This is a genomic window from Lysinibacillus sp. G1-3 (assembly GCF_056322905.1).
This window is the reverse complement of the sequence record NZ_JBWHYQ010000020.1, coordinates 1-101,457: the sequence shown is the minus strand read 5'-3', so window position 1 is coordinate 101,457 and position 101,457 is coordinate 1. Positions and strand designations below refer to the sequence as shown.

Genomic DNA, 101,457 nt, shown 5'->3' with positions numbered 1-101,457 from the left:
GTTTTGCCTCCAGCTTCCTTCAGATTCCGCGTCGCCACGGACACCCTTGCTCTTGGCTAACCTCTACTTCTGTCTTCGGGGTTCGGGACTTACACCCTATAGTTCATATGCATGCCGGGCGCACATATAAAACGCCGTAGATATTCTATCTCTACGGCGTTTTATATGTCAGATAAACAACTTTTCGTCTTTAAATTTATGACTCGTTAATAAGCTAACGATAACAAAAATGAATAAGGAAGCGACGATTGGAATTGTCACGGTATGCATGCCAAAGACAGAAGGGTAAAAACGATCAATGGTAATATATAAGGTCATCCCTGAAATCATTGACGCAATCGCACCATATTTGTTGGCCTTTTTCCAATAGAGTCCTAAAACGACGGTCCAAATAAAGACTGCCTCAAGTCCGCCGAAAGCAAATAAATTAAGCCATACTAATAAATCTGGTGGATTTAGTGCAAATACGATAACCGCCAAACCAATCACTGCTGTAACAATAAAGCTTGCACGCTTAATTTCCGAATCATTAGCTGTCGGTTTTATATAATTTAAGTAAATATCTTTCACTACTGTCGAGCTTACAAGCATCAACAACGCATTAACTGTAGACATCGTTGCTGCCATTGGTGCTGCTAAAACAACGCCAGCTAAAAATGGCGGTAAAACCTTTAATGTTAGCAATGGCATAACTTTATCACCAATTTCAATACCTGGCATCACTGGTCTTGCTAAAACACCAATTAGATGCATCCCAAACATAATTGTCCCGATGGCAATAGTGCCAATGATAATGGCTAAATGCATGCTTCTTGAATCTTTATAACTCATCGCACGAACAGCGATTTGTGGGAGCCCGACTACTCCAACACCGATCAAAATCCAAAATGTAGAAACGTATAATGGCGTTAACTCACCTTCAGCTCCAAATGGAGACACAAGATTCGGATTCTCAGCGACAAGTGAGGCCATAATATTATCGATTCCTCCGCCAGCGATGATTGTCCCAATTAATAAAATAACTGTTCCGATCACCATAATCGAGCCCTGCACCGTATCCGTCAATGCAACAGCGCGGAAGCCCCCAATGATTACATAAACTAACACGGAAATCGCAAAAATAAACAGTGCCGTTGTGTAGTTTAAGCCCGTCAATGATTCAATTAATCGAGCACCACCTACCCATTGTGCCATCATGGCAGAAAATAAAAAGATGATGATACTAATGGCTGATAAAATGACTATGGCATGACTTTTATAACGCTCTCGTAAAAAATCTATTAACGTGATCGCTTGATAACGTCTTGCGATAATAGCAAATTTCTTCCCTAAGATCATTAAAACAAAATAACCCGCTGGAAGCTGAGCCATCGCCAGTAAGACCCAACCAAGCCCTTTCGTATAAGCAACACCTGGACCACCAATAAAGCTACTTGCACTACCGTACGTAGCAATCATTGTCATCGCAAGGATGAAGCCTCCCATTTCACGACCACCAAGGAAGTATTCCTGTAAAAATGAATTAGAAGAGCGTATATGCTTATTTGACCAGATACCAATACCAAAGATGATGACTAAAAATAAGAGCAGTGGAACAATAACTTGCCAGTGCATTATCGATCCACCTCCTCATCGTCAAATGGTACCTCTTTGAAAAAGAGTTTCATGACGAGCCAGATTAAAATAATCATAAAGCCAGTCCCTGCAATACAGCTATAGAAAAACCATGCAGGGAAACCGAAAACATACGTATAGCTTGTTGGATCACCAGAGCCTAGTCCATAGGCAAAGCCGAACCATATCGCAAAGTTAATGATAACAAGTCCAATACCGATAAGCGCCTCTCGATGCGCAATTTTAAAACGTTGATCTTTCAAATTACTGTCCCCCTAACCTACTCTATTTTACTGATATGTTCGTATTATGGGAACCTTTGTGAGAAAAATAAATGTTTGATTAAAATAAGATTTAATTCTTTGCTTTTCTTTTGGGACATTATTTAGATTATTTCGCATCGCCGCTACTAAAAAATGAAGACAAAATGAAAAGGCATGAGTTCAGTATAAAACAAGCAAATCTCCTTTCATGCTTTTACTTTTCATCAATGCTGAAAGAAGTTAAAGGATTTTCTGGTCGGTTAGAGCAATATTTGCAATTAGAGTCACTACATTTTGATTCAGTCCAACTATTACATTTAGGGCAAAAATAAGCATCAAAATCATCGTAATATACTAGATTAAACTTGCATTTAGAACAATATTTATCGTGTTCAATTTGACCATAAAATTCAAAATCGCCCACTATTACTTTTCCGTACTTTTCTACTATTTTCATAAATATACCCCTTTAAATTATTCAATCCATATTTATGTATCAACTAACTATATTAACATATATCACCACTTTAATTTTGAATATTTAAAATTTTTCATCAATCTATCCTTTTGTGATAAAAAAAAGATAGATTGAGCTAATTTATTTAAGCTCTTCTATCCTTTTAATCAAATTATATTGGCTTGTTTGTTTAGAAAAAACCGTTCCCTCTGTGTCCTTGTTTGCACTTCAAATCTTTGGATATCACCCTTTTTCAATATCTTTAATATTGGAATTTCTTTATTAAACTTTGAAGCTCGTCTGCCTGTTGTGCCATTTCTTTTGCTGAAGAAGCCATATTATCTATGAAAGCTAATTGCTCCTCTGCTGTTATCGTAACGTGTTCCGTACTTTCAGTAGCCTTGCTTGCAATGCGTGCCATTGCTTCTGTTGAAGCGGTAACTTCTTCAACACTTGCAGACATTTGTTCCGTCACAGCGGAGATGTCATGCAATTGTGTACTTACACCCTTAATCGACTGCATGATCTTGTGGAAGGCCAGTTTTGTATCATCGACAACATCCATACCTGCAGTAGCTTCCTTCGAGTTTCTAGAAATAGCCGTAATAACATTAGCCGTATCACTTTGAATTGAATGAATAAGCGATGCTATTTGATCAGCAGATTGCTTTGATTGTTCTGCCAATTTACGAACTTCATCTGCAACGACAGCAAAGCCTTTTCCTTGCTCCCCGGCACGAGCCGCTTCGATGGCTGCGTTTAAGGCAAGCAAATTCGTTTGATCGGCTATGCTTGTAATCACATCAACGATATTGCCAATTTGTTGCGACTGATCACCTAAAATTCGGACCTGCGCCTCTACATGGTCAGATGATTTATTAATAATTGTCATTTGATTCAATACACGATTCAAAGAATCATTTCCTTGAGCAGCCTCGTCACTCATTAAATCAGCAGCATCTGAAACCGTTGAAGCCGTTTCAGCAACTTGTTGGATGCCAATCGCCATTTCCTGCATGGCCGTTAAGCTATCACTTGTGCTATGTAATGTTGTTCTTGAACCATCGGCTAAATCTTGTAGTGTTGATGTTAACTGTCTCGTCATGTTAGCGGTTTGCTGCGATTTAGATGTTAACCCATCAGACGATACATCAACTTGTTTAGAAGATTGTGCTATTTGTTGCATGACTACCTTTAAGCTTGTCAGCATTTTATTAAACGATTGCGCAAGCTCGCCTGCTTCATCCTTGGAATTAATTTGTAGCTGTTTTGTTAAATCTCCCTCTCCATCCGCAATATCTCGAAGTTGGGCATTCATTTCACGAAGCGGCTTCACGAATGCTCTTGTAAACAGGAAGCTACCTAATATAGCAATGACAGCTCCGATGAACAATACGATGAGAAGCTTGCCGATAAATGCAAAAATAATAGCATTCACTTCATCGATTGTTTCACCGACAAACCACATCCCAATGATGTCTCCATTTGCATCTTTAATAGGTGCATACAGTGTTAAATATTTCGTACCTACTACATCTGCCTCACCAATAAAGGTTTCCCCTTTAGTCATTACATTTTCAACGACTTTTGGATCAGCATCTTTGCCAACTAAACGTTCGCCATTTAGCTTTAGATTAGTAATAAGTCCTTTTGAGCCTTGGAAAATGGTTACACCACCATCGATGCTTTCTCCAACCTCATCCACAAAGGCTTCCTGATCAACTATTCTTGCATCCCCTTTGTAAAGTTCCCCATCTTTTATAGTCCAATCTCCCTTAATTCGTTCTTCTAGAAGCGCATACCCGACCTTAGAAATATGGGTTACACTCTGCTCAAAATTATTTAGCATAATTTCCTTCACTTGTATATGGGATACAAATCCAATCATAATGCTTAAAAACAGAATAACGCCCACTAAAAGCAAATTAAATTTCGTACTAATTTTAAAAGTGCGCAAATAATTTATCTCTCCTTTTCTCATATTTATCAGGAATAATATGTATAAAATGTAAGACATTTTTATTAAACATGATTCTATAAATAGTTTCAATACATTATCAATAAATTAACAATTTTAATATAAATGAGTTGTTGGTGAGCAGTGGTTATGGATCTTCCAAAGCTTTTTGAATCTAGAGGAGGGACTGTTTATTTTGTAGAGCTTGAAGCTGATGTAGTAGAAAGATTGGAAAGAAATAAAAGCGGTAATCGACTTGCATAAACTTTCAAAAAGAGATATTGAATGGTCCGAAAAGGATTTGAAATGCTCGATGGAAAAATACAGATTAAATTCCTTAGAAGGTGAATTAAAATATGGAAATTATCTCAAGATCAACAACACAAATTTGAGTGCTGAAGAAGTTGCTTTGAGCATAAAGGAAATATTTCATTTGTAGAATTGAAAAACGCCTGGATCTCCAAGCGTTTTTTCGGTTCTATAATCACTTGTAACTATAATTAATCAACTATTAACCCATTACTAAAACAATATATTATTTCTTCTTCTAACTGACTTAAATTGCGATTTAGTTGAGTAGATAGTTCATTAACTAAATTCGAATGGTTTCCTTGATGTTTTTCTGTTAAATCACAAATCAACTTTAACAACATTATATACCCCATAAAATCCTCTTTAGAAAATGGGGGCTCATGTGAAAGTACATAAAATTCGGCATCAAACATTTCAATGTTTTCTAAGAGATGTCTAACATTTTCAACTTTATATTGTGGTTGTTGTGTGTAAATACTTGGATACAAGCAATCCCCTAAGAAAAGTACCTTTTCTCCTTCTACATAAATAATTGATGAGTCCTCGGAATGATCTCCACCGACATGTTTGACTACACACCGAATACCACCTAATTCAATCTCATATTTATCTTTAAAAGTAATACTAGGTAATTTGATGGTAATATTTCTGTCTCCTCCAAATTCTTTTTTAATCATGTCGGAACAAAATTGATTCTCTAGGCCTTTTTCGACACGATTATCTAAAGCTTCATCTGACCAATCATATTCCATCATTTTTTCAAGATGCATTTTTGTGTTTTCATGTGCAATTGTTAAGAGATTCATCTGATTTGTTCCAAAGCTATGATCCCAATGCCAATGCGTTAATACTACAGAATGATAATTAGCAATTTGACTTTGATTAAGTTCATCAAGAAATAACTTAGTATGTTTATCAGAATTTCCTGCATCTACAATTAAGGTTTGGTGATCCCCACAAATGGCAGACAGTATTGGTCGATCTGTATCAGGATCATGCGGCAAATAATGTATACGATTAGTTAGTTGTTTCAAATTTTTCTCCATTATCTTAACTCCCTTTGTTTTCATTTGTTCCGACAATCTTATTTAATGTATCAAGAACATTTTTTAACTCTGTTAAGCTAACTTTCGAATAATATTTTTCCACAAGCATGGCGTCAATTTTATTTAGAAGCTGATGAAACTCTTGACCTCTATCCCCAAGATAAATAAAGGTCTCTCTACGGTTTATTGAATTCTCTTGACGATAGATCATTTTCATTTCTTCGAGCTTTGAAATTACTTGGCTAACTGCACTTTTTGAAATACCAAAATGATTTGCAATATCATTTGCAATTACAGGCTCATTGCGAATAATATAAAACATAATAATTTCTTGTTGAGGAGTTAAGTGAAAGTTCTCTAATTCCTCAACCTCTTTGGTTTCTTGTAAAACTAACAACTTGAACTGCTCAAACTTTTGATTGATTTGGTCTATCATTATTAAATAATCTTCCACAGATTTATCAGCCCCAATTCATTTTTAGTTAAGTTCAGTTTACTTAACTATTGCCGAGTTGTCAATTATTGTATGAACACACTAAAAACGGAAACAGCTCTATTCCGCTTGATATTATTTTTTTAGCCACTGCTTACTAATTGGTGAGCAGTGGCAGACAGTAAATTCACAATGAAAGGAACGTCGGGGCAACAAATGATTATTGCACGAAAGCGTAGCGCTAATGAAGTGACAGTGTATGTTCTTCAAAAGGATTACTATGATTTCTATTTAGTTATTGAATGGTCATCAATCGCTTGAACCGCTAGTTCCAACGCTTTAATCCTTCTTTTTAAAAGCGTTCTTTGGGGACTACCAGCCTTTGACTTCATGTTTATGTTCTCAATTGATGGTATTAAACCAGCGAGAACATTGCGCGCTACGGCTAAATCTTCTTGGGTATAATGATGGGGGCTGTGATTCCATACATTTTCTAGCATCGCTAATCCAATGCAAACAGCTTTAAGTCGTTTCTTTACTAAAGTAGTATTTGCGCCTTTCTCGGTCATCTGAGACAAGGCATTTTCGAGTTTGCTGATTGTCGATTGTAAGGATTTTATTGATTCCAATTTTTCTACATTTGTTATGTTTTCCATAGTAGTACTGACCTTTCTTCATTTCTGAAATATATTCTTTTTTACTGAAAATCGTTAAAAATCTGATTTCACTCGCAATATTTCATCATAATTACACAAGGGATTCTCAAAAACCTGGCCCAATTGAATAGCCTCCCCTATCCGTTTATTCACATCTTCAAGGGACCTCCTCGAATAGAGAATGAAGGAAACATTTCATTAATAAAAACAAAAAAACGCCTGAATTTCTAAGCGTTTTTTATCTTCATTCAGTAGAAGATGCCTCCGTCTAAATGTGATGAACTGAATGCGGATGTGGTTCCTTTTTTGAGGTGTTCATAGAAGATGAACTCAGTCTAAGAACGCCACGTCCTGTGGCAACGACAGAGTGACCAACATCCTGTTTGTCCAAGGCCTTCGGCGGATGTCACGGATTTTAAAAGGAATGAATAAAGGATGTTAGCCTAACACCCTCGCATCTCGCGACAACGGCTAACTGTCCTGCATCGGTAAAAACGCTACGTCCTGTGGCATTACCGAAATGACCGACCTCGTGTCGGCCCTCGTGCAGGCCTGAGCACAATTCAAAATCCGGACGCATTGTTTATCTGCGCCAAAGCAAAGCGTCAGCGGCAAATGTTTTCTGTAGCGAAAGCAAAGTGTCAGCTACAAATGTTTTCTGTAGCGAAAGCAAAGCGTCAGCTACAATTACGCCATGGCGTAATTGATTATTTCGCAGCTTTCGCATACATTTGTAATGCTTTCTTATCAATTTTTCCGACACTTGTTTTTGGTAATTCATCAATAACGATTATCTTTTTAGGGATCTTGTAGCGACCTAGATGCTTGTTACAAATTTCTTTGATTTCCTCTAATATAGTGTCATCCTGATTCTTACAAACGATAAAGGCCGCTACGATTTCTCCCCAATAATCATCAGCTACTCCAATGACCGCTACCTCATGCACTAGTTGATGGCGCAAAATACATTGCTCGACTTCTTGTGGGTACACATTTTCCCCGCCAGAAATAATCATCTCTTTACTACGACCGACAATATAAAAGTCACCATCCTCATCCATCATAGCTAAATCACCGGTTTTCAACCAACCTTCATGCATGATTTTTTCAGTCTCCTGCTGATTATTCCAGTAAAAAAGAAACATATGCTTGCCTCTAACGAATAGCTCTCCCACTTCGTTGGGCGCACAGCTTTCTCCGGCACTATTCATAATTTTAACTTCATTGAATTGCATACTTTTCCCCACGGTACCTTTTTTCAAACAGGCTGCCTCTCGAGAAATATAAAAATTATTGGGCCCCGCTTCTGTTAAGCCATAACCCTCTTTAAAAAATAGCCCCTTCTTAAAAAATGCATCATAGATTGGATACGGACATGGTGCGCCTCCTGATAAAAATACGTTCATTGACGGGAAGCTACTCTCTTTAAAGTACTCCGTTGCAATCATCGCTTGGTACATTGTTGGCACAAATAGTGAGATTGTAGTCTTATACTGATTAATCGCCTGAAGAGCGTTTTTTGCCTCAAATTTATCACCAATCACCACTGTACCGCCAGCCATTAATAGCGGTATACATAAAGCATTCAAACCGCCTGTATGAAACAACGGCATATAATTTAACGTACAATCACGATCATTCAAGCCCCAGCTAATAATTGTATTAATCGCATTCCAATTCACAGAATTAAAGGATAGGACAACACCTTTTGCCTTGCCAGTTGTACCCCCAGTGTAAATCATTAGCCAAGGATCATTCAGGTCTACTTCTCGGATGCTGAGAGTAGCTGCTTCACTCGCTATACGAAGTGAATGCATATTTTCTAAAGATACAGGGCAATTCATTTCTTCATCGAAAAGTAGTAAAGAAGGCGTAGCATCTGTCAAAATATCATGTAATTCCTTTGCACTCATACGCCAGTTCAGTGGCACGTAGATCAGTCCTCTTAATCCACATGCGAATAAGACAGCAAAAAGCTGGATGTGATTTTTCGCAAATACGGCAACACGACTTCCTGCTCGCAAGTTTTGGCGCTCAAAAAAATGACACCATTTTGTGATTTCCACTGTTAGTTGCTGATAAGTCCACTGCTCCTGTGTTTCTAGGTTTACCAATGCGATTCGTTTAGGTGTTAACGATGCACGTTTTAATATCCAGGATTGCTCAACAAACATTTTGAAAGCCTCCTTATCACATCATAATTGCTCCATCCACATGAAGCGTGTGACCGTGGACATAGGAAGCCTCATCAGATGCTAAAAATAAATAGGCATTGGCAATATCTCTAGGTGTTCCTAATCTTTGCAATGGCACGACAGAACGCATTTGTGCTAGCACATTTTCTGGCATTTTTTTCACCATGTCTGTTTCTGTAAAACCAGGAGCCACCGCATTAACGTTAATCCCCTTGCGCCCTAATTCCTTCGCCCAAGTTTTCGTCATGCCGATAATAGCAGCCTTTGTAGCAGCGTAATTCGTTTGACCAACATTGCCATAAACCCCGCTAACAGAGGATGTATTAATAATTTTTCCCCCTCCGGCGGCAATCATATGTGGAATGACCTCTTGCGTACAATTGAAAACACCAGTCAAATTCACATCAAGCACTTGATGTAACTGATCTTCCGTCATTTTTGTTAGCATCGCATCACGTGTAATACCCGCATTGTTCACTAAAATATCGACTCGGCATGTTCTCTCTATGACTGTTACTACTAAGTTTTTGACGCTCTCTCTATCTGCAACGTCTACTTGCACAAATAATGCTTGATCCCCTAAATGTTTGGCTGCAGAAACCCCTGCATCCTCATTAAAATCTGCAATAACAACGAATGCACCCTCTTCAATAAACCGTTCCGCAGCAGCATAGCCAATCCCATTCGCGGCTCCCGTAATGATGGCAACTTTATTGTTTAAACGCATACTTTTTTCCTCCTATTTCTAAAAACGCTTCAATTTCAGATGTCAGCTGTGGTAAATCATCTATTAATGGGGAATGACCGCAGTCTTTTAAACTAACGAATTGTGCGTTTTCACCTAAATCGAGCATTATTTCATCATTCATCCCTTCTGTTATTACGTAATCACGATCCCCTCTTAACACTAAAACTGGAATGGTAATTTGTTGTACTTCATGCGTGCCTTTTGCGACATCATGATCAACAGCACTTATATTGAAGACATTTAAGGCATGATAAACTTCCGCTAAATTTCGTTGTGTCAGCATATCCTCCACATATGTCAGATAGTGTTCTTGGCTAGGCTGTTTTTGTGTGTAAATAAGTGCGTTCCAGACCGACTGTAAGCCATGCACATCTTTCGAATCATAGAAGCCTTGTACTAATTTTGTTTTAGATGTATCAACGAGTACTTCTTCATAGCTAAAAGCTCTTTTTAATGCCGCTTGATTGCCAGTACCTAAATCTGTGTAAAATGGGTAGCCTCTCGTAGATGCCGAGGCTAGTAAAATAAGCTGCTGACAATAGCCTGGATACTGTGCGACAAACTGCATACATACAGCTCCGCCCGTTGACCAACCAATCATGTCAAACTGCTGCAATTTAATCGCATCCACAAAAAGCTTCACATCATCACTAAAATCTTTAATCGCGGAAATTGGTTTATGATAAGATGAACTACCAAAGCCCCGTAGGTCCAGCGCATAAATTGTATATTTTTCATCCAACGCGTCGATTAGAACGTCCCAATGTTTGGATGATGTCATATTACCGTGAATCAATAATAAAACACGTTCTCCCCCTTGACGTTTGCGATACGCAATCGTTTCTCCATTTGATAGCTCAACAGTTTTTAACATTCCATTTCCCCCTTATCCCCATCGAATAGTAATTGCTCCCCATACATAGCCAATCCCCGCACTAACAAGTGTGACGATGTCGCCATCATAAATACGGCCTTCTCGTAATGCTAGCTGCAATGATAATATTTGATCAATCTGTCCGATATGACCATACTCTTGCAAGTATATGGACTGCTCTTGCTTTAACCCAAGTTCTGATAAAATATAATCATGAGCAGATCTTTTCATGTGAAGCATCGCTAAATAACCAACATCACCCTCATTGAATCCACTTTTCGCTAAAGATGTTCGAATTACCTTCAAAAAATTGCTTAAAGATTTTTGCTCTAAACGTTCCTTCATTCCAATTGGGTCAATCACATCGAGCTGATACAATTTATTTTCTAAATGAGAAGGCGTCAAAGGTTTTTTTGTACCGCCTACAGGCACGACTACATCCTCTGAGAATGAGCCATCCGTCATTATATCCGCCTCTAATAAGTGATTTTTATCATAGTTTTTCTGTAAAAGAATAGCGCCTCCACCAGCTGCTAAATTATACATAAAGCGTGTTCGAGGATTGCTGTAATCGATAAAATCAACGTTTCGATAGCCACCAGCTAAGAGTACGGTATGAATGGAATCATCCGACGCCATTAGGCTTTTCGCTAACTTTAGTGCCATAATGGTCGTACCGCATCTTAATTGCACATCAAATGCCCAAGCATTTACAGCCCCTAGCTCCTCCTGCATTTTTATCGAGGCAGTCCACAAAGGGTACTCTTTATGCTCCTCTCCCATATAGATCACAACATCAATGTCCTTCGGGTCGATATTAGCCTTGCGTATAGCGTCCTGCGCGGCCCATATCCCCATTTGAACCGTATGATCGTGCTCACCAGGAATAGGCTTTTCATAAATACCCATTTTTTGTCGAATAACATCCTCTGGTATATTGGCAAGCATCGCAATTTCTTTTGACGTCATTTTCGTCTGCGGAATATAGATTCCTGTACTTACAATGCCTACAGTCATTCAAATCGCTCCTTTTCCTGCGACAGGGCAACCGATGATTGATTTATTCCTTTTCGCTTTAATCGCCATTTCCAAAACATCATACGTAAGGATCCAATAATACCTTTTGGGAAAAAGATAACTGCTAAAATATATAGAATCCCAAAGAAGATAATCCAACGTTCAAATATTGGATAATCACGAGCTAACCCTGAAAGTGCATGTTGTGCATATTCAATAACAGCCGATCCTAATAATGGCCCAACTAAAGTGCCGACACCGCCAATAATCGTCATTAATAATGCATCTAAAGTAATGTCCATTGTCATCACACTCGTATTGACAAAACGGAGTGACACAGCATATAAGGAACCCGCTAAGCTTGCAACAGTACCTGCGACAATTGAAGCAATCACTTTATAGTACAAAGTGTTGTAGCCTAATGATTTTGTTCGTTGTTCATTTTCCCGAACAGCAATTAAAATTCGACCAGTTGGTGAGTTCACGAAGCGATATAGCGCAATAAAAATAACGACTAAGCATGCTAGCACGAAGAAATAAAACGTCATTCGATCTCTAAATATTTCGGGTGCTCTAAACGTAAAGCCATCATTTCCGTATGTAACAGAACGCCATTTTTCTGCCACAACTAAAAATAGTCCTGAAAAAGCTAATGTCAGCATCGCAAAGAAATGACTTTTTAATCGAAGCGTTAGTAATCCTACTAAAAAGCTAATGAAGCCTGCTAGTAACATGCCGACTACAATCGATAAGAAAAATGTTGAGAGTGTTGGCTCCATTTGTTTCAGCATGACAGCGGTTGTATATGCACCTAAACCAAAAAACATTGCATGCCCGAACGAAACAATTCCTGTATAGCCAAGGAGAATGTCATAGCTCATCGCTAAAATACCGAAAATAAAGATTTGCGTTAATAAAATAATGAGCGTCCTTGAGTCATTGACGAAAGGGAGAAGCACTAAAATAGCTAACATGAGGAAAAAACATAGATGCTGCAATGAAAGCTTCATTTTCATGTTGATCTCTCCTTTCTCATAGCAAATAAGCCTTGTGGACGGAAAATTAATACAATAGCCATTAAAATCATATTGACCGCAAGCGATAACACTGGCACATAATAAGCCATAAAGCTACCTGCTAAACCTACTAATATAGCTGCTAATAGCGAGCCTGAAAAACTGCCCATTCCTCCGATTACGACAACGATAAAACCTAAAATCGCATACTCCATGCCCATTTCTGCATAAATGACGCCTGAATACGGAGCCATTAACATACCACTAAGTGCTGCAAGTGCCGCACCAACCATAAACACATATAAAAACACTCGCTTTATATGAATACCAAGCGCCTGTGCCATCTCTTTATCCTGTACACCAGCACGAACGATGAGCCCGACCTTCGTCTTTTTTAGCATGTATTGGAAAATACCGAAAATGATAAAACCGACAATAATAATAAATAATCGATATTTAATAATAATAACGTCTCCAATTTCCCAGCTACCTGCTAAATAACTCGGCGTTTTCACTGCCACACCATTTGGACCAAAAGCAACTTTAATCATCTCCTGCAGCACGAGCATCAGCCCTAATGTAATTAAAATTTGCTGAATATGATTGCCGTACACAGGTGTAATAATTAATTTTTCTGTAATGAGTCCTAATAAAGCTCCCGTTACGATGGCACCTATAATTCCAATAAGAAAGCTCTCTGTGAACATATACGTAAAGATCCCCGCATAAGCCCCCCAAACAAATAAACCACCATGTGCAAAGTTCAAAACGTCCATTAATCCAAAAATTAACGTCAAGCCAGCCGCCAGCAAAAAAATTAACATGCCGGTTGCAAGGCCATTAATGACTAAATTGACGAATAGCTCCAATAAAGTACACCCCCTTTATCCGATTCCAAGATATTTTCGTTTTAATTCTTCATGATGGATAAGATCTTGCATTTTCCCTGAGTGAACGGTTCTACCATCATCAATCAATGTATACGTATCACCAATTCGGCTCGCCATCATAAAGTTTTGCTCGACAAGAACGATGGACGTTTGCTTTTTCATTTCAACAATGGCCTCCATTACTTTCTCTACCACAATGGGCGCTAATCCTTTCGAAGGCTCATCAATCAATATCAACTTACTATCATTGATAAATGCCCGTGCCATGGATAGCATTTGTTTTTGACCACCCGAAAGATGTCCACCAGCCTTCTTCCAAAATTTCTTTAAGTCTGGAAACAGCTCCAGTACATAATTTTGCCGCTCTAAAGTAGCTGTATCTTCTTTACGCATGGCTACTTTCATATTTTCCTCTACTGTTAAATCTGCAAAGATTCCTTGGTTTTCAGGAACATAGCCTATTCCTAACTTAGCTACTTTATAGGTAGGGTTTTTCTTAATAGAATGTGAGCGAAATTCAACTTCTCCCTTTGAGGCAGGTGTTAACCCCATAATCGTTTTTAAAGTGGTCGTTTTGCCTGCTCCATTTCTGCCAAGCAGTACAGTTACTTGCCCTTCCATTGCCTCAAAATTGACCCCCTGCAAAATATGGTATTGCCCGATATATGTGTGGACATCACTTAATTTCAGTAAGGTGTTCATCGTACAGACCTCCTAAATATGCGTTTTGTACGGTTTCGTTTTTCATAATGTCCTCTGGTGTTCCATCTGCAAGAAGCTGGCCATTAAATAGCACCATAATCGAATCCGACAAATCTAGAATCATATCCATCTTGTGCTCAATGAGGAGAATAGTTTTATCCCCTTGATTTTTAATCGTGCGAATCACTTCTAAAATCGTCGGCACCTCCTCTAAGGACATACCTGCCGTTGGTTCATCTAGTAAAAGAATTTCCGTATCAAGTGCTAACAGCATCGCAATCTCAAGCTTTCTCTTTTCCCCATGAGATAGCATTGTCGTGAGGGCATCTCTTTTATTGTCAAGCAAAACAAGTGTTAATAGCTCCTCCGCTTTTTCTGTAATTGCCTTGTAGCTTTTATAATGACGAAATAATTGATAACGAACTTTCTCCTTGGATTGCACAGCCAGACGGACATTTTCTAATACTGTCAGGTTCGGGAAAACATTCGTAATTTGAAATGATCGCCCTAGCCCCATGCGTGTTCTTTCAATTGCTGATTTTTTCGCAAGTGATTGCCCCTTAAAATAGACATCCCCGGCAGTTGGCTTTAGCTCTCCACTTATCAAATTAAAGAAGGTTGTTTTCCCAGCTCCATTTGGTCCAATAATTGACTTCAAGTGCTTTTCCGGCATATTAAAATTCACATGGTCGACAGCTATATGTCCGCCAAAACGAATGGTTAAGTTTTCTGTTCGTAAAATGGGTTCCATCGTATTCTCCTTTCTAGTACTTCTAACTCTCTTCACCCATTCTCATATGAAAGTGGGTGAAGAGAGACAGAATAATAAAGCTTTCTGTCTCCAATTTCATTAATTCATAACCGGTGGGGCTGTTTCTTCAGGGCTTAGCTCACGAACTAGCACTGGTACCGGATAATCTACCCCATCTTGCTTTTCTAAGCGGATCGAATACATCGACTGTAATGCTTGATGATCTTCTTTTCGGAAAGTCATCGTACCCTTTGGTGTTTCAAATGACATCCCTTCCATAATGCCGATCAGTTTTTCCGCATCTGTATCACCCTCTGATTTTTTCAAAGCATCTACAATCGAGATGGCTGCAGACATGCCTCCTGGCGTAAATAAATCTGGAACGTCATTGAAGCGTTTTTTATGTTCTTCAACTAACCATTTATTCACATCATTTTGTGGTAACGTATGATAATAAACAGAGAACCCTTCCATACCAATTAATGGATTCATAAATTTCAATGCAATAATATCTGGTGCACCTGTTGAAATTTTAATGCCTTTTTCTTGAATTTTTAAATCGGCAATTTGATTCCACGGTGAGTTTGCACCAGCCCATACAACAAATAAATAATCTGGTTTAGCATCAATTACTTTTTGCAAATTGGACGTAAAATCAGTCGCTGCCGGATCTGCATATTCCTCTAAAACAATTTCTGCTCCTAACTCTTCCGCAGCCGTCTTAAAGGCTTTTACCCCGTCCAAGCCAAAAGAATAATCCGGCGCAAACGTTGCGATCTTAACACCTTTTCCCGCGATTGCTGCCGCTGCAGCATAAGCATCCTGAGAGGAATTTCGACCTGTACGGAAAATATATTTATTAAATTCTGAGCCCGTAATACTATCCGCTACCGCAGGCTCCACCACCATAATCTTTTCGTACTCTTCCGCAAGTGGTAAAACAGCAAGCGTATCACCTGAGCTAGAAGAGCCTACTAAAAAATCAACCTTGTCATCTTCTAATAGCTTCGTCGCTTTTTGAACCGCAACCTCAGGCTTTGTTTCTGTATCTTCATAGACAACTTCAATTTTCTTACCGTTAACCTCCATCGTGCCGCCTGTAGCATATTCAATTCCTAAATCAAAGCCATGCTGCGTTTGTTTCCCATACGATTCAAGAGCACCCGTTAATGACGCAAGCACGCCGATTTTAATAGTTCCCCCTTCCTCCTTAGTTCCTTTTGTGTCATCATCTGAAGCCTTATCACCTGTTGAACTATCCTTCGACCCATCCGAATTACAAGCCACCATCAACATCGTCAACATCAATAAAAGCACAAATAACCAATGCTTCTTCATCCCATATCCCCTTTCATAATGAACTAAAAAGAAAGCGCTTTCGTTGCTATGTAAACACTATATAAAACTCTAGTTACAAATTAGTTACAAGTTGTTAGGCTCATCACTTGAGCCTAACAACTCTGCGACGAAAGTGGGATTTTTGCGGGGATGGGAGATTTATCGGAATAAAAGATACTTTTCAATCAAATACAGAAAAAACTTTCCATTTATGCGCGAGTGTTCCATAAAAATTTCGTTATAGTATGTATAACGATCATAAGGAGTGACAAAATGAATGATTTTATCGAACGCCTTCAACAACATGATGAAAATGCTCTTAAATATGTAGTTGAACACTATTTAGGATTTGTGAAGGCAATTACTTTGAAAATTTTAGACAAACCGTCTGATTACATGCTAATAGAGGAATGTGTAAATGATGTATTTCTTCTAATATGGCAAAAAAGTATTTATTTCATCGGGAGCGAAGCGGATTTTAAAAAGTGGATAGGGATGATTACTAAATATAAAGCGATTGATATTTACCGAAAACAGCAAAAACAACTTGCTACACTGCCTATGGATAATATTCCACCACTTATTGCTTCAAATAATATTGAACAAGAACTGGATAAATTGTATGCAAAAGAACAATTACTTCTTGAAATAATGCATCTACCTGATTTAGATAGAGAATTATTTTTAATGAGGTATTATCTAGAATATTCAAATAGTGAAATAGCAGAAATTTTACATATGACAAAATCTGCAGTGGAAAGTCGTTTATATCGAGGAAAGAAAAAGCTTTCTAAAAATCCTAAATTAAAGGAGTGCTGGATATGAGTAAGGAAAAAAGTATCTTACAGTTAGATATAGAAGATATCGTACCAGTGGTGGTTTCAAAAAATGAAAAGCAAAAGGTAATTAACACCGTTTTACAAAAGAAATCAAAACCAAAGCAAATCCGTAAATGGGCAATTGCCTCAATTTTTGCTATTGGAATAAGCTCAGCTTGCTTAGTAAATTTTCCATCTCTAGCTTCCATATTACCAATAAATGATTTAAAAATTCACAAAACTATGTTCTCAAAACAGCATGAATTTATTTTTAATCGTATTTCGATTTCTGGAAATTCAGCGCACATTTACTTTAGCTGTGATATGGACTTTGCTACTGAATTTATAACTTTAGACATAGTGGATAATTTAGAGAACCATTATGAAGATACAACAGAAACGACGACGACAAAAGTAACCGATGATTACTCAAATGGGCAAGCAATAATAAATAACTTTAATGCTGATGCTTCCGCAATCTTCATTACGCCAATAATTCGTACAATGGATAACGAGGGCAAAGTCACTAAAGAAAGACTTGAGACTATAAAAATTGATATAGATTCCAATGCGGAAAATACGTGAAAAGAAATTAGACAGAAAGAATCCCTTGAATTTATTGAATAAGTGAATTCTTCAATCGAACAAAGGATTTCATTCTGTCTGTCTTTTTAAAAATGTATTTCAATCGTTAATTTCCTCTACCCTATCCAACCATTCATACATAAGGCTATTAAACAAATTCGCTTGTTCAATTTGCAAATTATGCCCAGCCTTATCTAAAATTGTGAAGGCTGCTCGTGGGAATTTATCTAAAATATCAAAAGCGTCCTTATAACCAACCATTGAATCCTGTTTGCCCAACAAAAATAAGCAAGGTTTATCAAATGAAATTTCATCTACAGGAAAAGAAAAACGATAGCTTTTTTGGATTTTTTCTAAAAATTCCACATCTGCATTTTTTTGCCCCGCTACCACTTCATTCGTATAACGATGACAATTATATTCATCCAAGACGACGAGATGTGAGCTGAAATCCTCTTGTTCCTCTTTTGTTAATGTTGATATAAATTCTTTATCCGCCGAGACAATACTTTGTTCAGGCACAGTTCGATTTTGTTTATCAGGAATAATTAACGGACAAATAAACGCAGCCCCTAATATTTGTTCATGATACTCTCTCATAATTCCTCGCACTAAATATCCACCATAAGATTCTCCTACCAATAAATAACGTTCGTTTGGTAGTAAGTCGTGTATTAGTTCTACAACGGCCTCTAGCATTTCATCTGAGTTATTGATCTTTTCATAGTCTGTCGTCATGCCCATTCCTGGAAGATCAATATAAATTCGTTTCCAGCCTTCCCTTTCGGCAAAAACAGGCTCCATACATCCCTTCATTAATCTATGGTCTGGCGAATAGCCATGGAGCATTACGATTGGTGTTCCGGTTCCAATCACTTCATAGTAAATATTCGCTTTACTTACCTTACAAAATGACATAGTAGTTCCTCCAATTTTTATAAAAATTGTTGATTAATACACATAAATGTTCATCAAAAGTTGTTATGCTTGTTCCTTGAAGGAGCTAGTTGATTGGAGTGGAGACTGGAGACTCATCGGACGCCCCCAAGAAGCTATGCTCTGTGCGAAAGCGTAGCGGCAACTACAAAGTGCCCAGTGGGAACGGAAATCCCCCTAAGTCATAGATACCCAAAAATAACCAATTTACATAATATAAACTAGCCCATTATCAAATCATAAACAATCATCGTTGATTCCATCGGTGTTGTATTTAGTTCCCTTTTTAATTGCTGCACACATTTTTCATACCATTTTAATGCAAGGGAGCGGTTTTGTAATTGATAGTAACTATACATTAACAAGCGATAGCCTTCTTCCCATAATGCATCTTCACGAATCATTCTTTCTGCATAAATAATAGCTTGCTTATAGTTTTGCTGCCTCGTCGCATTTTGTGCTAATCTTTCTAGAACTTCAATATACAATGATTGGAGCTTTTCTCGATCCTGTATAAGCCAATCTAACTGCTTTTTTTCAGCATATAGTGTATCCGTATAGCTTGTTTCAGCAAGATACAACCACTCGTTTGACAATTGTGGCTCAAACTCCTCCATCCCTAATTCATAAAAATAGAGAAAGCGCTCGACATCGATTTGCAGATATTGAGTATGCTGCAATTGATACATATTATTTTTCCGCTGAATGAAAAAGCTATCTTGACGCGCATTTCGATTAGGCTCAAGAACCTTTAATAACGTATTCAAGACAACTTTAAAATCTCGATCGAGTGAATCAACATTTCGCTCTGGCCACAGCGCCTGTGCAATCTCTTCCTTTGGCGTAAAACGATTGCGATGACAATATAAATAGACAAAAAGCTCCTTCGATTTATCGCGCTGCCATTCTTTATCCTCAAGCTTCCGATGATTTCTTGTTAAATTTAGACTTCCTAAAAAATTCACCTGCATTTCCTCATCAGGATAGATGATATTGTTCTCAACCTGAAAATAGCTTCGCATCGTTAAAATAGCGGCATTTTCCCCATCACACTTTCTACTAAATTGTAAAAGCTCATAAAAAATAATCCCATTCGCTGGACCGAGAATGGTTTTCCTTTGTAAAAAGTAGTCATAGCCATTTGCGATGCATAACTGTGCAAACTGCTGAAAATAATGATTGAATTGTTGCGGTTTATTTTCTTTGAAAGCAATGACAGATTGAAAGAATAGTACATGCATTACACCATTTTGATCACCACAGTCGTGAAATAATCGCTGTGCCTTTATTAATAATTGTCCGGCTCGTTCATATTCATGATGAGAAAGAACGATTTTCACCTCAGCAATTAATATTAGAGCGGTCATCCACGCGTCTTGTACTTGCTCTGTTTCCTGTAAGCCAAGGGCTATATATTTTTTAGCTGAGATCATATCACCTTGCGCATGTTTGACAATTGCTAGTCCCATGTAAGGCTCTGCTTTTACGCGAGAAATATTAATAGTATTCATCAATGTTAGAGCTTTCTCATAAGCTTGGCAGGCTCCTTGATAATCAGGAAAATCCACTAATAGATAAGCATGTGCTTTGCGAATATAGCCAACAGCCTCAATAAAAACCGATTTTTCACGTAGCCCCCTACGAATTCCATGTTGGGCGGCATACCATGCATCCTTCCCCTGCCCTAAAAGCGCATAGACAAATGATGCTAGCAGCTCACTTTCTCTATGTGTCGCGACAAGCTGTGGTGGTAATTCCAATCTCTTCGTCAGCAATTCCTTCGCTTCTAGTAGCTGTCCTGTTCTTAACAATATTCGAACATCGACATTTGCTCTTTGTAGCACGTCCTCCGTTAAAGCAACCTCATCGGTAAATACTTGTGCGCCTTTCGCCTTCCCTAGATTCACAAGATTTTCTGCATACTGACGTTGCAATTCGAGAATTTCCTCTTTGTTTAACGGCGTATGATTCGCTAACTCTAAAGCCTTCTTTAAATGTGGCTCTGCCAATGCTGGCTGAATTGTATCGAGATAAATGTGTGCTAAACCTGCCTGTGCTTTTGTCAAAAAGAGATAATCGCTTTTACTTTTTGCGATGGATGCACAATTTTCATACGACAGCTTCGCTTTTTCATAGTAAGCACGATAGCGATGGCACTCACCTTCAAAATAATACAATTTATAATATTCCGATTTTTTGTAAGCTGTAAATCTGTTTATCTTTTCTAATAACCATTCAAATTGCCCAGCACGGACTAGACTTTCAGCATGATTTTGTAATAGCTCCCCACAAAAATCCTGATCATTCGTTTTAAATGCGTGATGAAGAACGGCTTGAATATTGTTTTGTTTTACATAATGCAATGCTGCTTGTTTATGCAATGCAACATACTGGGAAGCATTTTGTTGTGGCCACTTTGCCTCTAAAAATCGACTAAACAAGGCATGAAAACGATACAAACCATCCTTCGTGATTGGTTGAATAAATAAATGTCGCTGGACAAACTGTTTTAACACCTGTGCAATTTCCGTACTATAAAATTGCGATATTAACTCTTCTGAGAAAGTGGGGAAAATCGCCAGCTTTAATAATACCTCTTGCTCAAATGCAGACATCTTAAGATAAACTTCCTCCGATAAATAAGCGAAAAGATCATTTGTAGAAATAGTTAACCAATGAGTTAATGTCTCATTGTTCCATTGTTCAGCTAACAAAGAAATACTAATTGCCCAGCCCTCTGTAATTTCCACAACCTTAGCTATTTCATCCTCTGTTAAATTCACCTCTGCATAATCCTCGAAAAAAACAGCGATCTCCTCTGAGGAAAATGCTAATTCTCTTTCTGCAATAACAAGTAATCTCTTTTGTACCTTTAATCTCCTCGAAATATCCCAATTCGGCATCGTTCTAGAGGCAATGATAAAGTGAACATTCGGTGGTGAAAACTCAATTATTTTTTCCATCACATAATTTATATGAAATTCATGGTCAACGAGATGGTAGTCATCGATGACAATTAATATTGCTTCTTCGATTTCACATAAACTATTGACAATCAGCTTAAACCAACGATTAAGTTCTTCAATTTTAGGAAAACGGGATAATTGATTCCAAGCATCAAATTCTTGGCCGAAGCCCGGAACAATTCGTGTGATACTAAAAAATAAATGCCTTAAAAACGGCAATATATTATCATCTTCCTCCGACACACTATACCAGGAAAATTTGCTTGATTGTGCATGTAGAAATTGTGTAAGGATTGTTGTTTTGCCATATCCAGCTCCACTATGAATAAGCGTGCAACTATGGTCTAAGCTTTTATTTAATGTTCTCATTAATGTAGCTCTACTAATACAATGATTAGACGGACTCGGTGGAATACATTTTGATTGAATAATAATGTCTGTCGTCATTTAAGTGATAACCTCCCCATCAACTGGTTATGTAAGGTTACAATTCTTCAGCGTTAAAATCTTTTATGAGTTCCTCATAGTAACGAGGGGATGCTCTTATGAAATCTTTACATTTATATATCGAATAAAAGCGAAAACTCACGTATCGCAATTGTTGCTGAGACAAACCACGAGTGGAGTTTTCGCTTGGTACTACAAGTTTATCAAATTGATTTTACCGTTACCAACTTTTTTTCAAGTTTACTTACTATCCGATGAATAATCAATATTATTTATCGTATTTCTTAAACTCAGGAGTTTCCATTAATCTTTGGAAAAAGATATCTTTAGCTTCCCTATAGGCATCCATTGATTTGTCTTCGTACTCTTTCTTCAATTTATCATATGCATCACGATATTTATAATTTGCCAATAACACGTCTCTAAATTTCCAAAAGAAATCAAACTCAGAATCAATTACAGTTAATTGAATCCCTAAAGGAGGATTACTTGTATCATCTTTAAATGCCCTAAATGTAGCTGTTTTAACACTTTCAACATTTCTTTCATATAAATTTGAAAGTAGTTCTACGGCTTTCGAAAATTGTTCAGCATGCACACGTACTTGGATATCTAAATCACCTTTAGTCATGCAATTAGGAATTGCTGAACTACCAACATGCTGGATATCAGCCTCTGGTAGTAATTCTTTTATTTTATTTCCGTGTAACAAAAAACTATTTTCTGCATTTTTATGAATTAGTTCACTATTTAAAAAATTCACTTTTTCCATATGAAACTCCCCACAATCTATCATTTTTATACTAAGCAACTTGGTGAATATCACCAAAGTAGCTCTGTTGTATGTGTAGTAATCTATTGGTGCTCCATCCTTTATTTTACCATCATAGACCAATTTTACCTTATCGCCAATATGAAATGTTTGATCTGGATACTTCACAAGATTTACAATCACTACCTTCAGTTATAGTCACATAATCTAGGCCTTTTTCTCCTCAATTATAACTGTAAAAGTTACTTTTACTTTGAATACATTTGAACGGATTAATCAAAATGGATTCTGATTCATGTTTTGTTTTTCCATAGATATGAAAACCTTTGCTATACCGCTAAATGTAAACTAATTCTGTGTTTTCATATTTATCAAAGTTTGAGTAAACTTGACTGACTCTTCCCACTAGGGAAAATGACTTGAATTTTCAAACCAAATGAGAGTACTTTGCGTTTTAAAAAAGGGTTAATTTAACAATACATACAATAATACGAACCGATGATTTGTATAACAATTTACATAAAGTTAGCGATTGTTCAGTTGTTAATTTCGTCATACCAGCTTTTGATGGTGCTTTTATTAATAATTTACCTATATAGTGATTTAACAAAATGAATCTAAATTTGAAAAACCCGATTATCAACTAAATGATAATCGGGTAGTTTAATAGGTTAAAATTATAAAAGCCCTTTACGTAATTCAGCTGCTGATTTTGGTGATAACAGACCGAATGGGATATCGAATACTGTTTTAGCACCTTTGTCTCCAGCTTGGTTTAGACGATGTGCTGCACGAGCAAATGCTACTAGAACACTAGATGTGAAGTTTGGATTACTTTCAAGTTTTAATGAGAATTCTAGAATTTGTTTTTCGTTAGCGCCGCTTTCTCCACTACGAATAACGAATCCACCGTGTGGCATGCCTGTGTGGTTTGCTTTAAATTCCTCTTCAGAAATAAAGTTTACAGTTGTGTCATACTCATCAAAATAGTTCGGCATCGTCACAATTTCTTGTTCAACTTTCGCACCATCTGCACCTTCTTCAAGAACTACCCAGCATTCACGTGCATGCTTTTCACGCGTTGTCAGCTCAGGATTTTCACCGTTACGAACACGGTCTACTGCCTCTTGAATTGGTAATGTGTATTGTACCGCATTTTTAACACCTTCAATGCGACGCACAGCATCTGAGTGACCTTGACTTAAACCGTCTCCCCAGAAAGTATAAGTTGTGCCTACTGGTAGAACTGTCTCCCCGAGTATACGATTTAATGAGAATAAACCTGGATCCCAACCAACTGAAATGACGGATACTTTACCAGACTTTTGTGCCGCTGCATCTACAGCTTCGAAAAACTCAGGAATTTTCGCATGAGTATCAAAGCTATCAATTGTATTAAACCATTGTGCAAAGTGTGGTCCTTGCTCAGGTAAATCTGTTGCTGAGCCACCACATAAAATCATTACATCAATGTCATTTTGGAATTTTTCAGCATCATCTACTAAATATACGCTTGCATTACTTGCAATGTTTACAGTTGAAGGATCGCGACGTGTGAATACCGCTACCAACTCCATATCTGGATTTTGTGAAATAGCATACTCTACACCACGCCCTAAATTTCCATAACCTACAATACCTACTCGAATTGCACTCATTAAAAATTCCTCCTCACGATTACGTGACTATGTGAAGTCCTTCACGTTAAATCTACTTACAATAATACGTTGTGTTAGGAAAATTCACAATAGTTTGAGTACGAGTTTTTCTCTTGAAATCATACAAGTTTTCTATGATTTCTATTCGTAAATGGCATGAATACGGTTACATATTTAACTTCTTTCAGCGGATATACAAACATCCGCTGAAATAGAGGAACTCAGTCTAAGAACGCCACGTCCTGTGGCAACGACTGAGTGACCAACGTCGTATTGGCCCAAAGCCTCCGGCGGATGTCACGAAAATCGGAAAGGAGTTCACATAGGATGTTAGCCTAAAATCATCGCATCCATGCGATAACGGCTAACTGACCTGCGTCGTGCAGGCCTAAGCACAAAGCCGATTCCGGACGCAATTATGCCGTGGCATAATTGATCAACTAACCTTTAAGTTTTCGTTAAAGCCTTGTAAATGAAGACTTTTTCCACCGCATGTCTTGTACAATAAAACTAACGACAAAGGGGGCATGTTGAATGAAAGGTAATTGTTATTCGCCAAGCACAACATTGGAACAAGGAGAATTACTTACTCGTCCATTCCGAAATGCACAAAAATCTGCTACAGCTTACATTGAAACTGAGATAAAGCACAAAAAGATCCCACACAACACACACCAATGTTTAGGGGTTATACCTTTTGGCGTTACGGAAGAAACCCTAGTTACATCTATACAAAGAGTCAATGAGATTAACTTCTACCATGGAGGCAAAGAGATTGCACGTTGGTTGGTTAAAAAATGTGAATATAATAAGACTGGGACTGACTAAAACTGAGATACGTCGTTTCCTTACTTTTTCAGCATAGGATCGAAGTTCCCTAATCATTTGCCCTTTTTAGGACAATCTATATGCAAAAAAATTACATTTAACTAGTTCTTCGCTATGTTTTAGGGTGGTGTAATTGAAAAGGAAGAAAATCGGAGAATCAATATATATAATGAGAATTTTAAATTTGTTAGGAGATAGTAGCTTATGCAGCTACATAATTCGTCCGGAGGCTTTGGGGCAACGGATGTTTTTCGCGCGAAAGCGAAGCGATAGCGTGATGTTGGTCACTCATTCATTTGTTGTTGTTTCACAGATAAATTGCCACAGGACGTGGCGTTCTTTGACTGATTCCTCTATTTCAGCGGATGTTTGGACAACTGCTGAAAATTAAATTAAACCTGAATATATCTCCTCTACAATAGAAGTAAGAGACTTCTGGACCTACCGCTAAGCTTTCGGTCAAAAACATTTACTGAAAGAATTTAAATATGACTTCTTTTCAGAAGACTAATGCCGAAAAAAACTTGCTACCAAGCTTTTTTCGGCATAACTTGTATTTTCAAAAAACTATTGAAACATAATTATTACATTTAAGAGGCAAGTCATTTTTTACTTATTTTTTGTCTTTTATCGATAATATTGACTCTTTTTTATTTCTTTTACTGATACTCTTAATTTCCAAAGCTCTTTAGCTAACAGAAATACTTCTTCATCATCGCCATCTTCAATCGCAATTTTTCTTGCTTTAAAAATGGCATTCGCAGCGGGTGATAGATCTGGACAATCTACTACCCACCTTTTAAAATCTTCTTTAAATGGCTCACTCTCACTCCAAAAATAATCATGTTTTAAAAATGCTGCACCCACTGTATTTTTATTCAGCTCTTGTTTATATCGGAAAAGTTCTTTCTCATCATTACCTAATAATACTATTTGCTTCCCATCCATAAAAACGAGTGAGATATCTTTCTTTTTTAAGTTCATTTCATCATTTCTAAGTTTTAAAATAACTTTCTCATCGTCTATTGTCATTTCTAAACTTTCATGAATAGAAAAAAAAGTTATTGCAATTCCCGCCACCAAACCAAGTGCCATTGTGATGAAACCTACCCATGCTCCATGATAAGATGCAATTAAATTTAAAGGTCCTTGAAAAGGTACCCATGGTAAAGTACTAGCCCATTTAGCTATACTCGGAAGAAACCATCCTAGCACTAAACCAATAAGCGGGAAACCAAGCCACATAATAACTTTATCAGTTTTTGAAAAGTTTAATATTGTATGATTATTACTCATTAAAGTCCACCCTTTTAAAATAAAACTCTAGTCATAGCTTTTCTTTATTTTGCCATAACATTTAATTGAATAACGCTAATAAAGTTGTAATAAAAAAACACCACACACTTTCTTGTATGATCCTATCTAAAAATTTCCCCCTGTAATTTTATCAATATGTAAGTATGTTTAAAAATTATATCCCTCCAAAATCTAGTTGAATAAGAGAAATGATTGGCTTTATACAGATTGTTCACGCAACCATTTTCCAAAAACTAGTTATTTTAGCTTTCATACTCCATTCTAAACGTTTTACACCAGACAATAGTAAATAATACCATCTACTGAGGTTGACCGTCAAAAAAAGGTTTTTGTTATATCTCAATCACATTGTGTCCTTGTAATGATTTGGACAGCTTATGTAGTTTATAACCGTTAAAAGTAACTACATTGTTTCCTCACTGTATTTCCTGAGCCAATTCGGAAAGACGCTCTTCATTTATAATGTGATAGCCATTCTTTTTCCTCACTAAAATTTTTTCTTCGCAAAATTGTGCAAGTACATATAATAAATGCCGATAGGAAACCCCTAAATATTCACAGATTTCAGTATGCTTTTCTTTATAGACTCCTTGATCTGACGAAAATTGAATAAAGGCAGCAAGTCGATTTTCAAGTGGAAATGCTTGATTTTGTGTATATTTTGACGTCATTTTGAACGCCTTTTCCCCTAAAAACACACAAAGTTTACGTAAAAATAGTACATCCGTGAGTAACTTTTCTTTGCAGGACTGTTTAATTGAAAAACAAATCGTCTCGGTTACTGCCTGAATCCCCTTCGTATATCTTGCCTCATTAAGCAACTCAATTTCCCCCATAAAAAGTGGTGCCTCCAAGTAATCGATAAGCGAGACCTTGCCATTTTTGTGTGTCATGTATAGCTTCGCCTTTCCTTCGATCATGTAGTATAGCGTATTTGGAAATGACCCTTCTTGAAAAATCCATTCACCTTTGTCAAATTTACATATTTCTAGAAATGGATCAATTTCAAAAGAAAAAAAATCATCTATTGGATATTTATCGAGATAGTATGAACGTTCCTCAGCTGTTAGTATATGCATTTTTTACCCTCTCCTCCGAAAAAATGTGAGATATCTCACATTATTGTATCGATGAACATGCTATTATTCAACATAGTTAATGGAGGTACGTAATTTTATGAACAATCAACGATGGCTTTCTCAAAATTTCTTTGCATTTTTCTTTACATGGGGTATTTTCTTACCCTATTGGACTGGTTGGCTTGTAGATGCTAAACATCTTACTGTTTCACAGGCTAGCGTTGTAATGGGCTGCGGTCTATTAGCACGGGCAATCTCAAACCTCTTTTTCTTCCCGACGCTTGCAAAATATGTGAATAATAAACGACTTACTAGCATTCTAGCAATAGGTGCCCTAATCACAACATTACTTTACATACTAAGCACGAGCTTTATCACGCTTCTTATTGTTACCCTTTTATTTAGTATATTCTATCCAGCACTGCTACCTGCCGTTGAAAGTAGTGCGGCAACGCTCGTACAGCATGGAAATGTACACTATGGCAAAAGCCGCTCCTATGGTTCCCTTGGCTTTGTCATTGCAGTATTAATCATTAGTATGCTGACAGGTGCATTTGGTAATGACATTATCTTTTGGAGTATGGTGGTCGGCCTGATCGGTATGCTGTTGATGCAACAAATGGCTACTCCACAAGAGTTACTCATTGTACCGACGAAAGAACAACGTGCAAAATCATTGTCGATGAAAACATTATGGACTATTAAAGGCTTCCCTATTGTTTTATTAGTCGTAATTCTGTTGCAAGGTGCACATGCTTCTTATTACAGCTATGGCTATATATATTTAGGTGATTTGCATGTTGATCCATTTTATATGGGGATGATTATTAACATCGCCGTTATGTGCGAAATCTTATACTTTATGAAGGCTGATACACTATTTAAAAAATGGCGCTCATCTTCCTTATTACTTTTAGCAGCAAGTGGTTCATCTTTACGTTGGTTACTCATTTACTTATTCCCGAATGTGTGGGTATTTATCGCTTCTCAAACATTACATGCATTATCTTTTGCTCTTGCGCATTACGCTTTTATCAGCTATTTAACGAAAACATTGCCAAAGGAGCAAATTCCAAATGCACAAGGCATATACTCTGCATTAGCAATGGGATTAAGTACAGCTATCCTTACATTTTTAGGCGGCTATTTATACGAAATTTCTCCTGGACTATCATTTGCAGCAATGCTTATTTGTACTGTTCCAGCAATCGGTATACTGCTTACTACTAGAAATAAATATCAATATTAAAATAAGCAGGTGAGAAAAAAATCTCACCTGCTTTTCTATATGCTCACTTTGGATAATATGAAAATCCAGGATATTTCACGACTGGCCACTTTTCCTTCCTTAATACATGTAGAAGTTCAGGTCCAATATTTAAATTACTTTGTACTAGCTCAGATGGAGTAAGAGCCATCCATTGATTTAACGAAACATCCTGAAATCTATCACTTTTAAACATTTCAAGGAACCATAATGTTTCCGTACCGGTATTCTCAACGTAATGACCATTTGCAAACGGCACATATCCAACATCTCCTGCACGATAATCAAATGTTCTAGCCACACCATTTGCCGCAAACACTGTCATACGCCCTTTTCCTTGTAGATAATATTGCCATTCGTCATTATTCGGGTGCCAATGCAACTCTCTCATTGCACCAGGCTTAATCTCGACAAGGGCTGCTGCGATATTTTTAGAAATAGGAAAATTAGTGGAGTCTACAATTCTGACACTTCCTCCAGGAGTTTTAATAGGCGTTTGTGCAAGCAGACGATGCTTGAAAGTTTGCGGGACTGTACCATATGGCGATTGTACTTTTTGTGTATCTAGTGGTCCTGGAACCTTATCTTGATAAATATAGACTTGTTCTTTCGGGATATGTTGAAAAGCGCTCTTTGGAACACCAAAATTAGAGGACAGCACATCTTTAGGCGTATGAGCAAACCAATCAGAAATTGAAAATGTATTAAGATCTGAGAAATGCCCATCGTCAAATACTAGTAAAAATTCACAGCCATCTTCAAGACCCTGTATAGAATGTGGAATACCTGGTGGGAAATACCATAAGTCCCCCGGTCCTACATCAGCAATAAAATTACGCCCATTTTGATCGACCGCAGTAATGCGTGCATGGCCAAGAAGCATATACGACCATTCTGCTTGTTGATGCCAATGTAACTCACGTACCCCACCAGGTGTCAAACTCATATTGACACCTGCCAATGTCGTAGCAATAGGCAGATCACGTACAGTAATTTCTCGAGACCAACCACCATGCTTTAAAACCATATGCGTATCAGAAAAAGAGAATTTTAAATTTGGTACAAGCCCAGCATCTGTTTTAGGAGGGACGAGCAAATCAGGATTTTCTAAATCCCTCATAATATCTCTCGGCCCTTTATCCACCCCACCTGCACCATCTTTCCGAATAGGCTGTGGAACATAAGAATAGCCCTCTGGCATGTTCTCCAATCGTTCACCTCTTCATAAATAATCATTATTTAAATATGTATGATTCTTTACTAGAATTATTCTTTTATCAAAAGGTTTCGGATTCTTGTACATATTTAACCCCGTCCTAGATTTAGAACGGGGTTACGTACTTGAACTATACTAGTTTTTTTCAATCGAGAAATTAGGCTTTTTCTTTAAAATGCAAGTGATTATCAATTATAGTCTAACTTTAACCTCAGTGCCGTCCTTAGCTTTGACATCTACTAGCACGATTCCCTTATAATTTTTCAGTTCCTTGACGATAGGCTTTAGCGTGCTTTTATCTATAAGTGGAAAGGTAAAGTCTATTTTTTCTCTTTCGAAGTGCTCTTTTGTCCATTTGTTTAAATTTCGTTGCAAAAGTTTCGAAGACAAAATTGAAATAACAATGTTTAACATAGCATATGGCATTGGAATGTTTAGCCGAAAGTCTTTTGTTTTCACTTTTACATGCATCATAAGCAAATCACTAATCGATGATGACCGAAACGGTATCCCCGTTTGCCGATTTAATATCAACAATTTGGCCATCTAATTCGTTTTCAATTGCTTCAATAATAAGGTTTATATCAATATCTTTAACGTATTTTTCCGCTTGAGGAACACTCGCAGCGATGCTGTGTCCAGCCAGTAATACTACCTTGACAAGTTTTATAGGTAAATTGACCATAACGTTATCATTCTCAGCTGATACAACACGGACTTTTAAAGTTTTATCTAAGTATTTAGTCGGTTTTTCATTACTTGTTTCTTCTTTCTCCTTTAATACTTGAATCAGTTCTGATCCTTGTTCTGCATCAAGCTTTCCTTCTTGAACCATTGTTAATACTTTTGCAATTTCCTCTTTCATGATAAATTCCTCCCTATTCTTCTTTTAAAAGCTTAATAGCTTCTTCTGGTGTAATCTCGCCATTTTCCAGCATAGTGACAACTTTTTTCTCGTCTACTTCATTTTTCTTCTTTTGTTCATATCCAAGGGATGAGATAATGTCTGTTAGCTTGCCTCGAACTGTTGGATACGAAATCCCCAGTTCCTTTTCCACTTCTTTGATATTCCCTCTGCAAGTTAAAAATACTTCTACAAAACGAAGCTGATCCTTTGATAAAGATGCCAACTTAGATAATTCAAACTCATTTTCAATCGTTGTGTGACAATGAGAGCACTGCAACTTTGTAATTTTCAATGTTTTACTGCAAACAGGACAATTTGTGATAACTTGATAAGCCATAGCGAATTCCCTTCCTTCTAGTTGATTTGATTATACAACAAGGAATTGAAAATGCAAATAATTAAAATTAAACTTTTTAATGATAAAAATAAAAATTATTAAGTTGTTGTTTAACATTATTAATTATCCATTTCCGCTTTTAATTTTAACTCCGTCCGGCTTTACGCCAACAAATGTCTTTTGTGCAAAGAGAAGCGGTCGCGTCGGATGTTTAGACACCCACTGAAAGAAGATAAACAAATTCGGTCCCAATCATAGAAATTCTCTTCATGATTTCCTATCATTTGTTCAGCCATTCAAGATGGTACTGAGTATAGCTCTCTGTTCATTCTGTTTACTTTTATTTGGCGTAATCATAACAATGTATATCCCCTCGAATTACATGGACGAAACAAACAAAAGTTATCAAAACTAATCATTTTTAGCTATTTCTTCCTTTATGTTTATAGCAGCATTATTTGAAGGACTGTTGTTTAGAGGAATTATTCAAAATTTGCTTTTATTATTTATAGAACATCAATGGATTACCATTATCATAACAACTTTATTGTTCTTAGGGATTCATACTCCATACTTTAAAAAACCGATTATATTATTCAACATCGCAGTCCCGTGTCTTATTTTTGGATGGATGGATTTATTTTTTTTTGAAACAAACAATATCTTAGTACCATTTCTTGTACATTTTTTGATGAATCTCGGAATGACATTATTATTCAAATACAATTAATAAGTATGAAAAGGTGATCGAGTAGGAGGGAATGATTAACTCCCGTCTTCTCACACTACCGTACGTCCGGTTCATTAAGATGAATAACGTAAATTTTCAAACAAGTAACGCTCTGTTACACAATTATGTAACAAATAAAAAAACAAGAATGTTACTATGAACATTCCTGTTTTATAAACATTTTCAAAAGTATGTATTTTGAAAATCACTTTATTTTAATTCGCTATCCTAATTACTTTTTAGGATTTAAATAGTTTTCTTTTAATCTTTTATACGTTTTACAGTTTTATAGCAATTTTATATACTTTATGATCTGATCAATATTTTCTGAATTATATTCTGCCTCTGATAAAAGATAATATCCACTTTTAGAAAAATCAATGTGACCAAGTAAACTTTTTAAGTATGGAGAAATCAAAACTAAAACGCCATCATTTTCTAATAATTCCTCTGGAGATTCAAATCCATGAGTAACTTCTACGTTAAAAGAACTCAAATTATTTTCTTTCAAAGAATTTTCTATATTTTTTTTTAGTCTCTTTGACCTTTTCTTCAATAAGAATCCTTCTCTATCTAAACCTGTTGCAAATCCCCTAAAACCTATTGCTAATTTTGGATAAATATAAATCGTTTTCATTATGATCACCCTTTCAAAAGAATCACGATCCTTTTAATACTAATCATAAATTTTTCTCCAACCACCCTTTTATGTCAAACCGAGGAAGCCCTTCATTATCTTGCCACTCCGTTATATCATGTATTGAACCATTAGAAACATGAATTAAAGCTGGTGTTTGAGAAGATCCATAGAGAAATGTGTGTAGATCGACGTACTGTTGATAAATACTTAAATGGATTTACACCAAAAGGAACAAAAGAAAAGACATCTATTTTAGATGGTTATTATGAAGTGATGCTAGCTTTACTATCGGAAGATTAGAAGCAAGTATTTTTCAAATCTTGTCGTTCCTTTTGGTGAAGGGATACGTACTTGATCTGTAAAATAAGCTTCGAACTCAGGCGTCTTTGCGATATAACGACGAAATGTAGAACCACCACACTCTAAGCCATGATTATCCTTCAAATATTGCCAAAGTACACGACGATATTGTTCTTAGGAATGCATACTCAATACTTAAAAAAACCGATTATGTTATTCAATATCGCCATTCCAAGTCTAATTTTCGGTTGGATTTATTTTGAAACAAACAATATCTTAGCACCATTTCTTGTGCATTTTCTAATGAATCTCGGAATGACACTGTTTTTCAAATACAATTTAATACGTATGAAAAGGTAATATCCCCAAAACATTACACTCCTCTAGGTAGATGTGATGTATTTTTCTTTATGACGTCTTACTAGTATTTAAAACGGTGTACTCAGATTATCATCAATTATGTAAAAACCCCTAAATGCACGTTTTGGTCAATCTTTATATACAAAATCCACGACTTTAAATGAATATAACATTCTTATTCTTCTATACAGTACATACATTTGTTCACCTCAATTATGTTTTTCGTCAATAAAAAAAGAACACAATAAGATGTGTTCTTAAAATACATTATTTATTACGAAATGCAGATTATTTAATGCCTCCGTCAAAAGGCCAAAATAAAATATTAATACCATTCTTTGTACCGATATTAAGATATGATTCTTTGCTTTTGCTGTCTCCATCTATTACTACATAATATTGACCAGCTTTGTAAGCATATACATAGCTGTTACCATTTATTTTTTCTGCTACAGGCTTACCGAAATATTTTTGTAGTTTTTCAGTTAGCTCTTTTTTCGAGCCCATTATTATTGTATTTTTGCCGATAGCATTAACTGCTTCCGTTCCTTCAAGCTTATTTTTAGGAGGGAAAGCGTATGATGCCTTTCGTGTCATATAGAAAGGAATTTCACCATACTCAAGCGTACCTTTAATATTGGCTTTTAAAGATTTATAGTTCATGCCTATATTCCCTGGCACCCATTTTAATAGCCCCTTCTTCGCTAGGTCAGCAAATTCCTGATCGATATAATCTATCTCTTTCATCTCTCCATCTTTAGTAAGATGATAGTATTTTGTATCGAATAAGCCAGTAAATCTATCGCCCATAGCAACGTAGTTTTCATTATACCTCTCAATACCTATTTCAATAATACTAGGCGAAAGGAATTCGGCGTTAATACCTACACCATTAGCAATCTCTTCCTCTAAGAAAACTTCTCCATTTGGGCGAACGCCGACTAATTGAAGAGTGTCACCACCACGACCAGAATCTTTATAATACATAAATGTATCTTTATTTCCAGTGATAGTGAACTGCATTTCTCCTTCCATAAATGGGCCTCCGAAAAGATATATTTCACTCTTTCCTTTTAGGATTACTGGAACGCATAATTTTTTATTCGCTCCAATTGTCAATCCGTTAGACAGTACATATGGGAAATTTTTATTTTTACAAAATTCTGGATTTGATACATTATGTATTTTAGAGACTTTTTCATTAGTCGCATCGGCGGACAGACTATTGAACGAGACAGTAGCCACTAAAATAAAAATAAGTGAAAAAATGATTTTAGTTAGATTCCTCAAAGCGTTTCTCCTTTATTTATATTTAGTCTTGCAAGACTATTATAGTGCAGAAGTATGGTAAATTCTACATTTAATCCATATATCTTTCTTTTATAAAATATATCGGCAACCACATTTACTAAAACAAATCAATCATACTGATACATTAGACATGTATAAACTTAAAGAAAATCACCCATTGCATACATGATTACATACAATGGATGATTTCTTTTAGAATCTACTTAAACAACGCAATTTGAAATTTATTTCTTCTTTTTTGTAATCTCAAATAGGATACTTAATCCTTTTTCCAACTCTTCTTCTGTCGCATAAGCATATGATAATCGAATATGTTGAGCATCTTGTGGATCGTAAATATAACCAGGATTAATGAGAACTTCGAGCTGCAATAGCTTGGTAAACAACTCTTTATCAACAATGGGCTCATGAAACTTAAGCCAAATATAAAAGCCACCTTTTGGCTTATTCCACTCTGCAATATCATAAAATTTTTCTTGTAAAATAGTCTCTACATATTCTGCTCTTTGCTGTAATTTTTGGCGTAAGTCGATGATATGCTTTTCATACTTTCCGGACTGCAGCCAGTGCAGCACAATTTCCTGCGAGATGGCACTTGATCCGTAATCTGTTTGCATTTTTATATCCGCTAACCGCTCAATAACAGTTGTTGGACCAATTAACCAACCTATTCTAAGTCCAGGGCTTAATGTTTTCGAAACACTTCCTATATATAGAACTTGCCCGTTATCATCCATAGATTTAATTGGAGGCGTTGCCGCTTCAAAGAGCAATTCGTGATAGACGTCATCCTCAATAATAGGAATTCGAGATTGTTGACATGCTTCATAAAGCTGCTTCTTTTCATGCGTAGTCCACACGCCACCAGTCGGATTGTTTAACGTTGGAACAGCATAAAATACAGCCTGCCTTTTTCTTTTCCGTTGAGCTAAAGTTTGTGCAAGCTGTTCATCTCGATTTATAGCCATCATTTGCATACCTACAGACTGGAATGGATGCACTGAATTTAAATAAGATGTTTGTTCCTGGAAAACGATAGAACCATGTTCTAGCAGTCCAACTGCAATGAGCTGTAAAGCCTGTAGTGCACCAGAGACAATGCACACATTTCGGGGCTTTGCATGAATGCCCCTTTTTGTCACGTATTCGCAAATCGCTTCTCGAAGTTCATCGCTACCTTGCGGTGATGAATAACCTAAAGCTTTCGGTTGCAAAGAGAGCTCTTTCAATGACGCTTCAATTTCAGCTGTCGGTAATAAACTGGGTGCTAGCTCCCCGGTACCTAATCGAATGACATCATCACGTTGCTCGTATTCATTGATTAATTGAATGGTATGATAATTTGGCTTATGTAAGCTTGTGTCAATAAAGGATTGCCAATTTGGCTGTGATTGTGTAATTAAGGAATGCCAGGAATTTTGCGCTACATAAATACCTGAGCCTATTTTCGACTCCAATATTCCTGCTGCTTTTAACTCCTCTAACGCCTCCTGAACGGTACTACGGTTTACCCCAAACTGAATCGCTAGCTGTCTTTGTGTCGGTAACTTTGTCCCTGCCACCCAATCGCCCCGTTCGATATGCGCAATAACCCATGTCGCAATTTGTTGCTGCAATGTCATTTCACCCTGTCTATTAGGCTGCCAGTTCATTCTTATCCCCCCTCAAAATTGGGTGGATAAAAAACCATCCAATTGGTCGTTTTCTTTTAGTTATAACACATCTAGAATAGTTAGTGAAAGGAGGGAATGTTATTGGAAGCATTTCTTCATGGAATGATTTTAGCGTTTGGACTTATTTTGCCTTTAGGCGTTCAAAATGTCTTTGTCTTTTCTCAAGGTGCAACACAGCCTCGTTTAGTTCGGGCCTTACCAGCCAGTATAACAGCCGCAATTTGTGATACACTTCTAATCCTACTTGCAGTATTTGGTTTATCATTAATCGTATTGCAATTTGAATGGTTACGGATTGCCTTAATGACTGTTGGTATACTTTTCTTACTTTATATGGGCTATACAATTTGGCGTTCAAATCCGGCAACTGCCGATAACAACGAAGCACTACCTATAAAAAAGCAAATTTTATTCGCACTGTCTGTATCTCTCTTAAATCCACATGCCATTTTAGATACAATAGGTGTTATTGGGACGAGTGCTTTAAAATATAGCGGTACAGAGCAAATACTGTTCACTGCTGCATGTGTTTTGATTTCTTGGTTGTGGTTTTTAGGTCTTATTATTGCTGGAGCATCGTTGAAAAGACTGGATAGTTCCGGGAAGCTTATGAATATTTTTAATAAATGCTCAGCGATTTTTATTTGGGCAACCGCTCTCTATCTTTTTAGTGGAATATTGTAATCTATTCACAAAAAAACATTTGCACTTAATATTTCAGGATCCAATATATAATGTGCAATTTTTAAGCTGAACTAATTTTGATATTAGTTCAGCTTTTGTTTGTGTTTAAACATATATTGATTGTATTTAATAAAAGTATAGTATCTGTCATTTTTCTATCCGCAACATGAAAGAACGATTTCAACGTGCAGTAGCAGATGGACAAAATCATGCTGTATGGTTTTTGTTTTTCATCAAAAATTTCTGATACACACATGAAAGAAAAACAAAATTAGCATAAAATGAAAACCATAACTATTAATAACGGAATCCACTATAATATTACCAGGACAAATAGGCAGGTAACCTAAAAGACATTATCCATGAATCAAATATCAAATAAATTATTGAACAAACTAGCCTTTCACATTCACTACTTCTTTTTTAAACACTCACACTTGTTTCTTTTTATCAAAAATTAGCCATAAAAGTGTAACAATAGCTGCTAGCATAACCATTAGGAATCCATAAAGAGGTGTATGTGCTAACGATTGATGGCGAATAATAAAGCCTCCAATATAGGATCCTAAAAATATACCAATGTTGAAAGCAGAAATATTTAATGCTGAGGCCATTGAAATAGCTGATGGTACATATTTTTCAGACAGCATCACCGCATATAGTTGCAATCCTGGGCTATTCATGAACATAAACAGCCCCATGATTAGGACCATGATTAATCCGATAGTTGGCGATTCAAGAGTAAAACCAATGCCAAGTAAAACTAAGGCCAGTCCCGCAAAAATAATAAAGATAGAACGCAATGGATTCTGATTAGCGAAACGGCCACCTAAGGTATTACCAATCGCAACGCAAATACCATAAACCACTAAAATAATGACCACTGCATGAGGAGAATACCCCATATATTGCTCTAAAATAGGTGAAACATATGTGTAGACAACAAAGGTACCACCAAATCCCATAGCTGTAATGAAAAGGATTAATAACATACGAAAATTGCCTAATACTTTGCCAATATCACGGAGAGAGATTGGATTACCTTTCGATAAATGGCTAGGTACTAACAAAGCATTACTAATTAAACCGATAATCCCAATGATGACGATAAAGATGAACGACATACGCCAGTCTGTTATTTGTCCTATGAATGTACCCAGTGGGACACCTGTTACAGTGGCTAATGTTAATCCTGTAAACATAAAGGCAATAGCACTTGCTCGTTTATTTGGTTCAACTACATCGGCCGCAATGACAGAAGCGATGGACATAAACACACCATGTGCTAATGCTGAAATAATGCGCCCAATTATAAGTATTGAGAATAAAGGTGCACTAGCTGCTGTTAAATTCCCAACTATAAAAATAGCCATAACTAGTAATAAAACGGTTTTTCGGCTGAGGTGAGATGTAAAGGCTGTTAATAAAGGAGCCCCAACAGTGACGGCAAGTGCATATATAGAAACTATTAAGCCCGCAGTGCTTAAAGATATCCCAAAGTCATCTGTAATTAATGGTAAAAGCCCAACACTGATAAATTCAGTGGACCCTATACCAAACGCACTGATTGCAAGTGCTAGCAAAGTTAATTTAGCACTTGGCTTTTTTGATTGTGACATACTACTAATATCTCCTTTGATTTTCATTGTGTTTATTAATATACATACATATCTAAAAGATATGTATAGTTCGTTTGGTTACTTTTGAGTATTACAGGAAGTTTGCAATGCAAAAAATTTATAATATTGGTGTTGAAGCTACACTTGAAATCATTGAAGGTAAACGGAAACCAGTCATTCTTTGTTATTCAAACCATCCTGGTATAATTTGTATAAATGAGTTTCGCTGATTGACTCCAGGGATTTCACAACAGATTCTCACAAGCCAATTTCGCGAACTAGTGCAATCTGGATTAATCCATCGAAAGGTATTCAATCGAGTACCACGGAAAGTTGAATATTCTTTAACGCCTTATGGACAAGGAATGGAACCTATTCTGAACATGCTTTGCACTTGGGGCGAAAATCATGTTGAAGTAATACAGGATAAAAAACACTGTGATGATGATAAAGCCATGCAACAAACATCTTAATGAAGGAAAAAGAGACTGTCAAACACAAGACAGTCTCTTTTCCTTTTATTGCTTATAGAGCAAAATCGTATTCATCTGGATTTGGTCCAACACGTTGTTCAAGATTCATCGCATCGATGATAGCCATTTCTTCGGTTGTTAAAGTAAAGTCAAAAATATCGGCATTTTGCATCATGCGTTCTCTACGTACAGATTTTGGGATAGTGATGACTCCATTTTGTACATCCCAACGTAAAATAACTTGAGAATTTGATTTTCCATATTTTTTTGCGATTTTTGAAATCGTTTCATCTTCAAGAAGTCCACCTTGCATTAAAGGTGCCCATGCTTCAAGTTGAATTTGGTGCTTGTCACAGAATGAACGAAGCTCCACTTGTTGTAAACGTGGGTGGAATTCCACTTGATTCACAACAGGTTTAATACGAGCAAATGATAATAAGTTTTCTAAGTGTGCAACAGTAAAGTTACATACACCAATTGCTTTGATCTTGCCTTGATCATATAGGTCTTCAAGAGCTTTCCAAGATTCAGCATATTTATCTTTCCCAGGCCAATGAATAAGATAAAGATCTAAATAATCTAACCCTAGTTTTTCTAGGCTCTCTTCATAGGCAGCGATAGTTTCCTCATAGCTTAATCCGTCGTTCCATACTTTTGATGTAATAAACAAGTCTTCGCGTCGTAAGCCAGTAGATGCTAGCGCTTGTTTAATACCTTCCCCTACACCCGCTTCGTTGCCGTAAATAGCGGCAGTATCGATGCTGCGATAGCCAACTTCAATAGCGTTTTTAACCATCTCAGCAGTAGCATCATTCGCTACTTGAAAAACACCCAAACCCATACCAGGCATTTGTAGACCATTATTTAAAGTGATTGTATCTTGTAAATGATTAATCATTGTGATTCCTCCAATTGTTTGATTGCTTATTGCTTTTTCATTATGATGTCCTATTAGGGTAAAAAAAAGTACGCACATTTTTGTTTCATAGAAACGTTAAGGTAACTTTTAGGAGTTGACAAGGGTTAGTGGGATAAAACTTTTTTCCTAAAAAACAAAGGCCATGGAATTACTTCGTGAACACTGGACATATGATCACCGTACCTATGAGATCATGTTAGTCATTATATTTAAATGGCTTTTCGACTGCCAAAATCAAGCTTATATTCCACTACTTTCGCTAAGCAGTTCAACTCATGTCACAGAGTTGAAGTATGGAAATGGAAAAAAAGCTTATTTAAGTGCAAATTTCGATGTATATGATGGTTCAAGTGTGAGTTATGTGTTGGATCATTCGAATAATAATTCCCTTGTTTTCAAAACAATAAAATCAGCTATTCAATCTTTACTATCAGGCGAGCAACCATTAATACAAAGTGATCGGGGTTTCGAAGGAGTTTAAGCGAATCGTAAACACAGCCAATATGACGGAAAGTATGTCACATGTTGGTCGCTGTATTGATAACGGACCAATTGAATCATTTTAGGGCACACTGAAGTGTGAGAAGTATTATTTACATAAGTAAGTACGATTCAAATGGAGAGTTAAAACAAGCGATTGATGACTATATTCATTTTTATAATCACTATCGCTATCAGAAACGATTAAACGGCTTGAGTCCTTTAGAATTCAGGGCTCAAGCCGCTTAATACAATTTTTATTATGTCTACTTGACGGGGTACAGTTCAGACCGGGTAGAATAACCTTCAAATTCCCTCTTAGTTGAAGGGCACTCTCACTATTTGAAACAACTTTTTAGTGTGATTATTTAGCGTAATCGTTCAGGCATCATGAAATCTAGGAACTCTACCATACCGTTCCCAATCATAAGTTCTTCTCTATCTTGATCAGCTAAAACTCTTCTGATGGTGTCTTCTTTACCTTCCAACACTTTACTTGTCCAGTGCGGATCAATGATAAGAGAACGTCCTACTGCCACTAATTCAGCATTTGCCAATGTATTTTCAGCATCTTCTTTCGTCCGTACATCACCAACACCAATTAGAGGTAAGCGGCCATTAATTTTTTCATGAACATATTGCATTATTGATTTTTCTTTATACTCTTCAGATACAGATACCCGTTTGAAGTCACCCAATGAAATATGAAGATAATCTAATTCTTTATCAGCTAATTTATCAACTAGATAGATGGTATCCGCCATTTTAATTCCAGGCTCTTCATATTCCTCTGGAGAAAATCGATAACCGATAATAAAATTTTGGACATTTGAATCGTCAACAACTGAAATAACACCGTCGACTAATTGGTTAATAAAATTAAATCGTTTCTCTAAGCTTCCACCCCATTGGTCTTCACGACGATTTGAGTGGGGAGAGAAGAATTGTTGGATTACGTATGTGTTTGCACCGTGAAGTTCTACCCCATCAAATCCCGCTTTAATAGCACGTTCTGTAGCTTTTTTAAAATCTTCTATCAAATGGTAGATTTCATCTTCTGTTAACTCTCTTGGAGTTTCTGCATCCGGGCGTTCCGCAGCAATTGCACTTGCAGAAACAGGTTGTACCCCACGTAATACTTTTGAATCAGTCATTCTTCCAGCATGAAATAATTGTAAAATAGCTTTTGTTCCGTTTCTTTTAATGGTTGAAGCTAGTCGACTCAGACTTGGGATGAATTTGTCAGATGCAACGCTTAGCTCACCTTCCCATCCTTTCCCACCATCTTGGACATTTGCAGCTGCAGTAATAACTGCACCTACCTCTCCACTTCTTAACGAATAATAGTTCAATTCATCTTGTGTTACGACACCGTCAAAAAAACTCATTTTCGTGGTCATCGGTGACATTATTACTCTATTTTTAAGTGTTAATCCTCTGCGAAAAGTCAATGTATTATTCAAAACTGTCATCTTTTTTTCCAACTTTCTAATAAATATTGCGAAATACTTCCTTGTTTACAATTTTGTTCTTTCTATATCTTAAATAGGAATACCTTCTTTCAACAAAATACTTGCTCGCGTAACACGTTAAATTATATGCATTACGCATGCATATAATTTAACGCTAATTTTGATGGATGTCAAATAAAAAAGTCGATTTATAAAAATCGACTTTTTCATCACTAAAATTCACCTTTTAAACTATTTAGGCTAATCTCTAGGTCATCTATTGATAAATACTTTTCAACTACCCAACGAAAATCTTGAAGAGCCTTCTTTAGCTTTGTTTCGCCTAATTCAGTTAGTTTTGTGTACGTACCTCTTCGATCATCCGTGCAAACACTTTTTTCCAATGCCCCACAACTACTAGACTCCATCCCAGCTACTAATCTTGAAAGTGCACTTTGACTCAATCCAATTTTTTCTTGTAGTTGTTGTAGCCTTAGTTTCTTATCAGGGGATTTTGAGATATAATATAGTACGTAGAATTCCTTTAATGATATGTTATAATTGGCTTGTAAAATACTTTCAGTCTCTTTTTTTACTTTACTCATAGTTGTATCTATTGACAGCCAATCTTCCATAAATGTTTCTTGATTGTCCATTATGCATTATTCAGCCCTTCTAAAAGAGTATTACTTTATATATAAGTATATAGCAAGTACACTTGCTACTCAAATCTTATATGCATGCAGCAAGCATGTTAATGTAACAATTATAATGTATCTCTCTGACTCTTGAAGTAAAGCACCCGTATGAAATAAGTTATTTACTTATAACTGCAAACTCATAGTAACTGTCCTAATGCTAAATCCCAATTTTTCATATAGTTTAATTGCTTGATTCCCTGCAAATGCACTTAGACGGATTTCTGAATATCCATCTTGTTTTAGATGATCAATTCCTGCTATCATTAACATTTTAGAAATCCCATTCCCCCTAAATTCTTCTATAACAAATAGTTCGTAGATAAATCCATTCATCCTATCAGTAAATTGGTCTTTACTAGCCCCTATAAGAATCCAGCCAATTAATTTATCATTTTCTTTTGCTATTAAATAGTAGCTTCCCTTTTCCAAAAGTGGCTTAACAAGTTGGTCAATTTTTTCTTTCGTAGGTTCTACCTCACCTAATGTACCATCAAAAATGGCTTGTGGAGAAAGAGATAATACCTTTTTTAGTTCCAAATCGTTAGGTTTTCTAATATCCATTAATTGAATCAGTCCTTAATTTCCTTTTTATCAGTTTAGCATATTATCCCAATAAACTCTCTAAAGGCTATTATTTACTTGAATTCTCCTTATACTTAACTGTACCGTTAGAATCACGTATAGAAAAATTCACATATACTATACTTTATTAATATTTTCAGACTATACCTTTAAACACAAATAAGAGCTGAACTACTATCAAAATTAGTTCAGCTTAAAAATAACGAATGTTACACATTGTATATAGTGATAATGATCTATAATGCAATACTTTAATTCTTGATTTATTAATAAAATAATTGTGCCTAAGCGCTTTTTCGTCGTTCTGAGCTTTTTCCTGGTGACTCCTAAGCTTACCTGATCACTTCTCTGTCTACCCGATCATTAAAGATTCTACAGTTTAAAATAAATAGAAACTTTTTCATCAAACATTTCTGTCTCTATATTCCGTTCACTATGATCGGCACTCACATAATGAATATCATGTAACAACACATTTGTCTTTAACAATGCTTCATGCTGCTGGATAATCGTTTTTGCTTTGGCACTTCCAGCAATCGCAATCGATATATACTGCTCAACAGGAAGTTGCCATTTTTTTCGTGTATCTTGGATTGTGCGAATAAGTTCCCTAATTTGCCCTTCCTCAAGTAAGCTAGTTGTCAGCTGAACATTCAAAAGGACTCGACAAGAAGCTTCTTCGGCTAAGATGTATTGGTCCTTTACAACGGATTCAGTTAATACGTGAGCTTTTAGCAATGTTAGTTGTTCTCCATCAATCATTAATGCAACTGATTCTGTTTGTTGTAATTTAGTTTTCTCCTCATCATTTAAATTCACTACGTACTCTTTTACGCTGTTCACTTTTGCTCCAAAAGCTGCACCTGCTGTTTTAAAATTAAGTTTATAATGAACCGTTTCATATGCAGAAAAATCATTTGTCCACAGGCATTCTTTTATATTTAATTCATCTTTCACAAGCTCGCTATATGGTTGATAATCCGTTAGCTCACCGTCAACTGAGACAATCATTTCACTTAAAGGTTGCTTCACTTTGATGCTTTGACTATTACGGATGCTACGGCCAAGTTCTACTATCGTTAAAATATTCGCCATCTCGTTTTCAAGCTTCGTATTCACAAGCGCTTCATTGAATGTTGGGTAGTTCTGCAAATGAACGCTTTTTCCACATAATTGTCGATATAAATCTTCTGCGATAAATGGTGTGAAAGGTGCTAGTAATTGACAAATTGTCGTTAGTAGCTCATACAGCGTACTATAAGCACCACGTTTATCCTCTGACAATCCGTTAGCCCAAAATCTTGCTCGTGAGCGACGGATATACCAGTTACTTAGCTCCTCCACAAGCTTACCGATTTCACGTGTTGCTTGTGTAAATTGATAATCGTCCATAGATTTTGTCACTAGCTGAATCGTATGATGTAATCGAGATAGTATCCAATGATCTAGTTTTGTACGAGTACCTGTATTATTGACATCGTATTGGAAGCCATCTATTTCTGCATACAGCTGATAAAATTTGAACGTATTATCTAGTGTATCGATTAGTTTTGATTTTGCATCCATCACAATTTTCTTTGAAAAGCGTTTAGGATTCCAAGGAGAACTGTCAACTAAAAACGCCCATCTTAATGCGTCTGCTCCGTACTGCTGAATTAGTTCAACAGGCTCTAATGCATTGCCTTTACTTTTCGACATCTTCTGTCCATGCTCATCTAAAACATGCCCTAAAGAAAGTACATTTTTATAAGGTGCTTTACCTGTAAATAAAGTCGATACGGCTAATAAACTATAGAAAAAGCCACGCGTTTGATCGATACCTTCAATGACAACATCTGCAGGAAATTGATTGTTAAACGTATCGAGGTTTCCAAAAGGATAATGATGCTGAGCAGATGGCATCGAACCACTATCAAACCATACATCAATCACTTCAGGTGTGCGTTCCATGTCGCCATTACATGTTGGACAAGTACAAACAACCTCATCAATATAAGGCTTATGAAGCTCTATGTCTTGTAAAGTGCTCTTCGATAACACTTTTAAGGCAGCAATACTATTTGGCGCCTCTTCATGACCACAATCCTTACAAACCCAGATATTGAGTGGCGTTCCCCAATAGCGATTTCGGCTAATATTCCAGTCCACTAAGTTTTCTAAAAAGTTGCCAAATCTACCGTGTTTAATATGATCGGGATACCAAGTTACTTGTTCATTATTTTGTAAAAGCTTATCTTTCAATGTAGACATGTTGATAAACCAACTGTCAGTTGCGTAGTAAAGCAAAGGTGAATCACAGCGCCAGCAATGCGGATAGCTATGCTCATATTTTTCCTTATCGAACAATAGCTCATCTTTAGCGAGCATTTTAATAATGTCAACATCACAATCTTTCACAAATTTACCGACAAGCTCTGGAACATCTTCTGTATAACAGCCTTTCAAATCAACAACATTGATAAATGATAGCCCATTTTGCTGAACCGTTTTATAATCGTCCTCCCCATATGCAGGTGCGATATGAACAATTCCAGTTCCACTATGCTCCGTAACATAATCGGCCAGCACTACGACATGACCTTTATCAACGGTTACGTATGAAAAAGGAGGACTGTACGATACACCTTCAAATTCGTGCCCATTATGCTCACTTAATATTTCAACTGGCTCAGTAAAAACCTTTTCCACTAATGATTTTGCCAAAATATATACTTTATCGTGCCGCTTCACTCGAACATACACGAGCTTAGGATTCATCGCCAAGGCTACATTAGCAGGTAATGTCCATGGTGTCGTTGTCCAGCCAAGAAAATACTCATCTTTGTCCTTTAGCTTAAACATTGCCGTTACAGATAAATCTTTGACATCCTTATAGCCTTGCGCAACCTCATGAGAGCTTAATGATGTTTGACAGCTAGGGCAATATGGCGAAACACGATGCCCCCTGTATAAAAGTTTTTCCTTATGCACATGGCTTAAAATATTCCAAACGGACTCAATGTAATCATTACTTAGGGTTAAATAAGGGTCATCCATATCAATCCAATAGCCAAGCTGCTCTGTAAAGGAGCGCCACTTCTTCTCATAAGTAAAGACACTCCCCTTACACTCTTGAATAAATTGTTCAACACCATATTTCTCAATTTCTTGCTTGCCAGAGATGCCTAGTTTTTTTTCCACGCCTAACTCTACAGGCAAACCATGTGTATCCCAACCAGCTTTACGTTCAACTAAATAGCCTTGCATCGTTTTATAACGAGCTACTACATCTTTAATCGTTCTACCAAACGCGTGACCTACGTGTGGTAATCCATTTGCTGTTGGCGGTCCTTCATAAAAAACAAAAGGCTGCTGTCCAACACGATTTGTCATGGATGCTGCAAACGTGCTTTCTTGCTCCCACAATGCTCGGATCCTTATCTCTCGTTCAACTGTAGTTTCCTTCTTTTGTTCTGCTTGCATATTAGTTCCTCCTATACAATTTATTTTGTATAAAAGGCATACAAAAAACCCCGTCCCAAGTAAGGGACGGGGTTAACCGCGAATACCACCCTAATTCTATTGAAGAAACGTTCAATAGCACTCAGCAACGTACAATCATACGTGTTCTTTTTAACGGTAGACACCCGGATCAGCTTACTATGTTCAGCTAATCTTCTCAGAGAGGATCTTCATGTATCACCTGTACACCGACTTCCACCAATATGTCGGCTCTCTGTAGAACAAAATGAAACACTACTCTTTCTCATCAACGAATTTGTATGCTTTTATTGTCACTCATCGTAACAGACTATTTTTCTTCTGTCAATAATTTCAAAGTACTACTATTGGTAGTAATTTTCCTATAATTCATCGAGACATGTTTCAATGCGTTTCTGAAGAGCTGCGAACTTAGGCTTCCCATTTGTTTTAATATAAAAGCTTTTCACAAAGGATTTACAGTTAAAAACTAAAATTCTGTGATGCTGTACATCGAGCTGTTCTTTTTTTACTTTTAAAGTAATAGGTAATTGTTGCAGTAATTTAACGATCTCATGTTCATCTAAACCTTGCTCAAGCATTGTGAAAATAGGGACTAAAATTCGTTCATCTTCATTATGAATGAAAGCATAATTTTCTTGCAAAATGGCGTTCCATAAGGCGTTAACAATTTCAATATAAGTAGCTTTATCTAATTTTGGATTTTTCACCAATTCATCGATGGCATCAGCCATATGGGCAACACTATGAGCCCACCCTTTCACCGGCACGTAGCCCCTTACATCCTTTTCTGCTGCTAAATAAGCTAGTACTTTATCTTTACAATCCGCGATGTTCTGTTGGGATAAAAAATCGTCTGCGTTATCTCTAAATAATATTAGCGCAATCAATAGCGACGTAAATGTACGGGTAAAAACTAAATCTGATTCGCCTTCTTCAATACCCTTATATAATAAATTATTCAAACATTCCTCTAAAAGCTCCGTTAAAAGAGAATGCTCTAGTAAGTCTTTTTCACGGATCAATTCATAAAACGATCCATATATTAAGTTATCTCGTAGTTCACTATCTAATGAGCCGATATGTATCATCATTGATTGTATGAGTTGCGTTTGGTCCTCTTGCTGCCAGCTTCTACCTCCACTATTTAATTCTCTGAGAATTTCTTTTAAGTCGCTTTCCTTTAATAAGGTTTCATTTTTTAACATTCGCACTGTTGCTCTCCTTTTCACGTTTTTTTATTCTGAATAATCATAACTACTTTCTTGATAAATGCCGTCAAGCTTCCATCCCTTATTAAACCGTACGTAAGTAAACTCCTTCTGGTCGTTGTCCATTACAACAATCACCTTGCTTTTCCAAGGGAAGGTTGCCGCACGCACCTTTCCATTTCTGACCTCATTAATTTGGTCGGACAAAGAAAGCAGAGTAGATGGTATAACACTATTTTGTATCAAATATTGCGGACGGTCAGAGTTATCTTCAAATTCCTTCATTACTTGTTCATGAAAGGCAATTACTTTTTTGTTTGTATCATACATACAAATCCCTAGTGAACTAATGCATAAAACGTTTTAGCTTCCCAATAATATGCCATGCTTTTTCTTTAAACCTATATAAAATTCCCATTTATATTCCTTTTTGTATAAATAATAATATATACCTATACATATTGGCCAAATAAAAAGAAATTGCCACATTAACACCACCCAAAAGATATCACCAAAAGACACAAAATTTCTAATCATATTGTGGTTTAAAAACCAAAAGGGTAAAGTCCAACGCCAAGCTAAATTTTCTTGAGAGAGGCTTTTAAAATAGATAAGTATGAGTGGTGAAGATAGAATAAATGCTAACGCATTGTCCATTATTGCAATTATCAATGATTTATTCACTTCCCTGTACCTATTTTTCGAGAATTCAAATACTTACAATAATTGTACCTTATTCCAAATATAAAAAACAGCTAATAAAAAGCTAGACATTCTTGAATTTTTGAATGTCTAGCCTTCTTGTTTTAGAATCATCTTTTTCCTCTGCTAAATTTGCAATCGATATTGTTGTAGGAACATTAGTCTAAATTTTCATCATAAAAAGGCGCAATGACCGCTTTTTTTGTTGAAGAAAGCACAATATTCGTTGAAGGCGTACCATAAGGCATTGCGGCGTCAATAAACTGCTCTAATGTTTCAACTGAATTGGTTGCAATTTTTACAATGTAACTGATTTCACCCGCTACACGATAGCATTCAAGGACATCGGGATGTGCGTTACAAAAATCCGAAAGACTTTTACAATCAATGGATTTAAATAGAATAATGGCTTGAATGTCGCGATTGATCTTTTTTAAATTAACCCTTGCACCGTAACCTTCAATAATCCCCTGCTCTTCCAATTTTCTTACACGTTCAATAACAGCTGGAGAAGATAAATGAACCGTAGCCGCTAACTCTTTCATCGACATTTTTGCATTTCGCTGTAATTGCTGTAATATTTCTGTATCTATTTGATCCATATGTCTCCACCTTTTTTAATAAATTAGATTTGATAAAATTCCTTTTATTATCAAGTAAATCATCTAAATTACATTATACAGATTCTGTCATTGAATAGCCTTATTCATTACAATTAAACGTATAAAGGAGGCATTACTAACATGAGAAAAATATTATTACTATTAGCAAATGGATTTGAAGCAGTTGAAGCAAGTGTTTTTACTGATGTACTTGGCTGGAATAAATGGGAGGGCGACGGTACAACAGAAGTCGTGACTGTTGGATTGCATCAGCAATTGCAATGTACATGGAATTTTAACGTAGCTCCTGAAAAATTACTTCATGAAATATCATTAGAGGATTTTGATGCACTTGCGATTCCTGGAGGCTTTGAAGAGGCAGGATTTTATGAAGATGCTTTTAGCGAAGAGTTCCAGGCAGTTGTTCGTCATTTCGATGAACACAAAAAACCGATTGCTACGATTTGTGTAGCTTCCCTCATTTTAGGTCATAGCGGAGTGCTGCATAATCGAAAAGCTACAACTTATAATCACCCAACAAGTAAACGAATAGCACAGCTGCAATCCTATGGTGCAGACATCGTCAACGAACGAATTGTTCGAACTGAACATATTATTACATCCTCCAATCCTGGCACTGCATTCGATGTTGCATTTAGCTTATTAGAAATGCTGACAACAGTCGAAAATACAAAAAAGGTAAAAGATTTAATGGGGTTTAATTAATTTTATGAAGCTGTCTCCACTAAACACTTGGAGGCAGCTTCATTTCATTTAATTTGATATTAAATGATTTAATTTCGAACCTAATTCTTTATGTTTTGTAACCAATGAAATCGTTCTAGATCTTCCAAAATTATTAATCGGTAAAGTAAAAAGTGGAAGATGGCCAATATTTTTAGCCATTAATTCTGGTACAATCGTAATCCCCATTCCAGAAGTTACTGCGCCAAAAACAAAATCCCCAAAGTTCACTTCACTAATGATATTCGGCGTGTAGCCAAGTGATTGTATTTGTTCTACGATATCCTTCCTTGAATCACAAGGAGCTTGATGAACAATAAGCGGCTCCTCACAAAGTTCTTCAAGTTCAACTGCTATTCTTGAATTAAAACGATGATTCATAGGAAACACAGCATAATAAGGTTCCGAAAACAACTCCCAATTCCACAAAGATTCTCCCGTATACTTTGCATCCACAAAGACTGCATCAAGTCTTCCTTTATCTAAAGATTGTAACAGTTCTTTTGAAGTATTTTGAATCATCAATGTTATAGGTCGACCAAGTTGCTTAAGTTCATTCATTTTGTTTGGCAAATAGTAAGTGGCTAAGCTAGGCAGACCACCGATGGCAATAGGATTGCTTTGACTAAAATGCTGCAATTCTTCACGAATGGCTGTTAATTCAGTTAAAACAGGTGTAATTCGAGTGTAGAAACGATCGCCAGCTTCCGTTAATTCGATACCAATGGAAGTCCTATGAAATAATTCGATGCCAAGATTATTCTCTAAGTTTCGTATATGTTTACTTAGTGCAGGTTGGGAAAGATTCGTAATTTGAGCAGCTTTAGAAAAACTTTTTTGATTGGCAGCGGCAATAAAACTATGTAACCATTCTACATTCATTGTATCCCTCCATACCCTATAACGATTTGTTATACCCTTATAAAATAGTGATTGTTCCATATCCAACGATTTTTAGTAACCTATTAAATATAGAAGTGCTTTGATTATAACATAACGTTATAGGTTAGCAGCTTTAATTTATGGAGGTACAATATATGAAAAATGTTTTATTATTAGCCTTTGGCATGTTTGCCTTGGGTTTTGATGCTTATGTGATTGCAGGATTGCTCCCAGGAATTAGCGATACGTATCAAAAAAGCACATCACAAGTTGGTCAGGCAGTGAGCATTTTTACTTTATTTTACGCAATATCAGCGCCGTTCTTTTCTTCTTTACTTGCCGGAAAACCCATTAAAAAAATCTTAATATGGTCCATGCTGCTCTTTACAATAGCAAATAGCGTTACAGCTTTAGCTCCGACCTTTACTATTCTTCTACTTTCGAGAGCAATTGCGGGGACTGGAGCTGGTTTATTTTCACCTTTAGCTGTAGCAGCTTCTACAAAGTTCGTTTCTAGTGAAAAGAAAGGAAGAGCTCTAGGATTGACTATAGGAGGAATGAGTATTGGAACAGTGCTTGGTGTTCCTTTAGGTATTTATATATCAAACGTATATGATTGGAAAATAACACTTTGGCTATTAGTGATGATCGGTGTCATTTCTATTTTATGTATGTATTTTTTTCTGCCCGATTTCCCAACAACACCTCCCCCCGCACTTAACGAACGATTAAAAATGTTCCTGGATAAAAGAGTAACTATAACTGTAGGTGTAACATTTTTTGCCAGTGTTGCTAGTCTTGGATTGTATACATACCTCTCTCCCCTTTTAGAAGATATGGCAAGATCGAGTAATGTAACAATGTACCTTTGGGCATGGGGATTCGGTGGCTTGGTGGGAAGTATATTGATTGGTTACTTAATCGACTACTTCGGAAAACTAAAAACTTTAGTTACAATCATTTTATTTACTTTAACATTATCGATTATTAGTATACCCTTTATGCTTAACTTCCCTATTTTCAAATACTTACCGTTCTTTGTCTGGGGAGCAATGGGTTGGGCATGCCAGGCACCTCAACAACATATTTTACTCTCACAACAGCCGAATAACGGAAGTTCGGCAGTGGCATTAAACAGTTCAGTAAATTATTTAGGCAGTGCAATAGGCGCAAGCTTAGGTGGAGTCGTATTGTCCATACAGACGGGAACAATAACATTGATTTATTTTGCAGTAATTTCTATGTCACTCGCGATTGGTTTACAGTTTTATAGCATGAAGAAATTTAGGATAAACTAATTTGAAAATTGCAGCTCTAACCGTCTAATTGAAGATTTTATTCTGCACTTCGACGGTTAGAGTCGCAACTTTTGGGTTTTATATTTCATTTTGGTGAGATATCTCCGGCAGTTCATAGGGGTTATTCTTCATTCAATCGGAGCAATCTCTCGTTTTGAAGGTTCTTTCCGTCATTTTGACGATTCCTTCCGTCTCTTGGATAGTTTTTTCCATCGTTATGACAATTCTATCCGTCACTTCGATATTTCTATCCGTCGCCCTGTTTTCTATCTGTCACTTCGATGGTTCTTTCCGTCGCTCTGACAATTCTATCCGTCGCTTTAACGTTTCTATCCATCATTTCGACAGTTCTATCCACGATTTCGATTTAATTTCTAATCCGACCCTTTCATTTTGAAAGAAGTAGATAAAAAAACCGACTTCCCAGGAAATCGGTTTTGCACCAAGTGCAACTGACTAGCGTTACGGATGCGAACAATAACTTTAATCCGCATTCATTTCACCACCTATAGTGATTGGAGACTTCCGTACTGTCGCTTTGCATTCATATAAAGAAACAATTCACTAAACATTACTGACAATAATTTCGCCAGTAGTCGCGTCAATATACCGGATAGGTAACTTAGTTTGTCGATCACACGCTTGATAGATAAGTTGATAAGACTCAATTTCGATATCGTAATTTTTGTCCCAAACCAATTGAAAATCGATATTTTCTAGAAATCGACGATACGCTTTTTCCAAAGATATAGCTGGTACTGTAGGCATTTGGCGAAGTTCATCCAAACCAAAATTCGGTCCACTATAAAAATCAATCAGACCAGTTGTACGATTAACAACGACGATCACCACATCCGCAATAGGTAATCCTTGATTATGGGCATGGAATATAAATGAGTTTGATTCTCTTTCATCCTCTTCTTCATCTCCCCGAATTAATCGTTGGAGATAAGGATAGTAGTCAGGAATTACTTTTTGTAAAAAGTCTATTGCTTTTTCATAACATGCTTCTTGATTAAGCTGTAGATTTCCTAGGCGTTTATGCAACCATCCAAAACTTTGTATTTTACCAGTATTTTTTGCAATAAAAGCTTTTACTGTATCTTCTGACTGCATTTTAAAAAAGCTGTTCACCGATAAATCTTTTTCTTGCATCTCCCAATTCTGCTTACGCCACACCATTCCTAGCTTTGGTCCTATATTCACTTCTCGAATAAGCTCCAGGTCATCTGTAATCCCTATGATTGCTTCATTCGTCACTTCATTGGCCATTAAGCTAGTTGGCAAAGGAGGTAGAGCAACATAACTTTCAGTCTCATTTTCATCATGAATGATCTTTAAAGTTGGTTCTAATACATCTGCTTTAAAATTTAAAAATGAAAGTACCTCATACACGAGATGAAGTCCATCTTTCTTAACATTGTAAACATCGCGAGATAATTTTGTAATCACTAGTTGTAACGACAACGTATTACGCACATATTCCATCAGATTTTCTTTCGAAACTAGCTTTAAAGGGATTTCAGGACTCATCTTCACACCGTTGTATCTAAATTTAACAATATTGCCCAATGCATCAACATCAATAAAACAACCAGCTTGTGCTAATGGTACATCCATAACAAACTGTTCAAAAGAAAAGCGTTCTACACGCGACAGTTTTTTCTTTTGAGAAAGTGTTAAGTCTTTTAAAGCTTCTGGATAATGACTGAGTAAAAATTGTTCCGCACTTCTTCTTTTTTCTTCAATAGATAAAGTAACAGCTTCAGGAACAGTATCATTAGCTTCAATAGATAAATATACGAGGTGACCAGTGCAATCTAACTCAACAGTCATACTTTCATCCTGTTGTTCATTCGCCCATGAAAACATCACTCTTCCGTCTTCAGAATACTCTTCTATGATTAGTTCATAGTGACTCGGTAACGGAACAATGGATAAAGCACGTCTTTTCAGTTCAGCTTTTTGCAAACCAATGCCTCCCATACAAGTTTTTTTATGTATAGACAAAAACCGACCTCCTAAGAGATCGGTTTTTTATTTAAATGATTATTGAGCAGCTTTTGCGCGAAGAACCATTTGTAGGATACCACCGTGGCGGTAGTAGTCTACTTCTACTTCTGAGTCGAAACGAGCTAAAGCTTGGAAAGTTTTAACTGAACCGTCTTCAGATTTAGCAGTTACTGTTAAGATTTCACGTGGTTTCACGTTGTCAGTAATGTTAACAGAGATTTCTTCTTTACCAGATAAGCCTAAAGTATCAGCTGATTCACCTGGCATGAATTGAAGTGGAAGAACACCCATCATTACTAGGTTAGAACGGTGGATACGCTCGTAAGATTGTGCGATAACTGTTTTGATACCAAGTAAGTTAGTACCTTTAGCAGCCCAGTCACGAGAAGAACCCATACCGTAGTCGTTACCAGCAAGTACTACTAAGCCAGTACCTTGCGCTTGGTATTTCATACATGCGTCATAGATGTACTCTACTTCACCTGTTGGCCAGTAAGTAGTGAAACCACCTTCTGTACCAGGAGCAACTTGGTTACGGATACGGATGTTTGCAAATGTACCACGCATCATAACTTCGTGGTTACCACGACGAGAACCGTATGAGTTGAAGTCACGGATTGCAACACCGTTTTCGATTAAATATTTACCTGCAGGTGTATCTTTACCGATTGCACCAGCTGGAGAAATATGGTCAGTTGTAATTGAGTCACCGAACTTCGCCATTACGCGTAAGCCTTCTAAGCCTTTAATAGCTTCTGGATCTTTTGCAAGACCTTGGAAGAATGGTGGGTTTTGGATGTAAGTTGATTTGTCATCAAATGTGTATAGAGACTCAGTTGATGTTTCAATTGCATTCCATTTTTCGTTCGCTGTGAATACAGTTTCGTATTCTTTTTGGAATAATTCACGGTTAACTACAGTACCTAATACTGCGTTAACTTCTTCAGTTGAAGGCCAGATATCAGCGAAGAATACTTCGTTGCCATCTTTATCTTTACCGAATGAATCTTTTTGTAGGTCAACATCCACAGTACCAGCAAGTGCATAAGCAACAACAAGTGGTGGTGAAGCTAAGTAGTTAGCTTTTACAAGTGGGTGTACACGGCCTTCGAAGTTACGGTTACCAGAAAGAACTGAAGTTACGAATAGGTCGTTCTCTTTGATAGCGTCTTCGATTTCAGGAAGTAATGGACCTGAGTTACCGATACATGTTGTACAACCGTAACCTACAGTGTTGAAACCGATTTGGTCAAGGTAAGTTTGTAAACCTGAATCTTCAAGGTAACCAGTTACTACTTTAGAACCTGGTGCTAAAGAAGTTTTTACCCATTTTGGCACTGTTAGGCCTTTTTCTACAGCTTTTTTCGCAACTAAGCCCGCAGCGATTAATACGTATGGGTTAGATGTATTTGTACAAGAAGTGATTGCAGCGATTGCTACAGCACCTGTTGGGATTTCTACATCACCTTCAGCAAATTTAGCTACAGAAGATTTTGCGAATTCATCTTCAGTTAAACCGAAACCTTGTGTACCTTGTGGTGCCACTACTGCTTCTTTGTAACGAGAACGCATTTGAGATAGTGGAATTAAGTCTTGTGGACGTTTTGGACCAGAAAGGTTTGGTTCGATTTCAGCCAAGTTTACTTCTAATACGTCAGTGTAAACTGGCTCTAAAGTTGGATCGAAGAACATGTGGTTAGACTTTAAGTAAGATTCTACAACCGCGATGTGCTCTTCGTCACGACCTGTTAAACGCATGTAGTTTAATGACTCTTCATCAATTGCGAAGAAACCACATGTAGCACCATATTCAGGAGCCATGTTAGAGATTGTCGCACGGTCAGCTAGTGGTAATTTAGTTACGCCAGGTCCGAAGAACTCAACGAATTTACCAACTACGCCACGTTGACGTAATACTTGAGTTACTTTTAATGCTAAGTCAGTAGCAGTAGTTCCGTTTGGAAGATCGCCAACTAATTTAACACCAATAACTTCTGGAATTGGGAAGTATGAAGGTTGACCAAGCATACCTGCTTCAGCTTCGATACCACCAACGCCCCATCCAAGAACGCCGATACCGTTGATCATTGTTGTATGTGAGTCAGTACCTACTACTGAGTCAGGGAATGTTTCGAAAGTACCGTCAGCATTTTCGTTTACGTGTACAACTGGAGCTAAATACTCTAAGTTTACTTGGTGAACGATACCAGTTGCTGGTGGTACAGCACGGAAGTTATCATAAGCAGTTTGAGCCCATTTTAAGAAGTTATAACGCTCAGCGTTACGTTCGAATTCTAGGTCCATGTTTGCTGCTAATGCAGATGCATTACCGTATTTGTCAACTTGTACTGAGTGGTCAATTACAAGGTCAACTGGAATAGCAGGGTTGATTTTGCTTGGGTCGCCACCCATTTCTTTCATTGCAGAACGTAGAGAAGCAAGGTCAACTACTACTGGTACACCAGTGAAGTCTTGTAATACTACGCGAGAAGGTTTGAATGGAACTTCAGCTTCTGGATTTGCGCCGTTACCCCATTTTGCTAATTCGTTTACGTGCTCTTCTTTGATAACATATGCATCATATTGACGTAAAACTGATTCTAATAATACTTTGATTGAGTAAGGAAGGTTTGAAACTTTTGCAACGCCAGCTTTTTCAATCGCAGCTAAGTCATAGTAATTATAAGTTTTACCATTAACTTCGAATGATGCGCGGCTGTTGTGTAAATTACCTTGTGCCATTTGCGGATCCCCCTAAATATCTTTTTGAAAAGGCCTATATAAATTGTTAAAGCATCTTTTCTCCAATACCCATGATAGCTCATTTATATACATAAGTAAATTACATTAATATTATCTTTTTCAATAAGTAATCCTTATGACATTGATTTCTATCCAAATGTATTTAATTTTTTGATGTGCATGATATGAAGGTTTTACTGAAAGGAGATTTTTATACCTATGTATTGAAGTGTATTTAAATGTTTTTAATTGGGGTACAACTTGGGGTACAGAGAGTTTTTTATCAAAATTGTACCCCAGCAAAAAAATGGTAAACTAAAATATCCGGACAGGAATTTTTTAAGAGGAATAAAACAACTTACCAGAAAAGCAGTTCTCAAAAAAGTCACTCGTTTGTACTGCACCCTAAAATCTGTACTTTTCATTCTTTTTAAAATCATTGTTCGAATAATTGGTGACGGAATATTAAATTGTTCAATTTTTGCTGTATTCACCAATCGGCACGAGTTGTGTTGCCGTTTGCTTTGAATGTAAAATCTTCATAACCCGAAAGTAATCCAGTGTCTAACATCACTCCGCTATACGGTAAATCCTTTTTATTTACCCTACCACCATAAAAATTCTGGAATCGGGATAACTGTAAGGCTTGAATTCGCCATTTCCTCAATCGATTTGCCATATTCAACGTTTGCAAGTGCTAGATCATTTGCAAGCCAACGGGACATTACACCACGCGTCATTGGTTTGTTTGGTTCGAATTTATTGTTAGAGAAATCCTCAACTTTAATATACCAGGCAAAATGATATAAATACTTGCTCCTTGTCAGCATTTCCTTTTTACAGTCGTTTCTTTTTTAACGATTCCTAGTGATATTAATTTTGAAATAGCACGATAAACTGCCTTTGTGCTGATCTCCAATGATGAAGCGATTGTAGCGGCCTTCAAATGACATGCCCCCTGGATGTTCCAACGCGTGACTAGCGAGTTTGAAAACGATGGCACGCTCTGATTCTGTTAAATCATAGTAGTGTGTTGCCATGTGGTCTTCAAGAGCCGAATCCATGTCATTATTAATTTAAATGTTTTGTAAGTTACTAAGTATTCAAATGCCGTCGTTTTCACCTCGCTTTCTACCTCATAACTTCTACTTAAATACCCTAAGTAAATTTTCACGCATCTGATGCTTCATATGCGTGCCATTCATTTTGTGTACTTACGAACATCTTTCACATTGTCCAATTTTTTAACTTTAGCTTGTTATATTCATTACGTTGTTGAATGGTTTTCATTTCCCATTCTTTATTTCGATAAATTATTTTCATATATTCCACTCTCAAAACCACATCAAACTCCGCCCTCTCAACTCAAAGTGTTTTGGCTGTTTGATGCAGTTATCAAAGTAAAAGAAAAAACATCCCGAAGAATGTTAATTTGTTTATTAACTTTATAAAAGAACATTCATATTTTATTTGGTTATAAATTTCCAGTCGGTTGAATAAATAAGTAATAAGGAGGTGATTAATATGAAAAAGAAATTAGGCGTTCTTCTTTTTGCTGTTTCACTTTTAAGCTTAACGTCTGTATCCACAGCTTCTACTGCCTCCGCAGCTGGTCCCCAGTGTTATAAGGTAGGTAATGTGTGGATGTGTGAATACTAAGGAATTGATAGATAAAAATAGTAATTTATTAATTTAAAGCCACTTAATAGTGGTTTTTTCTTTGACTAGCCATATCTCATAAAAACCTCCTCTAGCATTTTTTTGTTTTGTAATCACCCCATTATGCTAGTTACTTTATTGAATAAATAAAAAGCATCCAATAGAGGATGCTTGATTGTAGATTGAAGTTTTATACACTTTTATTTTTTGTTTAGCTGCATGTTTACAGAATCAACACTTATCTTAACATAATCAATAGGTAGGATGATATTATATTGCTTACTAAATTCTTCCCTTTTTATACTTCGATATTCTTTTTGCGAAATGAATATTGAATCCCCTGTATGTGCTAAACATTTTCTTGAACGATAACATGTATTTAATTTTCCTTGAATTTCAATCGTCCGATCTCCTATGATATTCAATATTTTTAATTGTACATATGTAACCGCATCTTATATTTAATGTACTTTTTATAAGTACATTATTCAATGAAGGGAGACAATTATGATGAAGGGAATAATTTTAACATATTATTCTTATATAAAACATTTAAGCTAAGTTAATCCTTAATCTCGTAAAAAATATAGGCTGGCCAAATTTGTCTTGCCTCGAACAAGTTTATGAGGAGTAGGTCGGTCGCCGGTCTGTCTTTACCTACTATTTAGGTTTTGATAAATACCAAGTGATGAAAACCTTACCACACCGACCTACCTCCGAGTTTACATCATATTTTTCCTATCACAAAACATGCTACATGTTTTACATTTGTTCCTTTTGTTACATATGTTCCAAACATTCATCTCCATTTTTATTAAAGCACCCATTAACTGAAATGCAGTCGTTCATAATCTTCAAGATACTTCTTTGCAAATCATTAATAAATTACCATCTGGATCTTTAAACACAAAATAAAAATTATCCTGAATCTCTGTAACAAGTTCAACATTGTTTTCTTTCATAAATTGATAAGCAGCTTGAATATCATCAGTTAAAAACTGAATTGATGGAACTTGGTAAGTGGAAATATCACCATCTTCTTTTCTCCACTTTGGCATGGCATCTAAAATTAATCCAGCTGTACCTTCCATGGGAGCCACGAATATATGGTCAAAATAATCTTCTCCTCTTTCCAAACCAAGTATTTTTCCGTACCATTCTTTTGCTTTCTCTAGGTTACGTACTGGAATAAACACACCACCGATTTGGTTTTTAATTGGTGTTCTGTAATCAGGTATAGTCACAAATACATCCTCCTTTAAAAATACATTTAATACACTGTGGAATTCTATATTTTTTAATATATACCTTTCTTATTTTGAAAAATAATTCAGAAAATATCTACGATTGCCTTGCTTCCGCAATGGTTTCAACCATCCATCGATAATTTTCAATCCACTGAAGTAAATTCTCTACTACTTTAATTTGCCCTTGTTTCATAGGTTTGCCCTCCTAAGTTGTGTTATATGACTTATCTGACTAGCCTGAATACAAGGGCATAAACCAATTCTGAGCTGTAGCGTCTGCAAACGCTGCGGCTATTTTGTCATTAATCTACAAAGTCAAAACCTCCGTATAGCTGTTCCCAAGCCTATTCGTTATAACTCTCATCAACAGCCTCCTTGGAATTCATCGCCTATTAGATTTTTATCAATTCCTAATTGCTCAAGTGCAAACGTCTCTTTTACTTGAGCATCTTGTTCATTCATTCCTACTAAAAAAGTAACTTTCATTATTTCCCCATTTTGTTACCGAACATTTTAATTTAAACACCCGAATTTTAAAATAGGATACAGAATAAGATATAGTATTGATTAATTTAGGGAGGTTAACATTTGAGTAAACGCAAAGATAGTTTTAATATGAATGACCTTTTATCGAATGGCGAAAATGATGCTGCTAAGCTTGCTGTAATTGCTGGACTAATTACTACATTAGGTGACGGCCTATCTACTATTGCAGCTATGATGGCTCTAGAGGAAGCTCAATCCCAACAATCAAATACCAACAATAATAACTCCTCAAATAAAATAGATGAATTAGAAAAGCAAGTTCAATATTTAACAAAGGAACTAAATAAACTTAAATACTCAAGAAAATGAACCTCTTTCCCTTTTACACAAATTTTTTCAGACACAATCCTCAAATTGTTTAGTAAAAAGTTGCTTCTTTTTCAACATCGCCGACTCGAAATCTTCTTTTTTTCCCATAGCCTTATGACAATTCATACAGTAAGCTACTGTGCCTCCTTGATGATAAATTGCCATACATACTACTCTGGTCAGCCATGAAATCACCTGTTTTTGTGTAGTAAGTAGTTGCTGAGCCGGATACTCGCGCTCTCACATAGAACCCTTCACTAGCATTACAATGACGACATGCGATAGTCATTTATTCACCATCCTTTTTGCTAAACAATTTCTTTCAAATCTTCACTTACCCCACCTACGTAAACGACTGATCTACTCAAGCTCTTTCCTAATGCTCCGTAGTTGCCTATAAGTCTTGCTTCTCCCACACTTTTTAATAGGATCATAAGCTCTACGTTTCGAACATGCTTGCACTCGAGAAAAGCTATGTGGTCCTGCTGATTAATTAGCCTTACTCTACGCTGTTTTACTTCCTTGCGAACCGTATTCATACGTTATACCACTAACGCATTCAAAGAATGCAGCGTATATCCATTCTTCGACTTAACCTCTATATACTCATTTTCAAAGGTCTTGTATGGTATTGATTTCCGTCCGCCTGCAAATAGCCTCTTTCCATACTCATTCATCAAGATAGCGAATTTTGGTAATTTCTGGATAAACCGTGATTTAGTAAGTCCGCCAACTTCCACCGTTCTACTAATAAATGTGCAATAAAGATATATTTCATCATTTTCGAAACACGATTGTAGTCACTCCTATCAAATTTTTGTACATAGAAATAAATGTAAGATGTTTGATGTATTCAGGAATAATTTGTATAGTTCTATTGAAATTGACTGTTGTTTTTTCAGTATTTTAAGTACAAAAAACGCAGTTTCATAGTCAGTAATTACCACCTGTTCAAAATATTCAATTATATTTGCATTCATATGAAATTTTTTATCTTTTCGTTTTATTTTGTTGTTATTAGTTGATTTTATATTTAGACAAGGTACGATTTATTGTAGAAATTTTATCAGTTTTATATACTTTATTTCCATTTTGTTTCAAAATAAAAAAAGCCACTATGATAGTGACCCCAAAAGTTAGATTTTCGGTCTAACTCTTGGGATCTAGTTCATTTTTAGTGGCTTTTGTTTATTATCTTCTACATATTTCCGAGTCAAGAATGCAGTCAAATGAGCGCGAATTATCTCTGTATCTTACTGGTTTTATTGAAATCGTTCTAGAATTATAGTTAGTTCAACGTAATTTCAAATTCCGAGTTCGGTGCGCCAGCAAATACAACTGTTCCGTTCTTCGGCAGTTTTACTTTGTTATTGCCGCTTACAACGGTAAAATTGATACATACTCCATTCTCATCATACACAGCGAACGAACTCTTTGATGGCAACGCCACGGTCATCGTTTTCCCTGCTGCCGCTTGTGGGATCGTAAACCATTTCGCATGCCCATTTGCTTGCAGCGTAACTTTGGATGATTGGCCTGCATCCAGCGTTTTTACGTTGGATTCACTTACGTATAACGACCCGGACATTTCTATATATTCATTGCCGCTTTCTGTATAGAAACGGGCTTCCGTCGTATCACGACCAAACACCCCAGGTATTTGGAGCTGATGCATCGCCGTGTTAGGGCCTGTGATTTTTTGGCTTTCCCAATAGCCCTCCATGCCTTCCTTGCTATTAATTTGTACGGGCATCATTGGTGCCAAATATTGCACAGAACTAAATTTCTCGCTCACAAGATAGAACTTGACGCCTTCCCGCTTTGCCCATGCGGCTGCGGTTTCCTTCGATAGCACATTGTCTTCAAGTTTCTCGGCTACATATTGAGTACTCGCTATTTGCCCTAAACCTGGCAGCGAAGAATATGTGCTCTCCTTCAAATAAGTTCGTCCATTCTTCTCAGTGACGAAATTGAGCTTGGAGGTACCATTCTCATTAATAAAGCTTCCATTCGCAGTATAAACATATTTTACTTGTGGATTAGATAGTAAGATCAGTTCACCAGTCTTCGTAATTTCTATTTTGAATTGACCGTAACTATGGCCGTAAAAACCCGCTTTCTTCGCTACATCTTGAGGCATTTTGGCCTTGATCGGCTTACCAAAGGATTTGTTCGGCTTGATATCCTTAATTTTGCTCTTCTCTTTGAGTGCAGCGAGCAGTATTTCAGTCGCCATCAGTTGATTTGTAGCGCTGCTACCGCCGGATGACAACACAGCCACTGCCATCTTCTGTTCAGGAAGTACGACCAGTGAAGCATGTTGTAGTGCCGTATCGCCTCCTTTTGCCAAGCCCTTTATCCCATATTCACTGAATGGATATAGTTTCACACTATCCCAGCCAAGACCATAGTTGACACTATTCTCTCCATCCCCGGGCCACATTCCTTTTTTATATTCCTTTTGCTCCATCGCCTTGACTGCTTTATCAGAGAGGATTCCTTTTTCATATCCCATAAATATTTGTGAGAATCGCACCATATCTTCTGCTGTGGAAGAGATCCCTCCCGTACCAATCACATTCACCGATTCAGTAGGAAGCTGCCCTTGGTACATTGGAAAATAAAGGCCAGCTCGCTTATCGTCTTCCCATTTGTCCTGCGGCGTTTTTGTATGATTTAGCTTTAAAGATTTTGTAAACCGTTGATGTATAAATTCGGTAAAGCTCATCCCGCTAACTCTTTCCACCATAATCTCGGCTAGCGTAAAACCGTCGTTGCAGTATACCGAGAACGCGCCAGGATCCGCCTTCAAATGCTGGTTGGACAATTGCTGCAACAAATTATCATGGGCATAGGTATCATTATCTTTAAATAAAAATGAATTACTAAGCGTACTTCCTTGCAAGCCGGAGGAGTGGTTCAACAGCATACGCACCGTAATGCGTTTATACCGTTCATCCTTCATCTTGAAATCAGGAACATAGTGGACGACAGGAGCATCCAAATCAACTTTTCCTTCGTCGACCAATTTCATCACAGCCGCCGTTGCATACATTTTACTGACTGAACCAATCCCGTATAGGGTATCTTTGGTCAGCGGCTGTTTCCCATTCATATCGTTCTTGCCTGTCTGACCCGACAAAATAAGTTTGCCATTATCAATTAACGCATACTGCACACTAGTCGTCTCATAGGACTTTGTAAGTAGCGCAGCCTTCTCTGCTGCAATCTTTTTCAGTTCTTGACTAGCTAATTCTTGGCTAGCAACCACCGTAGTCTGACTGCTAGAAGACGCCATAGCCCCTGTTGGGAGGCTCATCGTTAACGCTAATGTAGCGGCTAACACCGCAGATAGTTTATTTTTCATAAAAGAATTTCCTCCTTTATAGATATACACTTCCTAAAACAATAATTAATGCCCCCATAATTAAAAAATTTTTCACTTTAACACCCTGACTACTCCCTTCACAAAGAAATATTTACCATAAATAGAATATCAAAGTTTTATTTACTCGTAAATACAGTGATAGACTGATACCATGTTGGGCTTTAGACTTATGGTTAATGATGACTAAGTAAATTAAAAAGACCAGCTGGGCTAAATTAGCTTTGCTGATCATCTTCTATTTTGCAGCTACAATACTTATTCTGTTTAACCCTTTGTCCTATCGCAATAGCCAATTTATCCGCGGCTAGCGGCCTGCGCCAACTCAGTGAGCCACTTTCCTCGATTTCCTTTGGTTTTGGCAGCTATTTTCTTCAGCTTGTCCGGTCCGCCCCAGATTAAGTATACGATATGCTCGACCTCGTAATCCTGAAGGTCACGAACCTGATTTAGAAGCAGCATGAGATGCCTCTCATTTTCCATATCGGTTTTGATTTTCAGTTTCATAGAAGCCGTGCTATGCAGCATACTCTTCACTAGCGTAGGAATCGTTTACGCGTTTACGCCTTGCCACTCTGCAAAAGCGACCGTGAAGTCGTTCTGAACGGACTGGTGTTCTGCGTCAACCATTGCCATATATTCTTCTACTAACGGAAAATAAGTCTGGTCCGACAAAAAAAAGCCGCGATAATTGTGTAGTTTTCAAACGATGGACCTTCATCAGCTATGTATCCCGAAATAATTATAAGTGCCCCATATTTAGAATGGAAAATCATCAAAGTTGACCTCTATCGCTCACATACTATTTGCGAATGGATCTTCAACCATTGCATTATTTTTTATCTGCATGAAAACTATTTGGAAAAATGGTTACTCAGGTTAGGAAATAAGAAATAATTTCCCGGGTAAGCGCAAGAAATGACAAGGTTAGTCTTACATTCAAGCACCAAGCGTCTAATTTCGTCGTTATCCTCCATCTACTCAACTATCATACGACATCTGACATTAATAGAAATCACGTGTTTTATATCCAGTTTTTAATACAATAGAGGCATCATTTTTATATGAAGCCTTTGCGTCAACATACTGTGACTGTAAGTAAAGTATTCCAGCCCCCAACTAATAACTGTTCTATTTTCGGCTCGACATATTTAATATTCTTTTGTTCTACTAATTCTAATAACTGCGCAGATTTTTTTGTCGTATGTGCCTTACCACTGTTGACAAATTCACCTATAGAAATTGAATTTAGTACAGCTATTAAACCACCTAAGTGATCTGCATCGAAATGTGTTGCTACTAAATAGCGCAGGTTGGTCGTCGGTCGATCTGTTCTGATAATTAATTGTTCCACGGGAGGAAATACTTACAGCACCGACCTACCTGAGTTTAATCATTAATTTCATACATAAAATGAAACGTTTGATACAAATCATACACTTGCGCAATTTGATACATATTTATGAAGCTAATATTCAAGGATTGATGCTAGACTTTCCACAATACATAAAACCAGAGTTAATCTACAAAATGTAGCATCGACTCTGGTGACGAAGGAAGATAGTAAAAAGTAAACTTACTTTTATTTGTGGTCTACTATTATTTTATTGATTGTCTCATAATAATTTCTTCACCGATACGTCCTATTAATCTCTCATTTGTATCCTCAAATCCTACTTTTAAATAAAGTTTTTGTGCTGGTATATTATCTTTGTCTACAACTAAAACAATTTCATCACAATTCGGAAATTCTTTTTTAACAAACTCAACTAGTAATGTCATTCCTTGTTTTGCGTAGCCTTTTCCTTGTTCGGTATGATTAATTGAAAGTGCCGTTAATAACATAGCATTCAAATTATTAGAGTATTTCTTTACTCTCTCATTTGAATTTAGGAGAAAGAAACCAACTGGTGTATTATCACTTAAAATAACAATACGATACTGTCCCTCATTAATTTCCTCAAATTTGCTTGGAAGTGCAGAAAATTGTTTTTGTTCCTCTGTAAGTATAAAAGAGTTCAATTCTTTCATATATTCACTTGAAAAATGCTTTAATTCAACCCTTTTTAATTTTTCCATAACAAAATTCTCCATTCATTTTTTCTATACTTTACCACTTAAATAGGTTCCGGTCATTGTTTTTCGAAATTTCAAAAAAACATTTTGTCAAATTTAATTTCTAATTCCCTTACCTAATTCACATAACTACTCAAAATAAAATTCTAATATTGAAAGTATGATAACGAACTATACTATATTAACTGATTATTCCCATTATTGATTAAATTCTGTAATTAGTTTATAGTTTACTATGTTAGCAAAATATTACATCGAGGTGTTACATGAAAGTTTTAGAACGTTTTAGTCAGTTTGTTAGCAATACATTTGCAATTTGGGTGCTCCTTTTTGCAGCGCTTGCCTTTTTTATCCCTAGCGGATTTTCTTGGATTGGAGCGTATATCACGACATTATTAGGTATTGTAATGTTCGGTATGGGATTAACCATAACGGTTGCGGACTTTAAAGAAGTCTTAACTAGACCGAAAGATGTGGCAGTTGGTGTAGTTGGTCAATTTCTAATCATGCCAACATTAGCCTTTTTACTGGTGAAACTGTTCAATCTTCAACCGGAAATCGCAATTGGAGTTATATTGGTAGGTTGCTGCCCAGGAGGCACATCTTCAAATGTCATGACATTCCTTGCTAAAGGGGATGTGGCATTATCGGTGACAGTTACATCTATCACAACTTTATTAGCTCCAATCATCACACCTGGACTTATTTATTTATTCGCAAGTGAGTACATAGATGTTGCACCTAGTGCACTTTTTATGTCGATCGTCAAAGTAATTATTATTCCGATTGCATTAGGCTTCATTGTACAAAAGTTCTTTAACAAGCAAGCTAAAGCAAGTGTGAAAGTGATGCCACTTGTTTCTGTAGTAGCCATCGTTGCAATTGTGGCTGCTGTAATTGCAGGCAATCAACAAAAGATTGCTGAAACTGGTTTAATTATTTTCACTGTTGTTGTTTTACACAATTGTTTAGGCTATTTAATCGGGTATTTATTTGGAAAGATCTTCGGTATGAACTTAGCGAAAAAGAAAGCTATTGCTATTGAAGTTGGAATGCAAAATTCGGGCCTAGGTGCATCTTTAGCGGTTGCACATTTCTCTCCATTAGCCGCGGTGCCAAGTGCGATTTTCAGTGTCTGGCATAATATATCAGGTCCTATATTAGCAACCATTTTTAGTCGTATGAACGAAAAGGTTAAGTAAATAATTCAACACATAGCATTTAAATGTTCAAAAACTCTGGAAGCGGCTTTTCAGAGTTTTTATTTTAATAAGAATTAAGTATTACTCACTTTATAATAATCCTTATTCATATCAACTGTTATGCCACGAGGCTTAAAACATAAATAGGCCGCAAAGCTTTCTTAAAGAAAACTCTGCGGCCTATTTATCTCTTGTTATAAGATTTTTGTATTAGACTCTCCCGTATATACTTAAAGAGCTCTCAGACGAATCGAGACGGAGAATTCTGGATTTTCAATACGTCTGAGAGCCATTCTATTAAGTGCCAGTTACATTTAATCATGTAGGTTATGATTGTACCGAAGCTTCAATTTAACTAAATTTCTCAATTAATACGCGCGTTGTGAGTAGGTCTGAAATACTTCTTAATAGCTGGTTAAGAGATATCAAATGTTTCAACTATCTCGGAATACTTAAAATAAGCCGCCGCGTTGAATCACCTAATGCTCGATAAACATTTGGCATGATCATTTCCTCACTTTACACATAACTGTTCGGTTATATGTAAAATATAAATATGAGGGGAATAACGTAAGACTTTTCTTAAAATACAAACAGTTATCCGCGAAAATCAACCTTTCGGCTACTTCATCATCCGTTTAAAAATGAGCCCCATTGTCCTTTATTGAAGTAATTGAAAATAGAAAAAAAGTTACTCATTATTTTTCAAATGAGTAACTTCACTTTGTTGAAAAAAATATGTAAAGGAATGCTATCCCTTAGTTTTCTCGTTCTATGTGTAACAATGACTGGACATACATTATTTTCAACTACTACACATATTTTCATTCAAATAAAGAGAGGATTGCTATAATCCATACACATATCACTAGTATTAAAAACCACCAGCCCATAAACTTTACGAACTTTTTTAAAAATGATTTCTTAATGAATTTTTCTGAAAAGGAACTCATCTTTAAAAAATCTTCAGTATTTTTTAACAGCATGTATGAAAAACTGCCGAAAATTAACGTAACCACTATTGCCATAATAAACATTTCCAAAGAACCTACTCCTAAACTATAAATTTTAAAACGTCACTTACTAATTATATTATTTAGTTACTAGATTGCCTACCAAAAAATTCAAGAACTAGCCCTAATATAAAATCACGTTCTAAAATTGGAATGTACAGTAGATATCTTCCTAATCCCTCCTTGTTGTATTTCTCCACGTTCTTGCCAGTTACTAAAGAGCGTATACACTATCGCATTTTTCACCAAAACAATTCTGTGACTTTATATAGGACAAACCTTCAAAAGAAACTCCAATAAATTCGTATGATTCGGACATAAGGAGCAAATGCTGTAGTTATGTTCTTAAATCCAAAGCAGTGAATTTTTATTGCCTCAGAACAACCACATCACCTTCTATAGGAGGAAAAAATGAATATAAAATTACGGCTTAAAATAATGATTTTTCTTCAATTTTTTATTTGGGGGTCTTGGCTCGTTACATTCGGTTCTTATATGATTAATACATTGAATTTTACCGGCGCGCAAGTTGGAATCGTGTATAGTTCTAACGGTCTTGCAGCCATTATTATGCCCAGTCTTATAGGTATAATTGCAGATCGTTGGGTAAAAGCCAATGTTTTATATGGAATATTGCATTTTCTCGGTGCGATCACCCTATTTATTGCGGCTCAAATTTCCGATCCTACGATGATGTTTTGGGTAATGTTCTTTAACTCAATCGTGTATATGCCAACACTTGCATTATCGAATACGATTTCTTATTTTAGTTTGGAGAACAAAGGGTTTGATATTATAAAGGACTTCCCTCCTATTCGTGTCTATGGGACAATTGGTTTTATTCTTGCGATGTGGATTATTAGTCTTGCCAAAATTGAATTAAGTAATATTCAATTATTTATTGCTAGCGGCTCTTCGTTAGTTCTTGCACTTTACACAATTTCTCTTCCGGCATGCCCAACTTCCAATGAAATAAAGGACAAGTCATGGGTTAGCCTTTTGGGACTTGATGCTTTTGTTCTTTTTAAAGATAAAAAAATGGCTTTGTTTTTAATTTTTTCTATGCTACTAGGCGTTGCTCTTCAAATTACTAATACATTCGGTGATCCATTTTTACACGACTTCGCATTGAACCCTGATTATAAAAATAGCTTTGCTGTTAAATATCCAGCTATTTTATTATCAGTGTCACAAATTTCAGAGGTATTCTTCATTCTCACCATTCCGTTTTTTTTAAGTAAGTATGGCATTAAAAAAGTAATACTCATTAGTATGATTGGATGGACATTACGTTTTGTTTTCTTTGGGTATGGAAGCCCTGTTGGCGGAGGATTTTTACTATTGCTGTTATCAATGATCGTTTACGGTTGTGCCTTTGATTTCTTTAATATTTCGGGAGCGATTTTTGTTGAAAAAGAAGTCGATCATCGAATTCGAGGCAGTGCTCAAGGATTATTTAGTACGATGGTCAATGGTATTGGCGCCTATTTAGGAGCGGTAATTAGTGGCAAAGTAGTTGATTATTTCACAGTTGAGGGCGTAAGAAATTGGCAAAATATTTGGTTGTTCTTTGGCGGTTATACATTCGTTTTGGCCATCATTTTTGCCATCGTTTTTAAATATAATCATGACAGTAACGCATTGAAAAATGGATAATATCACCTGCATAAAAGAAAGAGCCTTACCGTTCATTGTATAAGGCTCTTTAACTGTAATGGAATTTCCCACTAAAGAATTCCACAAAATCCGCTAAAAGCTTAGACGGAATAACATTTTCTCCACTCTTCAAGAGACATCTCATTAAAATCTCCATATCATCTAGTCTCAATGGTGTAATGAATTCTAATGAATTACCATCCGGGTCTGAAAAGTAAATTGCTGCATGTGCATGAGGATAATTTGATAATACTAAAGGTTGATGTTCGGAAGTAAGGCCAAATTCAGTGCGAACTTCAATGCCAATTGAAGACAACCACTCTTTTACACGCTTAAGATCTTCTTCGTCAATTTTAAACGCCAAATGTCGGATAGATGGATGGTATTTTAATTCAACGCTATCACTTTCCCATAAACCTAACCAGCTTTCCCCTTTAACGATCCAGAAAAAAGCTACCTTTCCTTTTTTGTAAGCAAGCTCCAACCCTAATTTTTGATAAAATACAATCGAGTTTTCTAAATTACTAACTGGTAAATGTGCTTCATATAAACCTTTTATCATTTCAATATTATCCTATTCCACCTTTATTTATGAAATAATATATAAAAAGCACATTCCATTTACATCCATCTTTAGTCTGAAATTAAAAAAAGCCTTTCTTCTAATCATAAGAACTCATATAATAAAAACCCTCTCCTTTGAAAAGAATTTAGACGACACCTCCCCTTACTAATAATAATTATGTCAATCTAATTTCCATTAGAATCATAAAAAGATTCTCTTTCTTTTTTCATAACAAGCGATTTTAATGTATCGCTTAATTCCTGAATACGACTAGTTGTATTCGTCATCATTTCAAGCATAGTATGTTCGTCCTCCACCGAGTGCACAATCTCTCCTGTGGAAGTTGCATTTTGTTCGGTCATGTCATTAAGTTTTTCAATCTGGAATTGGATTGTTTCAAACTGAGAAATAGCGCTGCTTAATTCATTCATCCCTCTAGTTAAATCTATATTGGCATTATTAAATGAATCTTTTAGAACATTGAAGAAGTTGCTCACATCTTGTAAAAGCATTTCCCCTTGTTGTAACGCTCTTTCACCGTCATCAGAGCGTTGATGAGCTTCTGTTGATTTTTCGAACAAAGTCCTCGTTACATTCGTAATACTTACCGTAATAGCAGCACTTTCTTCCGCTAATTTCCGCACTTCATCAGCAACGATGGCGAATCCTTTACCATGCTCCCCCGCTCTTGCCGCTTCAATTGCAGCATTAAGAGCAAGTAGATTCGTCTGTTCTGCAATATGTTGTATGCCCTTTAATAAACTATCTACGGTTTTCAAGCTAGTCTGTAACTCATTCACTGTTTCGGCAGTAGAACTCATCGCTTGATTCATTACGCCCATTTGCATCATCGCATCCTGCATTTTCTCCCACCCTACTAGAATCTCTTGCTGCAAATCAGTAGATTTTGAAACAGTATCCTTTGAAATGGAGAATGTTTCGTTGACAAAATGCACAGATTCCTTCATCGTGCCATGAATCATTTGTAAGCTAGATGACTCTTGCTGAATACTTGCGGAAATATCCTCAGTAGCTAAAAGAATTTGTTTACTAGACCCTGATATACGCTGCATTGTTTGTTGGAAATGTGTAACGTGCTCATCCAATGCTTGGCTACTTTTTTCAATTTCCTGAAACGTATTCTCAAGTTGATTTAATGACGTTTTTACTTCATCTTGCTGAATTGCAGCATGCTCAATTAGTTCATTGCCCCATTTTGCGATTAAATATAATGCAATAATAACACCATTCATAATCGCTAGAAGCGTAATGAATACCGTTATATCATTAAATGGACCTAGTAATGATTCAGACTGAACAATATAAAGAATTAGGAAGCTGATGTTTGTTAGCACGCCAAAAAACACTAGTAATTCTTTCTTAAAATACAGAGCGATAATGGCCACCGAACAAAGTAAAATATAATGTTTATTTAATGAAAAGCTTTCAACTAAAAATAACGTAAAGACAACACTTGAAGGAATCATTCCGAAAATAAAGCCTTTAACATACGTTTTAATTGGTAAAAAGTAATTACATATAGCTAACGCAATAACGGCAAGTCCAACAAATAAGAACATGATGCCCTTTGAAAATATGAGCGGTCCACAAATTAGCGCAGCCAAAATTGCAATGATGGCTAAATTAACTCGATGGACCTTTTGTGTATCATATCGGATATTTTTCTCCATTAATAAATCCTCCTAAAAAATGAATGGACATTCAGTATAATTTTCTATTATTATAAAGTATAACCACTACTTTTTATAGATAAAAAATGCATATTAGAGAATATTTCGTACTCAACAGAAATGAAGGGGGATTATTTAATGGGGAGAGTCCAACAACTTGCACCAAATTTTTATTGTATTGATACACACGATTTAAATCGAGAACAACGTACAAGCTCTTATTTGCTGATTGATGAAAAAATTGCCTTAATCGAGACTTCTGCTAGTCCGTCTATGCCTTATATAGTAGAAGGTTTGAATGAATTACATATTACTCTGGAGGATATTCAATATGTAATTGTTACGCATATCCATTTAGACCACGCTGGTGGAGCAGGTTTATTTTTACAAAGCTGTCCAAATGCCACTTTCGTTGTCCATCCACGAGGTGTATCTCATATGGTAGATCCAAGTCGTCTAATTGCAAGTGCTAAGAGTGTTTACGGAGCAGAATTCGATCGTCTATTTGATCCGATTGTACCTATTGATGCTGAACGCATTATAGAAATCGGCCATGAGGAGGTACTATCTTTAGGTCAGCATCAGCTAACGTTTTATCATACAGAAGGTCATGCAAAGCACCATGTATCAATGCATTATTCTGCTACGAACGGATTGTTTGTTGGAGATACTACTGGTGTACGTTATCCAGAAATGGAGAGCGAAGCAATTGATTTAATTATTCCCTCCACTTCACCGAATCAGTATGACCCACAAACGATGGAGCAATCTATCCAGCTTTATGAAAAGTTAAATGCTTCAGAATTGTATTTCGGTCATTTCGGTGCATATAGAAATCCGGCTGAAGCTTACAGACAAGTGCGCTATTGGACGCCGCTATTTCTAGCTGAAGGAAAAAAAGCGTTAACGGTATCTAGTGATTTTAAAGAACAAGTACATTATTTAGATAGTCGCTTGAAGGCACTATTACACAACTATTTACAGGAAAACGGTATCGCAGAAAATCATCCCGTTTATCAAACAATCCCGTTCGATACCATTGTTTCTGCAATGGGGATTCTTGATTATCTAGGAAAGAACGACGTATAGAATGGTCCTTAAAGATTCAGTAGAAAACCCATCGGCGACTTTCTTAATACTTGATTGAGAGAAATCGTTTGCCCCTTCCTGTTTTAAGGGCTGTCATTAGTTTTCTAAATAAAAGGATAGTGCTGGTCTATCCTTTTATTTTCATCTAACTTATTCTAACTTACCGCGATTATATGACCAAAAAGGTTAACCATCTCATACGAGGTGGTCTTTTTGTGGTTTTAATCAAAGATGATAATAATTAATTGAGACTGATTAAAAAGAGGCAATTTCTCTTTAGAAACTATTCAATACTCCAAAATTAACTCATTACTATCCTCGTTGAATATGGAAAAAATTACATATATAAAACAACGCAAAAAATTGTTAAGATTTGATAGGTAAAGTATTCTATGGAATGAAATTGGAAAGGTGACTTTTCTCCAACAAGTGAAGACTTTTTTAATAATTGAGCAAAATAGTAATAGAATTACTCTTTATTTATCCTAAAGTTATTATTAAAAGAGGTGAGAAAAAGCGAGTTCCTTACTTTTAGGAGTTTGGATGGGACATTACCTATTCTTTTATCATTCATTTTTGAACCGCTTAAACCGATTGTTATTGTTGATGTTACTGGTATATGTTTTGTAATTGTAAGTGAGGTAAACATTTGTTGTTTAACTAGCGAGTGCTCTCATTAAATATTCGATTCACGAAATACCAAACGAGAAAGACTGAGTGCTCTCTATGCATTATATAGTTGAATGATGTCTTTTTTGTTTTACAGCAACAATCTTAACAAAAAAGGAGTAACCCAATTGAAAATTTTTTTAAATTTAACATCTTATTTAGCTACTGCTATTGCCGCAGTTCTTGCATCTTTTTCTTTAGCAGAAATTTATCATTTTAATAGTGATGATCAATATAGGTATTACCAAATTGGTATTTACTTAATGTCACCTATCACTGTGATTATTTCCTTTATTATCTGTTATTTTTTAATAAAAAAAATAACAATCAAACCGATAATTTTTGGTACATTAATCGGTTTTTGGTTGATCAAAGTTATACCAATGGTTAACTTTTCATATCACTACAGATTAGACGAAGATTACATACTAAACATCTTTATTAGGAACACAATTGACTACTATATCCTGTTATTGCCAAGCATTCTTGTGTTTTTATCTCATTTCTTATTAAAGAAATATAACAACTGGTTGCATATCAGTGGCTTTACACTTGGAGCCATTATCAGTTTCTTTTCAACCTATGCAATAGTTCTTTATATGAGACATGTTAATAATTCATTAACTTCGTATCATTATTTCGATAACAACGAATTAATGATCGTTCTCGTAGGAACTGCTATTTTCACGATTTTAGGAAATATTATCGGACTCAAGAAATTTAATCAGACACAAGAGAATTGATTTATCTTCACGTAACTAGAACCCGGAGTGAATGTTTAGTGTGAAAGCGAAGCGTTTATAGCTGACGCTTCGCTTTCGCTACAAAAGACCATTTACTAAAAGAAATTAAATTCAAGCAATACACTACATTTCATATGGAATTTTAGCTTCATTTGAAAAGTTTGCACTAGCCCATTCACCCTCACGCTTAAACAACTCATATACAGCTTCTCGGTCCGACGGCGGTTCATCTATCCAATTTAGTAGCGTACAAATAATAGATTCTTTTTCTTGGAAGTGATGAATAAAGACTTCAGACTGTTCGTGAAGTCGTGTCGTCCAAATCTGAGAACGTACCATTACCATTGAATAGTAAGTTCGGATGAGTTTACGAGAGAAACCTTGTGTAAATATTTTAAAATCTTCCGTAGAAGCTGTTTCTAACCTTTTTAAAGTCCGATTAAGAGCTTCGTAAATATCACCATTAAAACAAATTGCTATCTCTGATGTAAGTTTATACGGACCAAATCGTTCTCCTAAATCCTCTCCATACACACAAACACAGAGTTCCTTTAGAAATGCATTTTCGTAATAATTTTTGGGGGTAACCGCATCCTCGTAATATGCTACAGCTATACCAACTTCACGAACTAGAGAACGATAATTTTGAGACAGTTCTTCAGCAAGTTTCTTTAATTCAGACAACTTAACGGAACTCAGTTTGGGCTCGAACAGCACAATAAGGTCTAGATCTGATTTTTTTACAATCGCTTCTCCTCTTGCTACACTACCGTACACATAAACACTATGCAATTGTTGATGAAATATACGTTTAAGACTCTCGATAGATGATTGAATGCTAGTCATATAGACATCTTCAATTTTATCTTTGCTCACATCGCTTACAATAAACCCATTAGAATCTAGACCAAATCCGACATGTAAATTCCCTATTTTCATTTCAATTCACCCCTTTGTGTGAATTAAACTGCTCCTTTAGACTAACAGTGTTTAAAAAAATATATAAATCTTTTAGTTAAAAACAGAACAACTTTATTAGAATCTAAAGATTATTTTAATCATCATCGAATAAAGAAGATATAGCTAAGTAAATTAAAAAGAGGTGAACTAAATGAATGTTGTGTTTTATAATAAACACTTTAAGCTACAAGCATCTGCAGACTAAAAGCTCATAGCTGAAGAAATAACAAACCAAGCTGTTACATCGGCTGTTAACAGTCATTGGCATGGCGACCATATCCGAGGCAACCAAACATTTAAGCAAGTCACCCTTAGTAAGTATTAATATTAATTTTTGATTTAGCAAACGAAATTAAAATCTGTTCAAAAGACTTAGATTACATAATAAAATTGTAATCTAGTTAAAAAGCATCGCCACTAAAGCTGATGCTTTTTGCTTTTCTTGAGGTTTTGCTCCACTCTACATGTTCAACTTATGAATGTATCATTGCTCCTTTAAACGTTCTAAAGCCGAGTGAAAATCCTGGCTCTCCCCTATTTCGCGGAAATTTTTAAATGGATTGCTCCCTTTTTTCATACGCTCCAGTACAGCAGGAATCGTAAATTGATCAGGTGTTAAATATTCATTAACCTCCTCCCAGTATAATGGCGTTGCCACTAATCCCTTCTCATTGCCCCGAGTTGAATAGGGCGCAATAATCGTCTTGCCTTCTGCATGCTGAACATAATCTAAATATAATTTTTGATGTCTATTCTTCTTTAAACGCTCGATCGTATACAATTCTGGTTTTTGCTCACATAAAAAACGACAGATAAATTCAGTAAATACGCGCACCTCATCATAAGTAAAGGCGTTTTCAGGTAATGGTATATATAGTTGTAATCCTTTACCCCCTGATGTTTTCACAAAAGATTGAAGCTTAAAATAATCGAGCATTTCCTTTAAATCCAGTGCCCCAGAAACGGCAAGCGAAAATTGATCGACTGAAGGTGGATCTAAATCGAAGACAATTTCAGTAGGATGCTCTGTTTGTAACGTTTGAAAAGGTATGTGCAGCTCTAATGCAAGCTGATTGCCAAGCCATAGTAATGTTTCAAGATTGTTGCATACAAGATAATGAATATCGTCCATCCATCCTGTTGAAGCAAATGCAGGTATTTTCTCTGGACTACTTTTTTGATAAAAGCTTTCCCCCGGCACGCCATGAGGAAATCGAATTAACGTAAGCGGTCGATCTCGCAAAAAAGGTAGCAAATACGGAGATATCAATTGCAAATAGTGCAAATATCCATCTTTCGTAATACCGATTTCAGGCCAAACTGGCTTATTAGGATGCGTTATCTGAACAGTGTCTGGAATAGGAAAAAGCTGACGCTGCATATGCTGCCAATGACAATCCTCTGGCAACATCTCCAGTCGAAATGCATGAAAACGCGGTTCTCGACATTTACTGCCATCAAAATCAATACATGCTATATCGACACAGATGGATGGCTCCAACTCCCATGTTTCATTATTCCTCTGCCCATTTGCTTGAAAAAAAGCAATAAGTGTTTTACGTTCTTCCTCTGACATTCCATGTTTAAAACTAACTACTTCAACTAGCTCCTTCTGTTGATACATACTGCCATGAAAATAACCATTGCTATGATCATATTTCGTAACGATCACCGTTACATATCTCCAATTTTTTATTTTCAACCAATGTGTCGAGCGTGTATCCCCAACCCATTTACTCGTTTTCCTCTTCGCAACCATGCCCTCTCCGTTGTAAACCTTAATAGCCTGCCAAAGAGGTTCACTTTGCTCCACACTATTAATCACTTGCAAAGAACGCTGATCCTCATAATTGACAGTCACCGGGAGCTTTAAAGTCGTAAAAAGCTTAGAAAGTTGCTGTTTGCGTGTTTTTAAGTACTTACTTGTTAGCGACTCTCCTTTTAAGCTTAGTAAATCAAAAGCTATATAATGACAAGGAAAAGCTTTTGCATGCGTAGCAATAACATCTTTGTTTTGCATCCTCCCTCTTTGTTGGACGAGCGAAAAATCACTGTTAAAGTTATTTATTAAACAAACTAATTCACCATCAAATGTAAGTGGTAAATACTTTTTAACTTTATTAAATAGACTTTTACAAAAATCGAGTATCTCTGGAAACAAGTTATTTAAGTTATTGCCATTTCTACTTATTAACATTGGCTGTTCGTCCCACACTAACATACATCTAAATCCATCATATTTTGTTTCGAACATCCATTCCTCACCAATTGGCGTTTCAAGCACTTCCGTTAAAAGCATTGGTTTCATATGAATCCCTACTTTTCTTTTTACTTTCAGTTTTTGACGATTTCACTTTAAGATACATAAAAATAAGCAAAATATATCATAGTAAGAAAAACGAGGTGATTCAAATGCATACAGTTTGGAAAGGCAGTATCTCATTTGGTCTTGTCAATATACCGGTAAAACTTCATGCCGCTACTGAAAATAAAGACATTAAATTACGACAGCTCCATAAAGAATGTCATACCCCTATTAGCTATAAAAAGGTTTGTGAAGGCTGTAACCAAGAAGTAAAAGATGAGGATATCGTAAAGGCGTATGAATATGCCAAAAATAAGTTTGTCGTATTAGATCAAGAAGAATTAGAGAGCTTGCGGAAGGAAAATGAAGATAAGGCCGTTGAAATCATTGATTTTGTGAAATTAACAGAAATCGACCCTATTTATTTTGAGCGCACATATTTTTTGTCCCCTGATTCGACTGGCGGAAAGGCTTATTCCCTACTACGCCAAACTTTAGAGCAATCAGGAAAAATAGGCGTTGCTAAAATTATTATCCGTTCAAAAGAGCAATTAGCAATCGTACGCGTTTATCAAAACGCTTTAGTGATGGAAACGATTCATTACCCTGATGAAGTAAGAAGTGTTGGTGATGTTCCAAATGTACCAAGCGAACAAAATATAGTTCCAAAAGAGCTAGAAACTGCACTGATGCTCGTTGATCAATTAACGACCGAATTTAATCCTGAAAAATATACAGATGATTACCGCAATGAATTAATGGAGCTTATAGAGGAGAAAAAAGCTACGAGTACAATTTCAGCTAACGATAAACGCCCGGTCCCAGATAATGTCACGGACTTAATGACAGCGCTCCAAGCCTCTTTAGAGAAAACGAAAAAGCCCGCAACGAGAAAACGAACAACGAAAACGAAGAAAAATGCTTAAAATACACATAGAAGAAGCGTATCCTTTATTTATTGGATATGCTTTTTTTAAAGAATCTTCCTTTTACTTGATACGACAATTAGCTTGTCTCTATACATTCCATATCTTTAATAAAAAATTATCATTATGGTTGTCAAATTATCATTGTTTTTCCCTTTATAAAGTATTGAATTAATTTCAAAATTCATTTTAACGAACGATGGATAATTCGAATGGAAACTCAAAAAAATCAAAAGGATGTAAATGTAAATTCTCAAGAATACCTAACATTTCACTTGATTAACGTGGAACCAAAAATGCAAGGGCAAAACTCCTAAGAGAAATCGTAGCCATTATTAACAACGCTGGGTATCATCCTGAAGCGAAGCAAATGAAAGCTATGTTTAATCCGTAATCTCTCTCATCATTTACTTCAAATTGTCTCCCTTTATCCAAATCGATAAAGGGAATTTTACATTTTAACTTTACATAACATTAGAAAAAGGAAGTACCGATGAAGGGCCAACCCTTTTCATTTAAATTATAAGTTATTGTATATGCAGCATTTTATACAGTCAGAGGCTGTGAACAAAGTTTTACCATTTAGAAACTGCTGTTCCAGCATAAATGGCTTTTGCTTTTTTATCAAACGAAGATTTATTTGCCCAAATTTCAGTTTTCACATGTAATCCTTGAGAAGAATACCAAGTTGTAACCTTTAGATACTGTCCTACAACTGCTGGTGGGAAATCTTCAATTACACCAACACTAGTAAGACCATAATAAGTTATGAATCCCAAATATGCTTTGCCTAAAACGAATCCAATTTTACTTTTTTTGAAGTAATACTCAATTGCGGCACCTAAACCTACAACTACAAAATATTCAGCTCCAGCCTCTAATTTACTAACTTCATGATATGTTACTTCTTTTTTATCAGGATAATTAAATACTGACTTAAGATGTTTGCTTACTGTGTACCTCCCTGAAAGTTTAGCAACAACATTTTGAGTTCCAATAGCTTTACTTTATAAGTTACTTTAATTGTTCCATTAGTGTTTTTTGTAACACCTGTTACTGCAATATTTGCATCAATGACAGTACTAGCCATAAATAAAACACTCCTTTTTATAGTATTTGATGTACATCTGTTATACAAAGTGGATGTATTAACATTAAAATCAACCATTCCATTAAATTAATTTTAAGTACGAAAATACGATAGCTAATTGACTTTTTTGCTATTTTTTGAACTAAAAGTTGAAGGTACAGCATAAAGCTGTCCCTTTTTGATACCATATTAAATAATAGAAAGAGCAGGAGGAAAAGCGCCTCTTAAATTAGTTATGTGTTAGGTAGAGCCAACTTTAGGTCTCGCAACAGATCGATATTACTTAAACTAAAAGAGGCAAGCTCAAATTGAGGTAGAATTTTAAATTTGGAGGGAAATATGTATGAAGAAAAAAATAAGACTCGGTTTGTTTGCAATTGGTATAGCAATGATGTTAGTAGGTATGACTTATTTATTGGGGTATTCAACAAATGAATTTTTAAAGTATCCTTTGTATTTAGGAATGTTATTAATAGTTATATTTTTCCCTATCCATAAAAAATATTAAAAAAAGTAAGCTCTCAATCTTTTCGACGAGAGCTTTACTTATTAGAAATATAAAAAAGCATAAGTGGCTTCAAGAACAATACAAAAAGGATTAAAGACAAAATTAAAAGGCATGAGTCCGATACAATATCGAACCATGCCCTAACCGGTGCCTAATGAAATAACCGTGTCTAGCTTTTAAGGGTCGCTTCAATTTTTGTATTGTAATACGTTATATACTTTCAAATTTTTTGAAGGATAAAAACTCATTATTCCCGAAGAAATTCTCCATTACAGAGTTGTCGTAACAGTTTCCTTTACTAGACATACTTTGGAGAATACCTCTTGATTGAAGCGCCTGACCTGAATTTGTTCTCACCATCGTTAATGTCGTTATCAAACGTTAACTGATTATCTTGGTTATTATGACGGATTTGTTTGTCATATCTTTGAGATTCAAAATTATTGAGAAGGTCGTTTTATAAATGCTTAAAATGTACACATAATAAGCATATCCATTATTTATTGGTATTCTTTTTTTAAAGAATCTCCCTTTTACTTGTTACGACTAATAGCTTGTCTCTATACAGTCCATATCTTTGATAAAAATTGGGTTTGCCAATCTCCTCAAAATGACGATTCCATTTAAACATTTTTATAAATATTGAGAAGCTCGGTTTGTAATTGGACTTTTCCAACCCAAGTTTTTGTAATAAAAACCTTTTTATTATTCGATAGACTCGTATGTAATAATTCGTATTTAAGAAAATAATTAAGTCTGCATTTGAAAAACTTTGTGCTACCCAGTCCTCATTATGAACTCCCTCAATAATCCACTCATTAGTAAAAGTTATATTTTTTAAATAATCCACTTTTTGTTGATCGGTCCTTCTACTATCACCAGATTTTTGCCTTATCCAAACAACATTATCTAATTCATAATAAGGAATGTCTAATTTCTCGGATAATTCTTTCGCTAAAGTTGTTTTTCCACTCCCAACAGAGCCAATGATATGTATTTTACGCGGAAACTCCTTATTCAAACGAACCCTCCTATTCATTTTTTCATTTGATTATTTTGGCTCATCAACATAGCGTGGTTGATTTCCGTTCCGGCTGGTCGCTTTGTATCTGACGCTTCGCTTTCACAAGATTCTATCCGTTGGTTCGGAGGTTCTTTCCGTTGCTTTGACGATTCTATTCGTCGTTTCAAGTTCTATCCATCTTTTCAGAGATTCTATCCACGATTTTGGATGTTCTATCCATCTTTTCACACAGAGCAAAGCTTCCTGGGTGCGTCTGACGAGCCGCTTCGCTCCAGGGTCTCGGGCCAACAGATATTTTTTGCGTGAAAGCGTAGTGATAACGTAGCGGCAGCAGAGGGTTTTATCTGTGCGAAAGCGAAGCGGCAGCAAATGTTTTATCTGCGCGAAAGCGAAGCGGCAGCAAATGTTTTATCTGCGCGAAAGCGACAGCAACACCAACAGCACGACGTTGGTCACAAGGCATTATCACAGGATGAGTTGCCCAGCCTCCACTTCAATCAACATATATACATAGCATACGTTTATACATAGCATACGTTTCAATAAACACCATCTCAATCTTTTAAAAAGAACCTAATTTGTAAGAATATTATATTCATTATACAATATTCTTACAATTAAAGTTGAAGGAGCCAAATTATATGTTTCAAAATGAGTTTTATGGAAATTTAGAAAAATATAATAACCCTATTGAATATGATGAACTCTATAAAAATTATAAAGTAGATTTATATTATATTGAGAATCACCTAAAAACAAAGAACGATACGATTATTGAATTAGCTTGTGGGACAGGTCGATTAGCTATTCCCCTTGCCAAGCAAGGATATGAGGTTTATGCAATTGATATTCACGAAGGGATGATTCAGCAAGCCATTGAAAATGCGAAAAATGAGAATGTTGATGTACATTTCACTGTGCAAGACGGCACACAACTAAATTTACCAATCACATCAAATTTTATTTATATGACAGGTAATTCATTTCAACATTTTTTAAGTAATGATAGTCAAAACGCTTTATTCCAATCCGTTAAACAACACTTACATCCTGGAGGAGAATTTGTATTCGATACGCGAAACCCAATTCTAAGCGAGCTATCTATTGTAGATGAATACGAGGAAATCTTAGTTACTAGCAAAGGTGAAAAACTAACCATTCAACATCATGAAGAATATGACCCTATCACACAGATTTTAACTTGTCGTTCTATCAATAAGCTAGAACATTCAACTTTCGAAGATTCAATTCGAATTCGCTATACATATCCAATGGAATTGAAGAGGCTATTAGAACAAAATGGATTCGACTTGTTACATCTATATGGGTCATGGAACAAAAGTGAGTTTACAAAAGATAGTATTTGTATGATTGTACATGCACAATTGAAAAAATAATTACTCATTCCACAAACACCAGTTCCCCCGTTCTGTTATAATGTAGAAAAAACTAGGAGCTCAATATTAGATGATAAACATTCGTGAACGCATGGAGCATTACCATATAACAGGTTTAAGCATTGTAGCTATCGAAAAGGGAAAAATAAGTAAGCAGGAACATTTTGGTGTTCTAGAAGCAGGTACCGATAAAATAGTTAATGAGCACTCCATTTTCAACGCTTGTTCCATCAGTAAGTTTCTAACAAGCATTTTAGTAATGAAATTCGTAGAACAAGGAATTGTAGATTTAGATGAAGATGTTAATAAAAAACTAGTTTCATGGAAGGTCCCTGACAATCCATTGACGAAGCATAAAAAAGTTACATTACGCAACTTACTTTGTCATCAATCTGGTATTGTGGACCCTGAGGGCAGTTTTATGGAACTAGAATCTTTCAACGAAATACCGTCCATGGTAGAAATATTGAATGGTACAACCTCATATTGCCCTACTACCATTGAAGTGACATATGAACCTGAAAGTGAATTTCACTATTCTGATGCAGGCTTTTGTCTTATTCAACTATTACTAGAAGATATAACTCAAAAACCTTTTTCTTATCTCATGGACACTTTTATATTTAAACCACTAAGCATGACAAACAGTACATGTACTACCTCTCTTTCAACATCGACTTTAGATAATTTTGCATGTGGCCATGATCAAAATGGAGCTGTAATTCCAGGGAAATATTCTATTTATCCTTATATTGCCGCTTGTGGTATATGGACTACCCCAAGCGATTTAACAAAATTATTATTGGATATTATGAATGCCGTCAAAGGACAAAGTAACATTGGCATTGCGTCCAAACAAGTAAAAGAACTATTCCGCTCCCAAGGCTGTAAAGAATGGACAGGTCTCGGTGTATTTCTAGATGGCACGGACAGCAAACTCGAGTTTACCTCTCTTGGCTGGGGTGTTGGATTTCAATGTATGTTAGTCGCCTATCCATATATTGAACAAGCGATTGTTATGATGAGCAATACTGATACAGGTATGCATCAAATGAAGGGAATCATGGGGGAAATCTACCGTTCTCTTTCCTCCTATTAAAAAGAGGCTTATCAAATTATATAAGGGTAAAGGAATAGAGGATAATTAGTCTATTATATAGGCTGTTATCCTCTTTTTATTTGCATAATAGGCTAAAAATATAAGGGTTTATTAATAAGTACAAATAGTATATTATGGATATTGCATAGGAACATTCGTTTGTAATTAAGAGGGTGTAGCCTTGGTCCGAGGTAGGACTCCGCAGAAGCAAAGTTTCGAGGACCTTAGAGAAACAAACATACCAATTAACACTATGGGTTAAGCGCCTTCTCTAACCTAACAATAGGAGATGATTAATGAATGGACATAGAAGTTTTAAAAGTACCGATGGATGACAATAGGATTATCTATGTCTTGCTAGATGCTGACAGAAAACCAATTGAAGTGGTAGCAAAGTATATGAAATATCTCTATAACAGTGGAAAAACACCTAATACTTTAAAGGGATATTGTCAGGCTTTAAAAGCCTATTTTACTTATTTAGGGCAATTAGGGATTGATTATAACCAGGTCTCTTTTGAAGTTCTATCGAACTTTGTGGGTTGGCTTTCAAATCCTTATGAGAGTGTAAAAGTGACTCCTCAGAAGAAAACCTCAGCAAAGCGAGCTGAGTCAACTGTGAACAATTATATTACTGTTGTAACGAACTTCTATGATTATTTATATCGAAGCGATTTAATAGATTCGAACATTGGCGATAAATTAATGAAAAAAGTATTCTCGGGTGCTGGTGGTAAAGGATATAAAAGTTTTTTAGAGCACGTTAGCGGAAATCAACCCTACTCCAAAAATATTCTTAAACAAAAAGAACCCAGAAAGAAAGTAGAGATTTTCACAAAAGAACAAGTTGAAATCGTCTACAATGCTACTACGAATATTAGAGATAGATTCTTAATACGTCTACTATTCGAAACGGGTATGAGGATTGGGGAGGCTCTTTCTTTATTTTTAGAAGATTTAAAACTTGATAATAAACATAGAAAACATCAGATTCATTTGACAGAGAGAGGCGTATTACCTAACGGCGGCTATTTAAAAACGGGTGAAAGAAAAATCGATGTATCGCAGGAACTGATGGATCTATATGATGATTATTTGTATGAAGTGATTGATGATTTGGATTTGGACCATAACTTTGTTTTTGTGAAACTGTATGGTGATAACCTAGGTTCACCAATGGAATACCATAATGTTCGTGATGTGTGTCAAGAACTTAAGAAAAAAGCTGGGTTTCATATAACTCCACATATGTTTAGACATACCCACGGAACTCTTTATTACCTTGCGACCAAAAACATTAAAATGGTGCAAGAGCGTTTAGGGCATTCTCAAATCCAAACAACCATCAAATACTACCTCCATCCTTCCGAGGATGATATCCGCAAGGATTGGGAAAAGGCAGCTCCAACATTCAATCTAGGTTCGATAAAGATTAGAGAGAATGGAAAGGAAGACCCTGTTCTATCGGGTGTTTCTGATGAAGCATTTCCTTTTTAAATCAATAGATAAGGAGTCAGGATATTGAATAAATACACAGCGTGCAATAATTTATCCCAGAATGACTATTGGGACTTGATTACCTCTACCCTTTCCTCTTACGAGGTAAAAGAAGTGTTAGGCGATGGAAAGCTCAAGACATATAAGGCCGAGGATGATTACTTTCTGGTCAATGATGTTTGGAATGCTGATACCATTGGTCAAATCCCTAATTTTGCAGAAGAATATAAAAGCACAGGAAGAAAGATAACATTCACTTCTGAAAGTCTTTCGGTATCCTTGGAACTTAAATTTGTATTTTATCTTAAGCTTTTTAATGATGGATGGAGTCTTTCTTCTGCATTTAGTAGTAATAAAGCTAACCTAAATCGATTGAATGAATACCTAAACGAAAGACATCCTAGACATCCTAGACTCCCTTCCCTTTTGGAATTGGACATCGACAAAGAGGAAAAACGGTGGATATGGTGGTTGATCAAAAAGGGGATAGTAACAACTCAAAAGAATTCAACCCCTATAGGTAATGACGTAAAAATTACAGAAAACAAATCAGCAGCAGCAGCATTTTTGCGATCAATTTATGATTACTTATCAAAACAAACAGATACCCGTGAAGAATGGGAAAAAGATAGATGGGATGTTAGGGTTCTAAACAAAAAATATGGCATTGAATATAATCGTTCAATGACTAATTACTATATAAATTTTAAAAAGGTACAAAACGAAGAATTCAGAAAACACTTCAAAAAGTATATAAAAAATAGATTGCTAGGTGCTCGGAATTTTTCGTGGAGTTCAGCTAAGAATTATAATAGGTATTTATCAATGTTTTTGAATTTTGTTAGTGAAATAGAACCTGATTGGAATAGTTTAAATGAACTCACAAGAGAGCATTTCGAGAAATATTTAGAGTATCTTAATCATTATGCAAAAAACAATATAAAACAAAAGAACGCAAATCCTACAAGATACATAATCTCTAACATTTGTTGTGTTAATGTATGTCTTGAAGATTTCCAAAGATATGAGTCTAGTATTGCACCAACCAAACCTGTAACAAAGCTTATTTATCCTGGAGATATCCCTAATATGCCTAAGAAAGCAACAGATGACATTGACCACGTTCCAGACTTTGTGTTGGAGCAATTGTTCGAGCATATCAATGAACTTCATCCAGATGTTCAGCCAGTCGTTTGGGTTATGTATAAAACAGGATTGCGTGTCAGTGATGCATTGGGACTGACACAGGAATGTCTATTTCGTTTAAATGGTAAAAGCTCTGTTAAAACCGACATAGAGAAGACCTATGTGATAAATCATAAAATACCCATTGATGAAGAATTGGCAAATCTGCTCGCCGTATTGATCCACAATTCAGAAGAACGCAGCAATGATGGCAACAATCCAGATAAATTTATCTTTGTCCGATACACTGGTTCCCTTAAGGGAAAGCCATACAGTCAAAACTGGATTCAGAACAAAATGAACGAACTGGCACATAAAAAGAAAATTGTTGATGAGGCGGGGAATATTTTCCATTTTAAAAACCACGCTTTTAGGCATACCTTTGGTGTAAAGATGATAAATGGCGGGGCTGATATTTTAACAGTGCAAGAACTTTTGGCTCACGCATCTCCTGAAATGACAATGCGTTACGCTAAGTTAGTGGATGATACAAAACGCAAAGAGTTTGAGAAGGTCGTGAAAAGTGGCGTATTTAGCTTTGACTTGGATGGTAAAGTTGATCAAGTGGCAGAGAACGAGGAAATTCCAGAAGACATTATGGATGCATTATGGCGAGATGAAAAGTTAAATGCAATGGACAATCCTTATGGGACTTGTCGAGCCAGAGTAAATGGAAACTGCCCTTTAGCAGCTGAACCACCTTGTCTTACAGCAAACAATGGGAAGCCTTGTTTTGATTTAGCTGTTGGTATGAGCAGTTTCGATGTAAAGAAATATGAGCTTCACATAGAATCAACCACTAAGATGATTGAAGCAGCAAAAAAATATGACCGACAAGATATGATTGAAGCGAATGAAAAGAACTTGGAGAGATACAAAGACATATATAATACCATTAAAAGTGGAAACGTCATTTTCGGTAACTTAGAACGTATGCAGAGAAAACTAGAACGTATGAGAAAGAAAGGTGTTAAGAATGGCTAGTATCGACCGAGAAGAGCAAATAAGGCACTTACACGAGGAACGTAAACGTAAGACAAAAGAAAAGGTTGAAAACGCCATTAAACGGCTTACTAAGGATTCTAAGGCTATTAATTTCAACAGTGTAGCAAAAGAAGCTGGCGTAACGAAAGCGACCTTGTATAATCATTCTGACATTCGAGAACGTATTGAATTCTTACGAGATCAACAAGAAAAAGCATATAGTAATGCAAGAGCTAAGCGAGACGAAGCAAATCAAGACGCAATGATCGCTTCTCTTAGGCGGAGAATCAAAAAATTGGAAGGGAGAATTGAAGAGTTGGAAGATGAAAACAAAAAATCACGCAAAACAGAAAGTACAGAACTAGCAGATTATATGAAAAATTTATAACAAAGGCTAGTGTAGTAAACATTGTTACAAAGATCATAAAAAAAGAGACAGCAATCGCTGTCTCTTATTAAACTAAAGCCCCCGTTAGTTTAATAAGAGGGTCTGTATATTCTATCTGTGTCTATAACAAAATCAACTTCAATATATATATCATTACTTAAATCACGATTCTTAGTATTCTATAATCAATTAATCCTCATCATACAAATTATCTACAGATTCTTGTAAAGACTCTAATAGATACTCGCTGAAGTTTTCATAAGTAATGGCATACAGTTCCTTTGAAAAACGACTCCAAAAGACAACAGGGCACTCGCCATCGTTCATTTGATTGGTATCTAAGCAAGTCACAGAACCATCGATATCTTCTAAAACAATATACTGTAATGGTAGGTCGTACTTCTCTCTATACAATTTCGTGTGGTAAACAACGGAAGCATCCGCGGCAGGTTTCTCACAACCATTTATATCTATTCCATTAAGTCCGCCGCTACCATACTGTTTTAAAAACCAATGATAACTCTTCGGGAATGTAATGTTTAGTATTCGAGCTGCTTCTCGAATCGTATCTTCATTTACCCCTCCCATAAAATCTCCATCTTTTTCATATGTGGAAATGATTGAAATAATCTTGTCATTCAATTTTTTATATCCCTTCTAAATGTTCTTGCGCTCTCATTTTTCTATAGCTATTTCTAAAATTATTATACTGTGTTATTCCGATAAAACAATCTGGGCCGATTGTTGAACACAAGTTAAACAACACTATTCAATTAACCTGCTCCATTAGTTCAATAAGAAAAAAAGAGCTGCTTATGCAACTCAATGATCTTCAAGTAAAGCTACTCGTTAGTTTAATAAGGGGTAGCACCAGCAAAACGCGAATTTTGTACGCAAGTGAATTTTCATAGAGAAAAAGCCGATTTCTTCTATGTATAGAGAAAATCGGCTTTGTAAATCAATGCAGTAAAATAATATGAAACTTATAAATATATATCATTACTTAAATCACGATTCTTAGTATTCTATAATCAATTAATCCTCATCATACAAATTATCTACAGATTCTTGTAAAGACTCTAATAAATAATCGCTGAAGTTTTCATAAGTAATGGCATACAGTTCCTCTGCAAAACGATTCCAAAAGACAACAGGGCACTCGCCATCGTTCATTTGATTGGTATCTAAGCATCTCACAGAACCATCGATATCTTCTAAAACAATATATTGTACGGGTAGGTTATATTCTTCTCTATACAATTGTGTGTGGTAAACAACTGAAGAATCCGCAGCCGGTGTCCTACAACCATATATATCTATTCCATCAAGTCCACCGCTACCATATTGTTTTAAAAACCAATGATAACTCTTTGGGAATGTAACGTTTAGCATTTGTGCTGCTTCTCGAATCGTATCTTCATTTACCCCTCCCATAAAATCTCCATCTTTTTCATATGTAGAAATGATTGAAATAATCTTGTCATTCATCTTTTTATTTCCCTTCTAAATGTTCTCGTTCTCTCAGTTTCCAATAGTTAATTCTAAAAGTCTTTTCGTGGTCTTCCTTCGAGTAAAGAATTACAAATATCAAGGTAAATATTGCTATAAAATCTGAAGAATCTCTCCCCATCCTCACATTAAGATACTTCCCTTCGTTCTAAAAATTTTTCTATAGAATATTTAACCTATCAAATCTTAACAATGTATTGCCTTATTTCATATATGTAATTTTTTCCTTATTAAACTAATCTGCCTCGTTAGTTTAATAAGAAAAAAGAGCTGCATACGCAACTCAACGATCTTCAAGTAAAGCACCCCGTTACTTGAAGAATCTAAATTTCTGTTCCATTTGAGAGTCTCTTTTTAATAACAAAATAAGTTACTACTCCTAAGCTAATGTAGATTATTAACATACTACTACCCAATATCGCAGAGTATTTATATACATTATAAAGACTGTATATACTTAGTAAAATATAGATTGTTAAAAACACAAATCCTTTCTTTCTGCTTTTCACAAAGACTGAGGAAAAAATAGCTAAAACTATACTAACGACTGCCAACTGAAATAAAATGAGTATTGTGAACATCAAAATATTATTATCCATTACACCAATCCCCCTACATGACTTCTACAAATGTAAGCAATTTCCTTATTCAACTAAACTGCGCCGTTAGTTGAGTAAGGCAAGATAAAACAACAATCGTTACGAACAGAATCATAAAAAATAGACCACCATATTTTATATGTATAATATGCTTGATCTATTTATTTACATACGTTTGAAGGTTGTCACCCTAAGATAAATTAATTAGCCTCTTTTTTCAGGTATAGATCATCAGCCCTACAATTTTGGTTTCAGCTTAACTGATGAGAAACTGTTGATTTTCGCGGAGAGTGGCAACTCCTGCGGGATGAGCTTGCGCGGATAGCCCCGCAGGAACGTAGTGACGAGGAGATTGAAGCCAAGCCCGCGGAAAGCGGAAACTCGGAGTGAAAATCAACCTTTGTGGCAGATTATCTAACCTTTTTCTTCACCTTATAATGCATTTGCACCATTTGCCCAAAGCGTTGTGTATTTACTAACTCCAGGTCTTGAAATGGATTACTATCCTTAAACAATGGAATGCCAGAACCTAATAAGTGCGGTGTAATCGTAATAATTATTTCATCTATTAACTGTTCCTTTATAAAAGGGTCGAGAATTCCCGCTCCACCAACCATCCAAATTTTAGACCCTTCCTGTTCCCTTAACTTTTTAGTAAACGCTACAATATCTTCATTTACAAACTCAACATGTTCGTTTTGACCACTTAGTGAAGTTGTGAATACATAACATTTCTTATCGGGATATGGAAAAGACTCAATGTGGTCTACAACCCAATCATACGTTCTTTTACCCATAATAACAGTATCAATGGATTGATACATATCTGAATATCCAGCATCCCCTTCCCCCTCTGCTTCCTCCAGCCATTGTAAATCATCATTCTCTTTTGCAATATATCCATCCAAACTAGTTGCAATATATAAAATAATTTCTCGTGACATAACATCATCTCCTTAAACTTTTGAAAAACTTCTGAACAAAATCTATACTAAACAAAAAACATGACAACTACTGGCATGATTAAATGAAAAAAGGTGAGAAAATGTCAAAAGCAAAACGACTATTAGATATCCTTCTGTTTGTAAGTGCAAAAAAGAAATTTACTGCACAAGAAATTTCAGATGAGTTCAATATATCGATTCGCACGGTCCATCGATATATTTTAGATTTAAGTGATATGGGTTTACCTATTTATGCAGAACAAGGGCGGAACGGTGGCTATACTGTCCTATCGAGCAGACTTCTTCCCCCTATTTTATTTACAGAAGATGAGGCAGTTTCGATTTTCTTTGCGTTCCAATCACTTCATTATTACCGTGATTTACCCTTTAATACAGAAATACAATCCGCTTCTCATAAGCTTTATTGCTCGCTTCAGGAAGAGGCAAAGCGGAAAGTAGATCAACTTCAATCTTACATCGCGTTTTGGAATCCTAAACGGGCGATTGAAACCCCTTTATTGAAAGTCGTTTTAGAGACAGCTATTGAAAACAAAAATCTACATATTCACTATGAATCAAAATCAGGTACAACTACAAAACATATTCATCCAATTGGTGTGTATGCTCATGATGGGTTGTGGTATATGCCTGCCTTTGATTTCACAAAACAAAAAATATTACTGTTTCGTGTAGACCGAATTGTTTCCATTATAGAAAGTGAAGAGAACAAAGAGGTATTTGTAAATTTGAAGGAATGGTTTAGTAGCAATTATGAAAATAAACAACCTATCCGTTTACATGTACTATTATCAAGAGAAGGTGTGCGACAATGCAAAAGCGAACCAAACCTAGAAGATTTGGTCATGATCAAAGAAGATGGCACCGGTTATATTAATGCCAATATAGACAAAGGTGAGCTTAATTTTATTAGCCCCCTTTTCTATCGGCTTGGCATGCATGCACAAATTGTAGAACCGAAAGAATTAGTCCATATTTTACGGCAGCAGGCAAAAGACATTTTATCTATGTATCCAGAAAATGATTAAAGTTATATGACGATTTTGTAAGATTGGCGTAACATTCATCGTTACTACTTTATGGATAACTTCCGTATACTTTGTAAATGAGGAGTGAGAAACATGCAACCAATTGATTTAAACAAACGTATTGATACACTAGATTATTTAAGAGGGTTTGCTTTATTAGGAATTATTTTAGTCAATATTCCAGGATTAATGCGGATTAATCTACCTGACACATCTGTAGATGTTGCTTACAATAGGTTTTTAACACTTTTTGTGGAAGGTAAGTTTTTCACCATTTTTTCATTTTTATTTGGTGTAGGCTTTTATATTTTCATTTCCCGTGCAATAGCTAAAAATGAAAATGCCTACTTTTTATTTGTTAGAAGAATTATTATTTTATTGTTAATCGGGCTTGTACACTTTTATTTCCAACCTGGAGAAGCATTAACCATCTATGCAATATTCGGGCTAATAGCGTTACCTTTTTACAAAGTTCGTAAAGAAATAAACATGACTATAGGGCTTATTTTATTAGCGGTAACCGCTTATTTTGGTTTCAAAATTGCCATGCCGTTCCCTCTAATGTTACTGGGATTAGCTGCTGGGCAGTATCGAATTTTTGAAAAGATTCATGACAATCGTAAAAGAATAATTATCTTGACAGTTATTATGTTCTTTATTAGCGTAGGGGGATTGCTGTATCAATGGCATTATGTCCCAGAGGCAATGGTGAACTTTGATCAAATGACAGAAGATGAGCTTAAGGTACATGTGACAAACATTGAAAAGTTTACACTTATTGGGCTTCAATTTAGCCCATTTGTATCAGCATTTTATGTAGGATTATTAATGCTTTTACTGCAACGTCCTTTATTTCAAGTTTTGCTTTCACCTTTAAAAGACTATGGTCGAATGGCATTAACAAATTATTTAGGACAAACCGCGCTGATTTTAATAATTGGTAATACTTTTCACCTTATTGGCAATATTCGTTTCATTCAATCTCTATGGATTTGTATAGGCATTTACATTTTCCAATTGCTATTCAGTAAGATTTGGTTAAAATACTTTAAATTTGGTCCATTCGAGTGGTTATGGCGCATGGGAACGTATTGGACAGTCCCTTCCTTGCTTAAAACTTCTACTAAATCAAAAAAACATACCTAAAAAAAATAATTGATTTAGGCAAGAACCTAACAGCCATCTTTTCTATTTCATAAAATGGTAGTGTACCTAATTTGCTTCCAACTTGCTCATACCTTGGGCAAGAAACACACCCCCATCATTATTAAATCTTTCTTTGGTCACTTTCCGCTTAGGAAAAGTGGCCTTTTTTCATATCCCCCCAAAATTTCTATAAAAAAACCGACAAAATCATTCAAGATTTTGTCGGTACTTTGCTTATTTAGCAGTTCAAATATTAGTAATCCTAATTGGAGTAAAATAAGTAATCGTCATAAACGAAAAGGGATTTTCAAACCTTGATTTCTAGTGTTGAAAAATGTCCTCCCAACCTACTTCTTTAGCTACCACAATTTTTCTACATCAAGTCGCTACTCCTCTAATATTAGTCAGAAGTTTTTAATTCTATATACATGGTTATTCAACACACCCGATAATTCTTCTTAGTATACACAAAGCCTTCTAAAATTCTACGAGCTGTGCGTACGACTTTAATTGAACTAATTTGACCAGCGATTAATTCTACCTTTGTTTCCATAATCCCAGCAGGATGTCCTAATCGAACAATTTTTTGGTTCACCTTTATCACATCGTATAATACGGTATCTTTTAAAAATATACCTGCTGTTGTACAGATAGCACCTGTGATAGCAAGTGCCTGATGAGGCTTTTGCATCGACATCATCCTAATCACGCAATCCATATCCTTGGCTTTTCTCTCCACGCCCGCTACATCAATATAATCTGTAGGAGGTGCAATAATCGTCATTTTAGGTACAGCTGGTGATTTTTTCGTGGCCTCATCTTTACTGGCAAACTGGCACAATTCAGTCGCGATTGATCTAATTTCTTCTAACTCTGCTAGTTTTTCTAGTGAAAAATCTTCAGGTAGCTCAACACCTGTAAGCCCCACATCTTGAGCATTGACAAAAACTAATGGATTAGCAACATCAATAATGGAAACATTTACAGGCCCTTTTGACGATTTTATCACATCAATAGGATTTCCAGTTGGAAACAGCTTCCCTGTCACAGCTCCTTCAGCGTTAGAAAATGAAAGATAAATAGGAGAACCTGTTCCTGGAACTCCAGGAATTGAATACATTCCATCCGTTTTCACTCGACCGTTTTCAACTTCTACTTCAGCAATAATCACCTTCTGAGTATTCGTGTTGAATATTCTGACCCTAGTGATTGGTTCAATTGCTGGTACTAAACCTTGGTCGATGACATATGGACCCACAGCAGAAGAAATATTTCCACAGTTCCCCCTAAAATCAACTAATTGATGCTCAATGCTTATTTGGGCAAAAGTATATTCTATATCAATTCCTTCTAAATGGGACTTTTTAATAATTGCAGCTTTACTCGTTAATGAATTCGCTCCGCCAAGACCATCAATTTGTCTCTGATCTGGACTTCCCATGATATCTAGTAAAAATCGGTCCCAAAGCAAACGGTCTTTTGGCATATTTTCAAAATGTATGAAAACCCCTTTACTTGTTCCACCCCTCATAACAACAACAGGTACTTTCATCTCAACAACCACCTTTTTTATTATCTTGATCATCTTTGAATTGGATATCAGATGCTTGTACACCAAAAAAGTAACTTCAGCCCACGTTCAACTCCCTACCTTTAAGGTGGGAGACTACTGTAACTGTCCTTTACCTTTCTTTTGTAACTGCCGTTTTACTTACGTTACAAAAAACACTTGTACCTGTCGCTCCGCTTTCGGTACATAAATCATTTGTTGAATTAAGTTAAAAGTACCGGTACTTTAAAAAGTATAGTATGATAAGCGATATCATAAGTAAAATAGATAATTTATTTCTAAAACCTTAAATTTTTTTTATAATCTTGATTTGGAGGGAACTACTTTGGATGAAAAAGACTGGAACGCTATTAAAATTTTATATGAAGAAAAAAATATCACTCGCGCCTCAGAACGTTTATATATTTCTCAGCCCGCATTAACTTACAGGCTTAAAAATTTAGAAAAAGAGTTTGGCATTAAATTATTCTTTAAAATAAAAGGAGGAATTGAGTTTACTTCTGAAGGCACACATTTAGTCGAGTACTCAGAAGAAATGATAAGGAATCTACAAAAAACGAAAGATTATATGTTAAATATGCAAAATGAAGTACGAGGAACATTAAGGTTAGGAGTTTCTAGTAATTTTGCTCAGTACAAACTACCCAAAATACTAAAAATGTTTTCAACCGAGTTTCCTAATGTACAATTCAACGTCAATACAGGTTGGAGTACAGATATTATGGATCATCTCGATTCCTCTTCTGTGCATCTGGGGATACTCCGGGGGAATTACGAATGGTATGGAAAAAAAACGTTACTTCATACTGAGAACCTTTGTTTAATTTCAAAAAAGGTGGTAGATATCGGAAACTTACCTAACCTTCCGTTTATTAACTATAACACTGACAGTACTTTAAAAGCCCTAATTACGGGGTGGTGGCATGATCGGTTCTCAGAACCACCAAAAATTACAATGGAGACCGATCGACTCGAGACATGTAAAGAGATGGTCAAAAATGATTTAGGTATTGCTATCGTACCCCAAATTTGTTTGCAGCCTTCAGACAATCTACATATACATGAACTATTTTATAAAAGTGGAGAGCCAGTATTACGCTATACATGGTTAATGTACAATCAAGATGTATTAAAATTGTCCACAGTTAAAAACTTTGTAGATTTTTTAAATAAACATCCAAATATTTAATTTCAAATCGAAAATCAGTAATGAAGAAATTTGCTTCTTAATCGTGACTTAAAATAAGAAAATATTAAAAAAGACAAAATTATCCTTATCATTTGACATTTGAATAAAAAGAGCAAGATGAGGAATATAGTTCAAATCATCTTTACTTTCTTAAGAACTTGTATATTTTTAATCTCCATTGAACTTCTCACTTGCTTCATAATTATCTTGTAAAAAGGAGACGCTCCTCTGTGATTTCTTCACCTTATTTACGTCCTTTCACTTTTTCCCCATAACCTCACACTCCTCTTTTACCATGCATACGTTCTTCTATATTTTTTAAACAACTAGATTCAGAAAAATTCATTACTTCCTTTAATTGATCGAAATGGAAATACCTCAACCATTGTAGTTTCAGTTGATTATAAGTTTTTTTTAAGAAATATCTAAAAAATTATATATTTTACTTATTTACACGATTGTAATAATCTGAAATCACTGAATATTCTAGTTATTTAGTAGGTAATTAAATAGTTCATCAAAATTTGTAATCAATTTCTTTAAAGGGGGAATTTATATTTTTACTTTCTTAGGAATTTCAATGGTCATAGTCTTTACGTATTTAATTATGACAAAAAAATTATCACCAGTTACAGCACTTGTCATTGTTCCAATAATTTTTGCTATCATGGCTGGGTTCCGTCTAGAACTTGGAAATATGATGCTGGATGGTTTAAAAGGGGTAGCACCTTCAGCTGCGCTGCTTTTATTTGCAATATTGTTCTTTGGTATATTAATAGATGCAGGTTTATTTGATCCGCTAATCAATGGAATGATGAAATTTGTAAAGGGGGATCCCGTTAAAATATCGATAGGTACTGCCATTATTGCAATGACCGTAGCATTAGATGGTGATGGGACAACAACCCATATGATTACTATTTCTGCTATGTTGGCACTTTACGTTCGAATTGGTATGAACCCGCTTGTTCTTGCAACCATTTCTTTACTTTCTATTAGTATTATGAGCGGTATGACTCCTTGGGGTGGCCCAGCAACGAGAGCCATTGCAGCCTTAAGTCTCGATGCTAATGAGTTCTTCTTGCCACTTATACCTACAATGGTATCAGGCATGATCACTATTCTTATTATCGCCTATGTTCTCGGAAGAAGTGAAAGAGTAAGAATCGGTGTGATCAATGTAGAGGAAGTTTCACCACAAACATTAAAGTTTAACGAGGCAGCTGCCACCAACTCACAACAGGAAGATATTAAACGTCCAAAATTAAGGTGGATTAATTTAATGTTGACTCTAACGGTGATGGTCGTCTTAGTTTTGGGTCTAATTCCAGTTTCGGTTTTATTTCTAATTGGTTTCGTATTGGCAGCTATGATTAACTATCCGAACCTAGATCAGCAAAAAGAACGTATTTTAGCCCATGCAGGAAACGCTTTAACGGTTGTAATATTAGTGTTTGCAGCCGGTATATTCTCAGGAATTTTCTCTGGAACAAAAATGGTTGATGCCATTTCCGATGCACTAATAGCTATTATTCCTGAATCCGTTGGCACTTTCTTCCCACTTGTTGTTGCACTGGTTAGTATGCCATTTACATTCGTTTTGTCTAATGATGCCTTTTATTTTGGCGTATTACCAATTTTAGCTGAAGCAGGATCAGCTTATGGTGCTAGCACTATGGAAATCGCAAGAGCTTCGGTGTTAGGTCAGCCTGTACATTTTCTAAGTCCGCTTGTTGCATCAACTCTCTTATTAATTGGAATGATTAAAACAGAACTTGGAGATCTACAACGTTATACCATTAAGTGGTCCGTACTATGCTCTTTAGTTATTATCATTGTTGCTTTTGTAACTGGCGCTATTAACTAGTATTTTTGTTATCAATTTCGACTCAGCGTACTTGCAATAGTTGTTCTGCCGCTACGTTAGTACTTCGCTTTCCAATTTGTAGAATGAAGATAAATCGGCCATCCAAATTTAGTACACTCAACTGAATTTGGAATGGCCTTATTAACGCTAATAAGAAAACAATATATTTTATATTTTCTTTTATAATCTTCGTTATCACTTTTACAATCGTTCTAGCTAGGTTCATAGCCATAACCAATCGGCTATCATATCAGTATGCCCTAGCGCCTTTTTAAAATAGAAAACGTACTCTGCCTCTTACAACGGTACAAGTAAGGGGTTTCTGCTTTCTTCAAACGTCACTTCTTACAAGTGAACCTAATGATCTCTAAAGTATTGATCCGTATTGATGCATTGAAATAGGAAACTAAAAGAGGAGGGTATCCATTTGGATGAGCGGGATTGGAACATTTTGCAAACACTTTACCATGAAAAAAATATTACAAAGACTGCACAACAGCTATACATCTCTCAACCAGCCTTAACAAAACGCTTAGCACATTTAGAAAAGGAGCTAGGGGTAAAGATTGTAAATAGAGGGCGACGAGGAGTTCAATTTACTCCACAGGGAGAGTATTTGGCAAAAAGCGCCCATAAAATAATAGTAACCATTCAAAAAGTTAAAGAGAATGCCCTTAATATGGAGAATAATGAAGCTGGCACACTAAGATTAGGGGCTTCTAATTTTTTCACAGATTATATGCTTCCCCTGCTACTTAAATTGTTCAAAGAACAATATCAAAGTATTGAGTTCAAGATCACAACTGGGATTAGTAGTGATATTGCTCATTTAATTTACGATAAAGATGTTCATATTAGTATTGTAAAAGGTGATTACAGCTGGAAAGATCAGAAACATTTATTATTTGAAGAAACGATATGTATTGCTTCGAAAGAAAAAATAGACATATGTAATCTCCCTAAATTAACCAGGATTGATTATCATACCGACTCATTTCTCAAAAATTCGATTGATAATTGGTGGTATGAGTACTTTACTCAACCACCGCTAGTCAACATTGAGGTAGATAAGGCGGACACGTGTAAAAAAATGGTTGTTAACGGATTAGGCTATGCTATCTTGCCAAGTATGATTTTGAATGATACTAACGACATCCATAAAATAATTCTTAAAACAACTGACGGAAAACCAATTGTTCGTAAAACTTGGATGCTTTATCATGAAGAATCACTGGAATTAAACATTGTAAAAGTATTTGTCGAGTTCGTGAAAAGCTTAGATTTAGAGACATTGATATAAGTCAATAAAAACTCTTCCTTTAGGCAAAATACTTGCTGTACACCTAAATACTCAATCTTGGAGCATCTGCGAAAAGCAGATGCTCTTTCACATTATTTATGATGTTAGTATTTCCTTTGAATAGTGTGCAGCATTTGTACCAGCTAACTTTCCAAACACCGCTCCCGACATTAAGCCGGATCCACCTGGGTAGTTTGTATAGAAAATGCCACCAACCATTTCTCCAGCAGCGAAAAGACCTGATATTGGTTTTCCTTCTTTATTTAAAACTTCTCCTGTTCCGCTAACATGTAATCCTCCAAAAGCAAAGGTAATACCACATGTAACTGGAAATGCATAGAAAGGTGCCTGGTCTATTTTTAAAGCCCAATTTGATTTCGGAGGAGTAATGCCAATGGTTCCTTTTCCGTCTTTTACTGTCGGATTATATTCCCCTTCTTGAACTGCTTCATTATATTTTTCTACAGTTTTCAATAATTCCCTTTTATCTACTGACAACCTATCCGCTAGTTCTTCCAAACTATCCGCTTGACAATAGGTCGCCTCCTCTAAGTTATATTCTTTACGAAGCATAGGACGTACTTGGGCATCGAAAAGTTGAAAAGCACTATTGCCAGGTTGCTTAAGGACCTCGCGACCATACTTTGCATAAGTATAATTTCTGAAGTCAGCACCTTCATCAACAAATCTATTTCCTGTTTGATTAATCAAAAGACCTAAAGGAAATGAAGATTTCTTATAAATATCACCTGGCTTATTAAAGTCTCCCACTTTAGGCGCATTATAATCAGTGCCAATTGAGTGACAGCCATTCCACTCACCATATTTTTGTGCACCTACAGCCAATGCCATTGTTAAGCCATCTCCTGTATTAAATTCAGTCCCTCTGACAATTGCTGCTCCCCACTCTTCACCTAAATGTTCGATTCTCATCTTTTTATTAGCTTCAAAGCTACCACACGCTAGAATTACACTAGCTGTGTTGACTGTCATCGTTTCTTCTCCCTGTTTAACGACGATACCAGTAATGCGGTTGCCAGCCATAACTAACTCAATGGCACGTGAATTGTACCAAATGTCTATATCGAGCTCTTCCACTCTATTAAATAGGTTTTTAACTAACCCAACACCTTTATTTTCTGTTTTAATTGGAAGTCCGCCCCAAAAGTAGTGTTTCCCATCTTTTATAAAAGACTGATTTTCAAAATTTAACTCAAATTTTATGCCGTGCCCACTCATCCAGATAATTGTTTCATATGATTTGGAAACAAGCTGTGTTGCTAACCCTGGGTCACATTTCCCTTCTGTTACGCGCATTAAATCCTGATAAAAATGAGTTTGTGAGTATTCAGGCATTACAATCTTTTCAGCTTGTTCATCCGTCATTTTGGGAATTACTTTTCTAATTGCATCTAAATCATTATAAGCGACCCTTATAGCTCCATCTGTAAAAAATGAATTCCCCCCGCGTTTTTTGATGGATCCTCGTTCCAATACAAGAACTTGAGCACCAGTTTCCTTTGCCGAAAGCGCTGCACACAAAGCCGCATTTCCTGCTCCAACTACGACTACATCATATTTTTTTATACTTCTCATTTTGAACCCTCCCGTATGGTTATTACCGGATCTTACATCAATAGTAAAGTAAGTTTAGAAAGAGTTAAAATACCAATTTGTTATTTCATACAATAATTAAAGGTTATATCTAATGCAGCGAATACTACCATTAAAAAACCACTTTAACGAGTCAAATGTGAAATGCCCTAAAGCTAATTGAATAGTGGAAAATCATTCATATTAAAATTCAAATGAATTATGCTTTTTTTAGTAAAAACGTGCAATAGTAAATTTTTTAGACTTAGTGCTAACGTAGCGGCAACAACAGATGTTTTTTACGCGAAAAAGCATAGCGACAGCTGCACGAAGTTGATCACTCAATCTTGTGTTGGTGTTGGTGTTGGTGTTGGTGTTGGTGTTGGTGTTGGTGTTGGTGTTGGTGTTGGTGTTGGTGTTGGTGTTGGTGTTGGTGTTGGTGTTGGTGTTGGTGTTGGTGTTGGTGTTGGTGTTGGTGTTGG

The 101,457-nt window shown here is 36.0% G+C and carries 89 protein-coding genes, 6 pseudogenes and 1 other annotated feature; of the genes and pseudogenes, 31 read left to right on the top strand and 64 right to left on the bottom strand.

Annotation, left to right across the window (positions count from 1 at the left end):
• Window positions 1–168: 168 nt before the first annotated feature.
• The 4 genes from panF to ACVYAD_RS20180 all read right to left on the bottom strand — a co-directional run bounded on the left by panF (window position 169) and on the right by ACVYAD_RS20180 (window position 4,291).
• The gene (gene panF, locus ACVYAD_RS20195; protein ID WP_476427666.1) at window positions 169–1,614 is read right to left on the bottom strand and encodes a sodium/pantothenate symporter; all 1,446 of its coding nucleotides are present in this window, start codon (window positions 1,612–1,614) and stop codon (window positions 169–171) included.
• A complete protein-coding gene (locus ACVYAD_RS20190) occupies window positions 1,614–1,877 on the bottom strand; it encodes a YhdT family protein (RefSeq protein WP_476427664.1) in 264 nt (87 codons plus the stop codon). The genes panF and ACVYAD_RS20190 overlap by 1 nt, the downstream gene beginning before the upstream one ends.
• A gap of 214 nt (window positions 1,878–2,091) precedes the next feature.
• Entirely contained in the window at window positions 2,092–2,334 is a 243-nt protein-coding gene (locus tag ACVYAD_RS20185) for a hypothetical protein (protein ID WP_349658041.1), read from the bottom strand.
• A gap of 262 nt (window positions 2,335–2,596) precedes the next feature.
• A complete protein-coding gene (locus tag ACVYAD_RS20180; RefSeq protein ID WP_476427662.1) occupies window positions 2,597–4,291 on the bottom strand; it encodes a methyl-accepting chemotaxis protein in 1,695 nt (564 codons plus the stop codon).
• Between the two features lie 165 nt (window positions 4,292–4,456).
• Between ACVYAD_RS20180 and ACVYAD_RS20175 the strand changes: the two are divergent.
• Window positions 4,457–4,730: pseudogene (locus tag ACVYAD_RS20175) on the top strand (shikimate kinase); the annotation flags it as partial.
• 61 nt (window positions 4,731–4,791) lie between these two features.
• Here the strand turns inward: ACVYAD_RS20175 and ACVYAD_RS20170 are convergent.
• The 12 genes from ACVYAD_RS20170 to ACVYAD_RS20115 all read right to left on the bottom strand — a co-directional run bounded on the left by ACVYAD_RS20170 (window position 4,792) and on the right by ACVYAD_RS20115 (window position 16,269).
• Window positions 4,792–5,649, bottom strand: coding sequence for an MBL fold metallo-hydrolase (locus ACVYAD_RS20170; protein WP_476427661.1), 858 nt, complete (start codon window positions 5,647–5,649; stop codon window positions 4,792–4,794).
• A 4-nt stretch (window positions 5,650–5,653) separates the two neighbouring features.
• Entirely contained in the window at window positions 5,654–6,103 is a 450-nt protein-coding gene (locus ACVYAD_RS20165) for a MarR family winged helix-turn-helix transcriptional regulator (protein ID WP_476427659.1), read from the bottom strand.
• Between the two features lie 266 nt (window positions 6,104–6,369).
• The gene (locus ACVYAD_RS20160; RefSeq protein ID WP_476427658.1) at window positions 6,370–6,738 is read right to left on the bottom strand and encodes a hypothetical protein; all 369 of its coding nucleotides are present in this window, start codon (window positions 6,736–6,738) and stop codon (window positions 6,370–6,372) included.
• Between the two features lie 707 nt (window positions 6,739–7,445).
• Window positions 7,446–8,912, bottom strand: coding sequence for a class I adenylate-forming enzyme family protein (locus tag ACVYAD_RS20155; protein WP_476427657.1), 1,467 nt, complete (start codon window positions 8,910–8,912; stop codon window positions 7,446–7,448).
• A 16-nt stretch (window positions 8,913–8,928) separates the two neighbouring features.
• Entirely contained in the window at window positions 8,929–9,660 is a 732-nt protein-coding gene (gene fabG / locus ACVYAD_RS20150; RefSeq protein WP_476427655.1) for a 3-oxoacyl-ACP reductase FabG, read from the bottom strand.
• Entirely contained in the window at window positions 9,644–10,555 is a 912-nt protein-coding gene (phaZ, locus tag ACVYAD_RS20145; protein WP_349658047.1) for an intracellular short-chain-length polyhydroxyalkanoate depolymerase, read from the bottom strand. The genes fabG and phaZ overlap by 17 nt, the downstream gene beginning before the upstream one ends.
• 12 nt (window positions 10,556–10,567) lie before the next feature.
• Entirely contained in the window at window positions 10,568–11,572 is a 1,005-nt protein-coding gene (locus ACVYAD_RS20140) for a 3-oxoacyl-ACP synthase (RefSeq protein WP_476427654.1), read from the bottom strand.
• Window positions 11,569–12,588, bottom strand: coding sequence for a branched-chain amino acid ABC transporter permease (locus ACVYAD_RS20135; protein ID WP_476427653.1), 1,020 nt, complete (start codon window positions 12,586–12,588; stop codon window positions 11,569–11,571). Before ACVYAD_RS20135 ends, ACVYAD_RS20140 begins: the two co-directional genes overlap by 4 nt.
• Entirely contained in the window at window positions 12,585–13,457 is an 873-nt protein-coding gene (locus ACVYAD_RS20130; protein ID WP_476427652.1) for a branched-chain amino acid ABC transporter permease, read from the bottom strand. The genes ACVYAD_RS20135 and ACVYAD_RS20130 overlap by 4 nt, the downstream gene beginning before the upstream one ends.
• 15 nt (window positions 13,458–13,472) lie before the next feature.
• Entirely contained in the window at window positions 13,473–14,180 is a 708-nt protein-coding gene (locus ACVYAD_RS20125; RefSeq protein ID WP_349658051.1) for an ABC transporter ATP-binding protein, read from the bottom strand.
• Window positions 14,155–14,931, bottom strand: a complete 777-nt coding sequence (locus ACVYAD_RS20120) for an ABC transporter ATP-binding protein (RefSeq protein WP_476427651.1) — start codon at window positions 14,929–14,931, stop codon at window positions 14,155–14,157. The genes ACVYAD_RS20125 and ACVYAD_RS20120 overlap by 26 nt, the downstream gene beginning before the upstream one ends.
• Window positions 14,932–15,030: 99 nt before the next feature.
• A complete protein-coding gene (locus ACVYAD_RS20115) occupies window positions 15,031–16,269 on the bottom strand; it encodes a substrate-binding domain-containing protein (RefSeq protein ID WP_476427650.1) in 1,239 nt (412 codons plus the stop codon).
• A gap of 273 nt (window positions 16,270–16,542) precedes the next feature.
• On the opposite strand from ACVYAD_RS20115, the gene ACVYAD_RS20110 reads away from it, so the two are divergent.
• Both ACVYAD_RS20110 and ACVYAD_RS20105 read left to right on the top strand, forming a co-directional pair.
• Complete coding sequence (locus ACVYAD_RS20110; protein ID WP_476427649.1) at window positions 16,543–17,094, top strand: sigma-70 family RNA polymerase sigma factor; 552 nt, start codon at window positions 16,543–16,545, stop codon at window positions 17,092–17,094.
• Window positions 17,091–17,672: a hypothetical protein gene (locus ACVYAD_RS20105; protein ID WP_476427648.1), complete on the top strand. Its 582-nt coding sequence runs from the start codon at window positions 17,091–17,093 to the stop codon at window positions 17,670–17,672. The genes ACVYAD_RS20110 and ACVYAD_RS20105 overlap by 4 nt, the downstream gene beginning before the upstream one ends.
• Window positions 17,673–17,771: 99 nt before the next feature.
• Here the strand turns inward: ACVYAD_RS20105 and ACVYAD_RS20100 are convergent, their stop codons facing one another.
• The 4 genes from ACVYAD_RS20100 to ACVYAD_RS20085 all read right to left on the bottom strand — a co-directional run bounded on the left by ACVYAD_RS20100 (window position 17,772) and on the right by ACVYAD_RS20085 (window position 24,451).
• A complete protein-coding gene (locus ACVYAD_RS20100; protein ID WP_476427647.1) occupies window positions 17,772–18,590 on the bottom strand; it encodes an alpha/beta fold hydrolase in 819 nt (272 codons plus the stop codon).
• Window positions 18,591–18,829: 239 nt separating this feature from the next.
• Window positions 18,830–22,021, bottom strand: coding sequence for a BTAD domain-containing putative transcriptional regulator (locus ACVYAD_RS20095; protein WP_476427646.1), 3,192 nt, complete (start codon window positions 22,019–22,021; stop codon window positions 18,830–18,832).
• Between the two features lie 268 nt (window positions 22,022–22,289).
• On the bottom strand, window positions 22,290–22,793 hold the full coding sequence (locus ACVYAD_RS20090) for a GrpB family protein (protein ID WP_476427645.1): 504 nt from the start codon (window positions 22,791–22,793) through the stop codon (window positions 22,290–22,292).
• A 677-nt stretch (window positions 22,794–23,470) separates the two neighbouring features.
• Window positions 23,471–24,451 (bottom strand): diaminopimelate dehydrogenase, encoded by a 981-nt coding sequence (locus ACVYAD_RS20085; RefSeq protein WP_197140991.1) that lies wholly within the window; start codon window positions 24,449–24,451, stop codon window positions 23,471–23,473.
• Window positions 24,452–24,985: 534 nt separating this feature from the next.
• On the opposite strand from ACVYAD_RS20085, the gene ACVYAD_RS20080 reads away from it, so the two are divergent.
• Complete coding sequence (locus ACVYAD_RS20080; protein WP_476427644.1) at window positions 24,986–25,279, top strand: hypothetical protein; 294 nt, start codon at window positions 24,986–24,988, stop codon at window positions 25,277–25,279.
• Between the two features lie 627 nt (window positions 25,280–25,906).
• Here the strand turns inward: ACVYAD_RS20080 and ACVYAD_RS20075 are convergent.
• A complete protein-coding gene (locus ACVYAD_RS20075; RefSeq protein ID WP_476427643.1) occupies window positions 25,907–26,575 on the bottom strand; it encodes a YqeB family protein in 669 nt (222 codons plus the stop codon).
• A gap of 437 nt (window positions 26,576–27,012) precedes the next feature.
• Window positions 27,013–27,675 carry a transcriptional regulator YeiL gene (gene yeiL, locus ACVYAD_RS20070; RefSeq protein ID WP_476427642.1) on the bottom strand — a complete coding sequence of 221 codons (663 nt, stop codon included), beginning with the start codon at window positions 27,673–27,675 and terminating at the stop codon, window positions 27,013–27,015.
• Between the two features lie 97 nt (window positions 27,676–27,772).
• Between yeiL and ACVYAD_RS20065 the strand changes: the two genes are divergently transcribed.
• Window positions 27,773–28,924, top strand: a complete 1,152-nt coding sequence (locus ACVYAD_RS20065; RefSeq protein ID WP_476427641.1) for an MFS transporter — start codon at window positions 27,773–27,775, stop codon at window positions 28,922–28,924.
• A 43-nt stretch (window positions 28,925–28,967) separates the two neighbouring features.
• Here ACVYAD_RS20065 and ACVYAD_RS20060 read toward each other — a convergent pair whose 3' ends face one another.
• The 4 genes from ACVYAD_RS20060 to ACVYAD_RS20045 form a co-directional block, all read right to left on the bottom strand.
• Entirely contained in the window at window positions 28,968–30,143 is a 1,176-nt protein-coding gene (locus ACVYAD_RS20060) for an oxalate decarboxylase family bicupin (protein WP_349658300.1), read from the bottom strand.
• A 207-nt stretch (window positions 30,144–30,350) separates the two neighbouring features.
• Window positions 30,351–30,632, bottom strand: a complete 282-nt coding sequence (locus ACVYAD_RS20055; protein ID WP_349658065.1) for a hypothetical protein — start codon at window positions 30,630–30,632, stop codon at window positions 30,351–30,353.
• Window positions 30,633–30,642: 10 nt separating this feature from the next.
• Complete coding sequence (locus ACVYAD_RS20050) at window positions 30,643–31,023, bottom strand: SHOCT-like domain-containing protein (RefSeq protein WP_476427640.1); 381 nt, start codon at window positions 31,021–31,023, stop codon at window positions 30,643–30,645.
• A 13-nt stretch (window positions 31,024–31,036) separates the two neighbouring features.
• Window positions 31,037–31,402, bottom strand: a complete 366-nt coding sequence (locus ACVYAD_RS20045; RefSeq protein ID WP_349658067.1) for a DUF2089 domain-containing protein — start codon at window positions 31,400–31,402, stop codon at window positions 31,037–31,039.
• 427 nt (window positions 31,403–31,829) lie between these two features.
• Between ACVYAD_RS20045 and ACVYAD_RS20040 the strand changes: the two genes are divergently transcribed.
• A complete protein-coding gene (locus tag ACVYAD_RS20040; RefSeq protein WP_476427673.1) occupies window positions 31,830–32,132 on the top strand; it encodes a CPBP family glutamic-type intramembrane protease in 303 nt (100 codons plus the stop codon).
• A gap of 286 nt (window positions 32,133–32,418) precedes the next feature.
• On the opposite strand, the gene ACVYAD_RS20035 is transcribed toward ACVYAD_RS20040, so the two are convergent.
• Window positions 32,419–32,769 (bottom strand): hypothetical protein, encoded by a 351-nt coding sequence (locus ACVYAD_RS20035; protein WP_476427639.1) that lies wholly within the window; start codon window positions 32,767–32,769, stop codon window positions 32,419–32,421.
• Between the two features lie 171 nt (window positions 32,770–32,940).
• Here ACVYAD_RS20035 and ACVYAD_RS20030 point away from each other — a divergent pair.
• A pseudogene (locus tag ACVYAD_RS20030) lies at window positions 32,941–33,069 on the top strand (IS21 family transposase); the annotation flags it as partial.
• Window positions 33,070–33,108: 39 nt separating this feature from the next.
• Here ACVYAD_RS20030 and ACVYAD_RS20025 read toward each other — a convergent pair.
• Window positions 33,109–33,240: pseudogene (locus tag ACVYAD_RS20025) on the bottom strand (IS21 family transposase); the annotation flags it as partial.
• Here ACVYAD_RS20025 and ACVYAD_RS20020 point away from each other — a divergent pair.
• Window positions 33,202–33,432 carry a CPBP family glutamic-type intramembrane protease gene (locus ACVYAD_RS20020; RefSeq protein ID WP_476427638.1) on the top strand — a complete coding sequence of 77 codons (231 nt, stop codon included), beginning with the start codon at window positions 33,202–33,204 and terminating at the stop codon, window positions 33,430–33,432. The pseudogene ACVYAD_RS20025 and the gene ACVYAD_RS20020 overlap by 39 nt on opposite strands.
• Before the next feature lie 288 nt (window positions 33,433–33,720).
• Here the strand turns inward: ACVYAD_RS20020 and ACVYAD_RS20015 are convergent, their stop codons facing one another.
• On the bottom strand, window positions 33,721–34,467 hold the full coding sequence (locus ACVYAD_RS20015; protein WP_476427637.1) for a hypothetical protein: 747 nt from the start codon (window positions 34,465–34,467) through the stop codon (window positions 33,721–33,723).
• 500 nt (window positions 34,468–34,967) lie between these two features.
• The gene (locus ACVYAD_RS20010) at window positions 34,968–36,395 is read right to left on the bottom strand and encodes an aminotransferase-like domain-containing protein (protein WP_476427636.1); all 1,428 of its coding nucleotides are present in this window, start codon (window positions 36,393–36,395) and stop codon (window positions 34,968–34,970) included.
• Window positions 36,396–36,497: 102 nt separating this feature from the next.
• Between ACVYAD_RS20010 and ACVYAD_RS20005 the strand changes: the two genes are divergently transcribed.
• Entirely contained in the window at window positions 36,498–37,100 is a 603-nt protein-coding gene (locus ACVYAD_RS20005) for a LysE/ArgO family amino acid transporter (RefSeq protein ID WP_079561959.1), read from the top strand.
• A gap of 431 nt (window positions 37,101–37,531) precedes the next feature.
• On the opposite strand, the gene ACVYAD_RS20000 is transcribed toward ACVYAD_RS20005, so the two are convergent.
• Window positions 37,532–38,719: an MFS transporter gene (locus tag ACVYAD_RS20000; protein ID WP_476427635.1), complete on the bottom strand. Its 1,188-nt coding sequence runs from the start codon at window positions 38,717–38,719 to the stop codon at window positions 37,532–37,534.
• Window positions 38,720–38,826: 107 nt separating this feature from the next.
• On the opposite strand from ACVYAD_RS20000, the pseudogene ACVYAD_RS19995 reads away from it, so the two are divergent.
• Window positions 38,827–39,192 (top strand): annotated as a pseudogene (locus ACVYAD_RS19995) (winged helix-turn-helix transcriptional regulator).
• A 52-nt stretch (window positions 39,193–39,244) separates the two neighbouring features.
• Here ACVYAD_RS19995 and ACVYAD_RS19990 read toward each other — a convergent pair.
• The gene (locus ACVYAD_RS19990; protein WP_476427634.1) at window positions 39,245–40,090 is read right to left on the bottom strand and encodes an aldo/keto reductase; all 846 of its coding nucleotides are present in this window, start codon (window positions 40,088–40,090) and stop codon (window positions 39,245–39,247) included.
• 292 nt (window positions 40,091–40,382) lie between these two features.
• Here ACVYAD_RS19990 and ACVYAD_RS19985 point away from each other — a divergent pair.
• Window positions 40,383–40,840: pseudogene (locus tag ACVYAD_RS19985) on the top strand (transposase); the annotation flags it as partial.
• A 119-nt stretch (window positions 40,841–40,959) separates the two neighbouring features.
• Here the strand turns inward: ACVYAD_RS19985 and ACVYAD_RS19980 are convergent.
• The 7 genes from ACVYAD_RS19980 to ACVYAD_RS19950 all read right to left on the bottom strand — a co-directional run bounded on the left by ACVYAD_RS19980 (window position 40,960) and on the right by ACVYAD_RS19950 (window position 49,320).
• On the bottom strand, window positions 40,960–42,063 hold the full coding sequence (locus ACVYAD_RS19980; RefSeq protein WP_476427633.1) for an NADH-dependent flavin oxidoreductase: 1,104 nt from the start codon (window positions 42,061–42,063) through the stop codon (window positions 40,960–40,962).
• A gap of 212 nt (window positions 42,064–42,275) precedes the next feature.
• Window positions 42,276–42,698, bottom strand: a complete 423-nt coding sequence (locus ACVYAD_RS19975) for a MarR family winged helix-turn-helix transcriptional regulator (protein WP_349658077.1) — start codon at window positions 42,696–42,698, stop codon at window positions 42,276–42,278.
• A 168-nt stretch (window positions 42,699–42,866) separates the two neighbouring features.
• Window positions 42,867–43,304, bottom strand: a complete 438-nt coding sequence (locus ACVYAD_RS19970; protein WP_476427632.1) for an N-acetyltransferase family protein — start codon at window positions 43,302–43,304, stop codon at window positions 42,867–42,869.
• Between the two features lie 393 nt (window positions 43,305–43,697).
• Entirely contained in the window at window positions 43,698–46,787 is a 3,090-nt protein-coding gene (gene ileS, locus ACVYAD_RS19965; RefSeq protein ID WP_476427631.1) for an isoleucine--tRNA ligase, read from the bottom strand.
• 59 nt (window positions 46,788–46,846) lie between these two features.
• Window positions 46,847–47,086 (bottom strand) — a binding site (T-box leader).
• Between the two features lie 81 nt (window positions 47,087–47,167).
• Window positions 47,168–48,013, bottom strand: coding sequence for a DUF2785 domain-containing protein (locus ACVYAD_RS19960; protein WP_476427671.1), 846 nt, complete (start codon window positions 48,011–48,013; stop codon window positions 47,168–47,170).
• Between the two features lie 30 nt (window positions 48,014–48,043).
• Window positions 48,044–48,346, bottom strand: a complete 303-nt coding sequence (locus ACVYAD_RS19955) for a hypothetical protein (protein ID WP_476427630.1) — start codon at window positions 48,344–48,346, stop codon at window positions 48,044–48,046.
• A 530-nt stretch (window positions 48,347–48,876) separates the two neighbouring features.
• Complete coding sequence (locus tag ACVYAD_RS19950) at window positions 48,877–49,320, bottom strand: Lrp/AsnC family transcriptional regulator (protein WP_476427629.1); 444 nt, start codon at window positions 49,318–49,320, stop codon at window positions 48,877–48,879.
• Window positions 49,321–49,461: 141 nt separating this feature from the next.
• On the opposite strand from ACVYAD_RS19950, the gene ACVYAD_RS19945 reads away from it, so the two are divergent.
• Window positions 49,462–50,046 (top strand): DJ-1/PfpI family protein, encoded by a 585-nt coding sequence (locus ACVYAD_RS19945; protein WP_349658082.1) that lies wholly within the window; start codon window positions 49,462–49,464, stop codon window positions 50,044–50,046.
• Window positions 50,047–50,094: 48 nt separating this feature from the next.
• On the opposite strand, the gene ACVYAD_RS19940 is transcribed toward ACVYAD_RS19945, so the two are convergent.
• Window positions 50,095–50,946 (bottom strand): LysR family transcriptional regulator, encoded by an 852-nt coding sequence (locus ACVYAD_RS19940; RefSeq protein ID WP_476427628.1) that lies wholly within the window; start codon window positions 50,944–50,946, stop codon window positions 50,095–50,097.
• Window positions 50,947–51,101: 155 nt separating this feature from the next.
• On the opposite strand from ACVYAD_RS19940, the gene ACVYAD_RS19935 reads away from it, so the two are divergent.
• On the top strand, window positions 51,102–52,244 hold the full coding sequence (locus tag ACVYAD_RS19935) for an MFS transporter (RefSeq protein WP_476427627.1): 1,143 nt from the start codon (window positions 51,102–51,104) through the stop codon (window positions 52,242–52,244).
• A gap of 564 nt (window positions 52,245–52,808) precedes the next feature.
• On the opposite strand, the gene ACVYAD_RS19930 is transcribed toward ACVYAD_RS19935, so the two are convergent.
• The 5 genes from ACVYAD_RS19930 to ACVYAD_RS19910 form a co-directional block, all read right to left on the bottom strand.
• Entirely contained in the window at window positions 52,809–54,254 is a 1,446-nt protein-coding gene (locus ACVYAD_RS19930) for a YcdB/YcdC domain-containing protein (RefSeq protein WP_476427626.1), read from the bottom strand.
• A 39-nt stretch (window positions 54,255–54,293) separates the two neighbouring features.
• Complete coding sequence (gene acnA / locus ACVYAD_RS19925) at window positions 54,294–56,999, bottom strand: aconitate hydratase AcnA (RefSeq protein ID WP_476427625.1); 2,706 nt, start codon at window positions 56,997–56,999, stop codon at window positions 54,294–54,296.
• Window positions 57,000–57,489: 490 nt separating this feature from the next.
• Window positions 57,490–57,570 (bottom strand): S-layer homology domain-containing protein, encoded by an 81-nt coding sequence (locus tag ACVYAD_RS19920; protein WP_476427669.1) that lies wholly within the window; start codon window positions 57,568–57,570, stop codon window positions 57,490–57,492.
• Between the two features lie 34 nt (window positions 57,571–57,604).
• Complete coding sequence (locus ACVYAD_RS19915; protein ID WP_476427674.1) at window positions 57,605–57,829, bottom strand: hypothetical protein; 225 nt, start codon at window positions 57,827–57,829, stop codon at window positions 57,605–57,607.
• On the bottom strand, window positions 57,823–58,002 hold the full coding sequence (locus ACVYAD_RS19910; RefSeq protein WP_476427624.1) for a helix-turn-helix domain-containing protein: 180 nt from the start codon (window positions 58,000–58,002) through the stop codon (window positions 57,823–57,825). The genes ACVYAD_RS19915 and ACVYAD_RS19910 overlap by 7 nt, the downstream gene beginning before the upstream one ends.
• A 521-nt stretch (window positions 58,003–58,523) precedes the next feature.
• Between ACVYAD_RS19910 and ACVYAD_RS19905 the strand changes: the two genes are divergently transcribed.
• Window positions 58,524–58,658: a hypothetical protein gene (locus ACVYAD_RS19905; protein WP_476427623.1), complete on the top strand. Its 135-nt coding sequence runs from the start codon at window positions 58,524–58,526 to the stop codon at window positions 58,656–58,658.
• A gap of 854 nt (window positions 58,659–59,512) precedes the next feature.
• On the opposite strand, the gene ACVYAD_RS19900 is transcribed toward ACVYAD_RS19905, so the two are convergent.
• Both ACVYAD_RS19900 and ACVYAD_RS19895 read right to left on the bottom strand, forming a co-directional pair.
• Window positions 59,513–59,902: a VOC family protein gene (locus ACVYAD_RS19900; RefSeq protein WP_349658092.1), complete on the bottom strand. Its 390-nt coding sequence runs from the start codon at window positions 59,900–59,902 to the stop codon at window positions 59,513–59,515.
• A gap of 366 nt (window positions 59,903–60,268) precedes the next feature.
• Entirely contained in the window at window positions 60,269–60,391 is a 123-nt protein-coding gene (locus tag ACVYAD_RS19895; RefSeq protein ID WP_476427622.1) for a hypothetical protein, read from the bottom strand.
• Window positions 60,392–60,493: 102 nt separating this feature from the next.
• Here ACVYAD_RS19895 and ACVYAD_RS19890 point away from each other — a divergent pair, with 102 nt between their 5' ends.
• Window positions 60,494–60,760, top strand: coding sequence for a translation initiation factor 2 (locus tag ACVYAD_RS19890; RefSeq protein WP_476427621.1), 267 nt, complete (start codon window positions 60,494–60,496; stop codon window positions 60,758–60,760).
• Between the two features lie 112 nt (window positions 60,761–60,872).
• On the opposite strand, the gene ACVYAD_RS19885 is transcribed toward ACVYAD_RS19890, so the two are convergent.
• From ACVYAD_RS19885 to ACVYAD_RS19865, 5 genes and pseudogenes are all read right to left on the bottom strand, one after another.
• Window positions 60,873–61,049, bottom strand: a complete 177-nt coding sequence (locus ACVYAD_RS19885; RefSeq protein WP_476427620.1) for a hypothetical protein — start codon at window positions 61,047–61,049, stop codon at window positions 60,873–60,875.
• A 999-nt stretch (window positions 61,050–62,048) separates the two neighbouring features.
• A complete protein-coding gene (locus tag ACVYAD_RS19880) occupies window positions 62,049–64,127 on the bottom strand; it encodes a serine hydrolase domain-containing protein (RefSeq protein ID WP_476427618.1) in 2,079 nt (692 codons plus the stop codon).
• 315 nt (window positions 64,128–64,442) lie between these two features.
• Window positions 64,443–64,820, bottom strand: a pseudogene (locus tag ACVYAD_RS19875) (DUF6138 family protein).
• 403 nt (window positions 64,821–65,223) lie between these two features.
• The gene (locus ACVYAD_RS19870) at window positions 65,224–65,499 is read right to left on the bottom strand and encodes an MBL fold metallo-hydrolase (protein ID WP_476427617.1); all 276 of its coding nucleotides are present in this window, start codon (window positions 65,497–65,499) and stop codon (window positions 65,224–65,226) included.
• 245 nt (window positions 65,500–65,744) lie between these two features.
• Window positions 65,745–66,224, bottom strand: coding sequence for a GNAT family N-acetyltransferase (locus ACVYAD_RS19865; protein ID WP_349658100.1), 480 nt, complete (start codon window positions 66,222–66,224; stop codon window positions 65,745–65,747).
• 263 nt (window positions 66,225–66,487) lie between these two features.
• Here ACVYAD_RS19865 and ACVYAD_RS19860 point away from each other — a divergent pair, with 263 nt between their 5' ends.
• Together ACVYAD_RS19860 and ACVYAD_RS19855 are read left to right on the top strand one after the other, a co-directional pair.
• Window positions 66,488–67,423, top strand: coding sequence for a bile acid:sodium symporter family protein (locus ACVYAD_RS19860; protein WP_476427616.1), 936 nt, complete (start codon window positions 66,488–66,490; stop codon window positions 67,421–67,423).
• 1,424 nt (window positions 67,424–68,847) lie between these two features.
• The gene (locus ACVYAD_RS19855) at window positions 68,848–70,092 is read left to right on the top strand and encodes a nucleoside permease (RefSeq protein ID WP_349658102.1); all 1,245 of its coding nucleotides are present in this window, start codon (window positions 68,848–68,850) and stop codon (window positions 70,090–70,092) included.
• A gap of 49 nt (window positions 70,093–70,141) precedes the next feature.
• On the opposite strand, the gene ACVYAD_RS19850 is transcribed toward ACVYAD_RS19855, so the two are convergent.
• On the bottom strand, window positions 70,142–70,654 hold the full coding sequence (locus tag ACVYAD_RS19850; protein ID WP_476427615.1) for a VOC family protein: 513 nt from the start codon (window positions 70,652–70,654) through the stop codon (window positions 70,142–70,144).
• A gap of 188 nt (window positions 70,655–70,842) precedes the next feature.
• Window positions 70,843–72,348 (bottom strand): methyl-accepting chemotaxis protein, encoded by a 1,506-nt coding sequence (locus ACVYAD_RS19845; protein ID WP_476427614.1) that lies wholly within the window; start codon window positions 72,346–72,348, stop codon window positions 70,843–70,845.
• A gap of 138 nt (window positions 72,349–72,486) precedes the next feature.
• On the opposite strand from ACVYAD_RS19845, the gene ACVYAD_RS19840 reads away from it, so the two are divergent.
• Complete coding sequence (locus ACVYAD_RS19840; protein ID WP_476427613.1) at window positions 72,487–73,437, top strand: MBL fold metallo-hydrolase; 951 nt, start codon at window positions 72,487–72,489, stop codon at window positions 73,435–73,437.
• Window positions 73,438–74,234: 797 nt separating this feature from the next.
• The gene (locus ACVYAD_RS19835) at window positions 74,235–74,849 is read left to right on the top strand and encodes a hypothetical protein (protein ID WP_476427612.1); all 615 of its coding nucleotides are present in this window, start codon (window positions 74,235–74,237) and stop codon (window positions 74,847–74,849) included.
• A gap of 123 nt (window positions 74,850–74,972) precedes the next feature.
• On the opposite strand, the gene ACVYAD_RS19830 is transcribed toward ACVYAD_RS19835, so the two are convergent.
• Both ACVYAD_RS19830 and ACVYAD_RS19825 read right to left on the bottom strand, forming a co-directional pair.
• Window positions 74,973–75,788 (bottom strand): nucleotidyltransferase family protein, encoded by an 816-nt coding sequence (locus ACVYAD_RS19830; protein WP_476427610.1) that lies wholly within the window; start codon window positions 75,786–75,788, stop codon window positions 74,973–74,975.
• Between the two features lie 505 nt (window positions 75,789–76,293).
• Window positions 76,294–78,117, bottom strand: coding sequence for a DNA ligase D (locus ACVYAD_RS19825; RefSeq protein ID WP_476427609.1), 1,824 nt, complete (start codon window positions 78,115–78,117; stop codon window positions 76,294–76,296).
• Between the two features lie 104 nt (window positions 78,118–78,221).
• Here ACVYAD_RS19825 and ku point away from each other — a divergent pair, with 104 nt between their 5' ends.
• Window positions 78,222–79,040: a non-homologous end joining protein Ku gene (gene ku / locus ACVYAD_RS19820; RefSeq protein ID WP_386828153.1), complete on the top strand. Its 819-nt coding sequence runs from the start codon at window positions 78,222–78,224 to the stop codon at window positions 79,038–79,040.
• 575 nt (window positions 79,041–79,615) lie between these two features.
• Here the strand turns inward: ku and ACVYAD_RS19815 are convergent.
• On the bottom strand, window positions 79,616–79,819 hold the full coding sequence (locus ACVYAD_RS19815) for a hypothetical protein (RefSeq protein WP_476427608.1): 204 nt from the start codon (window positions 79,817–79,819) through the stop codon (window positions 79,616–79,618).
• 170 nt (window positions 79,820–79,989) lie between these two features.
• On the bottom strand, window positions 79,990–80,130 hold the full coding sequence (locus tag ACVYAD_RS19810; protein ID WP_476427607.1) for a hypothetical protein: 141 nt from the start codon (window positions 80,128–80,130) through the stop codon (window positions 79,990–79,992).
• A 343-nt stretch (window positions 80,131–80,473) separates the two neighbouring features.
• On the opposite strand from ACVYAD_RS19810, the gene ACVYAD_RS19805 reads away from it, so the two are divergent.
• Window positions 80,474–80,638 carry a hypothetical protein gene (locus ACVYAD_RS19805; protein ID WP_476427606.1) on the top strand — a complete coding sequence of 55 codons (165 nt, stop codon included), beginning with the start codon at window positions 80,474–80,476 and terminating at the stop codon, window positions 80,636–80,638.
• Window positions 80,639–81,155: 517 nt separating this feature from the next.
• Here ACVYAD_RS19805 and ACVYAD_RS19800 read toward each other — a convergent pair.
• Complete coding sequence (locus ACVYAD_RS19800) at window positions 81,156–81,659, bottom strand: AAA family ATPase (protein WP_476427605.1); 504 nt, start codon at window positions 81,657–81,659, stop codon at window positions 81,156–81,158.
• Window positions 81,660–82,303: 644 nt separating this feature from the next.
• Here ACVYAD_RS19800 and ACVYAD_RS19795 point away from each other — a divergent pair.
• From ACVYAD_RS19795 to ACVYAD_RS19775, 5 genes are all read left to right on the top strand, one after another.
• A complete protein-coding gene (locus ACVYAD_RS19795) occupies window positions 82,304–83,059 on the top strand; it encodes a class I SAM-dependent methyltransferase (RefSeq protein WP_476427604.1) in 756 nt (251 codons plus the stop codon).
• Window positions 83,060–83,129: 70 nt separating this feature from the next.
• Window positions 83,130–84,158 carry a serine hydrolase domain-containing protein gene (locus tag ACVYAD_RS19790; protein WP_476427603.1) on the top strand — a complete coding sequence of 343 codons (1,029 nt, stop codon included), beginning with the start codon at window positions 83,130–83,132 and terminating at the stop codon, window positions 84,156–84,158.
• A 300-nt stretch (window positions 84,159–84,458) separates the two neighbouring features.
• Entirely contained in the window at window positions 84,459–85,655 is a 1,197-nt protein-coding gene (locus ACVYAD_RS19785; RefSeq protein ID WP_476427602.1) for a tyrosine-type recombinase/integrase, read from the top strand.
• A 24-nt stretch (window positions 85,656–85,679) separates the two neighbouring features.
• Window positions 85,680–87,824 (top strand): tyrosine-type recombinase/integrase, encoded by a 2,145-nt coding sequence (locus tag ACVYAD_RS19780; protein WP_476427601.1) that lies wholly within the window; start codon window positions 85,680–85,682, stop codon window positions 87,822–87,824.
• Window positions 87,817–88,212 carry a DUF6262 family protein gene (locus ACVYAD_RS19775; protein WP_476427600.1) on the top strand — a complete coding sequence of 132 codons (396 nt, stop codon included), beginning with the start codon at window positions 87,817–87,819 and terminating at the stop codon, window positions 88,210–88,212. Before ACVYAD_RS19780 ends, ACVYAD_RS19775 begins: the two co-directional genes overlap by 8 nt.
• Window positions 88,213–88,401: 189 nt before the next feature.
• Here the strand turns inward: ACVYAD_RS19775 and ACVYAD_RS19770 are convergent, their stop codons facing one another.
• The 3 genes from ACVYAD_RS19770 to ACVYAD_RS19760 all read right to left on the bottom strand — a co-directional run bounded on the left by ACVYAD_RS19770 (window position 88,402) and on the right by ACVYAD_RS19760 (window position 91,264).
• Window positions 88,402–88,854 (bottom strand): SMI1/KNR4 family protein, encoded by a 453-nt coding sequence (locus ACVYAD_RS19770; RefSeq protein ID WP_476427599.1) that lies wholly within the window; start codon window positions 88,852–88,854, stop codon window positions 88,402–88,404.
• A 393-nt stretch (window positions 88,855–89,247) separates the two neighbouring features.
• The gene (locus ACVYAD_RS19765) at window positions 89,248–89,700 is read right to left on the bottom strand and encodes an SMI1/KNR4 family protein (protein ID WP_476427598.1); all 453 of its coding nucleotides are present in this window, start codon (window positions 89,698–89,700) and stop codon (window positions 89,248–89,250) included.
• 1,030 nt (window positions 89,701–90,730) lie between these two features.
• The gene (locus ACVYAD_RS19760; RefSeq protein ID WP_476427597.1) at window positions 90,731–91,264 is read right to left on the bottom strand and encodes a dihydrofolate reductase family protein; all 534 of its coding nucleotides are present in this window, start codon (window positions 91,262–91,264) and stop codon (window positions 90,731–90,733) included.
• Between the two features lie 101 nt (window positions 91,265–91,365).
• On the opposite strand from ACVYAD_RS19760, the gene ACVYAD_RS19755 reads away from it, so the two are divergent.
• Both ACVYAD_RS19755 and ACVYAD_RS19750 read left to right on the top strand, forming a co-directional pair.
• Window positions 91,366–92,310 (top strand): helix-turn-helix transcriptional regulator, encoded by a 945-nt coding sequence (locus ACVYAD_RS19755; protein ID WP_476427595.1) that lies wholly within the window; start codon window positions 91,366–91,368, stop codon window positions 92,308–92,310.
• 93 nt (window positions 92,311–92,403) lie between these two features.
• Entirely contained in the window at window positions 92,404–93,456 is a 1,053-nt protein-coding gene (locus tag ACVYAD_RS19750; RefSeq protein ID WP_476427594.1) for a DUF418 domain-containing protein, read from the top strand.
• Between the two features lie 436 nt (window positions 93,457–93,892).
• On the opposite strand, the gene ACVYAD_RS19745 is transcribed toward ACVYAD_RS19750, so the two are convergent.
• Window positions 93,893–95,008, bottom strand: coding sequence for a PrpF domain-containing protein (locus ACVYAD_RS19745; RefSeq protein ID WP_476427592.1), 1,116 nt, complete (start codon window positions 95,006–95,008; stop codon window positions 93,893–93,895).
• A gap of 343 nt (window positions 95,009–95,351) precedes the next feature.
• Between ACVYAD_RS19745 and ACVYAD_RS19740 the strand changes: the two genes are divergently transcribed.
• The 3 genes from ACVYAD_RS19740 (at window position 95,352) to ACVYAD_RS19730 (ending at window position 99,382) form a co-directional block, all read left to right on the top strand.
• Entirely contained in the window at window positions 95,352–96,215 is an 864-nt protein-coding gene (locus ACVYAD_RS19740) for a LysR family transcriptional regulator (RefSeq protein WP_476427591.1), read from the top strand.
• 556 nt (window positions 96,216–96,771) lie between these two features.
• Window positions 96,772–98,082, top strand: a complete 1,311-nt coding sequence (locus tag ACVYAD_RS19735; RefSeq protein WP_476427667.1) for a CitMHS family transporter — start codon at window positions 96,772–96,774, stop codon at window positions 98,080–98,082.
• Between the two features lie 427 nt (window positions 98,083–98,509).
• A complete protein-coding gene (locus ACVYAD_RS19730; protein WP_476427590.1) occupies window positions 98,510–99,382 on the top strand; it encodes a LysR family transcriptional regulator in 873 nt (290 codons plus the stop codon).
• A 96-nt stretch (window positions 99,383–99,478) separates the two neighbouring features.
• Here ACVYAD_RS19730 and tcuA read toward each other — a convergent pair whose 3' ends face one another.
• Window positions 99,479–100,978, bottom strand: a complete 1,500-nt coding sequence (tcuA, locus tag ACVYAD_RS19725) for an FAD-dependent tricarballylate dehydrogenase TcuA (RefSeq protein WP_476427589.1) — start codon at window positions 100,976–100,978, stop codon at window positions 99,479–99,481.
• Window positions 100,979–101,457 lie beyond the last annotated feature (479 nt).

Bases quoted from the DNA above. Each gene is read 5' to 3' on its own strand.
- panF (WP_476427666.1), bottom strand. From the start codon at position 1,614: ATGCACTGGCAAGTTATTGTTCCACTGCTCTTATTTTTAGTCATCATC.
- ACVYAD_RS20185 (WP_349658041.1), bottom strand. From the start codon at position 2,334: ATGAAAATAGTAGAAAAGTACGGAAAAGTAATAGTGGGCGATTTTGAA.
- ACVYAD_RS20170 (WP_476427661.1), bottom strand. From the start codon at position 5,649: ATGGAGAAAAATTTGAAACAACTAACTAATCGTATACATTATTTGCCG.
- ACVYAD_RS20160 (WP_476427658.1), bottom strand. From the start codon at position 6,738: ATGGAAAACATAACAAATGTAGAAAAATTGGAATCAATAAAATCCTTA.
- ACVYAD_RS20155 (WP_476427657.1), bottom strand. From the start codon at position 8,912: ATGTTTGTTGAGCAATCCTGGATATTAAAACGTGCATCGTTAACACCT.
- fabG (WP_476427655.1), bottom strand. From the start codon at position 9,660: ATGCGTTTAAACAATAAAGTTGCCATCATTACGGGAGCCGCGAATGGG.
- phaZ (WP_349658047.1), bottom strand. From the start codon at position 10,555: ATGTTAAAAACTGTTGAGCTATCAAATGGAGAAACGATTGCGTATCGC.
- ACVYAD_RS20140 (WP_476427654.1), bottom strand. From the start codon at position 11,572: ATGACTGTAGGCATTGTAAGTACAGGAATCTATATTCCGCAGACGAAA.
- ACVYAD_RS20135 (WP_476427653.1), bottom strand. From the start codon at position 12,588: ATGAAAATGAAGCTTTCATTGCAGCATCTATGTTTTTTCCTCATGTTA.
- ACVYAD_RS20125 (WP_349658051.1), bottom strand. From the start codon at position 14,180: ATGAACACCTTACTGAAATTAAGTGATGTCCACACATATATCGGGCAA.
- ACVYAD_RS20120 (WP_476427651.1), bottom strand. From the start codon at position 14,931: ATGGAACCCATTTTACGAACAGAAAACTTAACCATTCGTTTTGGCGGA.
- ACVYAD_RS20115 (WP_476427650.1), bottom strand. From the start codon at position 16,269: ATGAAGAAGCATTGGTTATTTGTGCTTTTATTGATGTTGACGATGTTG.
- ACVYAD_RS20110 (WP_476427649.1), top strand. From the start codon at position 16,543: ATGAATGATTTTATCGAACGCCTTCAACAACATGATGAAAATGCTCTT.
- ACVYAD_RS20105 (WP_476427648.1), top strand. From the start codon at position 17,091: ATGAGTAAGGAAAAAAGTATCTTACAGTTAGATATAGAAGATATCGTA.
- ACVYAD_RS20100 (WP_476427647.1), bottom strand. From the start codon at position 18,590: ATGTCATTTTGTAAGGTAAGTAAAGCGAATATTTACTATGAAGTGATT.
- ACVYAD_RS20095 (WP_476427646.1), bottom strand. From the start codon at position 22,021: ATGACGACAGACATTATTATTCAATCAAAATGTATTCCACCGAGTCCG.
- ACVYAD_RS20090 (WP_476427645.1), bottom strand. From the start codon at position 22,793: ATGGAAAAAGTGAATTTTTTAAATAGTGAACTAATTCATAAAAATGCA.
- ACVYAD_RS20085 (WP_197140991.1), bottom strand. From the start codon at position 24,451: ATGAGTGCAATTCGAGTAGGTATTGTAGGTTATGGAAATTTAGGGCGT.
- ACVYAD_RS20080 (WP_476427644.1), top strand. From the start codon at position 24,986: ATGAAAGGTAATTGTTATTCGCCAAGCACAACATTGGAACAAGGAGAA.
- ACVYAD_RS20075 (WP_476427643.1), bottom strand. From the start codon at position 26,575: ATGAGTAATAATCATACAATATTAAACTTTTCAAAAACTGATAAAGTT.
- yeiL (WP_476427642.1), bottom strand. From the start codon at position 27,675: ATGCATATACTAACAGCTGAGGAACGTTCATACTATCTCGATAAATAT.
- ACVYAD_RS20065 (WP_476427641.1), top strand. From the start codon at position 27,773: ATGAACAATCAACGATGGCTTTCTCAAAATTTCTTTGCATTTTTCTTT.
- ACVYAD_RS20060 (WP_349658300.1), bottom strand. From the start codon at position 30,143: ATGCCAGAGGGCTATTCTTATGTTCCACAGCCTATTCGGAAAGATGGT.
- ACVYAD_RS20055 (WP_349658065.1), bottom strand. From the start codon at position 30,632: ATGATGCATGTAAAAGTGAAAACAAAAGACTTTCGGCTAAACATTCCA.
- ACVYAD_RS20050 (WP_476427640.1), bottom strand. From the start codon at position 31,023: ATGAAAGAGGAAATTGCAAAAGTATTAACAATGGTTCAAGAAGGAAAG.
- ACVYAD_RS20045 (WP_349658067.1), bottom strand. From the start codon at position 31,402: ATGGCTTATCAAGTTATCACAAATTGTCCTGTTTGCAGTAAAACATTG.
- ACVYAD_RS20035 (WP_476427639.1), bottom strand. From the start codon at position 32,769: ATGAAAACGATTTATATTTATCCAAAATTAGCAATAGGTTTTAGGGGA.
- ACVYAD_RS20020 (WP_476427638.1), top strand. From the start codon at position 33,202: ATGATTATCCTTCAAATATTGCCAAAGTACACGACGATATTGTTCTTA.
- ACVYAD_RS20015 (WP_476427637.1), bottom strand. From the start codon at position 34,467: ATGGAAGGAGAAATGCAGTTCACTATCACTGGAAATAAAGATACATTT.
- ACVYAD_RS20010 (WP_476427636.1), bottom strand. From the start codon at position 36,395: ATGAACTGGCAGCCTAATAGACAGGGTGAAATGACATTGCAGCAACAA.
- ACVYAD_RS20000 (WP_476427635.1), bottom strand. From the start codon at position 38,719: ATGTCACAATCAAAAAAGCCAAGTGCTAAATTAACTTTGCTAGCACTT.
- ACVYAD_RS19990 (WP_476427634.1), bottom strand. From the start codon at position 40,090: ATGATTAATCATTTACAAGATACAATCACTTTAAATAATGGTCTACAA.
- ACVYAD_RS19980 (WP_476427633.1), bottom strand. From the start codon at position 42,063: ATGACAGTTTTGAATAATACATTGACTTTTCGCAGAGGATTAACACTT.
- ACVYAD_RS19975 (WP_349658077.1), bottom strand. From the start codon at position 42,698: ATGGACAATCAAGAAACATTTATGGAAGATTGGCTGTCAATAGATACA.
- ACVYAD_RS19970 (WP_476427632.1), bottom strand. From the start codon at position 43,304: ATGGATATTAGAAAACCTAACGATTTGGAACTAAAAAAGGTATTATCT.
- ileS (WP_476427631.1), bottom strand. From the start codon at position 46,787: ATGCAAGCAGAACAAAAGAAGGAAACTACAGTTGAACGAGAGATAAGG.
- ACVYAD_RS19960 (WP_476427671.1), bottom strand. From the start codon at position 48,013: ATGTTAAAAAATGAAACCTTATTAAAGGAAAGCGACTTAAAAGAAATT.
- ACVYAD_RS19955 (WP_476427630.1), bottom strand. From the start codon at position 48,346: ATGTATGATACAAACAAAAAAGTAATTGCCTTTCATGAACAAGTAATG.
- ACVYAD_RS19950 (WP_476427629.1), bottom strand. From the start codon at position 49,320: ATGGATCAAATAGATACAGAAATATTACAGCAATTACAGCGAAATGCA.
- ACVYAD_RS19945 (WP_349658082.1), top strand. From the start codon at position 49,462: ATGAGAAAAATATTATTACTATTAGCAAATGGATTTGAAGCAGTTGAA.
- ACVYAD_RS19940 (WP_476427628.1), bottom strand. From the start codon at position 50,946: ATGAATGTAGAATGGTTACATAGTTTTATTGCCGCTGCCAATCAAAAA.
- ACVYAD_RS19935 (WP_476427627.1), top strand. From the start codon at position 51,102: ATGAAAAATGTTTTATTATTAGCCTTTGGCATGTTTGCCTTGGGTTTT.
- acnA (WP_476427625.1), bottom strand. From the start codon at position 56,999: ATGGCACAAGGTAATTTACACAACAGCCGCGCATCATTCGAAGTTAAT.
- ACVYAD_RS19920 (WP_476427669.1), bottom strand. From the start codon at position 57,570: ATGTTAGACACTGGATTACTTTCGGGTTATGAAGATTTTACATTCAAA.
- ACVYAD_RS19915 (WP_476427674.1), bottom strand. From the start codon at position 57,829: ATGCTGACAAGGAGCAAGTATTTATATCATTTTGCCTGGTATATTAAA.
- ACVYAD_RS19905 (WP_476427623.1), top strand. From the start codon at position 58,524: ATGAAAAAGAAATTAGGCGTTCTTCTTTTTGCTGTTTCACTTTTAAGC.
- ACVYAD_RS19895 (WP_476427622.1), bottom strand. From the start codon at position 60,391: ATGAAAGTTACTTTTTTAGTAGGAATGAATGAACAAGATGCTCAAGTA.
- ACVYAD_RS19885 (WP_476427620.1), bottom strand. From the start codon at position 61,049: ATGACTATCGCATGTCGTCATTGTAATGCTAGTGAAGGGTTCTATGTG.
- ACVYAD_RS19880 (WP_476427618.1), bottom strand. From the start codon at position 64,127: ATGAAAAATAAACTATCTGCGGTGTTAGCCGCTACATTAGCGTTAACG.
- ACVYAD_RS19865 (WP_349658100.1), bottom strand. From the start codon at position 66,224: ATGGAAAAATTAAAAAGGGTTGAATTAAAGCATTTTTCAAGTGAATAT.
- ACVYAD_RS19860 (WP_476427616.1), top strand. From the start codon at position 66,488: ATGAAAGTTTTAGAACGTTTTAGTCAGTTTGTTAGCAATACATTTGCA.
- ACVYAD_RS19855 (WP_349658102.1), top strand. From the start codon at position 68,848: ATGAATATAAAATTACGGCTTAAAATAATGATTTTTCTTCAATTTTTT.
- ACVYAD_RS19850 (WP_476427615.1), bottom strand. From the start codon at position 70,654: ATGATAAAAGGTTTATATGAAGCACATTTACCAGTTAGTAATTTAGAA.
- ACVYAD_RS19845 (WP_476427614.1), bottom strand. From the start codon at position 72,348: ATGGAGAAAAATATCCGATATGATACACAAAAGGTCCATCGAGTTAAT.
- ACVYAD_RS19840 (WP_476427613.1), top strand. From the start codon at position 72,487: ATGGGGAGAGTCCAACAACTTGCACCAAATTTTTATTGTATTGATACA.
- ACVYAD_RS19830 (WP_476427610.1), bottom strand. From the start codon at position 75,788: ATGAAAATAGGGAATTTACATGTCGGATTTGGTCTAGATTCTAATGGG.
- ACVYAD_RS19825 (WP_476427609.1), bottom strand. From the start codon at position 78,117: ATGAAACCAATGCTTTTAACGGAAGTGCTTGAAACGCCAATTGGTGAG.
- ku (WP_386828153.1), top strand. From the start codon at position 78,222: ATGCATACAGTTTGGAAAGGCAGTATCTCATTTGGTCTTGTCAATATA.
- ACVYAD_RS19810 (WP_476427607.1), bottom strand. From the start codon at position 80,130: ATGGCTAGTACTGTCATTGATGCAAATATTGCAGTAACAGGTGTTACA.
- ACVYAD_RS19805 (WP_476427606.1), top strand. From the start codon at position 80,474: ATGAAGAAAAAAATAAGACTCGGTTTGTTTGCAATTGGTATAGCAATG.
- ACVYAD_RS19795 (WP_476427604.1), top strand. From the start codon at position 82,304: ATGTTTCAAAATGAGTTTTATGGAAATTTAGAAAAATATAATAACCCT.
- ACVYAD_RS19790 (WP_476427603.1), top strand. From the start codon at position 83,130: ATGATAAACATTCGTGAACGCATGGAGCATTACCATATAACAGGTTTA.
- ACVYAD_RS19785 (WP_476427602.1), top strand. From the start codon at position 84,459: ATGGACATAGAAGTTTTAAAAGTACCGATGGATGACAATAGGATTATC.
- ACVYAD_RS19775 (WP_476427600.1), top strand. From the start codon at position 87,817: ATGGCTAGTATCGACCGAGAAGAGCAAATAAGGCACTTACACGAGGAA.
- ACVYAD_RS19765 (WP_476427598.1), bottom strand. From the start codon at position 89,700: ATGAATGACAAGATTATTTCAATCATTTCTACATATGAAAAAGATGGA.
- ACVYAD_RS19760 (WP_476427597.1), bottom strand. From the start codon at position 91,264: ATGTCACGAGAAATTATTTTATATATTGCAACTAGTTTGGATGGATAT.
- ACVYAD_RS19755 (WP_476427595.1), top strand. From the start codon at position 91,366: ATGTCAAAAGCAAAACGACTATTAGATATCCTTCTGTTTGTAAGTGCA.
- ACVYAD_RS19750 (WP_476427594.1), top strand. From the start codon at position 92,404: ATGCAACCAATTGATTTAAACAAACGTATTGATACACTAGATTATTTA.
- ACVYAD_RS19745 (WP_476427592.1), bottom strand. From the start codon at position 95,008: ATGAAAGTACCTGTTGTTGTTATGAGGGGTGGAACAAGTAAAGGGGTT.
- tcuA (WP_476427589.1), bottom strand. From the start codon at position 100,978: ATGAGAAGTATAAAAAAATATGATGTAGTCGTAGTTGGAGCAGGAAAT.